Raw genomic sequence first — 115,343 nt, 5'->3', positions numbered from 1 at the left:
AGAAGCCAGGCGGCGCGCGCTCCCGCGGACGGGGAGCGCGCGCCGCGCGGGTCAACGGCCGATGGCGTAGGCCTGCATCAGGCGCGGCGTGGCCGCCGCGTGCAGCAACCCGTCCGGATCGCGCGAAGCCGCGGTCAGGCGGCCCACCGACCACTCCGGCACCTGCTCGATCTGGTGCCCACGCTGGCGCAGGGCCTCGATCACCTCGGCGCCGAAACTGGCCTCCACCGCCAGATGTCCCGGCTTGCGGTCCCTGGGATAGAAGGACGTGGGGAAATGCATGGTGTGGGACATGGGCAGATCGATCGATTCCTGCAGGTTCAATCCATGATGCACATGGCGCAGGAAGAACAGGAGCTGCCACTGCTCCTGCTGGTCGCCGCCCGGCGTGCCGAACGCCAGGTAGGGCTTGCCGTCGCGCAGCGCGAGCGAGGGCGTGAGCGTCGTGCGCGGGCGCTTGCCCGGGGCCAGGGTGCCCGGCAACCCCTCTTCCAGCCAGAACATCTGGGCCCGGGTGTTCAGGCCGAAGCCCAGCTCCGGAATGACCGGCGAGGACTGGAACCAGCCGCCCGAGGGCGTGGCCGAGATCATGTTGCCCCAGCGGTCGATGACGTCCACATGCGTCGTGTCCCCGCGCTTGGCGGAGGCGCGCATGTCGGCAAGCGTCGGCTCGTTCGTGGCGCTGCCGGGCTCGCTGACCTTGGACAGGCGTTCGAGCGTGTCCATGACGCGCGCCACCTGGGCCTCGAAGCCGGGCACCTGGCCGGGAAGCAGGTCCTGCGAGGCGGCCTCGCCGATCAGCTTGCGGCGTTCCGCGTTGTACTCGTCCGATAGCAGATGGGCCAGCGGCACATCGATGAAGGCCGGATCGCCGTAATAGGCCTCGCGGTCCGCAAAGGCCAGCTTCATGGCCTCCGTGACGCGGTGGACGAATTCGGCGCTGGTCGGGCCGACGCCCGCCAGATCCATGTCTTTCAGGATGGCGAGCGTCTGCAGGAACACCGGCCCCTGGCTCCAGGCGCCGGCCTTGGCCACGGTGTAGCCGTGGTAATCGTAGGTCAGCGGCTTGTCGTAGCTGGCGGACCAGCCCGCCAGGTCGTCGGCCGTGATGACGCCGCGGTGGGTGGTTCCGCTTTCGTCCATGACGTCGGTGTTGCGGGCGAACCGGTCGATCTCTTCGGCGATGAAGCCGCGATAGAACGCGTCGCGGGCCGCCTCGATCTGGCGTTCTCGGTCAGCGCCCGCGCTCTCCGCCTGCTTGAGCACGCGGGTCCACGTTCTGGCCAGCGCCGGATTGCGGAACAGCTTGCGGGCTTCCGGAACCTTGCCGCCGGGCACATACACCTGGGCGGTCGTGGGCCAGTGCGTCTCGAAGAAATCCTTCAGGCCGGCGATGGTGTTGGAAATGCGCGGCATCAGCGCATGGCCGTGCTCGGCGTAATAGATGGCGGGTTCGAGCACGTCGCGCACGCGCATCGTGCCATGGTCGCGCAGCAGCAGCATCCAGGCGTCGAACGCCCCCGGAATGACGGTGGCCAGCAGGCCGTTGCCGGGGATGAGCTTGAGCCCTTCGGCGCGGTAGCGCTCCAGCGTGGCGGCGGCCGGCGTCGTGCCCTGGCCGCACAGCACTTCGACGCGGCCAGTGCGCGCGGAATAGAACACCGCGGGCACTTCGCCGGCCGGGCCGACGAGGTGCGGCTCGACCACCTGCAGCACGAACGCGGACGCGGCGCAGGCATCGAACGCGTTGCCGCCGCGCTCCAGCAGCGACATGCCGGCCGCGCTGGCCAGCCAATGCGTGGATGTCACGACACCGAAGGTGCCGAGAATTTCCGGGCGAGTCGTAAACATGGTGAATCCTGTGTGGAAAGGTGCCAGGCACCCAAATAACCAAAAAGGAGAGAGGCCGCAGCCTCCCCAGTCCCCCCTACAAAGCGCTCCCCATCCAGGGCGCCGCGGATCCGGCTCCGCCGGTCCGCAGACGCCGCCCCCTTGAGGGGGCCCGCGTTAGCGGGTAGGGGGTGGGCCCTATTTGACGCCCTTCAGGCGGATCAGGCCGTCGGGGTAAGGCACGAAGCCTTCCAGCTTCTTCTGCACGCCGAAGGTCCACGGCAGATAGAACAGGTAGACGATGGGACGCTGGTCCTGCATGGACGTCAGCACCTGCTCGTACATGGCGCGGCGCTTGGCGGTGTCGGCCTCGGCGCGCGCATCGTTCAGCAGCTTGTCCACGCCTGCGTCGCAGAACTTGCCATCGTTCAGGTTGCCCTTGCAGCTCAGGTACTGGTGGATATTGCCGCTGGGATCGACGCGGCCGGACCAGCCGCTCTGGCCGACTTCGAAGTCGCCGCGCGCGAGCGACGATTGCAGCGAGGCGAATTCGACAGGACGCAAGGTGATGTCGAAGCCCGCTTCGGCCCCCATGGCCTGCACCAGTTCGAACACCTGCTGCATGGTGGTGTTGTTGCCGAAGGTGATCTCGAACTTCACGCGGTCATAGCCGGCTTCCTTCAGCAGGGCCTGCGCCTTCTTGGGGTCTCGGCCCTTGCGCTCGAACGCCTTGTTGAAGGCGAAGCTGGCCGGCGGGAACGGCTGATAGGCGGGCTGGAACATGCCTTCGCCGATGACCTGGTTCAGCACGTCGCGGTCGATCGCCAGGTCCAACGCCTGGCGTACGCGCTTGTCCTTGGCCAAGGGGTTGTTGGCGCGCGCGCCGTTGCCCAGGTTGACCGAGATGGACTGGAAGCCCAGTCCGGTCACCGGCGCCAGCCGCAGGCTGGGGTCGTCCTTGACGGCCTTGGCATCGCTGGGCGCCACACGTTCGATGATGTCCAGGTCGCCGGCGCGCAGGTTGTTCAGGCGCACGGTGGTGTCGGGGATCGGCGTGTAGACCAGGCGGTCGAAGTGGTAATTGGCCGCATCCCAATGCTTGGGGAATTTCTCCAGCACGATGCGGTCATTCTGCACGCGCTCCTTGAACTGATACGGACCCGAGCACACGGGCTTGCCGCCGGGGTCCTTATCGAAGCTGGCGGGCGACATCATCATGCCCGCGCGGTCGGAAAGCTGGGACAGCAGCGAGGCGTCCGGCTCGGACAGGTTCAGCACGACGGTGTCGGCGTCCGGCGCATCCACGCTGGCGACGGTGGCCAGTTCGCTCTTGCGGTTGCTGTCGGGCAGGGTGCGGGCCCGGTCCAGGTTGGCCTTGACCGCAGCGGCGTTGACCGGGGTGCCGTCATGGAACACGGCGTCCGTGCGCAGCTTGAACGTCAGCGACTTGTGGTCCGGGCCGATCGTCCAGGATTGCGCGAGCTGCGGCACGATCTTCAGGTCGGGAGTGATCTCGACCAGTTTGTCGCACAGTGAGGCGAACACGATGCGGCCAACAAAGGTGCGGGCGCGCACGGGGTCCAGCACATCCGGGTCGTCCTGCAGCCCGATACGCAAGGTGGACTGAGCTTGCGCCAGTCCGCTGGCCAGCATTCCCGCCATGGCCATGGCGAGGCAAAGTTTACGCATGAATGATCTCCGTCGATTCAGGTCGGCCTGCTTCCCCACGCGCCGCCGGCGCACCGCCTGGCAAGGAGGAACAGGCCCCGAGCCGTGCTGCACCGCCGGGCCCATCCCCCCGTTGCGCACGTTCTTGTTGGATTCTGCGCCAGGCGCGCGGCGATTGTATAGACCGGCGGCTGTCGCGCCGCTAAATATACGCCTGGGACGGCCGCGTTGCGGACACGCGGTTCAGGGCAACCGGCACGGCGCCGAGAAATCGACGGCGGCGGCGACGGCGTCGCGCAAGCACGCGACCAGCGGGCGCGCGTCGTCCCGCCGGTATTGGAAGGCGTAAGGCAAGGCCGCCAGCCCGGGTTCGCCCTGCAGGACGCGCAGGCTGCCTTCGGCCTGGAGCGCGAGCGCCCAATGGGTGGGCAGCAGCCCCACCCCGGTGCCTTCGATCAGCAGGCCCACGATGGCGCCCCAGTTATTGCAGCAGAGGCGTTCGTCCACGGCTTCGCGGCCGGCCAGCCAGTCGTCGATGATGCGCGACGTGCCCGCACCTGCGGGCAGCGTCACGAGCGGCAGACGGGCCAGGAGCGCCGTCGTCATGCGGGTTTCCCCGTGCAGCACGGACGGGGCCGCGGCCCAGGAGAAGCGCGCCTCGCCGATCGGCGACGACGCAATGCCGACGCGCGACGAGCGCCCCGCGATCACGGCGAAGTCCAGCTCGCCGTCGGCCACGCGCTGCTCCAGCACCTGGCCGATGTCCACATACGGTTCCAGCACCAGTTCGGGATAGGCGGCGCGCACGACGCCGATCAGGCGCGGCAGCCAGGTCAGCGCGGTCAGTTCGCCCACGCCGAAGCGGCAACGCCCCCGCAGCCCGGGCGCTTCGGCCATGGACGCGCGGATCTGGTCGGCGGCGGCGAGCAGCTCGCGAGCCTGCGGCAGCAACCGCTGGCCCGCGTCGGTCAGCACGGCCTTGTGGCCGCTGCGGTCGAACAACGGCTGGCCCAGTGTTTCTTCAAGCTCGGTGATGCGCTTGGACAGCGAAGACACCGACAGGTGCAGGCGCTCGGCGGCCACGGCGAAACTCGCGCAGGTGGCGGCCCAGTAGAAGGCTTCGAGTTGCTTGAGGGTCATGCGCGCGTGCTGACCCGATAGGCGCAGCGGCGCGCGCCCGCCAGGATGTGCTCTTCGCGTTCGATCCGCACCGTCTCGCCCAGCACATTGCGGAACAGTGCCAGCTCGCTACGGCAAAAGCCCATACAGGCTTTCGCCGCGGAGCAGATGGGACAGTGGTTTTCGATAAAGACGAAATCAGCGCCGTCCTGGCGCAATTCGGCCATATAGCCTTCGGCGCAGCGCACGTCCACCAGGCGTTCGAGCCGCGCCTTCAGGCTCTTGGCGCCCAGCATGGCCTGGTGATAGCTGTTCAGCATGGCGCTTTCGCGGACCTGGATCAGCTTTTCGACGCCTTCGTCGCCGAACACCTGGCGCACGGCGCCTATCATCTGCACGGTCATTTCGGCATGGGTGTCCGGAAAGCGGCCGTGCCCGGCCTCGGTCAGGAACCAGATCTGGGTGGGCCGCCCCCGGCCCGCGCTATGGCTTTCGGAGTCGACCAGCCCGTCGGCATGCAGCCGGGTCATCTGCTGGCGCACCGCCTCGGCCGTCACATCCATGGCCCGGGCGATGACCGCGATGGACTGCGGCCCGCGCGTCTTCAAGGTCATGAGCACGCGGTCCGCGGGCTGATGCGGCACCCCGGCGGCGGGTTGGGACAGGCTGTCAGACATGGCGATGACGATGCTCCGAGAGTTTTCCTATGGTGCCATGAACGCAGGCGGGCGGTCAGCCGGCGGCGGGAGGCCCTGCGGCAGGCGGTCCTGTAGCAGCCGGTCCTGTAGCAGCCGGCCCCGTAGCAGCCGGCCCTGTAGCGGCCGGCGCCGGTTCCGGCGGCGCCTCCCAGCCTCCCCCTAGCGCCTTGTACAGCGCGATCAGGCGGGTGTAGGACTGGGCTTCGGCAACAGCCACGGCGTCCTGGGCGCGCAAAAGCGTACGCTGCGCGTCCAGCACGGTCAAATAAGGCGTGCTTCCTTCGCGGTAGCGCAGCCTGGCCAGCTCGGCCGCGCGCCCGCTGTGCGCGGCGGCCTGGGCCAGGTTGCCCAGGCGCTGCTGCGTCTGGCCAAACTCCGTCAGCGCCGACTCCAGTTCCTCCACCGCGCGCAGCACCGTCTGTTCGTAGCGCGCCACCTCGCCCTCCGAACGCGCAATGGCGCCGCGCTTGCGGGCCAGCGCCGTCGGCAGGTGGAAGGCCGGCCAGTTCACGCCCGCCGCCACGCCGAAACCCCGGCTGGCCGCGCTGCCGAAATCGGCCCCGCGCAGCGCGACAAAGCCCAGAAAGCCGCCCAGGTCGATCCGGGGATACAGCTCAGCCGTGGCCACGCCCACGTCCGCGTTGGCCGCGGCCATGTTCCGTTCGGCCGCCAGCACGTCCGGACGGCGGGACAGCAAGGCGCCCGCATCGCCGATCGGCAGGCGGGCCGTCAAGGGAGCCAGCGGCTTGCCCGCGTCCAGCTCGCCCAGTTCGACGGGCCTCAAGCCGGCCAGCACCGCGATGCGGTACTGCGCCAGCCGCCTGGCCGTCACTTGCACCGGCACGCTCGCCAATACGGTTTCCAGCTCGGCCCGCGCGCTGGCCAGATCGCCTTCGTCGCCGCGCCCCGCCGCCACCATCGCCTCGGTCACGCGCAGGCTGTCGCGCTGGCTGTCCAGGTTGGCGCGCGCCACGACCAGGCGGCGTTCCGCGCCACGCAGCTCAAAGTAGTTGCGGGCCACTTCGGCCGCCACCACGATGCGCGTCTGGGCAAGATCGGCGGCCTGCGCCCCGCTGCGGGCGGCTGCGCCTTCGGCCGACCGGCGCAGCCTGCCGAACAGGTCCAACTCCCAGCTTGCGTCAAAGCCGGCCCGGTAGCTTTCGGCCAGGTTGCGCTGCCCCGCGACGCCGGGATTGGCCTGCGACAGGCTGCGCTCATAGCGGCCGTCCAGGGTCACCGCCGGCAACTGGTCCAGTTCTTTCTCATCGAGCACCGCGCGGGATTCGGCAAGCCGGGCCTGGGCAATGCGGATGTCGTGATTGCGGGCCAGCGCCAGGCCGATCAGCCGGTCGAGCTGCGGATCCTGCAACTGCTTCCACCAGTCGCGCTGTAGCTGGTCCGTGGAGAACAGCGCCTGCTCGGGGCTGGCCAGGACGACAGGCGCCGGCCGGGGCTTGCGGTAATCGGGCCCGACCGCGCAGCCGGCGGCGGCCAGCGCGGCCAGCAGCGCCAGGGCGCCGCGGCGCAGCCGTGTGTAGAGATGAAACCTATTCATGGTCGATTCCTCAAGGCTGGGCGGACACGGCGGCGGCTTGCGCATCGCCGGCCTCGGCCCGCGCCAGTTCGCGGGCGCGCGGCGTGTCGTTGGCCGCCCGGTGATCCCGCGCGAACACGGTGTAGACGGTGGGCAGCACGAACAGCGTGAAGAGCGTGCCCACCAGCAGGCCCACCACGATGACCAGCCCCAGGCTGTAGCGGCTGTGGGCGCCCGCGCCGCTGGCGAACAGCAGCGGGATCAGCCCCATCACCATGGCGGCCGTGGTCATCAGGATGGGACGCAGGCGAATGCGCGCGGCCTGTTCCATGGCGGCACGCCGGTCCAATCCGTGGCTGACCTGCATCTCGTTGGCGAACTCCACCATCAGGATGCCGTGCTTGCTGATCAGGCCGATCAGCGTCACCAGGCCGATCTGTGTGTAAATGTTGACGGTGGCCATGCCCAGCGCCAGCGGGATCAGGGCGCCGCAGATGGACATGGGCACGCTCACCAGGATGATGAACGGGTCGCGCAGGCTTTCGTACTGCGCGGCCAGCACCAGGTAGATCACGATGATGGCGAAGATGAAGGTGATCATCAGCGCCGAGCCCTCCTGGCTGAACTGGCGCGCATCCGATTGCCAGTCGTAGCTGAAGCCGGCGGGCAGGGTCTGCGCCTGCCTGGCCAGGAATTGCACGGCGTCGCCCATGGTGACGCCCGGCATGGGGATCGCCTGGAACGTGGCGGCGTTCAACTGATTGAACTGGGTCAGCTTGTTGGGTTCGACGCCCATCGACACCGTCACCAGGTTGGATAGCGGAACCTGCGCCCCGCTGGCGCTCTTGACGTGGTACTGCGCCAGCGCCTCGGGCGAGATGCGCTGTTCGCGCAGGCTTTGCGGAATGACGTCGTAGGAGCGCCCGTCCATGCCGAAGCGGTTGACGTAGTTCTCGCCCACCAGCACCGCCAGCGTGTCGCCGATCGCCTTCATGGTGACGCCCAGGCTGTTGGCCTTGGCCCGGTCGACCTTCATCCGCACGACGGGATTGTTGTAGTCCAGGTCGCTGTCCACCACCATGAACAGGCCGCTTTCGCGCGCCGCTTTTTTCACGCCTTCCATGGCCTCGTAGACCACGGCGTAATCCGACGCGCTCATCAGGACCATCTGCACCGGCAGCCCACCGGTGGACCCCGGCAGGGACGGCAATTGAAAGGCGAAGATGTTGCTGCCTTCGATCTGGTTGGCCATGGACTGCATGTCGGCCTGGATCTCGTCGGCGGAACGCTTGCGGTCCTGCCAATCCACAAAGTCCACGCCGCCGATGCTGTTGGACACGCCTTCGGATCCGTTGATCAGCCAGCGTCCCTTTTGCTCGGGCAGGGTCTTCATGACGTCGTCCCACTTCTGGCCGAACTTTTCGACGTAATCGATGTTGGCCTGCTGCGGCGACTTGATCGCCGTCAGCACGGTGGACTGGTCTTCCACCGGCGCCAGCTCCCGCTGAGCGGCGTTGTACAGGAACGGCAGGCTGATCAGCACGGCCACCGCGATCAGACCGGTCACCCAGCGATGATGCAGCGACACGTCCAGCACGCGGCCGTAGGCATCGCCCAGGCGCCCGAAGAAGTGTTCCGCCCGGCGCGCCATCCAGCCCTCGGACACGCGGCTGTTCAACAGGTACGAGCTCATCACCGGCGACAGGGTCAGCGCGATCACGCCCGACACGACCACCGCGCCCGCCAGCGTGAACGCGAATTCCTTGAAGAGCGATCCCGTCAGCCCCCCCATCAGGCCGATCGGCGCATAGACCGCCGCCAGCGTGATGGTCATGGCGATCACCGGCCCGGCCACTTCGCGGGCGCCGATCAGGGCGGCGCGCACGGGCGACTTGCCCTCCTCGATGTGGCGGTGCACGTTTTCCACGACGACGATGGCGTCGTCCACCACCAGCCCGATGGCCAGCACCATGGCCAGCAGGGTCAGCAGGTTCACGCTGAAGCCGAACAGCGCCATGATGGCCGCGCCGCCCAGCATGGACAGCGGGATGGTCACCACGGGGACCAGCACGGCGCGCAGCGATCCCAGGCACAGGAATATCACCGCCACCACGATGGCGATGGCCTCCAGCAGCGTGCGGGTCACGCCGTCGATCGACGCGCTGATGAAGCGCGCCAGCTCGAACGGCACCTGCACGCTGGTGCCGGGAGGCAGGTTCTGCTTGATGCCGGGCAGCAGTTCATTCAGGCGCTTCACGATGACCAGGGGATTGCCCACCGGCGTGGCGTTCAGGCCGAAGTACACCGCCGGCTCGCCGTCCATCAGGCCGCTGGAATCCGCGGAAGCCGCCCCCAGTTCCACCGTGGCCACATCGCCCAGCCGGACGATCGCACCGCCCTCGCGCTTGACGACCAGGTCGCGGAATTCCGCCACGTTGACCAGGTCCGTGTTGATCTGGATGTTGGAGACCACGTACAGGCCCTTGGCCTGCCCGGGCGCGGCCTGCACGTTGTTCTCGCGCAGCGCGTCGGCCAGTTCGCCGGCGGAAATGCCTCGGGCCGCCATGCGGTTCGGGTCGAGCCAGACCCGCATCGCAAGCTTCTGCCCGCCGTACAGCTCCACGCTGGCCACGCCGTCGATGGACGAGAGCTGCGGCTGCACCACGCGCGACAGGTAGTCGGTCAGCGCCGCGAGCGACATATTCGTGCTGGAAAAGCCCATGTAGGCGACCGCTGTCGCCTCGCCCGCCGACTTGACGAGCACCGGGTCGTAGACGTCCTGCGGCAGGCGGTACTTGACCTCGTTGACCTTGGCCATCACCTCGGTCATGGCCTTGTTGGAGTCGGCGTTCAGCTTCATCCGCACCGTGATCACGCTACGGCCCTGGGTGGACGACGAGGACAGATAGTCGATGCCCTCCACCGATGCCACGGACTGCGCGATGGGTTGCGTCACGAAGCCCTGCATCAGATCGGGCGAGGCGCCGGGATACTGGGTGGTGATGGTGATGGTGGTGCTTTCGGTCAGCGGGTACTGCCGCACGGGCAGCCCGCTCAGCGCCTTGATGCCCAGCAAGAGGATCAGCGTGCTGACCACCAGGGCCAGCACCGGCCGGCGCACGAAGAGATCGGTGAATTTCATGTCAGCCTCCGCCGCTTACCGGGCCTGCGCCACGGCTTGCGGCGGTTCGCCCAGCGCCACGGTGTCGCCGGGAAGGATCTCGACCGCCGCGCCGTTATGCAGGCGCAATTGGCCCGAGGTCACGACCCGGTCGCCGGCCTGCAAGCCTTCGGTCACCACCACCCGGCCGCGCAGGCGTTCGGCGGTCTTCACATAGGCTTGCCTGACGGTCAGGCCCTGGGCTTGCTCGCCCTGCTTCGGCTCGGCCACCACGTATACCGAATCGCCATAGGCGCTGTAGCTGACGGCCGTCTCCGGCACTGTGATCACGCCGGGACGGTCCGGCAGGCCGATCCGTCCTTGCGCGTACATTCCCGCGGCCAGGGCGCCGTCGGGGTTGGCAAGCAGCGCTTGCACGCGCACGGTGCGGGTACCGGGATCCACCTGCGGCTCCACCGTGGCGACCATGCCCTCGAACTCGCGCCCGGCATGGGCGTCGACGGTGATTGTCACCGGCTGGCCCGTGCGCAACGCGCCCAGCGCCCGCTCCGGCAGCGTGATGTTGGCGTACATGGAAGAACCGTCGGTCAGGGAGACCAGCGGGTCTCCCGCCCGGGCGAACTGGCCCAGGTTCACCCGGCGCACGCCCAGCACTCCATCGAATGGCGCCTTGACGCGCTTTTGCTCGATCAGCGCCTGCACGCGCCTGATGTCGGCGTCCGCCTGGTCGTGATCGGCCTGGGCCTGGTCAAGCTGTTCGCGCGTGGCCGCCTGCAGCGGCACGAGGCGGCGGGTCCGCTCCAGCAGGGCCCGCGCATTGCGCGCCTGCGCCTGAAGGCGGGCAAGTTCGCCCTGCTCGGGCGCGTCGTTCAGCAGCACCAGCAACTGGCCGGCCTTTACCTGTTCGCCCGGCGTAAACAGAATCTGGGCGACCCGGCCGTCCACCTCCGCCGCCACCAGCACCTGGCGCGTCGCCTCCAGCGAGCCGATGCCGCTCAGGGCCGCCGGAAAATCGGCCTGGACTGCCGCCGCCACCGCCACCTTGGCCGGCGCCATCGCCCATCCGCCCTTTTGCTCGGCGCCGCCGTACTTCCAATAAAGGCCCGCGCCTGCCAGCACCGCCACCAGCGCCACGGCGCCCGCCGTCCACGGCCCAGATCTCGCCTTCATGATTCGCTCTCTTTAAACAAGGATATTCTTGGATAATCCATGATTCCAGCTTTTTCGTCAAAGCGGCTTACGCAATGTCCGGGATAGGAAAGGGCTATGGGCAAAAGAAAAAGCCGCCAGGCGATCCTGGCGGCTTCCGGGGTGTGACGCGCGAACGGCTAGGTCCGCACCATGTGCAGATAGTGGCGGTGCCTTTCGTACTGGTCCAGGATGTCGCCGATCACGGCGTCCCGGCTCCAGCCCATGATGTCGTAGTCCTGCCCGCCCTCGCGCAGATGGACCTCGGCACGGAAGTATTTGCGCTCATCCTCGTCGGCGGCCTCTTCGGGCGTCAGGCTGGGCCGCACAAAGGCCAAAGGTTGCACGGCATAGGAAAAATCCAGGTGCTCGCCATGGGACACCTCCAGGATCGCGCCGCCGTCTTCTTCGTCTTCGCGCACCTCGACGGCATAGCCCTGCTTGCGCAGTTCCTCCGCGACGTCGTCGAACGCCGGCCGCACCACGTCTGAGATGAAGCGCAGCACATGGGCGCGCCGCGGCATCATGACCATGTTGCGCAGCCGCCTTTCCCAGGATTGCCCGCCGCGCGCGGGCCGCGACAAGGTCAGCGATTGATAGCGGATGCCGCGCTTGGTCGCGTCCAGCTTGAGCGCCTTGAACAGCCCCCACAAGGACAGCAGCAGAATGATCGAGAACGGCAGCGCGCTGGCGATAGTGGCGGTTTGCAAAGCGGTCAGGCCGTCGGCCAGCAGCAACGCGATGGCGACCGCGCCCATCGACAGCGACCAGAAGATGCGCTGCCACACCGGCGTGCGGTCCGCTCCGCCCGAGGCCAGCAGGTCCACCACCAGCGCCCCCGAGTCGGCGGACGTGACGAAGAAGACCGCCACCATCGCAATGGCGAAGATGGAAATCACGTTGCTCCAGGGCAGGAGCTCAAGAAAGGCGAACAGCGCCAGCGAACTGTCGGCATCCACGGATTGCGCCAGGCTTTGCACGCCGCCGACCAGGATGAAGTGGATGGCCGTGTCGCCGAACACCGTCATCCAGAACAGGGTGAAGCCCGCCGGTACCAGCAGCACGCCGCAGACAAATTCGCGGATGGTGCGGCCGCGCGAAATGCGCGCGATGAACAGTCCGACGAACGGCGACCAGGCTATCCACCAGCCCCAGTAGAAGAGCGTCCAGCCACCGAGCCAGTCGGTGGGTTCGTAGGCGTACAGGTTGAAGGTCTTGCCGACGATGTCGGACAGATAGGCGCCGGTATTCTGAACGAAAGTCTGGAGCAGAAACACCGTGGGCCCCATGATCAGCACGAACAGCAGCAGGATGACGGCCAGCACCATGTTGGCCTCCGACAGGATGCGGATGCCCTTGTCCAGCCCGCTTGCCACCGACAGCGTCGCCAGGCCGCAGGTGATGATGATCAGGACGATCTGTGCCGTCACCCCCACGGGGATGCCGAACAGGTGGTTCAGGCCGCTGTTCATCTGGGCCACGCCCAGGCCCAGCGACGTCGCCACGCCCAGCACCGTCCCGATGATGGCGAAGATGTCGACGGCGTGGCCGATAGGTCCGTGGATGCGGTTGCCGATCAGCGGATACAGCGCCGAGCGCAAGGTCAGCGGCAGGCCGTGGCGAAAGCTGAAGAAGGCCAGCGTCAGCGCCACCGCCGCGTAGATCGCCCACGCGTGCAAGCCCCAGTGGAAGAAGGTGATCTTCATGGACTCGCGGGCCGCCGCGGCCGTGCCGCCCTCGCCCACCGGCGGAGACATGAAGTGCATGACGGGTTCGGCCACGCCGAAGAACATCAGGCCGATTCCCATGCCCGCCGAGAACAGCATGGCGAACCAGGTGAAGTTGCGGTAATCGGGCTCGCTGTGGTCGGGGCCCAGCTTGATGTCGCCGTAGCGGCTGACCGCCAGGTACGCGACCGACAGCAGGATGATGGCGACCACCAGGATGTAGAACCAGCTCACGTTGCCGAGGATCCAGGCCTGCACGGATTCGAACAGGTCCTGGGCCGCCTGGGGCGCGATGATCGCAAAACCCACCAGCATCAGAATGAACACGGCCGAGGTGAAGAAAACGGGCCGGTTGATGGTCGTGCGCGGACGGGATTCTGAAGTCATGCTGCCGCTCCTTACGCCCAAGGGTCGCGAAGTACGGCGCTGGCCCCCTCAGCCCGGCCGGAGCGCTGCCGGTATTACTATCACGGGCTTGGGCCGGTTGACAATCGAAACCGCGGTTCGGCCGCGCAGCCCTCGCCCGACGCCTGGAGACATTCATGATCGATCACCTGGATCATCTGGTCCTGACCTGCACCGACCCCGACGCCACGGTGGACTTCTACACCCGCATCCTCGGCATGCGGCTGGAGACCTTCGGAGAAGGCCGGCAGGCGTTGCGTTTTGGCAACCAGAAGATCAACCTGCATGTGCGCGGCCGGGAATTCGAACCCAAGGCCCACCTGCCCGTGCCCGGCGCGCTGGATTTGTGCTTCATCGCCGACCGGCCGCTGGACGAGGTGATTGTCCGGCTGAAAGCGGCAGGCGCGCGGATCATCGAAGGACCGGTGCCGCGCACCGGCGCCACCGGGAAGATCCGCTCGGTGTATCTGCGCGACCCCGACCTGAACCTGATCGAGATATCGGAATTGCTGGGCTGAAGCCCCGCGGCCCTATTCCGCTTTGGGATCGCCGAAGACCACGCGGCGGAAAAATCCCGCCAGCACCGCTTCGGTCATTTCTGGGGTGACGGCCTGGGGGTCGAACGCATAGCTGAACTGCATGCCGTCCGACAGGGCCAGCAGGCCCAGCGCGAGCTGTTCGGCCGGCAGCGGCAACGGCGTGCCCACATGCGCCGAAAACTGGCGGATGTATTCAGTGGTGGCCTCGCGCAGCTCGCGCAGACAGGCCGTGAAACCCACCCGGAAGTCCGGATCGCGGGCAGCCTGCAGCTTGGCTTCCATCCAGAGCAGGAAGCAGTCATTTTCGCGGTAATGCGTGCTGTAGTACTCGAGCACACGCGCTTCCATCTGCGAACGGGTCTCGCCGTCTTCGAAGATGGCCCGCATGTCGGCCATGACACTTTCATGGTCGCGCTTGAGCAGTTGCAGGAACAGTTCGGACTTGCTGCTGAAATTCGAGTAGAACGCGCCGCGCGTGTAGCCCGCCTGCTCAGCGATGTCTTCGACGCTGGCGGCGACAAAGCCCTTGGACAGGAAGATCGATTGCGCGGCGTCGAGCAGACGCTGGCGCGTCTGATCTCGGCTCTGCTCGCGGGTAAGGCGGACTTTTGACATGGCGCGAGTTTAGCATTGGCCCGCGTTTCGGATTCATCATTGAATCCAGATACATACCTGTATTAGAATCCACACCGTAGCGAGCCCGGCTCGTCCTTCCTTACGCCCTTTTCCGCGCCGCGAGGTGTTTCGTGAACTGTCCTGGCCCTTGCGCGCGCACCGCCGCCCGCAACGCCGCTGCCTCCGCAGCGCCGACCCTGTCAATTGCCGCCGCCCGCCGCTGGACGCGCCTGCTGGCCCTGCCCGCCGTCCTGGCACTGGCCGCCGCCGGCTGCGGCCGCAAGGAGGCGCCGCCGCCGGCCCCGCGCCCGGTGGTCGCCATGCCAGCCCAGGCCGACGAGCGCCTGCCCGCCTGGACCCTGCCCGGCGAAGTCCAGGCGCGCTACAGCACGCCGCTGTCGTTCCGGGTTGGCGGCAAGATCGTGGAGCGCAAGGTCCGGCTGGGCGATACCGTCGCGGCGGGCCAGACCGTGGCCAGGCTGGATCCGTCCGATGCCACCAAGAACGCCGCCGCCGCCCGCGCGCAGTTGTCGGCGGCCCAGCATCAGCTTGAATACGCACGCCAGCAACTGGACCGGGACCGCGCCCAGGCGCGCGAAAACCTGATCGCCGCCACGCAACTGGAACAGACCCGCAATGCCTACGCCTCGGCGCTGGCCCAGCGCGACCAGGCCGCCCAGCAGGCCGCGCTATCGGCCGATCAGTTGAAATACACCACGCTGCAGGCCGAGCACGCCGGCGTCATCACCGCCGAGCAGGCCGATACCGGACAGAACGTCGAGGCGGCCACTCCCGTCTACCAACTGGCCTGGTCGGGCGACGTCGATGCACTGTGCGACGTACCCGAAAGCGTTCTGGCCGGCCTGGAGATCGGCCAGCGCGCCACCGTCACGCTGGGCCCCCTGCCCGGCCAGACCTTCGCCGCCGTGCTGCGCGAGATCGCGCCGGCCGCCGATCCGCAAAGCCGCACCTACCGCGCCAAGCTCACGCTGGAGTCGCCCACGCCCGAGGTCCGCCTGGGCATGACGGCCAATATCAGCTTCGACAACCGCTCCGCCAATGGCCGCGCGACCTACACCGTGCCGGCCACCGCCCTGTTCCATGACGGCCGCGATCCGGCCATCTGGGTCGTGAAGCCGCAGGAAGACACGCTGGAGCTGCGCCGCGTGCAGGTGCTGCGCTACGACGCGCGCACCGTGACCCTGTCCCACGGGATCGAGGCCGGCGAACGCGTCGTGTGGCAAGGCGTGCACACGGTGTCCGCCGGCGAGAAGGTCCGCGCGGTCCCGCCGCTGCACCCCGAGGACTTTGCGTCATGAGCGCGCCCGGCAAGGACGCCGCGGCCGACGCCCACCGCCACGAGGAAGGCAGGTTCAACTTGTCCGCCTGGGCCTTGCGCCATCAGCCGCTGGTGATCTTCATCATCACGCTGGTCACGCTGTTCGGCGTGCTGTCGTATTCCCGGCTGGCGCAGTCCGAGGACCCGCCGTTCACCTTCCGCGTCATGGTCATCCAGACCCTATGGCCTGGCGCCACCGCCCAGCAGGTGCAGGAACAGGTCACCGACCGCATCGCCAAGAAGCTCCAGGAAACATCCAACACGGATTTCCTGCGCAGCTATTCGCGCCCGGGCGAATCGCTGATCTTCTACACGATGAAGGACTCGGCGCCCGCCAGCACCGTGGCGGACCAGTGGTATCAGGTGCGCAAGAAGGTCGGCGACATCCAGGCGACGCTGCCCCAAGGCGTGCAGGGCCCGTTCTTCAACGACGAGTTCGGCGACGTCTATACCAACATCTATACCCTGCAGGGCGACGGCTTCTCGCCGGCGCAGCTGCACGACTACGCGGACAAGCTGCGCACGGTGCTGCTGCGCGTTCCCGGCGTGGCCAAGGTGGATTACTTCGGGGACCAGCCCGAGCACATCTACATCGAGATCACGAATACCCAGCTCACCCGGTTGGGCGTGTCGCCGCAGCAGATCGCCCAGGCGATCAACACCCAGAACGCCGTGGAGGCCGCGGGCACGCTGACCACCGCGGACGACCGCATCTTCGTTCGGCCCACCGGCCAGTTTCCCAACAGCCGCGCGCTGGCGGACACGCTGATCCGGGTCAACGGCAAGTCCGTCCGGCTGGGCGACATCGCCACGATCCACCGCGGCTACGACGATCCGCCCTCCCAGCAGATGCGCCTCTCCGGCGGCCCGGTGCTGGGCATCGGCATCACCATGCAGCCCGGCCAGGACGTGGTGCGCCTGGGCAAATCGCTGGACGCCAAATTCGGGGAATTGAAGACGCAACTGCCGGCCGGGCTGACGCTGACGGAAGTCTCCAGCATGCCGCAGGCGGTGTCGCACTCGGTCGACGACTTCCTGCGCTCGGTCGCGGAAGCGGTGGCCATCGTGCTGATCGTGAGCCTGGTGTCGCTGGGCTTGCGCACCGGCATGGTGGTGGTGATCTCGATCCCTGTGGTGCTGGCGATCACCGCGCTGTTCATGGACATGTTCGGCATCGGGCTGCACAAGGTGTCGCTGGGCACGCTGGTGCTGGCGCTGGGACTGCTGGTGGACGACGCGATCATCGCCGTCGAGATGATGTCCGTGAAGCTGGAACAGGGCTGGAGCCGGGCGCGGGCGGCGGCCTTCGCGTACACCAGCACCGCCTTCCCCATGCTGACCGGCACACTGGTCACGGTGGCGGGCTTTTTGCCCATCGCGCTGGCCAAGTCCAGCACGGGCGAATACACCCGCTCCATCTTCCAGGTGTCCGCCATCGCGCTGATCACCTCCTGGTTTGCCGCCGTGGTGCTGATTCCGCTGCTGGGTTACCGCCTGCTGCCCGAGCGCAAGCGCGAAGCCCATCTGCCCGACGACCATGAGCACGACATCTACAACACCCGCTTCTACCAGCGCCTGCGCGGCTGGGTGGCGTGGTGCGTGGACCGCCGCTATGTGGTGCTGGCGGGAACCGTGCTGGTGTTCGCCGTGTCGATGGCCGGATTCAAATTCGTGCCTCAGCAGTTCTTCCCCAGCTCGGACCGCACCGAACTGCTGGTCGACGTGCGCCTTCAGGAAGGCGCGTCGTTCGCCGCCACGCTGCGCCAGGTGGAACGCCTGGAAAAGGCGCTGGAAGGCCGGCCCGAGATCGACCACTCCGTCAGCTTCGTCGGCACCGGCGCGCCGCGCTTCTATCTGCCGCTGGACCAGCAGCTCGCCACCCCCAATTTCGCCCAACTGGTCATCACCACCCACTCGGTGGAAGACCGCGAAAAGCTGGCGCAGTGGCTCGAGCCGATGCTGCGCAGCGACTTCCCCGCCATCCGCAGCCGCCTGTCGCGGCTGGAGAACGGGCCCCCCGTCGGCTACCAGGTGCAGTTCCGCGTCAGCGGCGACAAGATCCCGGACGTGCGCGCGGTGGCCGAAAAGGTCGCGGCCGAGGTCCGCGCCGACAAGCGCTCGGCCAACGTGCAGTTCGACTGGGACGAACCGTCCGAACGTTCGGTGCGCTTCGAGATCGACCAGCAGAAGGCGCGTGAGCTGGGCATCAGTTCCAGCGACATCTCGAACTTCCTGGCGATGACGCTGTCGGGCTACACCGTGACGCAATACCGCGAGCGCGACAAGCTGATCAACGTCAGCCTGCGCGCCCCGCGCGAAGAGCGGATCGACCCTGCCCGCCTGGCCACGCTGGCCATGCCCACGTCCAACGGACCGGTTCCGCTGGGCAGCCTGGGTCAGGTGCGCTACGGCCTGGAGTACGGCGTCATCTGGGAGCGCGACCGCCAGCCCACCATCACCGTCCAGGCCGACGTGACCGGCGGCGCGCAAGGCATCGACGTCACGCACGCGATCGACAAGCGGCTCGATGCCCTGCGCGCGGAGCTGCCCGTCGGCTACCGGATCGAGGTCGGCGGCCCGGTCGAGGAAAGCGGCAAGGGACAGTCGTCCATCAATGCGCAGATGCCGCTGATGGCGGTCGCCGTGCTGACGCTGCTGATGGTGCAGCTACAAAGTTTCGCCCGCGTGCTGATGGTGGTGCTGACCGCGCCGCTGGGGCTGATCGGGGTGGTGGCCGCGCTGCTGCTGTTCGGCAAGCCGTTCGGCTTCGTCGCCATGCTGGGAGTGATCGCCATGTTCGGCATCATCATGCGCAACTCGGTCATCCTGGTGGATCAGATCGAACAGGACATCGGCGCGGGCCACAAGCGCGTGGATGCGATCGTCGGCGCCACGGTGCGGCGCTTCCGTCCCATCACGCTGACGGCCGCCGCCGCCGTGCTGGCGCTGATCCCGCTGTTGCGCAGCAATTTCTTCGGCCCGATGGCCACCGCCCTCATGGGCGGCATCACCAGCGCCACGGTGCTGACGCTGTTCTTCCTGCCCGCGCTGTATGCCGCCTGGTTCCGCGTGCGCCATGACGAGCGCGACGAACCGGAAGGCGTGCCGCCCGGCGCCAATGCGGGCGACACGGTGGAACGAGGAGCCTGACGATGCGGATGCATTCTTATCTCACACCCTGGCATCGCGCGCCCTGGCGGCTGGCGGCCCTGCCGCTGGTCCTGGCACTGGGCGCCTGCGCCTTCGCGCCGGACAGCGGGCCGCCCGCGGTGGCGCAGCCCGCGCAGTACGGCGTGGAACCGGCGCCCGCCACGGGCGCCTCCGGCAACGGCGTAGCGCAGCGCTTTGAACGCGGCGCGCAGCCGGTGCCGGCGTGGTGGAAGCGCTACGGATCGGACGCGCTGAACGCCTTGGTAGAAGAAGGCCTGGCCAACAGCCCCGATCTGGCCGCGGCGGAACGCCGCCTGGCCGGCGCGCGCGAGCAACTGCGCGGACAGGTGAATTCGTCGCTGCTGCCATCGGTGGACGCGGGCGCGAGCGCCACGCGCAACCGGGCGCTGACCATGCCCAACCTGCCCCAGCCCACCGCGCTCTACAACGTCTTCACCGGCCAGATCCAGGCGACCTACGACCTGGACCTGTTCGGCGCCGCGCGCTTCGCCAACGCGTCGCTGGCGGCGCAGGTCGAGCAGCAGGCTTTCCAGCTTGAATCCGCGCGGCGCTCGCTGGCAGGCAATATCGTCACCGGCGCCATCACGTCGGCCTCCTTGGCTGAACGCGTGGCGCTGACGGAAAAACAGGTGGTGCTGCTGCGGCAGGTTGCGCGCGACACGCAGCGGCGGTACGAACTGGGGTCGGCCTCGCAGAACGATGCGCTGGACGCCGACCAGGACGCCGCCACGCTGGAGGCTTCGCTGCCCGGCTTACGCGCGCGATGGCACGCGACGCGGCACGCGCTGGCGGTGCTGCTGGGCCGCAATCCCGATCAGGCGCCGCCCGACCTGGCCTTCGCCAGCCTGGCCGTGCCGGCCCAGGTGCCGGTGGTGGTGCCTTCCGAACTGCTGGCCGCGCGCCCGGATATCCAGGTGGCCGAGGCCGTCGTGCAGGCGGCTGCCGCCGACGTGGGCCTGGCGACCGCCCAGTTGTTCCCCAGCCTGTCGCTGTCGGCGTCCATGGGCAAGGGCGGCTTCGGCTGGGCGGACGCGCTCTCCGGCGCCGGATCCATCTGGGCCATCGGCGCATCGCTGACGCAGCCCATCTTCCATGGCGGCGCGCTGCTGGCCGAACGCAGCGCGGCCAAGGAGCGCTACGAGGCTTCGGTGCTGCAATACAAGCAGACCGTGCTGACCGCCTTCCGAGACGTGGCGGACACGTTGTCGCGCCTGGATGCCGGCGGACAGGCTCTGGCCTCGGCCGAAGCGTCGCGGCGGGCGGCGGAGCTGTCCTACCGCAATACGGCCAGCCGCGTGCGGCTGGGCGCGCTGGCGCCGTACACCGAGTACGCCTCCGAGCAGCACTACGTCGCGGCCCGGCTGCGCGAACTGGAATACGCCAACGACAGGCTGACGGAAACGGCGGCGTTGTTCCAGGCGATGGGATCGCCGGTGGACGCCGTGCAAACGGCGCAGCGGCCGCAGTGAGCGGGGCGCCGCCCCGCGCGGCCCGCTAGCCGGTATCAGCCTTTCTTGAACAAGCGCTTGGCGACGCCGACGACGCCCAGCACCACGGCGCCCGCCACGATGCCGAACAAGGCGTTGAGCACGGTGGATGTCAGCGCCTGCACCGCGCCGCCCCCGCCCACCGCGGCGGCGGCGTGCTCAATGACGGCATGCACCGGCGGAATACCGTGGGTCAGGATGGCGCCGCCCACCATGAACATGGCGGCGGTGCCCAATACCGACAAGGTCTTCATCAGATAGGGCGCCGCGCCCACGATGCGCTTGCCCAGCCAGGCGATGGCCTGCGAGGATTTTTGGCTCAGGTACAGGCCCAGGTCGTCCAGCTTGACGATGCCCGCCACCAGGCCATAGACGCCAACCGTCATGGCGATGGCGATGATCGACAGCACCGACACCTGGCGGGTGAAGTCCGCGCCGGCCACGGCGCCGAGGCTGATGACGATGATTTCCGCGGACAGGATGAAGTCGGTGCGTACCGCGCCTTTGATCTTGGCGCGCTCGAACGCCACCATGTCGACCGCCTGGTTCTGCAGGGCCGCGGCCCGCGCCGCGTGATGGCCTTCGGCGGATTCTCCGTGCGGCAGATACTTGTGCGCCAGCTTCTCGACGCCCTCGTAGCAGAGGAATGCGCCGCCCAGCATCAGCAATGGCGTCACGGCCCAAGGCGCAAACGCGCTGATCAAGAGCGCCGCGGGCACCAGGATCAGCTTATTGATGAACGAGCCCTTGGCCACGGCCCATACCACCGGCAGTTCGCGATCTACCGGCACCCCGCTGACCTGCTGGGCGTTCAGCGCCAGATCGTCGCCCAGCACGCCCGCCGTCTTCTTGGCCGCCACCTTGGTCATGACGGAGACGTCATCCAGGATGGTGGCGATATCGTCGAACAATGCGAAGAAGCTGCTACCGGCCATCAAGATTCCCCTCTCGACCATTAAGGTTTCCCGAGTGTACAGGGGCGGCCGCCAGCGGCTCCGGGGGCTACATGGCTTCGATGCGGGGGTACAGGTCGCGGTTCTCGCGCTGCATCCGTTCATGGACCCGGCGCAACACCGTATTGGCGTCATCCCGAAAGCCGGACTCGTCCAGTTCCAGGCTGCGAGCGTTGTTCCAGCGTTTCGCGAAGGACTCGTAGGCCGCGGCGATCGCGTCCATCTCTTCCTGGAATTCGCGGCCCTTGCGCGCCAGATCGGCATCCGCGCTGCGCGCCACGGCCGGATACAGCGCCCTGTCTTCAACGGCCAGATGCAGCTTGATCGTTGCGCTCATGGACACGATGCCCCGCGCGATCTCGGCCGCGTTGCGCGCCACGCCTGCCAGCGCCAGCTTGCGCAGCGACGCGATGCCTTGCAGGATATCCACATGCTGCTGCTTGAATTTATCGATATTCATACGAACTTTCCCGACTGATGCCGCGGGGCCGGCGGGCCCCGCCTTGCTGCCTGCCGCAAGCCCTTCAGGCCTGAGGACGCCCTGCCGGCGCCCCCGCGTTTTCGAACAGGATGTTGTTTTCCAGATGGATGTGCGCCATCAGGTCTTCCTTGAACTGGCGGATGCCCAGGTACAGCGCGCGCCAGGTATTGCAGGCGGCGCGCGGCAGGGTCACATTGTTGGTCAGCGCCAGCAGGCGCTCCAGCGCCACGCCGTGGTCGTCGTGCTCCATGCGCATCACCATGATCGGCATGGTGGCCATGCCGCCGTGGCCCCGCGCCAGCATCGGGAACAGCACCTGTTCCTCTTTCTGCATATGGCTTTCCAGCTCCTGCTGCATGGCGCGCAGATGGTCGGCCAGGCCGGCCGGGCAATCCGGGCTGTCGGCGTGCACCTGCTCGACCTTCAGCGCCAGGCGGATCAGTTCGGGCAGTTGCTGGCGATGCACCTCGTGATAGCGCTCCAGGATGTGGTCCACGAGTTCGGCCGCCGACGCCAGGCCCCAATCCCTTTCCTGCACGGGATTCTGCGCCAGCGCGATCAGGCGGGCCTCGATCTGCGCCGGGTCCAGCGAACGCTGGGCCGCCGCTTCGGCCAGGCTTTTTTTGCCTCCACAGCAGAAGTCCAGTTCGAATTCATGAAATACCTGCGTGGCGCCGGGAATGCTGCGGGCCAACTGGCCCAGGGATTGCTCAACCATGCTCATCGCGTCTCTCCATTGATCATGACGGTACCGAGATAGATGCGAAAACCGTGCCAGGAAAAACTTGAGATTTATCAATCACCTGGAAATTAAAGGGTAGTTATCACCCTGGCCCGGCAGGGTTTTAATCACCCTCGAAAGGTAAAATTCACCCATGCAAAACCTATTGCTTGCCGATCTGGTCGCCGACCTGCCTCCCGCCGTCCGCCTGCAGCGGCTGGTTTCCAGCCTGCGCACGCACTTCCGCTGCGGCGCCGTGGCGCTGCTGCAGCTCGAAGAAGACCATTTGCGCCCCATTGCCGTCGACGGACTGACCCAGGACGCGCTGGGCCGCCGATTCGCCGTGCAGCAACATCCCAGGCTGGCCGCCATCCTTTCCCGGCGCGGCGTGACCTGCTTTCACCACGACAGCACCCTGCCCGACCCCTACGACGGCCTGATCAACGGTATGGCCGGCGAACCGCTGCCCGTGCATGACTGCATGGGCACCAGCCTGCACATCGAGGGCCGGACCTGGGGAGTGCTGACGCTGGACGCGCTGGAGGTCGGCACGTTCGACATGGAGGCCCAGGGCGACCTGCGCGATTACATCGTGCTACTGGAGGCCGCGCTGCGGACCACCCGCCTGGAAGCCGAGATCCGCGCGCTGCGCGTGGCCCGCGGGCAGGCCCCGGCGGACAACGCCGCCCCCGCCGGCAGCGACATCCTGGGCCAGAGCGAATCCATCGGCCGCCTGCTGCACGAAATCGACGTCGTGGCCGACTCCGAACTGCCCATCCTCCTGCTCGGTGAAACGGGGGTGGGCAAGGAGCTGTTCGCGCATCGCGTGCACGGCCTCTCGCGCCGGCGCGACAAGCCGCTGGTGCATGTGAACTGCGCCGCCTTGCCCGAATCCCTGGCCGAAAGCGAATTGTTCGGCCACGCCAAAGGCGCTTTTTCCGGCGCCGTCGCCGACCGCCCCGGCCGGTTCGAAGCCGCCAACGGCGGCACGCTGTTCCTGGATGAAGTCGGCGAACTGCCGTTACTGGTGCAGGCCAAGCTGCTGCGTACCCTGCAGAACGGTGAAATCCAGCGGCTGGGCGACGACCGCCCCCGCACCGTGGACGTGCGCATCGTGGCGGCCACCAACCGCAGCCTGCGCGACCTGGTCCGCGCGGGCGACTTCCGCGCCGACCTGTACCACCGGCTGTCGGTCTACCCGATTCCCATTCCCCCGCTACGCGACCGTGGCAACGACGTGCTGCTGCTGGCCGGGCGCTACCTGGAACTGAACCGGGCGCGGCTCGGCCTGCGCAGCCTGCGGCTGTCGCCCGACGCTGAAGAGTTGATGCGGCGCTATCGCTGGCCGGGCAACGTGCGCGAGCTGGAACACGTCATCAGCCGCGCGGCCATCAAGGCCGTCAGCCATGGGGCCAGCCGAAATGAAATTGTGACCTTGGGCGTCAAACTGCTGGATCTGTCCGATGGCGATATGCCGACGCCTCTGGCGGACGATCCGGCGGACATGCCGGCACCCGGCGCGCCCGCGCAGTCGCTGCGCGATGCGGTGGACGCCTGCCAGCGCCAGGCCATACGGCGGGCGCTGGACGCGCACCAGGGCAACTGGGCGGTGGCCGCGCGGGCCCTGGACGTAGACCCCAGCAACCTGCACAAACTGGCTCGGCGCATCGGCCTGAAGCCCTGAGCCGGTGGCGCCGGCCCATTGATCAATCAGGCTGGCCTGGCGTGCGCATCGACGACAAGGCGGCCATGATTGATGGCCGCATCCACCGCCATTCCCGGGCTGGAAACGAATCCGCCGGACGCGAACAACGGCACGTCATGCGGTTCTCCGAGCTTGTCCTGATCGCTTGCGAGTTCCACGGCAACCGTTGCAGTGAAAGCGGGCCGGCTGGTGCCCCCGACGGAAATCCGGGAGACGCTTGCAGTCAATCGGTAGCCCTTATAGACCATATTGTTGTGAAACATGAAGCCCCCAATACCTGAGCTGAAGGCCCCTGCGGGCCTTCTCGTTCATAAAGTGCGGATCTGAGTTGCGTGAGGGCCTTTGGCGCCTTGAGCGGTCACGTAGCTGACGCGCTGATTTTCAAGAAGCACCTTGTGGCCGTCGCTGACGATTTCGGAGAAATGCGCGAACAAATCCTTGCCGCCATTCTCGGGCATGATGAAACCAAAACCCTTGGCGTCGTTGAACCATTTAACAATTCCGGTTTCCATATTCGCTTTCCTTTGAATGCGGGCAATGCCCGCGAAATGAGCCTGTCAAGGAAAGGACTGCGAACAATGAAGCGCCCAAAGGCTGGAAGACTGAAGGGTGCAAGACCGGACGAAAATCACGATGCTCGAAAAGGTTCAATACGACTATGGGCGCCAGGTGGGGGAAAGTCAATTGGCGTTTCCAATTAGCACCTTAATGTGGCGTAGCCTGCGTTTTGACGTATTTTCTCCGTAAAAAGCCGGCATATCACTGCGCGTTGCCACCCACCCCGGTCACAGCACTTACACTTATTGAGTAACTATCGCTGCGCGTGCACCGTCGTGCCAACTAAAGCGCGTATGCTGATCAAATGGTGTTTGAACGCGCGTCGCCTCGCCGTATCGCCATATTGGAGTACGGCAATGGTCAAACAGCGCAATCGCGTGACGCAAACTCGTCCAAATATACTCATCCCGCATACAGCCTGCGTGCTGACGGCGGATTCGGCGTGAGCGCGATCAGAAGGTCCATCACCAGATTCGCGAACGCCTGCGTCAAACTGCTGCCCTCGGCACCCCCGCCCCCCAGCGGCGGAGAGCCCAGGCGCGAGCCTCGGCGCGACACCTCCGCGATCTCGTCGCCGTGGCGCATCTACCGCATCTATGCTCGCCCCGGCCATCTGCTGATGCGCAACGAACAAGGCCGCATACTGGACCTGGGCGTCATGAAGGGCGTCGAGCCCAATCTGACCTACCGGCTTTTCGCCCGCGACATGCAAGGTAAAGGCTTCGCCACCCGCACCCAGTTGCTGGACGACATCGCCCGCCGCATCGAAGCGGGCGAGGTCACCAAGGAGCTGCTGACCCTGCCCGAATGGGACCAGCCGCTAGGCGCGGACCTGGACCGGGGCACGCATACCGACGTGTCGATGAAGCTGGGACGCTAGCGCCCAGGGCCTACGGCGATCGCCTCAACAACGACATGGCGATGCCGGTGCCAGGCGGGAAATGGCGTCCAACACAATATCCGCCACCAGCTTGCCGGCCTCCCATTGCGGCATGTGGCCCGCGTCGGGCAACAGGTGCAACGCAGTCCGCGGCGGCGCGTTCAGCGCGTGCCGCCACGGGACGATGGCGTCGCGCCGTCCATGGATGATGGTGCAGCGGCATGGAACCTCAGCCAGGTCCGGGACGATATTCAGTTGCTGCACCCCGTTCCAGGCCACCTCCCTGCACAATTCCATAAGCGGTTCGCGCCGGGCCTGGGTACTTTGACGCAAGGCGTCGATAAAGCCGCCCGACGGCGTCATGCCCGAGACGGTGAGTTTCCGCAGTTCGCGTTGTGCCGCCTCGTTGGTGCCGGCGTGCGTCATGCCTGTAAGAAACCCCTGATCGATTTCGGTACCCAATCCGACCGGCGCGATCAGGATCAGCGCGTCCGCGTTGATGCCGGGCCGGGACGCGGCCCTGGCCGCAACCGCGGCGCCGAACGAATGGCCGATCAGGATCACCGGGCCGTCGCATTGGGAGGCGATCGCGTCCGTGACGGTATCGACGATGTCCTCGAAGCGAGTCGCCTCGGAACGGGTTGCGCCGTGGCAGGGCAGATCCATCGTCAGCACTCGCAAGCCGGCCCGGCTGAGCGCATGCACAAGGCTGGCCCATGCGTCCCGGTCGCCGAACATGCCATGGACCAGCATCACGGTCCGACCGCCCGGATGGGCCTCAGACTCCCATAGTGTCAATCGCAAGTCCCCGTGGCGGGTCGTGGCCCAGGCCTCCCGCCTGCCTTCCTTGGTGCCGTCGTGCTCCGAAGCGCGCGCTTTCCTCTGGGTCAGCGCGACATCCGCCACGGTCACACGGCCATTCGGCCCCGAGCCCGGCACCGCGTCCAGCGCAATGCCACGCTCGGCGGCCTCGCGGCGCGCGGCGGGCGTAGCGAATTTGCGCATCCCCGGGGACGCGGCGGCGACGGCGCCCGGCTGCCTTGCCGCCGGATCCCGCGCCGCGCTCCCCGGCGCGGCGCCCGCGGCCGTGTCGGGCGGAGCCGGCTGCAGACCGGCCGGGGTTTCGGCATCCGGCGCATCGCCTTCCACCTGGATCCTTGCAATCAGCGTATCCGCGTTCACGATGCCGTCGACAGCGATCAGATGCTCCACCATGATCCCGTCTTCGTGCGCGGGCACCTCGATGATGGACTTGTCGGTCTCGATCTCGACCAGCACATCGCCCGCCTTGAACGCCTGGCCCGGCGTCACGACCCAGGCGACCAGGCGGGCGGCATCCAGCGTTTCGCCGGTCGGGGGGACCGCCATGTCTAGCGTTCTTGCCATGCTCTTTCCTTGGAAATTCCGACAGGGCTCGGGGCATCGAACAGGCCCGGGGCGCGGGAAGACGGCGCCTTAGGCCGCGGGATTCATGAACTGGATGAACTCCGTAATGGCGCCTTCGGGTTCCATCAGGTAGAACACCTTGGTGCGCCCCTGCCGCAGGATCCGCGGCGAGGACACGCTTTGGTAGCCGGCGCGAGCCGCCTGCTCGTAGACGGCGTCCACGTCCTCGACCTCGAACGCCATATGGCTGTAGCCGAAATCGCATTGCCGCCTAGGCCGCTTGTCGCCGTCCGGGGTGTAGTACTTGAACAGCTCGACCCGGTGCGAACCCCGGCGCAGCATTGCCCAGCGTATGGTCGCTCCCGGCAGGCCGACCACCTCGCTCAGCGCAGGCTCGGAGCGATGGTCCATTTCCCCTTCGAGCTCGAAGCCCAGAAAATCCGTATAGAAGTTCCGGGCCCTCTCGAAATCGTTGACGCACACGGCCGTGTGATGCGCGGCAAGCAGCTTGTCTTTCAGCATTTTTTGTCTCCCAGGCAAGGGCCCCTGCATCAGCGGGAACCGCCGCGGCGGCTGTCCAGAGTCCTCAGGGCCGTTTCAACGGCATGCGCGTCCGCCAGCGCCGCCCTCTCCAGCACCTTGGATACGACCGGCGACGAATTGGAACCGGTAACGTGAACGATCTCGTGGTCCAGCCAATCAAACAGCCGCGCTTGCGCGTCGCTGGCCAGGCGTGAACCGATCGACGTGCCGCGCGTGGTCTGCTCCACGATCATCAGCGCCTGCGTACGCCTGACGCCCGCCTCGATGGTTTCCCAGTCGATGCCCAGGGGGTCCAGCGTGCGCAGATCGATCACCTGCGCGTCGATGCCCGTGCGTTCGGCCGCCTGGCAGCAGACGTCGACCATGACGCCGTAGGTCAGGATCGTGCAGCGCGCGCCGTCCCGCGCCACGCGGGCTCGTCCTATGGGGATGATGTAGTCCCAATCCCCAGCCGGCACTTTGTCCACTTTTTTGAAGAGGTCGTTGAACTCCACGATCAGGACCGGATCGCTGCAACGCAGCGCCGCATTGAGCAGCCCGATATAGTCATAAGGACGCGAGGGCGCCAGGATGCGCCATCCGGGGTATTGCGCGAACAGGCCGCTGGCGTCCATCGAATGCTGGGAGCCATAACCGGTGCCGGCCGTGACCCGGCTGCGCACCAGCACGGGCACCGCGAACTTTCCGCCGAACATGTGGCGCACCTTGGCGATCTGGTTGAACAACTGGTCCGCCGCGACCAGCGCGAAATCCGGATACATGATCTCCACCACGGGCCGCATGCCGTTCAGCGCGGCGCCCAGGGCCAGCCCGGTAAAGCCGTTTTCGCATATCGGCGTGCCGATCAGCCGTTCCGGAAAGTGGTCGCCGATGTCCTTGGTGGCGCCCGCCGTTCCTCCCTTGAGCCGGTGCACATCCTCGCCCAGGATGAAGATGCCGTCGTCGCGACGCATGTTCAGCAGCATTGCCCGCGCAATCACATCCTGGAACTTGGCGTCTTCAAGGCCGGCTGGCGCCTGGTCTTCCAGCTCGGCGATCCGCTCACCCGCAAGCTCGCTCAGGTCGCCCCGGATGCCCGTGTCCACGCTGGCCGGATCTGGCCACAGCTCGGGGCGGATGCGCTGAGACTTCTCGTCTCCGTAGTGCTCCAGCAGCCGGTCCAGCGCACCGTCGATCAGTTCATCCGCGCGGCGCTCGAGCAAGGTGATGCCGGCCTGGTCGATCAGGCCCAGGGCCTGCAATTGCGCGGGGAACGCCTGCGCGGGGTCGCGCGCCTGCCAGGCCTCTTCCTCTTCCTTGTCGCGATAGCGGAAGGCGCTGCCCTTCAAGGCGCCGGACTGATGCAGGTAGCGGTAGGTCTGCGCTTCCAGCAGCACGGGCCCGCCGTCGCGCCCGATGATGGCAAGCGCCTCCTGCATGGCCAGGCGCGCGGCCACGACATCCATGCCGTCGAACTCAATGGCCGGCACCCCCAGCGACAGGCCGCGAGCCGACAGCCGGGTCTCGCGGGTCTGCTCCGAGACGTGCGTGGACACGGCGTAGAGATTGTTCTCGACGAAAAAGATCGTGGGCGTGCTGTAAAGGGCCGCCAGGTTCATGGCTTCGTAGGCGGCGCCGCTCTGCATGGCGCCGTCGCCGAAAAAAGCCACGGACACATGGCCGCGCCCGCGCAGTTTGTCGGCGAACGCGTAGCCGACGGCGTGCGAGGGGTTGCCGCCCACGATGGCGTTCGAGCCATAGATTCCCGCCTCGGGGTAACGCAAATGCATCGAGCCGCCCCGCCCCCCGCAATAGCCGGGCGTCAGGCCCAGGATTTCGGCGTAGGTCCGGTACACCACGTCGCGGTGCGATTCCAGCGTGCCCGAGGCCAGCGGAGAATAGCCTGCCGGCGTGGCGTGGTTCAGCGCCTTGGCCAGGAACTGGTGGTGCATCCGGTGCGTGCCGTTGATCTTGTCCGCCGACTGCAGCACCGACATGGCGCCGACCGCCGCGCCGTCCTGCCCAATGCTTGAATGCGCCGGACCGTGCAGAATGCCGGCCACGCTCAGCTTCAGGAGCTGTTCCTCGAAGCGCCGGATCAGCAGCAGCTGTTCCAGCATCCTGAGCATTTCGCGCGGCTCGATGGCCCGCGCGTCGGCGGCGGTGACGTCGAGTCTCCACCATGGAGTCTCGGTCTTCAAGGCGGCGAGCCGGGAGGTCATCGCGTCGTCTCCGTATTGAGGTTTCGAGCCGGACGCCGGCATGGCGCCGTCATGGGTGTGCTTCATCGCCTTGCTCCTTCAGTGCGCCTCAGCCAGCGCGGCGTCCAGCGGTTCGGTTTCCTGCGCGCGGAGCAGCTTCCAGATGTGCGTGCGCAGATGCACAAACGCCTCCATGTCCATAACGTCCTCGATCCTCTCCATGCTGTCCCAGGCTTCGCGCTTGCGCACGTCGACGACGTTGATGATTTCCTTGATCCGCCCCGGCCGGCCCGTCAGCACCACGACCCGATCCGACAGGTACACCGCTTCCTCGACGCTGTGCGTGATGAACAGCACCGTGCGCGGATTGATCCGGGACAGCTTGACCAGTTCTTCCTGCATGACCACGCGGGTCTGGGCGTCCAGCGCGCCGAACGGCTCGTCCATCAGCAGCACATCGGGATCCAGCGCATAGCTGCGCGCGATGGCGACGCGCTGCTGCATGCCGCCGGACAGTTGGTGGGGGTATGCCTGCTCGTACCCCGCCAGGCCCATCAGGTCGATATAGCGCGCCACCGTCGCGGCCCTCGCTTCGCGCGAGACACCCTTGCATTTCAGACCGAAGCCGATGTTCTCGGTCACGGTCTTCCATGGAAAGAGCGCGAACTGCTGGAACACGACCGCGCGGTCGGGCCCCGGCTGGACGACCTCCTTTCCGCCCACCCGCACGCTACCCGCGGACGGAAATTCCAGGCCCGCCGCCATTCTCATCAGCGTAGTCTTGCCGCAGCCGGACGGCCCGACGATGGAGACGAACTCCCTTTCCCCCACCTCGAAGCTCACGTCCTCCAGCGCGAGAAATTGCTCCCCGCCCCGGCTGAATGTCCGCTGCACCCGCTCGAAGGTAATCTGACTCATGCCTCTGGTTCCTTTTCTTCGTTGCCCCCGTGGGGAAGCGGTCAATGCGTCCGGAGCACGATCTTGGCCGCCGCGGAACGTCCCTGGTCCAGGTCCGAAAAAGCCTCTGCTCCGTCTTCCAGCGGGCGTTCATCTATCCATGCCAGGTCGCCGAACACGCCGCGATACAGCGCGTCCACCGCGGCCCGCATGTCCGCCGTCGTGTAGGTGTACGCCCCGACCAGCGTGATCTCCTCCAGTGTGAGCCGGCGCATGTCGATCTCGCTGGCCCAATCCTGCAGGCCGACGTGCAGCATGACGCCGCCCGCCTGGACCGCCGCCAGTGCAAGCGGGCGCGTGAGCGCTCCCCCAACCGCGTCTATGACCAGTTCGAAGCCGCCGGCCGCCGGCGGGCATTCCCGCGGATCGAAGGCGAGGCAGCCCGCGTGCTTTTGCGCGGACGCGCGCCGAAGTCCGTTGGTCTCCGCCAGACTGACCCTGCAGCCCTGGCTGCGCAGCAGCAGCGCGGCAAGCAGCCCGATCGCGCCACCGCCGATCACAAGCACCCTCGCCTCCGCCAGCGGGCGGAACAGCGCGCGCTGCGCCAGCATGACGCCGTGCAGGGCCGTGGCCGCCGGCTCCGTCAGCGCCGCCGCGCGGGCCGACATGTCCTGCGGGATCGCGATCAGGCAGCGTTCGGGTATGGACATCAACTCGGCGAATGCGCCAGGCCGCGTCATGCCCACCATGGAACGGTTGCGGCACAGATTGTTGCGGCCCTGGACGCAGAAATCGCAATAGCCGCAGTGGATTAGGGGGTTCGCCGTGACCCGTTCGCCCGCGCGGCTGCCGCCGACCAGTTCGCCCACGAATTCATGGCCGAGGATCAGGGGCGGATTGCGGCGGGGATCATGCCCGTGATACGCATGCATGTCCGAGCCGCAGATGCCCACGGCCTCGATGCGCAGCAGCGCATCGCCGTCCGCCAGGGAAGGATCCGGCTCTTCGCGGAACATGAGTTCGCGGGGCGCTGTGTACACCAAGGCTTTCATGGCGGGATTCCATAGAAGTTGCCGTTCAACGGGCCGAAAAACCGCCATCGACGAACAGCGTCTGTCCAGTGATATAGGCCGATGCCTCGCTCGCCAGGAACACCGCGGCGCCGTGCAGGTCGCTCAACCGGCCGTTGCGCCCGATCATGGTGCTCTGGGCCAGCGTCCGCACCCGGGCCGGATCGCTCATCAGCGGCGCGGTCAGCGGCGTCTCGAAGAAGCCTGGCGCGATCGCATTGCAGGTCACGCCATGGCGGGACCAGTATTCCGCGATGGCGCGAGTCAGCTGCATGAGGCCACCCTTGGACGCGCCATAGGGCGCGCTATCAGGAAAGGCGCGCACGCATTGGAGCGACGTGATGTTGATGATCCTTCCCCAACCCCGCTCCCGCATGGCAGGCGCCAGCGCGCGGGTCAGCAGGAACGGCGCGGTCAGATTGATCGCCAGCGAGCGGTCCCAATCATCGTCGCCGTTGGCCTCGAAGGGCTTGCGCACATTGATGCCGGACGCGTTGACCAGGATGTCGGGAGCGCCGTATGGCTGCGCAGCGCGCTGCGCGAGGCCGCGCAGCGCCTCGCGGTCAGCCAGGTCACAAGGCAGCGCCTGTGCCTCCAGGCCTTGCGCCGCGAACTCGCTCACCGCGCTGGCCAGCTCCGCTTCGCGCCGCGCCACCAGCACCACTCGGGCTCCGGCCCGCGCCAGCGCCTGGCCGATGGCTTTGCCGATGCCCGAGCTGCCGCCGCTTACCAGCGCAACGCGATCTCCCAGATCGAACAATCGGGATATATCGTTCTGCATGATGGCCTCACTCCCGCACCGGTTCGCCAAGCTCGAAGGATTCTTGCGGAAAGTACTTGGCCAGGCGATCGTCCGCGGTGCGTGCGTGTGCCTCCATGCCCTCCAGGCGCGAGATCCGCGCGGTCACCTGCGCCGTTTCCCGGCTGGCTTGCCGCGTCATGCGTTGCCAGGTCACCGTCTTGATGAACTTGTGCACGGACAACCCGCCCGAATAGCGCGCGGCGCCCTTGGTGGGCAGGATATGGTTGGTGCCGCTGGCCTTGTCGCCGAAGGCCACGGTGGTTTCTTCGCCTAGGAACAGTGAGCCGTAGCAGCTCAGCCGGCCAAACCACCAGTCCAGGTCCTCGCAATGGACCTCCAGGTGTTCACTGGCGTATTCGTCGGACACCCGGGCAGCTTCTTCGCGCGTATCGCACAGCACCACTTCGCCATAATCGCGCCAGGCCGCGGAGGCGGCGTCCCGCGCGGTGGGTGGAAGCGCTTCGATCAGTGCCGGCACCCGCTGCAGGACGGCATCGGCCAGTCCTTGGTCGGTCGTGATCAGCCAAGCGGGCGATTCGTGGCCATGCTCGGCCTGGCCGACCAGGTCCGAGGCCACGATGGCGGGGTCGGCCGAGGCGTCGGCAATGATGCAGACCTCCGACGGGCCGGCAAAGACATCGATGCCCACGCTACCGAACAGCATGCGCTTGGCCTCCGCCACGAATTTGTTGCCGGGCCCTACGATGATGTCGGCGGGCCGGCCGGTGAACAGACCGTAGGCCATGGCGGCGATGGCCTGCACGCCGCCCAGCGTCATCACGGCATCCACCCCGGCCACCTGCATGGCGTACAGGACCTGCGGATGGATCCCTTCGCCGCGGTAGGGCGTGGAGCACGCGATGACCATGGGCACGCCGGCCGCCTTGGCGGTGGCGATGCTCATATAGGCCGAGGCGATGTGCGCATAGCGCCCCGTGGGGACATAGCAGCCCGCCACATTCACGGGAATCAGCCGTTGTCCGGCGGTCAGGCCGGGCGAAAGCTCCATCTGAAACTCGCGCACCGATGCCATCTGCGCCTGCGCGAACCTGCGCACCTGGCCGGCGGCGAATTCAATGTCGCGTTTGACGCCGGCGGGGATGGCCGCGGTCCGTTGCTGGATCTCATCGGGGGACACCAGGATATCCCCTTCCCATTTGTCGAGCTGCCTGGCGTAGTCGCGCACCGCGGCCTCGCCGCCGGACTTGATCCTGGCCAGCATTTCGGAAGCGACTTCGCGCGCGGCGGCCTCGTTGCCCTGAGGCGCTTTCGACGCGGATTTGAGTTTGCTGATTGCCATCGTATCGACCTCTGGAGGATGATGGAGGTCAGTTCGCGTTGTTCGCGAAGGCCTTGAGCGCAGGGGTCTGGTCGACGCGCTTCATGTAGTCGTCCGAGATGTAGGTCTTGGGATCCGGCACCTCCGTCAACGTGCCTACGCCCTTCAGGTAGGCGGACAGCGATTCGTACGCCTGGTCCAGAGACGACTTTCCGTTGGCCCGCGACATCAGTTTCAGCTGCTCTTCGAGCGTGAAGATCGGCCGCGCCAGCTCCTGTTCCAGATAGCCGTCGTTCAGCTTGATGCCATTGGCATCGAACAGCTTGCGCAGATAGGCCATCGCCTCGGCCTTGTTGTTCTTTTCGAAGCTGATTGCCCGCAGGTAGACGGCCAGGAATTTGGAGACGGCCTCCGGGTTCTGCTTGGCGAACTCTCCGCGCGCCACCAGCGCTCCGGGTATCATCACGCCCGCGTCCTTGCCGCTGCACACCACCTCCGCCCCGGTCTGGTCGTTCAGGGTGTAGAAGTTGGGCGCCCACGTGCCCGCCAGCATGCCGTTGCCGCCGGTGAAGGCGGACACGAGCTGCGCGGGAGCCAAGGTCACGATGCTGACGTCGCTGCGCTGCATTCCCCATTTCTTCAGGCAGGCCATCGTCGCGTACTCGCCTGTCGAGTTCGGGCTGAGCAGGATCTGCTTGCCCTTGACCTCCTTGGCCGCGTTGCTTCGGACCGCCGCGGCGTTATCCTTGCGCGCCATCACGCCGTTGGCGGTCGACTCGTCATTGGTGATGCCCAGCGTGAGGATGCCGTAGCGCTGCGCGCCCAGCACGGCGGGCGGCGAGCCCGTGCCGCCCACATCCCAGGACTTCGAGGCGGCGCCGGCGATCTGCTGCGCGCCCGCGGGATAGACCACGAACTCCGGTTTCAGCCCGGCTTCGGCCCACCAGTTCTTTTCCGTGGCGATGTAGATGGGCAGCGCCCAATACGCGATCTGATAGCTGACCTTGATGGGCGTCGGCGCCTGGGCCAATGCCGGCGGGCTGATCAGCAGCGCGCACAGCGGCGCCAGGCACAGGCTGAGGATGCGGGGGATTCTCGTCATGCTTTTGTCTCCAGATAGTGGATTCCGGTGTGCATGCGCGAACTGCCGCGCCATTCCCGGATGGCAGGCCCGGCTCTGAGTCCGGACTCATTTTTGAAAGCGCATACAAAGAATAAGCGCGTCAAAATCCCGTTCAACCCCGAGAAAACCCTAGAGATAGACCGCGAATGTTCGATAACGGTATATTCATGACATCAAGTTTCTGAAAGCGCTTTCAACCCATGAAGCGAAATACCAGCCCACTGTCGGGCGACACGCTGAAGTCCATCGCCGCCAGCGGCGGCATTTCCTCGGCCACCTTGTCGCGGGTGCTGAATCACCCGGAAAAAGTGCGGCCCGACCTGCGCGCCCGCGCCATGGCCCTGCTGGCCGAAGCAGGCTATGTACCCCACGGCGCGGCCCGTTCGCTGGCCTCGCGCAAGACCCGCACGATGGGCGCCATCATCCCCACGGTCGACAGCGCCCTGTTCGCCAAGCTGGTCGACGGCATGCAGCAGACCATCCACGACCACGGCTACCAGCTGCTGCTGGCCAGCACCAATTACAGTCCGGCGCGCGAGGCGGGCGAGGTGCGCGCGCTGATAGAGCGCGGCGTGGACGCCATGATGCTGGTCGGCCGTTGCCGCGACCCCGAGCTTTACGAGCTCCTGCAATCCAAGGGCATCCCATTCGTCACCACCTGCCACTACAGCGATTGCGAACCGTGGCCGTCGGTGGGCTGGGACAACGCCGCCGCCGCGCAGCGTATCGCCGACTACCTGCTGGATATCGGCCACCGCCGCCTGGGCGTGATCGCCGGCATCTCCAAGGACAACGACCGCGCCGCCGACCGGATCGCCGGCTTCACGCGCGCGCTGCAACGCCGCGGCATCGAACTGCCGCCGCAGTACGTGATCGAAAAGCCCTACACGGTGCCGGAAGCACGGCGCGCCATGGTCGCGCTGCTGCGGCTCCCGGAGCCGCCCACCGCGGTGATGTGCGGCAACGACATCCTGGCCTACGGCGCGCTGCAGGAATGCCTGTGGCAGAACCTGCGCGTGCCCGAACAGATTTCCATCACGGGCTTCGACAACATCGAAATGGCCGCGCATTGCCGGCCGGGCATTACCACGCTGAATGTGCCCGCCTTCGAGCTGGGTCAGCGCGCCGCCAACATTCTGCTGGCGGCCGACGCCGAGACGCCCCCGGAAAACGTCTGCATCGACCTTGAACTGATCGTCCGCGACACCACCGCGCCGCCTCAAAGCAGCATCAGCGCGCGCCACAGCAGCTGAGTCCACCGTAAAGAGGAAGTCCCATGGGAAACACCGAAGCACCCCGCATCGCATTCCTAGGCCTGGGCGTCATGGGCGGCGCGATGCTGCGCAACCTCGCCGCGCACGGATACGCCGTCTCTGGATATGACGTCGTTCCCGCCGCCATGGAGCGCCTGGCCGATACCGGCTACCGTCGCGCCGAAACGCCGTTCGACGCGGCGCGCGGGTGCGATGTGGCGATCACCATGCTGCCCACTTCCTCTCATGTCCGCGAGGCGCTGTTCGGCCCCGGCGGCGCGGCTGCGGGCCTGAATCGCGGAGCCCTGGTCATCGAGATGAGCACGGGGGATGCCGCCGAGACCGACCGCATCGGCGCCGACCTTGGCGCGCTGGGCCTGCGCTGTATCGATGCGCCAGTGGGACGCACCCCGCGCGAAGCGGCGCAGGGCAAGGCGCTGATCATGGCGGGCGGCGCCCGGGCGGACTTCGATCAGGCGTCCCCGATCTTCGCGGCCATGGCGGACGAAATCGTGCACGTGGGCGGCTTTGGCTCCGGTATCCGCCTGAAGCTCGTCAACAACTATATGTCCATGGTCGGCATGGTCCTTACCGGCGAGGCGCTGATGTTCGCGGCCAAGCTCGGGCTGGACCGCGACACCGTGGTCAAGGTGCTATCCGGCACCACGGCCGGGCGCGGACAGCTCCTGACCAATTTTCCCGGCAAGGTGCTGGCCGGCGACATCACCCCGGACTTTCCCATGCGCATGGGCTACAAGGACATCAACCTGGCCATGAACCTGGCGGCCTCGGTGGGCGCGCCGCTGGGCCTGGGCGGCTATGCCCGCGAGATGTTCGCGCTGGCCCGATCCTGGGGCAGGCAGGAGCAGGACTGTACCGCCATGCTCCTGCTGCTCGAAGACGTCGCGCACCTGGACCGCGGCGCGGCGCACGCCGCCGCCGCCCCGTGAGGCCACGCCATGAGTGAACATACTGCAACCTTGCCGGCGCGCCGTCCGCGCGCCTCCCGCCGCCGGATCACCGTCGGCGTCACCGCCGTGGCGATCGCCTTCGCCATCTGGGCAGCCCTCGCGGCGCTGGGCCTGGTCAACGGCGCGCGCTTCCCCACGCCCGCCACCACCTGGCAGGCCGCCGTCCAGCTGTCTCAGGACTCCGGCTATGCGGGCGGCACGCTGTTCCAGCACATCGGACACAGCCTGCGCCTGGTGTTCCTGGGCTTTCTGGTCGCCATCTCCACCGGCGTGCCGCTGGGCCTGCTCATGGGGTTCAGCAGGCGCTTCGACGCCCTGATCGGGCCGGTCTTTTCATTGCTGCGCCCGATTCCGCCGCTGGCCTGGATTCCGCTGGCCATTCTATGGCTGGGCCTGGGCGATCCGGCCAAGATCTTTCTTATCTGGGTGTCTTCGTTCACCCCGGCACTCATCAACACCTATGCGGGCGTACGCAATATCGATCCGACGCTCATCGAGGCCGCGCGCGTGCATGGCGCGGGCGGCCCGGTGCGGATGCTGCGGGACGTGCTGGTACCGGGTTCCCTGCCCATGATGTTCACGGGCCTGCGCCTGTCGCTGCAGACCGCCTGGATGACCCTGGTCGCCGCGGAGCTCATCGGCGCCTTCATCGGCCTGGGCAAGGTGCTCGACACGGCGGCGCTGGACATCCGGCCGGGCATGATCCTGTACGCGATGATCTGGGTGGGCCTGCTGGGCGCCGTGATGACGCGCGGACTCGAATGGATAGAAAAGAAGGCATTGCCATGGCTACCCTGACGCGCGCCGCGGGCGACTCACCCGCCATCAATGCCGGACTTTCGTGCCTGGGGCTGGGCGGCTTCTTCCTGGCCTGGCACCTGCTGAGCGTGGCAGGCATCTTTCCCGGCAACTATCTGCCCGGGCCGTTGGCCGTGCTGCGGACGATCGTCGAGTTCAGCAGCCAGCCTTATTCCGGCGCCACTCTGTGGGGGCACCTGGGCGCCAGTCTTTACCGCTTCGCCTGCGGCTTCCTGCTGGCCGCCGCGATCGGCATTCCGCTAGGCCTGCTGATGGGCTGGTACCGCTGGCTGGACGACGTGGTGAGCCCGTTCTTCGACGCGCTGCGTTTTGTGGCGCCCATCGCCTGGGTGCCGTTCGCGGGCCTGTGGTTCGGCACGGGCATAGGCGGCCCCACCCTGATCATCTTCGCCGGCGCCTTCCCGCCCTGCCTGATCAGCGCCTACCGGGGCGCCAAGTTCGTGGACATCCGCCTGCTCGAAGCCTCCCGCACGCTGGGCGCCAGCGGACCCCGCATCGTGGCCGAAGTGCTGCTGCCGGCATCGCTGCCGTCCATCCTCGCAGGCTTGCGAGTCAGCGCAGGGATAGGCTGGCAGTCGCTGGTGGGCGCGGAACTGATCGTGGTGGGCAATGGCATCGGCTACATGATGGTGCAAGGCCAGCTCAACGTCGCGACCAATATCGTCATGGCGGGCATGATCGCCATCGGCATCGTCGGCATAGGCATCGATATGGCGCTGCGCATGTTCGAGCGGCGCTTGAAGACGCGCTGGGGACGCTAGACGCATCATTGGCGTGCCAGGAAATCCTGTCGAAGGAGATCAGCGGCGGCGCATGCTTTCCGTTAGTATGGAGCGCGCCGCAACCCTACCCGCCGCCATGCTCAATACTGCCCTGCGCTATTTTCTTGAAGTCGTGGACTCGGGCTCGCTTACCTTGGCCGCGCAGAAGCTGCACGTGGCGCCGTCGGCGGTCAGCCGGATGGTGCGCAAGCTGGAAGAAGAGCACCAGACACTGCTCTTCGACCGGCACGCGCGCGGCATGGTCCTGACCGAGGCCGGGCAACTGTTGAAGGCCTATGCGCGGCGAGCCTCGCTGGAGGCCGAACGCGCCCGCGCCGAGATCCGCGACCTGAACCAGGTCGGACAGAAGCTCATCCGCATTTCGGCCAACCAGGCCTTTGGCCGCGAGCTGCTGCCGCGGGTCATCGGCGAATTCCGCGCGATCGAACCGTCGCTGCGCTTCGATCTGAATATCCTGCAGTCCTCGGAGATCAACCGGCGCGTGCGCGAAGGCGAGGACGACATCGGCATGAGCTACAACCTGTCGCCGCCCCAGGGCGTGCACGTGCAGTATGCGCGCCGCATGCCGGTCATTGCGGTCATGGCGCCGGACCATCCGCTGGCCGGCCGCAAGACCCTGTCGATGCGCGATATCGGCAACCACCCCGTCGCGCTGATGGGCCCGGGCAGCACCATCCGCTTCATCATCGACCTGTGCTGCATGCACGAGAAGATCGAACTCAACGTGGCCATGACCTGCAACAACCAGGGCGCGATCGAGAACAGTTGCCTGCGCTGGGGCGCGATCAGCTTTTCCGGCGACCTCACGGTCATGACCTCGACCGAACGCGGGGAATTGATAAAGATCCCCATGTCCAACACCGAGCTGCATCAGCGCAATATGCATATCCAGACGATGGCGGGCCGGCATCTGCCGTCCAGCGTCACCCGCTTCGTGGAATCGCTGGGCGCGCACATCGATGCCGCCTACGCCCATCCCGCCTGGATGGCTGCCCGGCTGGACACCGCCCGCTAGGCGCGCCGCCTGGGACGCGCGCCGCACGCCTTCCTAGTCCCCCAGATCCGCCGCCCATTCCGGTTCGCGCCAGGCGGCAGCGTCATCCAGCGGCCAGACCGGCCGGGGCAGCCGCTTGAAGTCGATCTGCTTGAGGTTCGGCGTGGTCAGCCCCGGGCTGTCCACGTCGTGGATGCGCTCGTCGGGGAAGAACTCGTCGAAGCCCGCCCGATAATGGCCGCGGCTCTTGACGATCACATGCCCGGCCTGCGCGATGTCGATGCCATGCATCTCCAGCATGGCGGGTTCGGCCAACTGGCGGCGCAGGCTGCCCACCACCACCCTCATGCCCGAATCCACCAGCTCCAGCACGCAGGTCGCGCCCATCGAGAACTTGCGCCCGCGCAGGATGCCGCGCCGGCCCATGCCTTCGCCGTCGGTCAGCTTCAGCACCCTGGCGCGCACCGTGTAACGGCGCGAGTACTCGGTCTCGACCTGGTTGAACACCGCGTCGAATTCCGCCCCGACGCCCAGCTCCCCGGCTCGCGCGGCCAGGGCGGGATCGACGAACACCCCCAGCACCACGCCGGGGATGCGCGCCTGGTCGAACGCCCGCAGCAGCCAGGTGGTGCTGCCCCGCCCGCCACCGCCCGGATTGTCGGCCACGTCCGCGAACAGCAAGGGCTGCGGGGCGGCGCGGGCCAGTTCCACGGCGCGCGCCACGTCCACGGTATTGGCGACATAGCGGCTCCGGTCGGCCCAGCCCGCGCGCGCCACCTGCATGGCCGTGCGGCGAGCCGCCCGCAGGTCGCCGCGCGCGGTGACCGTGATGGTCACGCCGCATTTGGGCAGGTCCGAAAACACGAAGCCCGAACACACCGCCACGTTGGCGATCGGCCCCTCGCCACGCTTCTGCGTCAGCGATGCGCCCAGCGCCACCAGGTCCGCATAAGGCCCGCTGGCCGTCAACAGCGTGACGGAAGGCGGCGTCAGGGGCAGGCGCACATAGGCCGTGACCATGCGCGTGCCGTCCAGGATCTCGCGGATCATGTCGGCCGCTTCCGCTGCCCGCTCGCGCTGGTCCACGTGCGGGTTGGTGCGGTAGGCGATCAGGCCGTCCAGCGCGTCCACGGTTTGCGCCGAGACATTGCAGTGCAGGTCGTGCGTGGCCACGACGGGAACGTCCGGCCCGACGATGGCGCGCAAGAGGCGCATCAGCGTCGCCTCGGTGTCGTCCTCGCCTTCCGCGGACGAGGCCCCATGGTTGGCCACGTACACCGCGTCCACCGGCATGGCGGCGCGCAGGCGCTGCTCCGTCTCGGCCAGGAAGGCGGCCCAGACGCTGGCGCTGGCCGGGCCTCCCGGCGGCGCGCCGATCACGATCAGCGGCGCCGGCGTCCAGCTTCCCGTCTGGTTCATGCGGTCATAAAACCCCGCCACCTCGCTGGGCAGGCGGCTGGGGCCGCGCGCGAGCTCGGAGATGGCCTCGCCCTCCTCCCAGCACTGCGCCTGGAAATCGGCCTCGACCGACAGCGGGCAGAATGCGTTGGATTCCAGGTGAAAGCCAAGAATGGCGACCTTCGGAGCCTTGCTGCTCATACGAAACTCCTTCAGGCCTTGTGCAAGGTGTAGAACAGCGACATCTGCGGCTGGAAATCCTTCCATTCGCGGCGCAGCGCGCTGACCGGATAGCTCGCGCCCAGCGGGATGTAGGGCACGTCCTCGAACACCTGCAACTGGATCTCGCGGCAGATCTTCTTCTGCGCTTCCAGGTCGGGCGCGTTGAACCAGTCCAGGCGCAACTGCTCCAGGCGTTCGCTGGTGGGCCAGCCGAACCAGGCCTGCTTGCCGTTGCCGCGCATCGGCAGGTGGCCCGCCGGGTCCAGGTTGTTGGGGCCGGTGTTGCCCGTGAACGCCACGCTCCAACCGCCCGCCGTGGGCGCTTCCTGATTGTTGCGGCGCTGCACGGCGGTGCCCCAGTCCATGGTCTGCAAGTCCACCTTGAAGCCCAGGCGCTTGAAAAGGTCCGCCGTCACCAGGGCGGCGGCATGCCAGGTCGGGAAGTCCACCGGGTCCAGCAGCACCACGGTCTCGCCCTTGTAGCCGGCCGCCTTGATCGCCGCGCGCGCCGCGTCGATATCGCGCTTGCCGGTGAGCTTCTCCATGCCCGCGTCGCTGTCCATGGGCGAACCGGGCACGAACACGCCGCAGCGGTCGCTCCAGTATTCCGGGAAGTCGGCGCCGTTCATCGCCGTCATGTATTCGGTCTGGTTCACCACGCTGAGCACGGCGCGGCGGATCGCCGGATTGTCGAACGGCGCGTGCAGATGGTTAAAGCGCATCACGCCGATGGTCGGCAGGCTGCGCTTGACCAGATGGATGTTGGGGTCCTGGCTCAGGATGGGCAGGAAGTCGCTGTCCACCATCTCGACGCCGTCCACCTCGTTGGCCTGCAGGGCCGCGATGGCCGTGGCGCGGTCCGGGATGATGTGCCAGTGCACTTCGTCCACGTGCGCCACCTTGGGCCCGGCCGTGAACACCGGTTTCCTGTCGTCCTTGCGCGGCACGTAGCCGCCGAACTTCTCATACACCACGCGCGAGCCGGACACCCACTTGCCGGCGGCAAAGGTAAAGGGGCCGCTGCCGACCATTTCCTTGACCTGCTCGGTCTCCGGCAGCTTGGCCAGGCGTTCCGGCATGATGCCGGCCATGTTGCCGGACTGCCGGCCCAGCGCGTGAAGGATCAGCGGGAAAGGCTTCTTGAGCTGGAACTGGATCGTCTTGTCGTCCAGCGCGGTCAGCGATTCGGTCGACTGCATGAGCGACCGGCCCATCAGGTCCTTCTTGGCCCAGCGCTGGATGCTGGCCACCACGTCCTGCGCGCGCACCGGCGCGCCGTCATGGAACTTCAGGCCGTCGCGCAGCGTGATCTTCCACAGCAGGCCGCCGTTCTCGCTGACGTGGCCGGCGGCCATCTGCGGGCTGGGCAGGTATTGCTCATCCAGCCCATAGAGCGTGTCGAACACCAGTTGGGCGTGCACCTGGGTCATCGCCACGGTGGTGAACATGGGGTCCAGCAAGGTCAGGTCCGCCTGGGGCACCCAGCGGAACGACGCTTTCGCGGGCGCGGCCCACGACAGGCCAGGCAAGGTCCAGGCGGCCGCCGTAGCGGAAGAAGCCAGCAAGAAATTCCTACGATCCATTTTCTATCTCCAGGATAAAAAGGAAAAAACGACGTTCTGTTGCCGCTAGTACGCGCCGCCGATACGGTGGCGCGCCACGAAATGTCCATCACCCACCTGCACCAGGGGCTGCACCACGGGCTCGTCGCCCACCGCCCGGGCCGGACTGGGCAGTTCGCTCAGTTCCAGCGCAGCGCGGCGCCGCTGGGCGGGATCCGCGATCGGCACGGCCTGCATCAGCTTTTTGGTGTAGGCGTGCTGCGGGTTCTCGAAGATCGCCTGGCGCGGTCCGATCTCGACGATCTGGCCCAGGTACATCACCGCCACCCGGTGGCTGATGCGCTCCACCACCGCCATGTCGTGCGAGATGAAGAGATAGCTCACGCCCAGGTCGCGCTGCAGGTCGATCAGCAGGTTCACGATCTGCGCCTGGATGGACACGTCCAGCGCGGACACCGATTCATCGGCGATCAGCACCTTGGGGTCCACCGACAGCGCCCGTGCGATGCAGATGCGCTGGCGCTGTCCGCCGGAGAATTCGTGCGGCCAGCGCCGCATCATCGACGGGTCCAGCCCCACTCTCTCGAAAAGCTCCGCCGTGCGCCGGTCCGCCTGCGCGCCGCTATGCAGGTTGTGGATCAGCATCGGCTCCTTGACGCACTCCCCCACCCGCATGCGCGGGTTCAGCGAGGCAAAGGGATCCTGGAACACGAACTGCATGTTCCGGCGCAGCGCCAGCAGCGACGCCGGATCGTCCTGGCGCACGGGCTTGCCCTGGAATTCGATCGTGCCGCGCGTGGTCTTGGCCAGACGCAGCAGAGAACGGCCGGTGGACGTCTTGCCGCAGCCGGACTCGCCCACCAGGGACAGCGTCTCGCCCGCGTGCAGGTCGAAGCTGACCTGCTCCACCGCATGCACCCGCTTCTTGACCCGGGCGAACACGCCGCCGCGCACATCGAAGCGCGTGACCAGGCCACGCACGCTCAGCACCACCTCGTCCTTGGCCGCCTGAGCGGGCGGCTTCACCGCCTGTCCCGCGTCCGCGTCGGACAGCAGCGGAAAGCGCGCCGGCAGCACAGTTCCCTGCATCGCGCCCAGGCGCGGCACCGCTGCCATCAGCGCCTGGGTGTACGGGTGCTGCGGCGCCTTGAACAGGCCTTGTACATCGTTGTTTTCGACGACGTCGCCGCGGCGCATGACCATGACCCGGTCCGCCACCTCCGCCACCACGCCCATGTCGTGCGTAATGAAGATGACGCCCATGTCCATCTCGCGCTGCAGCTCGCGGATCAGTTGCAGGATCTGCGCCTGGATCGTCACGTCCAGCGCGGTCGTGGGTTCGTCGGCGATCAGCAGCGCCGGCTTGCAGGACAGCGCCATCGCGATCATCACGCGCTGGCGCATGCCGCCGGACAGCTCATGCGGATAGCGCCCCATGATGGCGGCCGCGTCCGGGATGCGCACTTGATCCAGGATGCGGCGGGCAGCGGCCGCGGCCGTCCGGGCATCACCAGGCTGGTGCAGCCGGATCGCCTCGACGATCTGCGAGCCCACGGTGAACACCGGGTTCAGCGAGGTCATGGGCTCCTGGAAGATCATGCCCAGATCGTTGCCGCGCATGGCGCGCATGCTGTCCTCGGAGGCCGCCACCAGGTCCACCAATTGCCCGGGGCCCCGATGGAAGGTCATGCGCCCGCTTTCAATGCGGCCGCCGCCAAACTCCACCAGCCGCATGACCGCCAGCGAAGTCACCGATTTACCCGAACCGGACTCGCCCACGATCGCAAGCGTCTCGCCGCGGTCCACATGCAGGCTCAGGGACTTGACCGCGCGGAACGCGCCGTCGCCGCGGCCAAAGGCAACCGACAGGTCTTCGATCTCCAGCACGCGCCGGCTCTGTGTCGTTGTCGTGTTCATGGTTCAGATCCTCTTGGCCATGCGCGGGTCCACCGCGTCGCGCAGTCCGTCGCCCAGCATGTTGATCGCCAGGATCGTGATGGACAGGAACACCGCCGGGAAAGCGATCAGGTGCGGCTTGATCTGCCACAGCGCGCGCCCTTCGGCCATGATGTTGCCCCACGACGGCACCGAAGGCGGCACGCCCGCGCCGATGAACGACAGGCTGGCCTCGGCCAGGATCGCTACGCCGCAGATATAGGTGGCCTGCACCATCAGCGCGGCCAGCGTGTTCGGGAAAATGTGCCGCAGCACGATGCGCAGCCGGCTGGCGCCGGCGGCCACCGCCGCCTCCACATAGGGTTGTTCACGCAGCGTCAGCACCAGGCCGCGCACCAGGCGCACGACGCGCGGAACCTCGGCGATGGTGATCGCGATGATCACGTTCTGCAGGGACGCGCGGGTCAGCGCGATCAGCGCGATGGCCAGCAGGATCGTCGGGATCGACATGAAGCCGTCCATGATCCGCATCACCACCGCATCCACCCAGCGCACGAATCCCGCCGCCAGGCCGATCAGCACGCCGATCACGGTGGACAGCGCCGCCACGGTGAAGCCCACGATCAGCGACACCCGGGCGCCGTAGATCACCCGCGAATACACGTCGCGACCCAGCAGGTCGGTGCCGAACCAGAATTGCGCGCTCGGGGCGCGCGTGCGGTGGATGGGAGACAGCGCCGTCGGGTCCACCGTTCCGAGCCAGGGCGCGCACAGCGCCATCAGGAACAGCAACAGGAGCAGCGCGCCGCCGACGGCGGTGGTCGGATGCCGCTTGAGAAAGCCGGTAAAGGTATCCATCAGTACTTGATCCTCGGGTCAAAGGCGCGGTAGAGCAGATCGACCAGCAGGTTGACCAGCACGTACATGAAGCTGAACAGCAGGATCACCCCCTGGATGACGGGGTAGTCGCGCCGCAGGATGGCGTCGACCACCAGGCGCCCCAGGCCGGGAATGGAGAAGACCGTCTCGGTCACCACCGTGCCGCTGATCAGCAGGGCCACGCCGCTGCCGATGACGGTGATGATGGGCACCGCCGCGTTCTTCAACGCGTGGCGGAACAGCAGGCCACGGTTGCCCACGCCCTTGGCCCGCGCCGTGCGCACATAGTCCTGGCTCAGGGTCTCCAGCAGCGTCGCCCGCGTGATGCGGGTGATCAGCGCCACGTAGACGCTGCCCAGGGCCAGCGCCGGCAGCACCAGCGTGTGCACCGAGGCCCAGAAGCCCGTGGCAAGCGGCACATAGCCCTGCACCGGGAACCAGCGCAACTGCAGGCCGAAGACCCAGGCCAGCAGATAGCCCACCGCGAACGAGGGCACGGAAAAGCTGAACACCGCCAGGACCATGATGCCGCGGTCCTGCAGGCGGTTGTGCTTCCACGCCGCCAGCGCGCCGATGGGGATGGCCACCGTCACCGACACGATCAGCGTCATCAGCATCAGTGAGAACGTCGGCACCAGCCGCTGGCTGATCATGTGGCTGACGGGCAAGCCTGTGAACAGCGACGTGCCCAGGTCGCCGTGCAGCACGTTCCAGCCCCATTCGCCGAAGCGAAGCAGGAAGGGCTGGTCCAGGCCCAGCGTCGCGCGGATGCGCGCGATGTCCTGCGGCGTGGCGTCCTCGCCGGCCAGCAACGCGGCCGGATCGCCCGGCGCCAGGTCCAGCAGGCCGAACACGAACAGCGCAACGAACAGCATGACGGGCAGCGTCATGAGCAGCCGTCGCAATGTGTACGAAAGCATTGATTCCCCTTGTCTAGTACCGGCCCGGTGCGGTGCCTGGCCGTGATCCCGAAAATCGTCCCGTCTGACAGCACAGGCCGATTGCGGCGAATTCTAGATAGCGGGGAGGTTTCCAACCATATCAATATTTTTAAAAAACCGTTGCCTTTATTAGAATCATCCTGCAAAGCCTTGCCGGGGCTGGATATGCGTCTGGCGGGGCTTAACGGCGGCTAGGGAATTCCCCTAGCGAAAAGCGGGCCCGCAATTCGGGCCAGGCACTCAGGCCTGCCTGGCGCTGTCCAGGATGGCGGCGCGGAACTCCGTCATCAACGGCGACCAGGTCGTGGCATGGCGGGAGATCAGCGCGATACGGCGCTGCAGCGGTTTGCCCAGCGCAAGCGGCAGCACGGCGATATCCCGATCGGTGGCCAGCGCGCTCTGCGGAACGATCGCCAGCAGATCGGAATGGGCCAGGAGCTCGAGCGTACCCTTCGAAAAATGCTCGACTTCCAGCGCGGCGGCCGGCAGGCTCAGGCCCGCCTCGGCGTAGCAGGCATCCAGCGCTTTGCGGGCGATGGCCGTGGGCTTGGGCAGGATCCATCGCTGGCCTTGCAGATCGCGCAGCGACAGTTTCCGGCGGGCGGCCAGCGCATGGTTGCGGCTGGCGGCCACGCACAGCTTGTCTTCGAGGATCGGCTCCTGGTGCAGTGCCGCTGGCACGTCGGCGTAGATGGGGGTGACGGCCAGGTCCAGCTTGCCGCCGGCGACCTGCTCGTTCAGGTCGTCCGACAGCCCCTGCGTCAACTGGATGCGCAGCGCCGGCCGGCGCGGCAAGAGCAGCCGCAGCGCGGGCATCACGATGCTGTCCACGGTGGCTCCCGTTGCGCCGACGCGCAGCAGCCCCGCTTCCCCCACCCGCAACTCCATCGCGTGCCGGACGGCGTCCAGGTACTCGGCCCAGAGTTTCTTCGCGTGTTCCAGGAACACCATGCCCGCCGAGGTCAGGCGCAATCCGCGGCCGCTTCGGTCCAGCAGCGCAAGCCCGGTGTCGGCCTCCAGCCGCTGCAGCGACTTGGACAGCGCGGGTTGGCTGACGCCGCAGTCCACGGCGGCGCGATCCAGATTGCCGTGCTCGACGGCGGCCAGGAAGTACTCGATGTCCCGCAACGACAGATTCATAACCAATATTTATCTAAATACTCAACTTCAGGAATATTACGGTCGGCGCCCACTCCTAGAATCCTGGGATCTACCCGAGCATCCCGAGAGGCGCAGCGCAATGGCAAAAAAGCCGAATATCGTATTGATCGTGGCCGACAACCTGGGCTGGGGCGAGCTTGGCTGCTATGGCGGCGGCGCCTTGCGCGGCGCGCCCACCCCGCACATCGACCGGCTTGCCACGGAAGGCCTGCTGCTGCAGAACTTCAACGTGGAAAGCGACTGCGTGCCGACGCGCTCCGCGCTGATGAGCGGCCGCCACCCCATCCGCACCGGCTGCCTGCAATCCGTGCCGCCCGGCCTGCCGCAGGGCCTCACGCGCGAAGAAATCACGCTCGCGCAGCAACTGTCGGGCCAAGGCTATGCCACCGCGCACTATGGCAAGTGGCATCTGGGCGACGTCCCGGGCCGCTATCCGTCCGACCGTGGCTTCGACGAGTGGTACGGCATCCCGCGCACCACCGACGAAAGCCAGTTCACGGCGTCGATCGGCTTCGATCCGTCGGTGGCCGACATTCCCCACATCATGCAGGGCCAGGCGGGCACCCCGTCGGAAAACGTCAAGGTCTACGACCTGGACACCCGCCGCGGCATCGACGCCGAACTGGTGGACAGGTCCATCGGCTTCATGCGCAAGCACGCCGAGGCGAGCCGCCCCTTCTTCCTGTACCTGCCGCTGGTGCACCTGCACTTCCCCACCCTGCCGCACCCCGACTTCGCCGCCCGCACGGGCGCCGGGGACTTCGCGGATTCCATGGTTGAAATGGATCACCGGGTGGGCCAGATCGCGCAGGCCGTGGACGAACTGAACCTGCGCGACGACACGGTCTTCATCTTCTGCAGCGACAACGGCCCGGAATACCGCAAGCCCTACCGCGGCACCGCCGGCCCGTGGAGCGGCACCTACCACACCGCCATGGAAGGCAGCCTGCGCGTGCCCTTCATCATCCGCTGGCCCGGCCGCGTGCAGCCGGGCCAGGTATCCAACGAGATGGTCCACGTCACCGACCTGTACACCACGCTGTCGCGCATCGGCGGCGCGGCCATCCCGCAGGACAGGCCCATCGACGGCATCGACCAGACCGATTTCTTCACGGGAGCCAGCCCGGCATCGCGGCGCGAAGGCTTCCTGTTCTACATCAAGAACGATCTGCGCGCCGTCAAATGGCGCGACTGGAAGCTGCACTTCTATTGGGAACCCGAGGTCAACGAGGGCAAGGGAAAACTGGAGTCCCCCTACCTGTTCAACCTGAAGCAGGATCCCAAGGAAGAAAGCGACATCCTCATCTTCAACACCTGGGTGCTCGGTCCCATCCTGAAGATGGTGCAGGCGTTCAACCAGTCGTGCGCCGCGCATCCGAACACCCCGCCCGGCAAGCTGGATCCCAGCTAAGACCGCGGCGGTTTGCCAGACAACACAATACAAGGGGAAAAACATGAAATTCGCTATCCGATGCGGTGCGATGCTGCTTGGCTTCGCGCTGCCCGTCGCGGCGGCCAGCGCGGCCGGCACCAAACTGGATTGGCCAGCCAAGCAGATCACCTGGGTGGTCGGCTTCGTGCCGGGCGGAACCGCCGACGTGCTGACCCGCATTGCCGCGCAGGAACTCGCGCGCAAGACGGGGCTGAACGTCATCGTGGAAAACCGTCCTGGCGCATCCGGCGCCATCGCCCTGCAACTGATCGCGCGCAGCAAGGCCGGCGACGGCTATTTGCTGACCGTGCCGGGTCCGCTGATCTATCCCACGCCCCAGCCCGAGATCGGCCGCGAACTGGCGCCCGTGATGCTGATGGCGCAAGGCCCGATGGTTATCGTCGGCCCGGCGAGCGACGCCCGGGACAGCCTGCAGGACGTGCTGGCCGACGCCCGGCGCCGGCCCGAAGCCTGGAGCTATGGCAGCTCCGGCAACGGCACGTCGCAAAACCTGGCGGGCGAATTGCTCAACCAATACGCCGGCACCCGCATCGTGCACGTGCCATACAAGGGCGGCGGCCAGGCGGTGGCGGACGTGGCGGGCGGCCAGATCCCCTTGGCCATCCTGGGATCCGCGCCGGTCATGCCGCAGATCAAGGCCGGCACCCTGAAGGCTTATGCGGTGACCACGCCATACCGGCTGGACAGCCTGCCCGGCGTGCCCACCGTCGAAGAATCCGGCTTCAAGGGCTACGCCGCCAGCCAGTGGTTTTCCGTGGCGGCCAGCAAGGCCATCCCCGGCGAACAGCTCGACCTGATCAACACCGCGCTGCGCGCCGCCGTGGCCACGCCCGAGTTCAAGGCGGCGGTCGACAATGCCGGGATGATCACCGGCGGCGGATCGCGGGATGAGCTGCTGAAGTTCATCCAGGCGGACAACGCCAAGTGGAAAGCACTGATCGATAGCGGGGCGGTGAAGCTGGCGAATTGAGCCTGGCGGCGGCGCCAACACCAGCGCGAGAGCATGCCCCCTGGCCCTGCTGAATGCGGTATCCGCAGAGACGCAGGAAAGAGTCCCAAAACCAGCAACAACATTTGATGCGGAAGGCGATTCAACGCTAGAACGACGGGAGTCCCCGTCTCAGAAAACTCGTGGAAACGGCAACACGCGAAGATGGGCTTGAAAACCTATATAGCTTAGGCTATAAAACAACAAGGCCAGCCAAGCATGTTCTCGATCAACTGGGCCAAAAAGGCGGTCAAGCAATGGCTGAGAGTTCCCGCGGCGGACCAGCGTCGAATTGCTGCCGAGGTCGGCAAATTGAAGTTGTTTCCCAGCGCATCAAATGTCAAGGCGCTTACCAATCACCAATTTGGCTATCGCCTCCGAGTCGGTCAATATCGAATCCTGTTCGATGTCCGATCGACGGTCCGGATAGTGGAAATCCAGGAGGTGAAAAAACGTGATGGCAGCACCTACTGAATTCAGGAAAAAGGCACACATGAGCCTGCACCCAACCATTCTTGAAACAGATGGAAAGCCGGCGTTCGTGGTTCTTCCCTACTCGGAATATCTTGCGCTGACCGGCGCCAAGGGAACCCCCGCCCCTCGCGTCCCTGCGGACGGCACGATTCCGCATGAAGTCGTGACGCTGATGTCCGACAATGACTGGGGCATCATCCGAGCCTGGCGCGAGTACTTGGGAATTACCCAAATTGAAATGGCCGCGCGCCTGGGCATCCGCCAGCCAAGCTATGCCGCGATGGAGGCGCAAGGCGCCAAGACAAAGAGAATTACACGAGAACGGATTGCTGAAGCGCTGGGCCTGCAATTCGACCAGATTGACGTCTGACAACTGCCGGATACATCGAAACGCATGACGCCTGAAATTTCCTCCTCCCACCCCATCGCCATCGACCTCGATCAAGTCGGCGAATACCCCGCCATGACCAAATCCGGCGGCGGCTATTTCTACGATGACGTGCTGGAATACCGCGTGTGGGTGCACCCGCATGCGGGTGGCGAGGATCTGCATGACGGCGACGACTATTACTACGCCTTCGCCACCTTTGAAGAGGCCGCGGAATGCTCGGATGAAACGCCCGGCGCCGAGCAACCGCTGGTGCTGGTGAGGCAGTTTGAATCGATCAATGAGCCGACGCCGGGCGTGTTCGAGCACTACACGGCCGAGCGGATCACGGAGTGGCGCGTGGAATGGCTGGCGGACTGCAAGCGCACCGCGTCGTCCATTCCGGATTTCCTGAAAAGCCGGGGGCACTGACGCGCCCGATGCGGAAACGGAAGGCCTGCGCAGGCCGCCCGATTCCGCTGGCGCTTCAGCTCATGTACACGCCGCCATTGATGGCGTAGTTGGCGCCCGTGACAAAGGCCGCGTCGTCCGACGCCAGCCAGGCGCACAGGCCCGCCAAGTCCTCGGCCGTCCCCAACCGCCCCACCGGCACGCTTTCGACGATGCGGTCCAGCAGCGCCGGCGGAAATGCCTTGACCGTGTCATCGGCGATGAAGCCGGGCGACACCAGGTTCACCGTCACGCCGCGCGCCGCGACCTCCTGCGCCAGCGACCGCGTAAAGCCGATCACCGCCCCCTTGGCCGTGGCGTAGTTGATCTGGCCGATCTGGCCTTTCTCGGCCGCGACCGAACCGATGTTGATGATGCGGCCCCAGCCACGGTCCGACATGCTGTCCACGACCTGCTTGGTGCTGTTGAACAGCGTGTCCAGGTTGCTGCGCAGCACCGCCGACCAGTCGGCGTATCCCATCTGCCGGAAACGCATGTCCAGCATCGACCCGGCGTTGTTCACCAGCACATCGATCTCACCGATTTCACGGCGCACCTTGGCGAACGCCGCCTCGGTGGATGCCCAGTCCGTGGCGTCGCCTTCGGAGGCGCTGAAGTCGTATCCCAGGGACTTCTGTTCCTTCAGCCAATGATCCTTGCGGGACGAGCGGGGTCCGCAGCCGGCGATCACCCGGTGGCCGGCGCGGTGAAGCGCCTGGCAGATCGCGGTCCCCGTGTGGCCCATCCCGCTGGTGACGTAAGCAATGCGCAAAGCCATGAACGTTCCTTTATCAGAGTGCGGCGCGGACGCCGCGGGTCAGGCGACGGAGCCCACCAGCGGGAACAGTCCGAATGCCAGGGCGGCCACCAGCATCACCAGGCAGACCATCGTGGCCCACTTCAGCGCATAGCGCTGGTGGTCGCCGAATTCCACGCCGGCCAGGCCGACGAGCAGATAGGTGGACGGCACCAGCGGACTGAGCAAATGCACCGGCTGGCCGATCAGCGACGCGCGCGCCATTTCCACGGGCGAAATCCCGTACCCCTGCGCGGCTTCGCTCAGGATCGGCAGCACGCCGAAGTAAAAGGCATCGTTCGACATGAAGAACGTGAACGGCAGGCTGACCAGCGCGGTGATGCCGGCCAGATAGGGGCCCAGCGCGTCGGGAATCACGGCGAGCAGGCTGCGCGACATGGCTTCCACCATGCCGGTTCCGGACAGGATGCCCGTGAAGATGCCGGCCGCGAAAATCAGCGATACGACCGACAGCACATTGCCCGCGTGCTGCGCCACGCGGCGGCGCTGCTCGGCCAGGTTCGGGTAGTTGATGATCAGCGCAACCGCGAACGCGATCATGAACAGCACCGGCAGAGGCAGCACGCCCAGCACCAGGCTCACCATCAGCGCGAGCGTCAGGCCGGCGTTCACCCATAGCAGCTTGGGGCGGCGCAGGTCATGGTCCACCTCGATCTCGGGCAGATTCTTGGGGCCGTCCTCGTCATAGCCGGCATGCAGCGATGCCCCTTCCGGCAGCGCCAGCACGCCCAGACGGCGGCGCTCCCGCAGGCCCAGGAAGACCGCCAGCACCAGGATCGCCACGATGGACACGCCCATCACGGGCACCAGCGGCACGAAGATGTCGCCCGCATCCACATGCAGGGCGCTGGCGGCGCGCGCGGTCGGCCCGCCCCACGGCGTCAGGTTCATGACGCCGCTGGCCAGCATCGCCAGGCAGGTCATCGACAGCGCGTTCATTTTCAGCCGGCGGTACAGCGGCAGCATCGACGCCACCACGATCATGTAGGTGGTCGATCCGTCCCCGTCCAGGGAGATCACCAGCGCCAGCACGGTGGTGCCGACCACGATCTTCAGCGGATCGCCCTTCACCGCGCGCAGGATGCGGCCCACGATGGGATCGAACAGCCCTGCGTCGATCATCACGCCGAAGTACAGGATCGCGAACATCAGCATCACACCCGTGGGCGCGATCTTGCGGATGCCGTCCAGCATCATCTTGTCGATGCCGGCGCCAAAGCCGCCCAGCAAGGCAAAGATAATAGGGACAAGGATCAGCGCAACCAGGGGCGATAGGCGCTTGGTCATGATCAGCGTCATGAACGTGATCACCATGCCGAAGCCAAGCAGGGTCAGAAGCATGAGGGTTATCTCCGACTAGTCGTTGTTATGTGTGGCTGCCGCCGGCGGGGGAAGCAGGCCTGCAAGACTAGGAAGAAAAGCTGTCTGGAACCTGTCGTTTTCGTTGGCGCGGGCGGCGCGGGCGGCCATCAACCCGTGCGACAATCGGCGCATGCGTATCCTGGTAATCGAAGACGATGAAGATCTGGCTGACGCGCTCGTGCGCCGGCTGCGTCGCCTTGGCCATGCCGTCGATTGCCAGAACGACGGCATGAGCGCGGACGGGGTCCTGCAGTACGAAACCTTCGACCTCGTCATCCTGGACATCGGCCTGCCCCGCATGTCGGGCTTCGACATCCTGCACCGCCTGCGCGATCGCGGCAGCAAGACGCCCGTGCTGGCGCTGACCGCCCGCATCGACATCGAAGACCGCGTCCACGCCCTGGATACCGGCGCCGACGACTACCTGGCCAAGCCCTTCGACTTCCGCGAACTGGAAGCCCGCTGCCGCGCCCTGCTGCGCCGTCCCATCGCGCAGGCTGCCGGCGTGCTGCGCTTTGGCGAACTGGTCATCGACAGCGCGGCGCGCCAGGTCACTCTGGCCGGGCAACGCATAGAGCTGCCCAAGCGGGAATACAGCCTGCTGGAAATCCTGCTGGCCGGCATGAACCGCGCCGTCAGCAAGACGGAGATCGCCAACAAGCTTTTCGCTTTCGACGACGAGGCCGCGCCCAACGCCATCGAGGTCTACATTGCCCGGTTGCGGCGCAAGCTGGAAGGCTCGCCGCTGCGCATCGAAACGCAGCGTGGCACCGGCTACCTGCTGACGGCGGCGCAAGACAGCGCGGACGGTTCCGCGTCCGTGGCGCCCCGGGACTAGACCCGGCGCGACGCATGCTTCAGCATGACTAACCCTCCGCCCGTGCAGCACCGCCGCATCTCCGTGCGCCGCCGCCTGCTGGCCATGCTGCTCGCGCTGTTCCTGACCGGCCTGGGCGCGCTCTACCTGCTGGTGCGCGGCTATGCCCACCAGACCGCCGACACCACCTACGACCAGCTTCTGCGCGCCTCCGTGCTGTCGATGGCCGACAGCCTGCAACTGGTGCGGGGAGAATGGCAGATGGACATGCCCTATGCGGCCTTGGCGCTGCTGGAGCAAGCCCCGCGCGACCGCGTCTTCTACCGGGTCGCGGCCGCGGGCGGGACCTTGATCTCCGGCTATGCCGGCCTGCCCGCGCCGCCGGCCAGCGCCAATGCCGAGGCCGCGGACTCGCCCCAGCTATACGAGGCCGCCTTCCAGGGCGAACCCGTGCGCATCGCCTGGATGGAACGCAAGATCGCCGGCCCCCGCGAAACCGAAACCGCCATCATCCAGGTTGCGCAGACGCGCGAAGCCCGCGATGCGCTGGCCGCCAGCATCCTGTGGCAAGGCACGCTGGCGCTGCTCGGCTTCACCGCCGCCGTCCTCGCGCTGGCCTACTGGGGCCTGCACCGGTCGCTTTCACCCATTCAGCGCGTGGAGCGCGAACTGGCCGGGCGCAGCGCCTCCGATCTGCATCCCATTGCCGCCCCGGTGCCCGAAGAGCTGGACAACCTGGTGCATTCGCTGGACGGCTTCATGGCGCGCCTGTCGGAAAACCTGGACACCCTGCGTCTCTTCATCGCCGAGGCCGCGCACCAACTGCGCACGCCGCTGGCGGCGCTGCACGCGCAGATGGAGGTCGCGCTGGACGAAGAAGATCCCGCCGAGCAGCGCCGCAGCCTGCTGGCCGTGCTGCGCAACGCCGAAAAGCTGTCGCGGCTGGTCAACCAGTTGCTCAGCGACGCGAGCGTCATCCATCGCAGCAACGTCAGGCAGTTCCACCCCGTCGACCTGGCCGAGCTGCTGCGTCAGGCGGTCTACGACACGGTGCCGCAGGCCGATCCCCAACCCGACGTCCGCCTGCACCTGCCGGATACGGCTGACGGAACGGCGGCTGACGGCGCGGCGGCCGAAGGCGCGGCTGAAGGCGCGGCCGCCGGCGCCCCGCCAGCCGGCCGCTCTGCGACAGTCCTGGGCGACAGCCTGATGCTGCGCGAGGCCTTCAAGAACCTGATCGACAACGCCCTGCGTCACGGCGCCACGGACGACGGCCACATCGACGTGCGGCTGGACCGGCAAGGCGGCGACTGGCGCATCACCGTGTCCGATCAGGGGCCCGGCATCCCGCCCGCGCTGGCCAACACCGCCTTCGAGCGCTTTGCGCGCGGCCCCAATCCCCGCGCGCCCGGCGCCGGGCTGGGGCTGTCCATCATCAAGCGGGTCGTCGATACCCATCAGGGCAGGCTCAATCTGAGCAACCGGGTGGGCGGCGGCCTGGACGCCGTCATCACGTTGCCCGCCATTTCAGACCATGCCTGACGCCCTGACTCCCCTGCGCTATCTTGCCGCCGCGGCCACCCTGGCGCTGGCCGCGGCCGGCCACGCCGCGGAAGTGAGCGGCAGCGGCCTGAGCCTGGGCCCCGCCGACAGCAACAACGTGCTGGTCGTGCATGCTTCCAACAGCGTGCAGGTGTTTCGCGGCGTGCTGGAAGACTTCAGCACGATGAACCCCGCCGTGCGCCTGGAATACACCGAGTTATCCACCCAGGCGCTCTATGCCGAAACCGTCGCCCGCGCCGAGCAGGCGCCGGCTTCCCGCCTGGGGCCCGACCTGGTCATCAGCAGCGCCATGGACCTGCAGACCAAGCTGGTCAACGACGGCTACGCGCGGGTGCATGTCTCGCCCGAGACGCAGGCGCTGCCCGGCTGGGCCAACTGGCGCGACGAGGTCTTCAGCATCGGCACCGATCCCATCGTCATGGTCTACAACACGCGCAAGCTCGACCCCGCGCGCGTGCCGCGCACCCGGCGCGAATTGCTTTCTCTGCTGCAGGCGCCCGACCAGCCGCTGGCCGGCCAGATCTCCACGTACGACGTGCAGGGCAGCGGCATCGGCTACCTGGCGGCCACCCAGGACACGCGCCTGGACAGCATGGCCGGCGCGCTCCTGGCGGCCTTCGGGCGCAATGGCGTCTCCATCCACGAATCCACGGAGCATGCCCTGGACAAGCTGGAGCGCGGCGAGATCACGCTGGCCTACAACCTGCTCGAGTCCTATACCCGGCACCGCATCGACCAAGGCGCGCCGCTGGCCATCATTTACCCGCAGGACTACACGCTGATGCTGTCGCGTTCCGCGATCATTCCACGGCAGGCGCCGCGCGGCGACCTGGGCGCGATGTTCCTGGACTATCTGCTGTCGCCGCGTGGCCAGGAAGCCCTGGCCCGGCAGTCCGGCATGCGGCCGGTCAGCGCGTCGGTCGTTCCGGCGGCGGGCGTGCGGCCGGTGGCGCTGGGCGTCGGGCTGCTGGTGTATCTGGATCCGCTGAAGAAGCGGCACTTCCTCGATCTCTGGCGGGCGGCGATCTTCCCGCCCGGCCAGGCCCCCGCCCGCTGAGGGGCATGCCCGCTGCGGGGCGTGCCCGCTGAGGGGCATACCTGCTAAGGGGCATATCCGCTAAGCGGCATATCCACTAAGGGGCGTGCCGCGGGGCGCTGGCCGGCTGGCGCGCCTACCTCAACGCCACGCTCATGCCGCCGTCGGCCATCACCACCGCGCCCACGATGTAGCTGGCCTTTTCCGACGCCAGGAATGCAATGACCTCCGCGATCTCGCGCGGCTCGGCCGCGCGCCGGATCGGCGCGTTCTTGCCATGCTCGGCCAGGAACTTGCGCCCATCGGCATGGATATGGTTGGTGATGTTGGTGACCACATCTCCCGAACCCACCGCGTTCACGCGGATGCCATGGTCGATCGCTTCGAGCGAGAGCGCGCGGGTCAGTTGCGCCAGCGCGCCCTTGGACGCCGCGTAGGCGGCAATCGTCGGAAAGGCCTGATGGCACGCGTACGAACCCACGTTCACGATCGAGCCCTTGCCGGCCGGCACCATCACGCGCATGGCCTCGCGGGAAAACAGGAACGCGCCGGTGGCGTTCACCGCCTGGATGCCGTTCCAGTCGTCCAGCGTCATGTCGATGACGGGCTTGTTGATGATGATGCCGGCGTTGTTCACCAGGATGTCCAGCCTGCCGTAATGGTCCATCGCGGTCTTCGCCGCCAGCGCGGCGCTCTCTTCGCGGGCCACGTCGGCCACCAGTGGCACGATGCCGGGGCGCGCCAGCGCGCGCACGTCGTCCTGCCGGTCGACAGCCACCACGCTTGCACCCTGCGCATGCAGCAGTTCCAGCGTGGCTTGGCCGATGCCGCTTGCCGCGCCGGTCACGATGGCCACCTGGCCGAAGAATGGTTTATCCGCGGTATTGAAAGTCGTCATGAGGAAAGTTCCTTGGGTTGTTGATCAATGGGGGCTGGCGGTCGGGCGAACGACCAGTTCGCTGACGTCCACGTCGTCAGGCTGTTCGATGGCATAGGCAATGGCGCGGGCGATCGCGTCGGGGCGCAGCGCGACGCGGCGGAATTCCTGCATCGCCTTGGCCGCCGTCGGGTCGGTGATGGTCTCCGCCAGCTCTGATTCGACGACGCCGGGGCAGATCACGGTCACGCGGATCTTGTCGGTTTCCTGGCGCAGCCCATCGGAGATCGCGCGCACAGCGAATTTGGTCGCGCAGTAAACGGCGGCCGTCGGCGATACGCTGAGCCCGCCGATGGACGACACGTTGATCACCTGGCCATGCCCCTGCCGTTGCATGACCGGCAAGACGGCGGCGATGCCGTGCAGCACGCCGCGGATGTTCACGTCGATCATGCGGTTCCACTCGTCCAGCTTCAGCGACGACAGCGGCGAAAGCGGCATGACGCCGGCGTTATTGACGATGACGTCCACTCGTCCATGGACCTGCTCGGCGTACTGCACGAAGGCGTTCACGTCCTCGGCCGACGTCACGTCCAGCGCGCGGAATTCCGCCGTCCCGCCCTTTGCCCGAATGTCTTGAACCAGCGCTTCGAGCCTGCCGGTCCGGCGCGCGCCGGCGAGCACGCGGTGGCCCTGGGCGGCGAGCAGGCGCGCGGCCGCTTCGCCGATACCGCTGCTGGCGCCGGTAATCAGCACCACCTTGGGATGTTGCGTTTGCATTGTCATGGCCGTTCTCCAAATCGTTTCCATGACTGAATGCTAAGGACAGCGGCTCCGCCCGCGAATACACGCGCCTATCGCAGCATTGCCTATTTCTATTGGAAGCCGCTCGGGCCCGGCCGCCGGCCGTTAGAATCCCTTTCACCCCAACCGGATTCGAGGACCTTCGATGACGACCCCGTCCAACCCGCTTTCCGGCGAGATGGTTGCCTTGATCGAACGCCTGGCGCCCAACGAGGGCTACAGCCTGTCGGCCCTGGACGGCGTGCGCTTCATGCGTTCGAACCGCCCCCTGGGACGCACGCCCGTTCTTTACGAGCCCAGCATCGTCATCGTGTGCCAGGGGCGCAAGCTGGGCTTCCTGGGCGATCAGGTCTACGTGTACGACGCGCAGCACTACCTGGTGCTGTCCGTGCCCCTGCCCTTCTCCACGGAAACCCAGGCCAGCCACGACGAGCCCATGCTGGCCGTCGCCATCCGCCTGGACCTCACCGACGTGGCCGAATTGATCCTGGCCATCGATGCCCGTGCCGGCACGCCGCCGGACAGCGCGCCGCTGGGTATCGTGTCCACTCCCTTGGCGGGCGATCTGGCGGAAGCCACCGTGCGCCTGCTGCGCGCGCTGAGCGTGCCGCTGGACGCCCAGATTCTGGGCCCGGCGCTGGTGCGAGAGATCTGCTTCCGGGTGCTGGGCGGCGAGCAAGGCGGCGCCATGCGCGCGGCGCTGGCCCACCAGGGCCGCTTTGGACGGGTCGCCAAGGCGCTGCGCCGCATCCACGCGGACTATTCGCAGCCGCTGGACGTCACGCACCTGGCCCGTGAAGCCGACATGAGCGTTCCGGCCTTCCACGTCAATTTCAAGGCGGTCACGCAGACGTCGCCGATCCAATACATCAAGTCCACGCGCCTGCACCATGCGCGGCTGATGATGATCCGCGACGGCCTCACCGCCGCGTCGGCGTCCGCGCGCGTCGGCTATGAAAGCGCCTCGCAGTTCAGCCGCGAATTCAAGCGCTTCTTCGGCCGCACGCCGGTCGAGGAAGTCCGGGACATGAAGGCCTCGTTTGCGCTGTCGCCCGCCGCGCCCGTCGGCGAACTCGCCTTCACCCACTAAGGCTCGGCAAGGCCATGCGTGCATGCATCGCGCGCAAGACCGACCGGCCACGCGCAGCCCTTTCTTCATGGCTGCGGGACCCGCGAAAAAGTGGTTCCGCCAGTAGCAGTCCCAGCGCTGGTTGAATTGCCCCGGTATCGCCGTATCAAGGCGCTGCGCGGGATAAAACACGTGCTCGGAAATCGCAGGGTTTTTCTCCTGGCGCATGGATTTCCGACGATAATTTCCGCAAGGGCCCACCGCTCACCACGCGGCTTGCTTCATGCGCGGCGCGCCCCCCGCTTTGATCCGCAGCAGCGGTGCGCCGCCACTTCCTGATCGGCCGGCGCCACCTACAACCATGTGTGACACGTAGCAGCGTTTACGTCTGAACCAGAGTTGGAGGCACGCCATGCCCGATCATCAAATCGCCTTGCGGCGCGCAATCGAGGCCGTTGATCACCTGACCGACCCCGAGCCCCCGTGGCAAGACGTTCTTTGCACTGCGCGCGACCTGGTCGGCGCCGACAGCGGCACGCTGATCGTGTTCGATGCCAGGAACAAGTTGCTCACCCTGTCCGCCATCGGCTTTTCGGACGCCTGCGCATCGGACTACCAGGAGCATTACTACAGTTGCGACATCCTGGAACAGGACTCGCGGACTGCGCCCGCGGGCACGTGGCTGGATACCGCGCGCATGTACGACCCCGCGCAGTTGCGGCGCACCGAGTTCTACGCGGACTACATGGCCAAGCATCGCATGGCCCAACTGCTGTCCCTGATCATCGAATCCAATACCGTGCTGCACGCAGCAATCGGCTTTCAGCGCGCGTCCGTCGATCCCAAGGCCAGTGACCGCCTGCAGTCGGGCGATTATGCGCGGTACTTCCGCGCGTTGCGCGAGCAGTTGTCACAGCGGGAACGCAATCGGGCCATCGGGTGGAGATCGCTGGAGAGCGCCTTTTCGGAAGTCCAGGAAGCGGTCCTGCTCGTCAGCGCCGACTCCATCGTCGACAAGCTGTCGCCCCTGGCCGTGGGATATCTGGGCGATGCGGGCGGCTGGACCCTGCACGGCCGCAAGCTGCGCCATGCCGACCCGAAAGTGCAACGGCTGTTCGATGCCAACTGCGCCGCCGTCGCGCGCGACGGCCAGACGCGTTCCCAGGCCACGGCGTCCGGCTGGGGCGAGTTCTTCTGGGTCGACATCAGCGTCGCGCCGCACGCGCTCAGCCTCATTGGCGGCAGGATGCTGCTGGTCCGCATGCGCAAGAAAAGCGCGTTCGCCATGCCGGATGTGACGAAGCTGCAATCCGTGTTCTCCATCACCCACGCCGAGGCCGCAGTGCTGGCCGGCCTGGCTGCCGGCCACAGCGTCGAGGAAGTGGCCACCTTGCGCCACGCGTCGGTGCTCACCGTGCGCAAGCAGGTGGCCTCGTTGCTGACCAAAATGGAGTGCAGCCGCCAATCCGAACTCGTCCGGTTGGCCTCGCTGCTCTAGTGCCTCTGCTTACAATTTGGACGTACTCAATTTTGAGTATGTGGCCTGCACCCATGCGGCCCTACGATGACCACGAAGGCATGAGACCCGGGCAGCGGCGCGCCCACCGGGACTAAACCCCGGCCCGCGCCTGCCGCGGCACAATGCCGCCGCCCGAGCCCGGGTTCGCTCAACTCGAACATGAATACGCCAATCCGGTCACGCAGCTGCCCTCGGTCCAGACCGCGCCGTGGCGCGCCCCGAGGACACCGGCCCGAACGCTGCGCCCCCATCCGTCCTCAAGGAGCCATTCATGAAGCCTGTCCTACCGTTCCGCGCCCTCATACCGGTCGCGCTGGCGGCTTTCGCCCTTCTGTCCAGTCCGGCCGGCGCGCAATCCGCCGGCACCGCCCCGGCCACGGCCGCTCCGCCGTCCGACTTCACGCCTACCCGCGCCGACGTCGAACGCGACCTTGCCGCCTGGAAGGAAGCGGGCCTTGAAAACCAATGGAGCAGCGAGGAAAGCCCCGATATCAACAGCCCGCAGTATGTCTCTGACTACAGGAAGTACATGAGCACTGTCCGGACGGGCGACATGCCCGCGTCCCAGTCGCAGCCCGCGTCGGGATCCCAACGCCGGTGGTGAATGTCACGGGGCTTGGCCCCGCGCCGCGATTCAGGGCGCGGAAGTGAGACTTCCCTCATTTCCGCGCCCTTTCTCTTTTGTAAGATATTCGCCAATGCCTGCAGGACTGAATCGCCCCGCCCTGGGTTCAGGCCAGATACGACGCCACTTCTTCCGGCGTCAGATAGCGTCTGAACGTCATCGAGGGCTGCTGCGCCTCGTGGATGACGCCGTTGAACCCGGACCAATTTCGCTTGGTGCCCTCTTCCGTCTCCAGCGCAATCAATACCCGCTTGCCGTGCCTGGACATGTGGTCGCGCAGCGCGGCTTCGCCCCAGGCCCACAGCATGATGTTCTTGAGTTCGCCGCCGGCGTATGCGCCGGCCTGCAGCCACTGGAAATCGGCGGTGTCGGCATCAATGTCCGGCTCCCGCGACGCGATCTCCCGCTGGACGTTCAAGGCCCGCGCGTGCTCGCCTATCAAGATCTGCAGCAGCGTGAACGCATGGAAGGTGTTGTTGATGGCATGCGCCTGGGCGATGAAACCCGTCCCGGACACCGGCAACACCACCACCAGTTCATCTTCGTAGCTGACCCGCGACGCCAGCCACAGGTAATGCAGCTGCTCGAACGGCAGGCTGTCGTTGCTGGTGGCCATCGGATGCAGCATGGCCATCAGGTCGGCGTCGGCGACGAACGCCTGGTGATTGTTCCGGTCGCGCATCAGCATGGTCATCATGGGCAGGACCAGCACGTCCACGGCCGCGCGCAGGGCCTCGACTTCCCAGCGCTTGTCCTCTGGAACGGCAGCCATGCTTGCCTGGGCATCGGCCCAGGTCCGGCGGTCGGCCTCTTCGACCTCGTCATCGTCTTCTTCCACCTCTTGCGCGCAATAGGGGCGCAGGGCGTGCAGCCATGGCCCAAGCTGGGAATGCAGCGAGGGAAAGAGGATGGCCGGGTCGGCGCCGTCTTCCACCAGCGACCCGCACATCAGCGCCAGGGCCGACGCCCGGGCGGGGTGGAGCTGGGGCAGGAGGTCGGCGCAGGCCCGGAGGTTCGCGGCGGTGTGAGCCGGATCCTGGGACTGGGCGTAGAAAGCGCCAACCTCCGGGCGCTTGAAGAATTGCTCCAGCGTGTCCAGGTCGTCGGCGGAGAGGATCGGAAGGGTCAGGGCGCGAGCGAGATCGTTGATCGGCATGGAGGGGGTTGGTGGAATGGTGCAAACCGGAAGATCGGCCTCAGCGGCAACGCTGGCCGCAGAGTTTACCGAATGCGTCAGCGGGATCTGTCCGGCGTGTCGCCTCAACCTTCCACGCGCGCGCCGCCTTCGGTTGCCGTAACGCCCCGAGTTCCTGCGTTGGGCCAAGCGGGTATGTCGTGACCAGAAATTTCAGCATGCCGGTGTCCAACGCAGCCTGTGCCGTCCGATCCGACCCATGCCGGATCTCGGCCCGACAAGCTCCCGCTCCGCTGTCCCGACTCCATCCTCGCCCCCGAGGCGACTACCCCAATCGCGACACCGCGTTACAAGTCCTTCCAGATTTAGTCAAATAAAACAGCTCTCGCGCGGCTTCTGCTTTAGATCTACTGCTTGCTTGTTGTTGCGTCCGGCGCGGCTCCCTGCGCCCGCGAACCGCTGGCACAGAGAAGATCAATAAACCGGAGGAGAAGTCCATGCGTACGTTCAAACGCAGAGCCGCCGCATTCGTGGCGAGCGGCCTGATCGTTTTGCTGGCGGGCTGCGCCGCGCCAGGCGGCAAGAAGGACACGATAGCCATGCCGGGGCTTTCCCAGCCCGTGGAGATCGTCAGGGACAAGCACGGCGTTTCCCATATCTACGCGAAGAACCAGGCGGACCTGTTCTTCGCCCAGGGCTTCAGCGCCGCGCGCGACCGTCTATGGCAGCTGGATCTGTGGCGCCGCCAGGGCGAAGGAAAAATGGCCGAGCAGTTCGGCCCGCGCTTCGTCGAGCAGGACCGCGCCGCGCGCCTCTTCCTGTATCGCGGCGACATGCAGACGGAATTCGCCAGCTACCACCCCGAAGGCAAGGCCATCCTGACCGCCTTCGCGAATGGCATCAACGCCTACGTGAACTGGGTCAAGGCCAATCCCGACCAGTTGCCGCCGGAATTCAAGCTGACCGGAACAGAGCCCGGCTACTGGAGCCCCGAGACCTCGCTGATCCGCATCTATGGCCTGACGCGCAACGTCAACGAGGAAGTCAGGATGTCGCAGCAGATCGCCGCGCTGGGACTGAACACCGTGCAGGGGCTGACCACTTTCGAGCCTCCCCTGGCGTTGCAGGTGCCCGCCGGCCTGGACGTGCGCCAGATCGACAAGACGGTGCTGGACACCTACAAGCTGGCGCGGGATGGCCAGAAGTTCGAAGCCGGCGACTTCCCGCGCAGCCCGCTGGCGGCCGATCAGCGCGCGGCGCTGGCCAGCGCGCTATCCGAGGGCCGGCTGGCGTCGCTGGATCCGGCCTTCGATGCCACGGCGCCCCGCTATGAAAGCAACAACTGGACGCTGAGCGGCCAGCACACCGCCACCGGCAAGCCCATCCTGGCAGGCGATCCGCACCGGTCCATCACCATGCCGTCGCTGCGCTACATGGTCCACCTGAACGCGCCCGGCTGGAACGTGATTGGCGCCGGCGAACCCTCGCTGCCCGGCGTGTCGATGGGTCACAACGACCGCATTGCGTTCGGGTTGACGATCTTTGCGTTCGGCGATGAAGAAGATCTCTACGTCTACGACACCAATCCGGCGAATCCCAACGAATACCGCTACCAGGGCGGCTGGGAGAAAATGCGCCAGGCCGACGAATCCATCCCCGTGCGCGGCGCCGCGCCCGCCGTGCGCAGCGTGAAATTCACACGGCACGGTCCCGTCATCCACGAAGACCCGGTGCGGCGCAAGGCGTATGCCTTGCGCGCCGCCTACCTGGAGTTCCCCGGGACGGCGGCCTACCTGGCCAGCCTGCGGCTGAACCAGGCGCAGAACTGGAACGAGTTCGTGGCCGGAATGGAAAAGCACTACACCCCCAGCGAAAACATGGTGTACGCCGACGTGGACGGCAACATCGGCTGGTTCGGCGGCAGCATCGCGCCGATCCGGCCGCGCGCGGACTGGTCCGGGATGCTGCCGGTGCCGGGCAACGGGGAATTCGAATGGCGCGGCGTACTGGCGGGCAGCGCACTGCCCCGCGTCTACAACCCGCCGGAAGGCTATGTCGCCACCGCCAACGAATACAACCTCCCCGCCAACTTCCCGTACAAGGAAATGTCGGCGCGCACCTGGGCGGAACCGTTCCGCGTCCAGCGCATCCGCGAGGTGGTGGCCGACGGCAAGGGCCTGACGGTGCAGCAGTCCCAGGACCTGCAGTACGACAACCTCTCGATTCCCGCGCGCACGTTGGGGGGCTACGCCAAGTCCCTGAACTCGGCGGAGCCCGGGGTCGGCGCGGCCCTGACGCTGTTGAAGGACTGGGACTACCGCATGGAAACCGATTCGCGGGCCGCGACGGTCTATGCGTTCTGGCTGCCCGAGGTCGTCAAGCGCGTGTCGGATCTCTATGTGCCCGCCAGCGGGCGCGCGGCATTCGGCGAACTATCCACCCGCAAGACGCTGGAGAAGCTGGCGACGCCGGATGCCGCCTTCGGCCCCCGGCCGGCCCAGGCCCGCGATGCCCTGCTGCTCCAGGCCCTGGCTGATGGCCTGCAAAAGCTCAACGCCAAGCTGGGACCGGATTCCAACCAGTGGCAATGGGGCAAGCTGCACCACATCCAGTTCGAGCACAAACTGGCCGGCCTGCTGCCGCCGGATACCGCCCAGGCCTGGGGCACGCCGCGCTACCCGGTCAGCGGGGACAACGACACGGTGCATCGCGCCACGTTCCGAAAGAGCGACTTCCGCCAGATCAGCGGCGCGTCGTACCGCCAGGTGATCGATGTGGCGGATTGGGACAACTCGCGGGTGCAGAACGTCCCCGGGCAATCCGCGGACCCGCGCAGCCCGCATTACCAGGACCTGCTCAAGGGCTGGGCTACCGGGGAGTACTTCCCCATGGCGTTCAGCCGGGCGAAGGTGGAAAGCCAGCGCTCGGATACGTTGACGCTGCAGCCGTCGGGTAACTGACCAGGCGGCGCGACAGCGCCCATGCCGGGCCGCGAGTCCCTGAACGGGGCCGCGGCCCGGCTGCCTTTCGGCTGCTGGCGGCAAGGCTTGATGTTTGTCATTCGACCGACGCCGGGCAGGTGGGAAAATTCCAATCAGACCCTCCGCGACACCACCATGAATCTCTATCCCGTGTTGCTCATCCTGCACCTGCTGGCCGCCTTCCTGTTCGTCGGTACGGTCACGTTCGAGGTGCTGTTCCTGGAACCGGTGCACAAGCGGCTTCCCGCCGACGTGCGTCGCGCGCTGGGCAGCCAGCTCGGCCCGCGCGTGCGCTCGGTGGTGCCCTGGTCCGTGCTGCTGCTGTACGTGGCCGGCCTGGGCCTGGCCTGGCAGCACCGCGGCGCGCTCGCCGCCCCCCTGGCCTCGTCTTTCGGGCTCCTGCTGTCCGTCAAGACAGCGCTGGCCGCCAGCGTGCTGGTCCATGTGGCGACCGCCCTGATCCTGGCGCGCCGCCGCCGGCTGACCGGGGCGGTGCAAAGCCGCATGCACCTGAGCGTGTTCTGCCACATGGTCGCCATCGTGGTGCTGGCCAAGGCCATGTTCTACCTGACCTGGTGAGCCGCGGCGGCTATTTCCCCGAGGCGTCCTGCTCCACCACCATGTCCAGCACATAGACCTTCGACGGCGCGTCCGCCGGCGGATTCTTCCAGTCGTAACGCTTCACGCGCAGCACGGTGCGCACGCCGTCCTGGTGTTCGAATCCTTCGATGGACTGATAAAGCGCCTGCCACTTGCCCTGCGCCGGCAGCGCGATGCCCGCTTCGTTGAATTTGCGCTCCCGCACCATCAGGCACTGATAGTGGGGAATCATGGGATGGCTGCATTCGGCGCGCTTGGCCGCGACCTCCAGGAACATGATCTGCCCCGTGCTGCCGTACAGCGTCTCCGGCGTCGGCTCGCCCACGAACTTCAGCACGCTGCCGTCCTGCGCCGCGAGTTCCAGCGCGGGTTCGGCCTTGTCGCCGGTCAGCGTCACGCGCAGGTCGCCCTTCATGCGCTGCACAATCTCGGCGTCGAGCTGCATCAGGCTCTGTTCGCAAGCCTTCATCGTGGAGGCAAGATTCGCGATGGTCAGCACACCGTTCTTGTACGTGTATCCGCCGAACTGCGCGTTGCAGCCCCCGCGGATATTCAAGGCGTCATCCGTGAAGCTCAGGCGCAACTGGTGCTCGACGCCCTTCTGCAAGGCAGCGATCGGCTTGCCCGAGGCGTCGGTGGCGGAGGCCAGGCGCCAGTAATAGGCGGTCAGGCTCGATTGGAGGGCGGGAGAGGCGGCGGCCGAAGCAGGCATGGAGGACGATCCTTCGCGGGGAGGGGAAGTCGGCGCGCAAGCGGAAAGCAGCGCGGCGCACACGGATGCAAGAAGGATGGTTTTTCTCATGATTGGTTCCTGTCAGCCGGCTGGCCCTGATGAAAAGCGGGATTCTACGTCCGTGGCATGGACGGAATCGCCGGAACGGAACCCAGACAGTTTCCAAATCTTGCGGCGTCTCCGCGCGTCGCAACGCGGCGGCGAGAGCCCCGGCAGGGGCGCCTCATACGGTAGCCGATGCGATCACGCGGCCCGCGGCGCACGCCGGGCATCCGGCTTGCGATTACAGTCTGACACTCACCCGCCGTCTTCTCCAGCGTGCGCGCCGCCGTCCCCTGCGCGGCTAGTTGGCGGTCGGATAGGCCGGATCGGACAGGCAGGCGCGCGCCCATTCGTCATCGTCGGCGGCAAAGATCTCGCCGTCGAATTTCGGTAGCGGCGCGGCGGAATACAGATTCGCCGGCTGCGTCGGCGCCCGGTTCCATTTTGCCTTGCCCTCGGTGTCGGAACACGCTTCGTCTTCGCTGCTGAAGGAGCAGGCCGCGATGACCTTGGGCCTGCCGTCCACGACGTTCGCGACGTACCGGCTGGTGTAAACACTACCCGATGCCCAGTATTCGTCCACCGAACATACCCGGTCATTGTGCTGGTAGTGGCGGCTCGCAAAGCAGGCGTAGTTCTCGTAGTCGCGCGGCAGCACGTCGCACGATGCCGCAAAACCGGCGAACTTCCCGCCGGTGAATTGCGCCTGGAATTGCCGCTGTTCGACCGCGTTGCCGATCAGGCGCGGCGTGGACGCGCCCTTGGGCGCCTCCTTGAACTCCGCGCTGCGGCTGCGGATCAGGTCGCGCGCGACCTGGCCGGCGGTCTTGCCGTCCGGCAGCGCGTCGGGCGATTCGATCAGCGTCTCCAGCGCCCGGTCTCGCGCCGCCAGCCAGCGCTTCTGGCTGTTCACCAGCATGGCCCGGATATCGCCGTCGGGCGCCTGCTTCAGCAACGCGCTGTAGTCCCGGTTCAAGTCGGCGTCGGCCGACACGGCGCCTCGATCCGAGCAGATCAGCTTATCGACGGCGGTGCTGGCCTTCTTGCAATCGATGGCCTGCGCGGGCGCGGACAACGCGAACAATCCAGCCAGGGACAGCAGCCGCAGTACGGAACATCCAGGTTTCATCTGACTCTTCTTGGAGTTGGTGGCGGACCGGCCTTGCCGGGTGGCCGGGAAGCACGCAATTCTTGCACGAAATGTCCGCTCCCCTGCCATCCCGGCCCCAGCGCAGCCGCCGCAAGACGCTCACCCGGACGCCGCCGCCCCCCCTACAAAGCCGACGCCATCGCCAGGCGCTCTGCGTAATGTGGAATGGACAAACGTTCGATGACCGCTTGCTGCTGCGCGCCGAATACGTCGCGTTCGTCGGGCGAGGCGGAAATGTTCGGGCGGTCTATCGTCAACTTGATCGCGTTGCAACTGTCGACGAAGAACGCGCCGACCACGTGTTCGGGCGCCATCCCGAGCAGCCGCGCCACGTTTGCCGGGCAGAACACATTCGACCGCAGGGCGGTCTCGTAGTCGGCTGCGGAATTGAAGACGATATCGAAAGTGAGCCGGTTGATGCCCGCGTCCTTGCTGCGGATCACGACGGCCATGTCCAGCAGCGGCTTTTCGCCCTGAGGCTTGCCGTCCGGCGGCGCGTCAGCGATCAAAGACAGCGTGCGGTCGTCCAGGTTGCCGTCGTAGCGGGTGGTGCCGATGTCGTAGTACCGGGGTTGCTCCTGCCCGCATCCGGTCCATTCCGCCCCATTGGCGCGAAAGTAGGTAATCGGAAACATGCGGTTTTTGATGAGGTCTTCGTTCTGCAGCAGATGGTAAAGCGTCCATGCGTATGCATCGCCCGCGTCCAGGTTCATGCGGGATCCCTCGCGCGCCGCAACGAGCGCCAGCAGGCGGTCCAGGTCCGCGCGATGGCGCAGGGCAAGCTGGCCGGCATCGCGATCGGTGGTGCGCAGCAGCGCCACCGGGCGGCTCGCGCTGGCCTCGTGGATCTGCCAGCTCGCGTCGCGCAACGCATCCGGAAACTCCGCCTGGATCAGCTCGATCACCGCGTCCTTGATCCTGGCGTAGTTGGCCTGGAAGACCGGATCGCGCGTCCCGCTGGGCACGATGGCGCCATACAGGCCGTCCTCGCGCCGGAAGCTCACCAGGTTCGGCGACAGCGGATAGGCGATATTGCCCGCGGTGGCCTTGCGGCCGGGATAGCCGTAGTGGATCAGATAGTGCGTGAGCAGGCTGGCCAGGGTTTGCGCGGCGTCTGCCGTGGCCGCGCAGGTCTCCACGATCAGGCCCAGTTCGCGCCCCCCTTCCTGCACGGGCACGGCCTGGACGCCGTTGCGGCCGTAGACCAGAATGTCGCCGGGAACCCGCGGCAGATCCGCAGGGTCCAGGTTGACCAGCGACACCTTGCGCTTGCCCAGGTAGCGTGCGCCCTCGAGCTTGATGCTCCAGGGCCAGGGCTTGCCGGCATGCACGAACTGGCTGTTGCGGATGCCTGCCGTCCGGGCGTCACGGGCGAAGAATTCCGTGTGCTCCATTGCCAGGATGCCTTCCGGGTAGAACTGTAGCTGCGGATGGCTTTCCTCGTAGAGCGAATGCGCCGCGATGGAATACGGCGTGCACCGGCGCGACGCGTCCGGCGCCACGAACAATGCGGTACCGTCGTCGTAGATTTCCGCCACCAGGCAGTCCGACGGCGAGCCAGGGTCGCAGGCCAGCGCGCCGCATTCCAGCACATGGCCCACGTGATAGGCCAGGCCAGGCTCAACGCCGCGCCGGATCATGTCGGATGCAAACAGCGCGATGTCGCACGATCTTCCCGCCAGGATGTACTTCGCGCCGCCCTCCAGCGCGGTGATCAGCGGGTGGATGCCCATCTGCCCCACGATCGTGCTTTCCCTGAGCGCGTCCTCGTCCAGCTCGGGCCCGGCGCCCGTGGGGCGCAGCGCCCCCGCCCGCAGCTCCGCAATGACGCTGGCCGGGTCCAGTTCTGACCGGATGACGGCCACGGCGCGGTCCTTCACGCCCAGTTCGTCGAAGACTTCTTTTGCAAGCGCGATCATCCAGTCCAGGTTGCGGTTGCCCCCCGCCATACCGCAACTGCCCAGGATGACCGGCCCGTCGATGGTCTCGCCCGCCTGGACCATGTGGCGAAAATCCGCCTTCACGGCCTCGCGTTCGAAATATTCTTCGCCGGTGCCCAGATAGTAGGGGCCGGCATCCATTGACCCCGCGTCCGAGATCACGGCGTCGATACGCCCTTCCAGCGCCTTTTGCAACGACGCTTTCGGGAATCCGTATCCCAGCGCACCGCATGCGGAAACCACTCGATAGATCAGCTTTGCCATCTTCACTCTCCTTGTCGCGCAGGCCGCCGGATGGCGGTTGCTGCCTGGGAGTGAAGGGTGCGCCTGCTGGCGATCGCGAAAAAATACTATGTCGATATGCGGGTATAGGCGCCCGGTATGGCTCGGCGGCAACACCTCAGGATGCGAGCGGCTCCGCGCCCGCCAAACCACGGTCCTGCACCTGCTGCATGACGAAGTCGCTCAGCAGCATCCGCACCGCTTCAGCGGGCGGCGCCAGCGGCACCTCGTTCGAGGCGATGAGTGTCGCCGTCAGGTAGACGGGCGGTTCGATCAGCACAGCCCACACCATCGCACCGGGCACGCCCGAGAAATCGCCCAGCGGCAGGATGGTGTTGCCGATGCCGGCCTGCACCGCCGACAGCATGCCCGAGAACACCTCGGTTTCCGCCACCACCTGCGGCACGATGCCCGCCTGGGTGAACAGCCGGTCCAGCAGGCCGCGCGTGATGTTGGGATGCGCCGGCAGGATGAGCGGCATGCCCGCCAACTGCTCGAATCGCAATCCGGCGGGCCGCCGTCCGGCCCGGCGCGGGCTGACGAGAAAAAGCCGCTGCCGGAACAGCGGCTTGCGCTCGAAGCCCGTGAAAGGCTCGTCCTCGAACACCAAGGCGAGATCCAGCGAGCTATCGCGGATGCGCGAGCCCAGTTGGCCGCTCGCGTCGCTGCTGAAGCGCAGGCTGATCCTGGGCAGCGCCACCCTGCACTTTTCCATCAGTACGCCGGCCAGGAACGACGCCAGCGTGGACGACATGCCCACGCGGACCACTCCCTGGACCTCCCCGCCCAGCGACCGCACGATCTGGGGAATGCGTTCCATCCGGCTGAGTATGGACGCGGCTTCCGCGTAGAACGCCGCCCCCGCCGCCGTGGGACGCGCGCCGCGCGCGCTACGGTGCAGCAGCGTCACGCCCAGTTCTTCTTCCAGCGCGGCGATCTGCTGGCTGAGCGCCGGCTGCGCCACGGGGATGAGCGCGGCCGCGCGGGAAAAACTGCCCGCCTCGACGATCTTCACGAAGTACCGAAGATGGCGCAGTTGCACACCCAAGTCCCGGTCAGAACGTTACCTTGACCGATGGCGCGCTGCGCTCGGCTTCGCCATGGAACACGGCTTCGATGTTGTTGCCGTCCGGATCCAGCACGAACGCGCCGTAATAGCCCGGATGGTAATCCCGGAATCCCGGCGCGCCGTTGTCCTTGCCACCGTGCGCCAAAGCCGCCTTGTGGAACGCGTCGACCATGGCCTGGTCGCGCGCCTGGAACGCCAGGTGATGGCGTCCGGTCAGTTGGCCCAGCGCGGCCTTGCTGTCCGCCGTGGAGACAAACAGTTCGTCCGCCCAGAAGTAATCGTCCGCCGTGCCTCCCATGGGCACTTCCAGCGCATCGAACACCGCTTGATAGAAACGCTGGCTGGCGGGAAGATCGCGCACGACCAACTGAATGTGATCGATCAGGCGGCCGCGGTGAATCTCATTGGTCTGCATGATGACTCCTTCCGGGTTGAGGGGCTCGGTTGACTATAGCGCTATCCGCTTCGGGCGATGCATGGGCTCGGCCGAACGGCGGACCAGCCGATCCGCACGCAAGGTCCGGCCCCAAAACGGCAAAACCCGCATTCCTCCTTCGAGAAATGCGGGTTTGAAAACCGCCTTCATGCGGGCGCGCGCGGACGCCCCCGGAAGATCAGCCGAACACGCGGAAACGCTCGGCGTCGTCCATGAAGGGCTTGTCGCCGAAGCCGGCTTCGTTCGAGCCAAACGGCATCTGCGCGCGCAGCTTCCAGTAGGCGGGGACGTTCCATTCACGCGCCACGGCGGCGTCGATCAACGGGTTGTAGTGCTGCAGGCTGGCGCCGACATCGGCGTTGGCCAGGGCGGCCCAGACCGACAGTTGGGCCATGCCGCCCGACTGTTCCGACCACACCGGGAAATTGTCGGCGTACAGGGCGAACTTCTCTTGCAGGCTGCGCACGACGTCCTGGTCTTCGAAGAACAGGATCGTGCCCACACCGGCGGCAAAGCTCTTGAGCTTGGCCTCGGTCTTGTCGAAGCCTTCGGCGGGCGCCACCTTGCGCACCTCTTCGGTCGCCAGATTCCACAGCTTTTCGCTTTCGGCGCCGAAAAGGATCACGGCGCGCGAGCTCTGCGAATTGAAGGACGAGGGGCTGTGCTTGATCGCGTCCTGGATCAGGGCTGCCAACTCTTCCTTGGAGGCCGATACGTTGCGGCCCAGCGCGTACTGCGTGCGGCGCGTCTTCAGTGCGTCGAGATAAGCGTTGCTCATGAGAATATGACCTTTCGACTAGTAGATAGAGGAACTATGAAAGGAATTCTACTGGTTCGCCCATGACAGCAACACCCGTTAAGCCGTACTCAAACTGGAACAAACTGTTCCACCAATGAAGCGAATGCACGTTTCAGTGCTCACGGACGGGGCGAATGGCGCCACGGTCCACTTCCCCCGCCACCCATGCGCGGAACGCCCGCACCCGGGGATCGTCCCGGCTCTCGGCCGGATACACCAGGTGGTAGGCGTATTCCGGGGCGACCTTGACGCCCACGTCGAACAGCCTGACGAGCCTGCCCTGCCGCAGCTCCCGGTCCACCAGTTCCAGTTCGACGAGACCCACCGCGCCGCCTTCCATCACGGCCTGCACCACATGGCTGGATTCCGGAAACGCCATGCAGTGGCTGTCGTCGAACCCCTCCACGCCAGCGGCGGCCATCCACATCGGCCAGTTTGGCCAGACGGCCCCGCCCGGCTTCCTGGACGCCCGGGGTACCGGCAAACCGGATCGGCGCGGCGGATCTGCCGGTAACGCCGGCATACATGGCGCTGCTGCATCGGGCTTACCAAGATGAGGCCCCCGCTTCGCCCTGACGGCGCCCGCCATTCAGTCGGCCCGGAACCCCGTCGCTTTCACGACCTCGGTCCAACGCTTGGTCTCTGCCGCCAGCAGGGCTTGCAGCGCCTTCCGGTCCGAGCCCACCACGACAAACCCCGCTTCGCCCAGCGTACGCTCGGCCGCTGGCTGACGCAGTGCCGCCGCGCTGTCGGCCTGCAAGCGCGCAAGCACGGCGTCCGGCGTGCCGGCGGGCGCGAACAGCGCAAACCAGGCGCCGAAGTTGACCGCGGGCAGCCCGCGCTCGGCAAAGGTGGGCACGCTGGCCAGGGCGGACGAGCGTTGCGCGCCCGTGGTGGCCAGAGCGCGCAGCTTGCCGCCCTGTACCTGCGGCACGGCGAGCGCCGTCGTGACGAACGCGGCCTGAACGCCACCCGACACCAGCCCCGACACGGCATCGCCCGTCGAGCGGTAGTGGATGGCCTCGATCTTCAGCCCCGCCTCGCGGGCGAAGAGTTCCGCGCCGAAGTGGCCGGGCGTGCCGGCGCCGAAGGTCGCGAAGTTGACGCGGTCCGGGGCCTGCTTCGCGGCCTCGACGAAGGCGGCCAGATCCTGATACGGCGAACTCGCCGGGACCACCAGCACGAAGTCGGCGCGAACCACTTCGGAAATGGGTGCGAAGTCGCGGGCAGGGTCGTAGTTCAGGTTGCGGTACGTGGCCGGCGAAATGCTGATCGAGCCGACTTCGCCCAACAGCAGCGTCTGACCGTCAGCGGGGCTGCGCGCAACCGTCTGCGCGGCGATCTGCCCGCCCGCGCCCACCTTGTTTTCCACCACGACGCTCTCGCCCAGCAAGGGTCCCATGTGCTGCGACAAGGTCCGGGCCACGATGTCGGGGCCGGTGCCTGGCGGAAAGCCCACGTTCAGGCGCACCGGGCCATTGGGAAACTGCGCCATCGCCGCAAGCGGCAGGCACAGCAGAAAGCCGCTCAACAGGCGGCGCAGCATCGATTGCATGGTTGTCTCCCTATTTTTTATATCAATGCCGCGGCTGTCGCCGCGGGTTCAGCAAATGCGGTAGAAGCGCAGTTCCACCCGATCGGGATAGCGCGCGCCGGTGCCGATGAAGAGGCTCTCGTTCATCCACCCCAGCGCGGGCGACGCGGTTTCAAAGCGGGGATAACTGCGGAAGTAGATGCGGGCGGGATCCACCGCCTCGCCGCGCGCCAGGCGCGCGATATCGTCGGCGCTGCCCGTGCGTATGCCGGTGTTCTCCACGTAGACGCGATCGCCCTCCGGGGTTTCGATGACGTAGCGCGCGTGGATGTCGGTGAAGGTCGCCGACCGGATCACCTGGAAGTCCGCGCCGCCCGGCAATACCTTGCCGCGCAGGCGCGGTCCGTCAACCGTGCCGCCCGTGATCGGAATGACGCGGCGGCGGCCTTGCGGCGTATCGCCCACTTCTTGCGGCGCGCCCACATCCACCACCACGGTAGCCACGTGCTCGAGCCGAGGAGCCAAGGGGCCGTTCAACGCATGGGCGTCCAACGCATTGGTATCGCTCATCGCGCTTCCCCCCGGCTCAGCCGCAGCGCGGCGGGGTCGAAGCCCGCGAGTTGCTTGTAGCGCAGCGACACCGCTGCCAGCTCCTGCGGCGAAATCACGTCGTTGATGTCCGAGAAACCCGCCGGAGCGCGCTCTTCGGCCATCTGCATGACCTGCTCGGGGCCGTTCAGGCGGTTGCGCAGCACGATGCCCGACGTGCGCGGCAGGCGCTCGGCTTCGTATTCCAGCAGCGCGATCTCCAGCGAGCGCGTCTTGCCCTGCGCAGCCTGATCCAGCCAATCGGCCAGACAGCGCGCGTCAAGGATGGCTTGAGCCGACCCGTTGGAACCGATGGGGTACATCGGGTGCGCGGCGTCTCCCAACAAGGTGACGCGGCCGCGCGTCCAGCGGGGCAAGGGGTCGCGATCCACCAGCGGAAATTCGTAGATCGCTTGGGCGCCGTCGATGATGGCGGGAATGTCGATCCAGTCCCATCTCCAGTCCGCGAAGCGGCCGGCGAAAACAGATTTGTCGACCTGACGGTTCCAATCCGTGGCGGGCAGTTCGGCGCCGGGCACCGCCAGTTCGGCAATCCAGTTGATCAGGGACCGCCCTTCAAGGCGCATCGGCTCCGAGATCGGGTAGCAGACAAATTTCTGGTCCTGATGGCCCGCCATGAACATGCTGCGCCCGTCCAGGTACGGCGGCGCCTCGGACACCGCGCGCCACAGCATGCGGCCCGAGAACCGGGGCTCGTCGCCGTGGGGATGCAGTTGGCGGCGCAGCGCGGAATGAATGCCGTCGGCGCCCACCAGGATGTCGGCGCGCACGGACTGCAGCGTGCCGTCCGCGCGGCTGCGGAACCGCGCCGACACGCCCGAGGCGTCCTGCTCGGCCGACTCCAGGACCATGCCGGTGACGATGGCGTCCGGTCCCAGGCGTTCGCGCACGGCCTGCGCGAGCAGCATCTGGAATTCGCCGCGATGCACCGAATACTGCGGCAGCGGATAGCCCGCTTCCAGGCCCCGCGGCTCCCGCCAGATGGGCTGTCCGAACTTGTTGTAGTAGTGAAGCTGCGAGGTCTCGATGGCGCGTTCGTCGAGCGCGGGCATCAGACCCAGTTGCTCGAGTTCGCTCACGGCGTGCGGCAGCAGGTTGATCCCCACCCCCAACGGCCGCAGTTCCTGCGCGCTTTCATATACGCGGCAACCGATGCCGCGCCGATGCAGCATCAGCGCAAGCGTCAGCCCGCCTATGCCGGCGCCGGCGATGACGATTTGCATGTCCACTCCCAATATTATTTGTTATGCAACATAACAAAACTCCTGCCCGATCCGCACCGGGGATTTCCCGTAATCCGGTGGCGCGGCGGCAGCGCCTGCATTAGTGTTGAGCCCCCTTGACCGCCACTCGCCCCATGTCCAGAGCTTCCTCCCAACGCCCGCGCCGCCCCGCCGCCCGGGGCGAACACTTCAATCCCCATGTTCCCGGCATCCAGTACGGCGCGCTGGACGACCTGGTCGGCTATGCCATCCGGCGCGCCCAGATCCTGATCTATGAGGACTTCCTGTCGGCACTGGCGCCATGGGACATCACGCCCCAGCGCTATTCGGCGCTGACGCTGATCGCGGCCAATGCCAGCCTGAAGCTGGCCGACCTTGCGCGCATCCTGGGCATCGCGCGCTCGGGCGCCGTGCAGATCGTCAATCAGCTACAGGGCCTGGGGTATGTGGAAAGGCAGGAGGCCGAGCGCGACAGGCGCGCCTATGCGCTGGCCATGACGGAAGCCGGCCGGGCGGCGCTGGCCGCCATCACGCAGGCGGTGCAGGCGCACGACGCCCACATCAGCGCGAGGCTGGGCGCGGCCGACCGGCGAAAACTGATCGGCTTATTGGGAAAGCTGGGATAGCGGGCGCCTGCCGGCGCCCTTTCACGACGCAGGCAGCTCGCCCGCTGGATTCTTGATCCAGCGGGTTTTTCTTTGCGTGCCGAACCCGGATGCGGGGCCCTCAGGGCATTCCCCTATTACCCCTCGGCCGTCAAAAAACTATCGTATTCGAGAATTATCAAATAAGAGAATTCTCGCTTTCGACAAAAATGACTGCTGAACCCATATTCGATTTCGCCGTGGTCGGCGCCGGCATCGCGGGCGCGTCCGTGGCCTACCGCCTGAGCGCCACGAGGTCCGTGGCCGTGCTGGAGCGCGAGTCCCAACCCGGCTATCACTCCACGGGCCGTTCCGCGGCCATGTTCATGGAGACCTACGGGACAACGCAGATCAAGGCGCTCACGCGTGCCAGCCGCGCCTTCTATGAACATCCGCCGGAAGGCTTCTGCGAGCATCCCCTGCTCAGCCCTCGCGGCGTGCTGTACATCGCCACCCCGGAACAGAAGGGCCTGCTGCACGAGGTGTACGAAGACTTCCACCGCCAGTCGCCCAACGTGACACTGATCGACGCCGCGCAGGCCGTGGCCCGCGTGCCGTGCCTGCGCGAAGACCAGCTCTGCGGCGCGATCGAAGAGCCCGATGCGCGCGACATCGACGTGCACGCGCTGCACCAGGGCTTTCTGCGCGGCATGAGCCGGCAGGGCGCGGTACTGCACAACAACGCCGAACTGGTATCCGCCGCGTACGCGAACGAGGCCTGGACGCTGACGCTGGCCGGCGGCCGCGCCATTCGCGCGCGTGTCCTGGTCAACGCCGCCGGCGCCTGGGCGGACCACGCAGCCGCACTGTGCGGCGCGGCTCCCATCGGCCTGCAGCCCTGCCGCCGCACCGCCTTCACCTTTCCGGGACCCGAAGACATCGACTTCTCCCACTGGCCCGCGGTCGTGGGCGTGGACGAAAGCTATTACTTCAAGCCCGACGCCGGCCAATTGCTGGGTTCGCCCGCCAACGCCGACCCCGTGGCCGCGCATGACGTGGTGCCCGAGGAACTGGACGTTGCCACCGGCATCTACCGCATCGAGACCGCCACGTCACTGACGATCCGCCGCCCGAAGCACACCTGGGCCGGTCTGCGTTCCTTCGTGCGCGACGGCGATTTCGTGGTGGGCTGGGATGCCGGCGCGCCCGCCTTCTTCTGGCTGGCGGCGCAAGGCGGCTATGGCATCCAGACCGCGGCGGCCACATCCGAACTGGCGGCGGCGCTGCTGACACACCACCCCATCCCCGATCACCTGCACGCGCACGGCGTCAACGCCGACGCCGTGCGTCCCGCGCGCTTGCGCTGACCCGACTTCCGACGACCGAGATCCCCCCATGAGCCTCATCACCCGCTACCCCAGTTCCCTGCCCCTGCCGTTTTCACGCGCCACCCAGGCGGGCGGCTTTCTTTTCCTGTCGGGCCAGATTCCGATGGACGCCGCCGGACAGGTCGTGCGCGGCGACATCGCCGCCCAGACGCACGCCGCCATCGAGCGCATCAAGGAAACGCTGGCGCTGGCGGGTGCAAGCCTGAAAGACGTGGTGCGCGTGACGGTGTGGCTGTCGGACCTGACGCTCTTCGCGCAGTTCAACGAAGCCTATCGCAGCCATTTTTCATCCGACTTTCCATCGCGCTCCACCGTCGAGGCCAAGCTGGCCATGGAAGTCGACGTGGAAATCGAGGTGCAGGCCTGGCTGGGCGCTGCCCAGGCCCGGGGCTATGTGCCCAGCCCGTCCTCCGAAGCCTGAATCCGTAGCCGTTCGATTGCATGACACCGTCAGGCCCGGCGCCTGGCGGGGCGACCCCCAAACGCGCGCGCCCCGATGCCCGCGCCCCTCAGTCCCTCTATTGCGCGGAGCGTCATCCATGAAGATTTTTTCCGGGTCCCTGGCGACCGAGACGAACACCTTTTCTCCCATTCCCACTGGCTTGTCGGCCTATCGCTCCCGCGGCTACTACCCCGCCGGCCAGCATCCGGACCGCATGCAGATGTTCTCGGGGCCGCTGTGGGCCGCGCGCCAGCGCGCCGCGGGCAAGGACTGGACGCTCGTCGAAGGCATGACCGCGGGCGCGACGCCCGCCGGCATCACCACCCGCCACGCCTACGAAACCCTGCGCGACGAACTGCTCGATGACCTGCGCCGCACGGGCAAGGTCGATATCGTCCTGTTCGGCCTGCATGGCGCCATGGTGGCCGACGGCTACGACGACTGCGAAGGCGACCTGCTGCGGCGCGCGCGCGAGATCGTCGGCCCCGGCACCGTGATCGGGGCCGAACTGGATCCGCACTGCCACCTGACGGACGCCATGGTGAACAGCGCCGACTTCCTGGTCTGTTTCAAGGAATACCCCCATACCGACATCCTGGACCGCGCCTACGACCTGGTGGACCTGTGCGTGGCGCGCGCCGAGGGCCGCATCAAGCCCGCCCGCGCGGTCTACGACTGCGAGATGATTTCCATCATGCACACCAGCCGCGAGCCCATGCGCGGATTCGTGGACCGCCTGCTCGCCATGGAAGGCAAGGAAGGCGTGCTGTCCGTGTCGATTGCGCATGGCTTCCCGTGGGGCGACACGCCGGACATGGGCTCCAAGGTGCTGGTCTATACCGACGGCGACCCCGCGCAGGCCGAGTCGTTGGCGCGCGCGCTGGGCGAAGAGATCATCGGCTTTCGCGACCAGCTCGCCCCGCCCTACCCCGGCGCGGACGAAGCGCTGGACCAGGCCCTGGCGCACAAGGAATTCCCCGTGGTGCTGGCGGATTCCGCCGACAACGCGGGCGGCGGCGCACCCAGCGACGCCACCTTCATTCTTGATCGCGTGCTGGCGCGCGGCATCACCGACGTCGCCACCGGCCCGTTCTGGGACCCGGTGTCCGTGCAGTTGTGCTTTGAAGCCGGCGAAGGCTCCCAGATCAAACTGCGCGTGGGCGGCAAGGTGGCGCCGGTGTCGGGCCAGCCGCTGGACCTGGACTGCGAGATCCTGGCGCTCAGGCGCGACGCGGTCATGACGGGCCTGGCCGGCACGCCGGCGCTGCTGGGCGACGTTGCCGTCGTGCGCACCCGCGGCGTGACCATCGTGATGACCACCTCGCGCACCCAGGCGATGGGCACCGACCTGTTTACGCAGTTCGGCGTGGACCTGCAGGCGATGAAGCTCATCATCGTGAAATCGTCCCAGCACTTCTACGCCTCGTACTCGAAGGTGGGCCGCCACGTCATCTATGTAGAGACGCCGGGCGCCATCACGCAGGACGTCAACGCGCTGCCTTTCACCAAGCGCAGATTGCCCAAGTGGCCGTTCAAGGCCTGAGGCAGGGGCCCAAGGCGCCAACCATTGCCGCCCGTGACGGGCATACAGAACCAACAAGGGGATATCGATGATCAGACGTTTTAGCCTGCTGGGAGCCGCCGCGCTCCTGGCCATGACGGCCGCCACCGGCGCGCTTGCCCAGACCAAGACCCTGCGTCTGGTGCCGCACGCGGACCTGAAGACGCTGGACCCGCTGTTCAACACCGCCTACATCACGCGCAACCATGGCTACATGGTGTTCGACACGCTGTTCTCGCAGGACAGCAAGGGCCAGGTCAAGCCGCAGATGGTCGACACCTGGACCAAGTCCGAGGACGGCAGGACCTGGACCTTCACCCTGCGCCCGGGCCTGAAGTTCAACAACGGCACGCCAGTGACGGCCGAGGACTGCATTGCCTCGGTGCAGCGCTGGGCAAAGAAGGACACCCTGGGCCAGGCCATGATGGCGGCCGGCGCCGAATTCGCCGCCACGTCGGAAAACACCTTCACGCTGACGCTGAAGGAACCCTTCGGCCTGGTGCTCGACGCGCTGTCCAAGCCGTCCGGCATGCCGCCGTTCATCATGCCCAAGCGTCTGGCCATGACGGACCCGAACACCCAGGTGACCGAGATGGTCGGATCGGGCCCTTTCCTGTTCAAGCGCGATGAATGGGTGCCGGGCAACAAGGTGGTCTATGTGAAGAATCCCGCCTACGTGCCCCGCGCCGAAGCGCCAGACGGCCTGGCAGGCGGGAAGAACGTGAAGGTGGACCGCGTGGAATGGGTCTACATTCCCGACGGCAACACCTCTACCGCCGCGCTGATGAACGGCGAAGTCGACATGATCGAACAGGTCACGCCGGACTTCCTGCCCGTGCTCGAAACCAACCCGGACATCACGCTGAGCACCTCGGTGGCCTCGCAGGGCATGGTCATCCTCAACGCGCTGCATCCGCCGTTCAACAACCCGCTGGCCCGCCAGGCGCTGTATTACCTGGTCAGCCAGAAGGAAATGCTGACCGCCATGGGCTATCCGGACAAATACCGCGTCGACTATTGCGCCACCATGTACATCTGCGGCTCGCCCCTGGCCACCGATGCGGGCGCGGCGCCCTACGCCAAGACCGACGTCGCCCGCGCCAAGCAACTGCTGCAGGAGGCCGGCTACAAGGGCGAAAAGGTCGTGCTGCTGTATCCGACCGACCACCTGAGCGCGCCCGCCGTGATGGTACTGGCGCAGAACATGAAGAAGGCCGGCGTGAACGTGGACCTGCAATCCATGGACTGGGCCTCGCTCGCCGGCCGCCGCCTGAAGAAGGATCCGCCCGCCCAGGGCGGCTGGAACATCTTCCTGACCTGGGGCGGCTACTTCGACGCCAGCACGCCGGTGACCAACCCCTGGCTGTCCGCCGCCTGCGGCAACAGCCTGCCGGGCTGGCCCTGCGACAAGGACCTGGATACGCTGCGCACCAGCTGGATCCGCGAGACCGACGCCGCCAAGCGCAAGGACATCGCCGCGCAGATACAGGCGCGCGCCTACCAGACCGTGCCTTACGTCATGTGGGGGGAGTTCAAGCCCGTCTTCGCGGTGCGCGGCCTCAAGCACACCGATCTGATCAAGTCCGGCATTCCGGTGATGTGGAATATCGAGAAACCGTAAGGCAGACGCCGGGCGCCATGCGCGTCCGGCCGCAAGCCGGGGGGAATCCAGCGTGAAATACATCCTGCGCCGCATCGCGGCCGTCATTCCAGTCATGGCCGTCGTGGCGGTCGTGGTGTTCCTGCTGATACACCTGTCGCCGGGCGATCCGGCGGCGGTGATCGCGGGCGACAACGCCACCGCCGACGACGTCGAGAAAATCCGGCAGAACCTGGGGCTGGACAAGCCCGTGCTGCAGCAGTTCGTCATCTGGGTCAGCCACATCGCCGTCGGCGACCTGGGCACGTCGATGTCCACGCAGATGCCCGTCTCGCAACTGATCGGGCAGCGCATGGGGCCGACGGTGTCCATCGCCCTTTTCACGATGCTGTTCGCGGTTCTGGCGGCGATTCCCCTGGGCGTGCTGGCCGCGTGGAACGCCGGACGGTGGCTGGACAGGCTGGTGATGATAGGCGCGGTCTGCGCTTTCTCGGTGCCGGTGTTCCTGATCGGGTACAGCCTGGTCTATGGTTTTTCCATCAAGCTGGGCTGGCTGCCGGTGCAGGGCTACAAACCCATGGCGGATGGCATCGTGCCCTACCTGCGCCATCTGGTGCTGCCCTGTCTGTCGCTGGGCCTGGTCTACATGGCGCTGCTGACGCGCATGACGCGCGCCACCATGCTGGAAGCCCTGTCCGAAGACTACATCCGCACCGCCCGCGCCAAGGGCCTGTCGGCCGGTCCCATCGTGTGGCATGCGCTGAAGAACGCGGCCAGCCCCATCGTCACCACCATCGGCGTGGGCGTCGCCCTGCTGATCGGCGGAGTCGTTGTCACCGAAACCGTGTTCGCGATTCCCGGCCTGGGCCGGCTGACCATCGACGCCGTGCTGCGCCACGACTATCCCGTGATCCAGGGCGTGCTGCTGGTGGCCTCCGGCATCTACGTGCTGATCAACCTGCTGGTCGACCTGAGCTACCGGCTCTTCGACCCCCGCATCCGCTACTAAGAAGGGGCAACGCATGTCCACGACCACCCTGCCGCTTCCCGCTCAACGGCCGCGCCTGCGGCGCGCCTTCAGATCCCTGCGCCGCCACCCCATGCTGTATGCGGGCGGCGCGATCCTGCTGGTGCTGGCGGCCATCGCCCTGGCCGCGCCCTGGCTCGCCACCGTCGACCCGCAGGACATCAATCCGATGGCGCGCATGAAGCCGCCATCGGCCGAGCACCTGTTCGGCACCGACGCACTCGGCCGCGACGTCTATTCCCGCACCGTCTGGGGCGCCCGCATATCGCTGCTGGTCGGTATCGTGGTGGCCGTCGTCTCCACCGTGGCGGGCGTGGTGCTGGGCATGCTGGCCGGATACTTCCGCCGCATCGATGCCTTCATCATGCGCATCATGGACGGCCTGATGGCCATACCTGGCGTGCTGCTGGCGATCGCCCTGATGGCCACGCTGAAGGGCGGCCTGGGCACCGTCATCATCGCCATTGTCGTCCCCGAGGTCCCGCGCGTCGTCCGCCTGGTGCGCGCGCTGGTGCTGACCATCCGCGAACAGCCCTACATCGAGGCGGCCGTTTCGGTGGGCACGCGGGTGCCGTCGATCCTGCTGCGCCACATCCTGCCCAACCTGTTCGCCCCGCTGATGGTGCAGGCCACCTTCATCGCCGCGTCGGCCATCCTGACCGAGGCCGTGCTGAGCTTCCTGGGCGTGGGTATCCCGCCGCATATCCCGAGCTGGGGCAACATCATGGCCGAAGGCCGCAACTTCGTGGCGGTGGCGTTCCACATCATCCTGTATCCCGGCCTGTTCCTGGGCGTGGCCGTGCTGGCCGTCAACCTGGTCGGCGACGGGCTGCGCGACATGCTCGATCCCCGTCTGGCCAAAAAGCTGTAGGAGCGCCCATGCAACCCAATCCTGTCTTGCGCGTGCATGACCTGACCACCTGCTTCGACGGAGACGAGACGACCGTCGTGGCGGTCGACAAGCTGTCGTTCGACCTGCTGCCCGGCGAAACCCTGGGCCTGGTCGGCGAATCCGGCTGCGGCAAGAGCGTCACGTCCCTGTCCATCATGCGCCTCTTGCGCGCCCCCGGGCGCGTCGCCGGCGGCAGCATCGAGTTCGACGGGCGCGACCTGCTGGCGCTGCCCGAGAAAGCCATGCGCGCCATCCGCGGCAACCAGATCTCGATGATCTTCCAGGAGCCCATGACCTCTTTGAACCCCGTGATCACGGTGGGCAAGCAGATCAGCGAATCGCTCATGCTGCACCAGGGTCTGTCGCGCCGCGAGGCCTTGAAGCAGGCCGAGGCGCTGCTCGACCTGGTGCAGATTTCCGATCCCGCGCGCCGTGTGCGCGAGTATCCCTATCAGCTCTCGGGCGGCATGCGCCAGCGTGCCATGATCGCGATGGCGCTGGCATGCCAGCCCAAGGTCCTGATCGCCGACGAGCCCACCACCGCGCTGGACGTCACCATCCAGGCGCAGATCCTGCACCTGCTGCGCGACATCCAGGCCCGGCTGGGCACGGCCATCGTGCTGATCACGCACGACCTGGGCGTGGTCGCGCAGATGTGCCAGCGGGTCATCGTCATGTATGCGGGCCGCAAGGTGGAGGAAGGCAGCGTGGACGATGTGCTGGACCGGCCGCAGCATCCCTACACCCAGGCGCTCATCCGTTCCCTGCCGGACTTCGTCGACGGCCAGGACCACACGGCGCGGCTGGCCGAGCTGCCCGGCATCGTGCCGGTGATGACGCCCGAATCGCGCGGCTGCGCGTTCGCCGCGCGCTGCCCCCAGGCCCTGCCGCGCTGCGCCCACGAGAAGCCGCCCGCCATCGATACCGGCCACCGCCACCGCGTCTGGTGCTGGGCCCGCCAGTCCGCACCGGCGCCCACCGCCCTGACCGCGTGAGACCCGCCATGAACCTTCACGACACCCCTCTCCCGTCCGAGGCGCCCGCTCCCGTCCCCATGCTGGAAGTCATCGGCCTCAAAAAGCACTTTCCCGTGGACGGCGGGCGCGGTGCGAAAGTGCTGCGAGCCGTCGACGGAATTTCCTTGTCCGTTCCGCGCGGCCAGACCTTGAGCCTGGTCGGTGAATCCGGCTGCGGCAAGTCCACCACCGGGAAATGCCTGATCCGGCTCACCGATCCCACCGAAGGCCGCATCCTCCTCGAAGGCGAAGATCTGGCGAAGATGAACAGCAGCGAACTGCGCGCCATGCGCCGGCGCATGCAGTTCATCTTCCAGGATCCGTTTTCTTCCATGAATCCGCGCATGCGCGTACGCGACATCATCGGCGAGCCCCTGCGCAACTTCGGCCACGACCGCGCCGCCATCCGCGAACGCGTGGCGCAGCTGCTGGCGCGCGTCAGCCTGCGGCCCGACGCCGCCGACCGCTACCCCCACGAGTTCTCCGGCGGACAGCGCCAGCGCATCGTCATCGCGCGCGCCCTGGCGCTGGACCCTGGCTTGATCGTCTGCGACGAGCCGGTGTCGGCGCTGGACGTCTCCGTCCAGGCGCAGGTCATCAACCTGCTGATGGACCTGCAGCGCGATCTGGGCCTGACCTACGTGTTCATCTCCCACGACCTGAGCGTGGTGCGCCACATCAGCCACCGCGTGGCCGTGATGTACCTGGGCAAGATCGTCGAGACCGGCACGCGCGACGCCATCTTCGACCGCCCGGCCCACCCCTACACCCGCGCGCTGCTGGCCGCCGTGCCCTCGGCGCGCCAGGGCGAGCGCACCCCGGTCGAAGTGCTGACGGGCGAAATCCCCAGCCCGCTGTCGCCCCCGTCGGGCTGCGCGTTCCGCACCCGCTGCCCGATGGCGCGGCCGCGCTGCGCCGAAGAAACCCCTCTGCCCCGCCAGGTCGCCCCCGAGCAGCACGTTGCCTGCCACTTTGCCTGAATCCTTTTTGCCGGAGATCCGCATGTCCCAGCCCGACGCCACCCCGTTTGACTACATTCTTGCAGGCGGCACCGTCATCGACGGCACCAACACCCCCGGCCAGCGCGCCGACGTCGGCGTGCGTGGCGACCGGATCGCCGCGGTGGGCGACCTGGCGGCCAGCGCCGCCCGCCGCCGGATCGACGTGTCGGGCAAGGTCGTGGCGCCCGGCTTCATCGACTCGCACACGCACGACGATAACTACCTGCTCAAGCACCGCCACATGACGCCCAAGATTTCGCAGGGCGTCACCACCGTGGTCACCGGCAACTGCGGCATCAGCCTGGCGCCGCTGGCGCACGCCACGCCGCCCCCGCCCCTGGACCTGCTGGACGAAGGCGGCTCCTACCGCTTCGAACGCTTCTCCGACTACCTGGACGCGTTGCGCGCCACGCCCGCCGCCGTCAACGCCGCCTGCATGGTGGGCCACTCCACGCTGCGCGCGGCCGTCATGCCCGACCTGCAGCGCGCAGCCACCCCGGACGAAGTGCAGGCCATGCAATCGCTGGCCGACGACGCCCTGGCCAGCGGCGCCATCGGCATCTCCACCGGCACCTTCTACCCGCCCGCGGCCCAGGCCACCACCGAAGAAATCATCGAGGTCTGCCGCCCGCTCAACACCCACGGCGGCATCTACGCCACGCACATGCGCGACGAGGGCGAGCACATCGTGCAGGCGCTGGAGGAGACCTTCCGCATCGGCCGCGAACTGGACGTGCCCGTCGTGATCTCGCACCACAAGGTGATGGGCCAGCCCAACTTCGGACGTTCCCAGGAAACCCTGCCCCTGATCGAAGCCGCCATGGCCAGACAGGACGTCTCGCTGGACGCCTACCCTTATGTGGCCGGCTCCACCATGCTCAAGCAGGACCGCGTCCTGCTTGCCGGCCGCACGATCATCACCTGGTGCAAGCCTTACCCAGAACTGAGCGGACGCGACCTGGACGAAGTCGCCGCCGAACGCGGCAAGTCCAAGTACGACGTCGTGCAGGACCTGCAGCCCGCCGGCGCGATCTACTTCATGATGGACGAGCCGGACGTGCAACGCATCCTGAAGTTCGGCCCCACCATGATCGGCTCGGACGGCCTGCCCCACGACGAACGCCCCCACCCCCGGCTGTGGGGCACCTTCCCCCGGGTGCTGGGCCATTACTCGCGCGACCTGGGCCTGTTCCCTCTGGAAACCGCCGTCTGGAAAATGACCGGCTTGACCGCCGCCAAATTCGGCCTGGCCGAACGCGGCCAGGTGCAGCCCGGCTACTACGCCGACCTGGTCGTCTTCGACCCCGCCACCGTCGCCGACGCCGCCACCTTCGAGCGTCCCACCGAACGCGCCGCCGGCATCCATTCTGTCTACGTCAACGGCGCGCCGGTCTGGGAAGACCAGGCCTTCACCGGCCAGCATGCGGGGCGCGTCCTGGCCCGGACCGTCGCATGATCCCGAGCAGGCCCCCGCTGGCCGCGTCCCGCCTGCGGACGCGGCCAGCGGGCCTCCCGCCCGATCGGGCCCACCCCTTACAATCCCGCGTAGACGCGGCGCGGCTTGCGGCCCTGCCCCTGCCCTCAACCCCTTGACGCCAGACCGCTACATGGCCCTACCCGGCAATACATCTCCACCCGAAATCGTGGGCAAGGAAGAAATGGGCGCTCGCCTGCGCGCCGAGCGCAAGGCCAGGAAAATGACGCTGCAGGCGTTGTCCCAGGCCAGCGGCATCGCGGTATCGACGCTATCGAAGGCCGAGCTGGGGCAGATCGCCCTGAGCTACGAAAAGTTCGCCGCGCTGGCGCGCGCGCTGGACATCGACATGACCCGCATGTTCATGCTGCGCGACGCCTCCCAGGCCGCCGTCGCGCCCACCTACGTCAAGAACAAGCTGAGCGACGCCCGCGACTACATCACGGAAAATTATCACTACCGCCTGCTGATGGGCGAATACCCCGGCAAAAAGATGCTGCCGATGGTGGCGTTGATCGATTCCCGCAAGGTGGTCGAATTTGAAGACTACATTCGCCATCCGGGGCAGGAATTCGTCGTGGTGCTGTCCGGCAAGGTCCGCATCCAGTTTGAAAACGGCGACAGCGTCGTGCTGGGCCGGCTGGAGTCGGCCTATTTCGACAGCAGCATCGGGCACGTATACCTGTCTTTGAGCAGGAACCCGGCCGAGGTGCTGGCGGTTTGCAGCGATGTCGAGGATGTCCCGTCCCGGCTCAAGGGGGCCTGAAAACAGGCCATCCGATACCGCGCTATCGGGAACCGCGTTTCCCCGGATCCGGCAGACCGGCGGCGCGGCTGGCCGCGTCGGTCGTGGTCCGGTATTCATAGCGGTCGGGCCGGTACGCGGCAATCAGATACTCGATCGGCCTGCCGGCACGGTCGCGCAGCAGACGGCGCAGACTCAGCAAGGGAGATCCTATCGGCACGTCCAGCGGGCCCGAGGTATGCAGGTCCGCCAGTATCGCGGTGATCGCTTCGTCCGCCCCGCCGATCTCGATGCCCATGCGCCGGAAAATTTCCAGCAATGGCTGGGCGGTCAGGTCGCTTTCCTGGAACCGCGACCCAATCGCTTCGGGAACATAGGTGGTCAGGTGCGAAAACGGATGGCCTTCATGCCGCCGTATCCGCACCGACTTCTGGACCCGGCTGTGGGGTTCGAGCTCCAGACGCCGAGCGACGTCGGGATGCGCGGCCTCGTAGCCGAATTCCAGGACGCTGACGTCGGTGTGCTCGCCCATGCTGGACAGATGAGAGAGCAAACTGTCTATGTCCGAAGCGTGCTGCGGGTGCGACAAGACCGCTGAAGGTGAGGGAAATGTCCCGCTGCCCTGCCGGCGCATGACCAACCCTTCGTTGGCCAGCGTCTCAAGCGACCGCCTGATCGTCAGCCGCGAGACACCATACTGCTCTGCCAGCGCATGTTCACCCGGCATCGGCTCGTCCGGGGCGAACTGGCCCGACTCCAGCCGCTGGCGTAACAGTAGATAGACCTTGTGATAAAGCGGTAGCGGATTGCTCGCCAAAATTGGAACCCTAGTCAGCGGTGGCACCCGTGAATTTAACCACTTCGGCATAGCGCTTGATATCTTCGGCCACAAATGCGCTCAGCTCCTGCGGCGTGCTGCTTTGCGGACGCGCGGCATCGGTTTCGAGCAGTTTGCGGAACTCTTCCGAAGCAACCGCCCGGGCGACATGCGTGTTCAGATTCTGCAGCACCGCGGCAGGCAGATCGCGTGGGCCAAAAAGTCCGAACCACGCCGTGGATTCGAAATCCTTGATGCTGGCGCCGATCGGCGGCACGCCCGGAAACTGATCGAGCGCGTATTCGCTGCTGACGCCAAGCACCTTCAGGCTGCCGGCCTTGGTGTGAGGCAGAACATTCATGGTGCTGGCGAACATCATGTCGACCTGGCCGCCCAGCAGATCCGTCAGGGCGGGCGCGGTGCCCTTGTAGGGCACATTCAGGATGTCCAGCTTGCCCATCATCTTCATGCGTTCACCGGCCATGTGCAGGGACGAGCCGATGGAGCCCAGCGCCATGGTGTACTTGCCCGGGCTTTTGCGCACCAGATCCAGAAATTGCTCCATGGTGTCCGCGGGAAAGTCCTTGCGCACGACCAGCACATTGGGCACCTTGGCCAGCATGCTCACGGGCGTGAAGTCCGTATTGGGATCGAACGGCAGCGTCTTGTACAGACTGGCGTTGATTGAAAAACTGCTGAAGCTCACCAACAGCGTATTGCCGTCGTTGGGACTTTTGGCGACCTGGCTGGCCGCGATATTGCCCCCCGCCCCCGGTTTGTTTTCGACCAGCACCGTGCGTCCCATCGTCTTATTGAGTTGCTGGGCGATGCTGCGGGCCACGGTGTCGGTGGTGCCGCCCGGAGGCGCGCCCACGACCAGGCGGATGGGCGCGTTGTCTTGGGCCGCCGCGACGGGAGCCTGGATCAAGGCAACGCCGCCGATCACACCGCAAAAGGCGAACTTGATAAGAGAAAAAGCCATGGGAAGTCTCCGGCGCGTATTTGAATACGCTTGGTCGTAGGGTTATCCAAAAATTGTATGGTTGTAATAATGACAATACATCTTAGGAAAAACACCGAGCTCAAACGCGCGCAGGCATGCTGGCACATGGCTGTCATATACACGGGCCATACTCGTCGGGATACGCGAAAAACCGGCTGGTCCGGGGACGCCGTGGATATTCTTATGAATGGTTTTTCGTTGGCCCGCGCTGCAAGCCGGCTTACGATGCCTGGCATCTACTGGGCTTGGCGCCCGCAGGAATGCTCCAACATGCACCGTTTGATCTCCCCCATTTTGGCCCGCCGCCCGACGCTGCTGGCCGGCCCGCGCAGCGGACGCCGCTACGACGCGGTCTTTTCGCTGAAAGCCCACCTTGAAGCCCGCAAGCTCCATGAATCGGCCCAGCGCATCCTTGCCGTCTCCACCCGCTACATGCTGGCGGGCGCAGCGAGCTGAACCGCCCCCGCCGCCGCCCGCATTCCAGGTCCGACGGCGAGATCCAGACTCCTCAGAACCTGATGGCCAGATTGGCCTTGAAGCCATCCTGCCGGGTGTCGCCCGCGAATTGCCCCTGATAGGAAACGCCCAGGGTGGTCAAGGGAGTCAGACTCAGGTCCAGTCCCGCTTCGAGCACGGCGCTATCCTTTGCGATGGGCACCCCCGCAACGGTGTAGGCATTGCCGGCGGCGAAAGCCTGCGTCGATTGCGGCGTGATGTCGCCAAAGGCATGGCGCCAGCCCAGCATGCCGCGCGCCGTGGTGTTCACCTTGCCGATGGCAAAGTTCGTCGAGGCGCGCAGGCCTAGCGTGCTGAACGTGGTTTGCGTCGATTGGCTATTGGCGCGCAAGGCCGCTGCCCCGCCCTGTTCCCGAAAGCCGCCGGTATCGAGGTGGACATAGGCAAGATTGACATAGGGCTGGAATACGGCCGCGGTGGTCTCGATCCGGTAGCCGAACTCGCCGAAGGCCTGGAACGTACCGGCGTCGTAGTCCCCTTCGAGCCTGTCGCCGAATCCCGGAAACACCGCGCCTCGGCGGGTGGAGATGTCGTGCCAGGTATACGCCGCGCCGGAGCGGAACCCGAACGGACCTCGCTGCGTGCCGCCATACAGGCCCAGATGGTAATTGTCGCTGGCGCCCGAGGCGCCGCGATCGTCCACGTCGAAGCTCGTGTGGCTGTAGCCCAGCAACCCGCCCACCCGCCAATTGCCCGCAAGAGGGACGTCGGTGCCCACCAGCACGCCGCCTGTCGACTGGGTCATGCGCGTGGCGTTGCCGTCGCTGTCCGCACGGCCCCAGCCCCCGAAGCCCTGGCTCCAGACGACGAGGCGCTCGGTGGTGGGCGCCACTTGCACCGGGCGGCCTTCCGCGTAGGCCGCCACACGCATCGGCGCAGCGGTCCAGTCCCCGAAAGCGGCGCGGATGCGGTCATTGGCCGCATCGCGCACGAAGTGGCTGTCTTCGATCAATGCCGTCTTGGCCGACGCATGGACCTCGCCAGAAAGCTGATCAAAGGCGGCACGCGCCTGCCCGGCCTCAAGGCCCAGCACGGCGTCATAGACCGGATTGCCGAAACCCGTGCTCTCGACCGCGGCGCCGGTGGCGACCTGGTTGCGGGTCCGGCCGACAAGGCTGAAGCCGGTGTCGTTGCGCACCATCGTCAGATAGACGTTGCTGGGGTCATAGCTCAGGGTGGGATCGAGAAAGGCCAGGTTGGAGGTGGCCTGGGAAAAGGCGCCATTGCGTCCGCCCGCGGCGCTCAGGATCGTGTAGGTGGTGGATGGCGCGAAGACGCCGGCGCCGCCCGCCAGCACCTGCACGGTTCCGCCGTCGATGGAGGCCGCGCCCGCCACCGTCAGCTTGCCGCTCTGGCCGGCCGGGTTGATCCCAACCTGATAGATCGAGCCCGCGTTCATCGCCAGCGTGCCCGAGAAGCGGAGCGTGTCCAGGCCGCTGGCGACCGTGCCAGAGTTGGCGGTGTTGCCGACCGTGCCCGTGCCGCTCAGCAAGCCGCCGGATTGCACCGACACCTCGCCTGCCATGATGCCGTCGACCCGCAGGGTGCCGCCCTGGGCAATCGTCGCGCCCGCCGTCGTCTTCAACGTGATTCCGGTAGGCACAAGCAGGAAACCACTGCTGTCGATCGCTTCCACCGTCGAGTTCGCCCGCACGTTCCAGCGGCTGGTGTAGTCGATATCGACCTGATTGACGATCCCGACGCCCGAGCTGAGCATGGCGCCGGTGAAGAGCGAACGATCCGCCAGCCGGACGGCGATCTGGCGGTTGCCGACTTCCATGTCGCCCAAGAGTGTCGAATTCGTGGCGTTGATCGTGGCGGTGTCCGTGAGGCTTCCCGTTTCGGTATTCAGCAGCAGGCCGCTCCCGCCATTTGCGGTCACCCGCGAGTTGCGCAGGTCGAAGACCGCGGAACCCGAGCCCGTGGCGAACAAGGCAGGCCCCTTGTCCGCCACCACCACGCTGCCCTCCAGAATGGCGCGGTTGCTTCCGCCCAGGCCAAAGATCCGGACCCCGGCGGCGCCCACGCCGGAAGTATGGAGCGTCGAGCCGGAAATGGTGGCTTCAGCCGACTGGCTGAGCGAGACGGCGTGGGCCTGCGCCCCGCTCGTCGCGATCCAGGAATCCATGATCGTGATACCCACGCCAAAATTGCGGACCCCAAGCGCACCCGATCCCGCCGTCGTGATGCTGGCATTGCGTAGGTCGACGGTGGCGTTGGCTGCGGACCAGATTGCGTCCGCGCCATCGCCGTACGTTGCGATCCGTGTCCCGTCTATCCGGACGATGGGCAGCGTCGTTCCAAAGTCGTTGACATAGACTGCCGTCGCGCCCCGTCCAAAAGTCTGGATGCTGCCCCCCTTGATCTGGGCGCTCAGCCCCAGGCTGTAGCCTCGCCCTTCTTCCCCGTGCGTGGTCACGTCGACATTGGTGGCAAACAACCGGTCCATTCGGACGCGGGGAACCGAATTGGTCATGGACACGCCCGCGGTGGATTCCCCCCACGTTTCAACATCCCCATTCGCAAGCTCCACGCGGCCGGGGTTGATCGCCACAACACCGCCTAAAGCGCCCTCGACGGAGGGCGTGCCGCTGCTGGCGTCGAGCCCCGCACGGATGACAAAATTCGTCAGGCTCGCCGATTGGTCTTGCTGGCCGGCCACGGGACCGCCAAGACGGTTGAGAAAGACGCCGGCGCCTCTCAACGTGGTGATGTCGACGTTGCGTAGCACCGCCTGGCTGGAACCCTCCAGGTAGACGCCCGACCCGGTTCTGAACGAAGCATTCAGGTCGCCATTGGCAATGACCTTGACACTGTCCAGATCGATCGAGGCGAGGTTGCCCCCGCTGCCCGCAAGGGACACGGCGTCGGTGCCGTCCGCGGAGACCGCGATGGCGGCGCCTGCCGCGGTTCCCCTGATCACCGCGGTGGCCGGTCCGCTGGCGGCTTCAAGCCGCAGGCCCGATGCACCCGCCCCGCTGGTCGAGATATCGACGGCCGAACCTTCGACCAGGAAACTCCCTGAATTGACGAGAACCGCGTGGGCGTTGTTCGTCGTGGTGCCCGCCACAAACGGCGTGCCATCATCGTGGATATAGGTCTGCCCCGGGCCGACGATCGTCTGTTGCGCGCACGCGGGGGCACTCAGGCTGCTGAGCAAGGCAAGGCCGGATAACGCGGCGGTATTCAACGCGGTAATACTCAGCGCGCCAAGATCGCGAGCCGGTACCCAAAACAATCGGTAGGAAATCCACGAATCAGTTGGCATGCATGAGCCGCTGGGGTTTCCCGGACAGCACCGACCTGCGTGATCGGGCTATCAGGAGCCTCCGGCTGGTTGTCGAAGGCTGTACTACCGCAAAGTTGGCCCGGCGATGAATCGCTCGGGGCCGCGTAAGACCGAGTCCGATTGTAGTCCTGGCGCCAAGCCCTGGCCTGTCCTTTCACCTTGGCCAATGCGCCTCGGGCGCTGGGAGGAGCCACGCGGGCTTCGGCTGTCAGTCCAGATTGGCCTCGACCCCACCCATGGCATCTGATCAGACACACGCGAACCGCGCAGACGAAAAAAAGCCCGTAAGACATTGATTCTTACAGGCTTTTTTCAATTCCAGGTATTCCTGGACAAATTCTTGGTGCCGACGGCGAGACTCGAACTCGCACAGCTTTCGCCACTACCCCCTCAAGATAGCGTGTCTACCAATTTCACCACGTCGGCTTTACCAACCCCGGGAAGGCATGCCTTCCTGGAAAGTCGAGCATTCTATCACGTAAATCGCGGACCGGGAAATGTGTCCCGGTTTTCGCTCGGCGCGCGGGTATCGGCGCGTAAAGCTCGTGTACCCCGTCATCGCACTCGAAGTGCCGCGGCGCCTTCCTCGGCGGCATCGCACACTTTCCCAACGCGCTCTCATTGCCTGCCCGTACCGCAATACGGCGAAAAAAAGGCCGGCATGCGCCGGCCTTTTCCCTTGGTGCCGCTTACTTCGCTGGCGCCGCGGGCGTTTCGGCGGGCTTGCTTTCGCCTGCGGCCGGCGCTGCGGGCGCTGCCGGGACCGACGCATCGGGCTTGGCGGCGGGAGCCGGAGCCGCGCCGGGAACCGACGAGGCGCCAGGAACCGACGAAGCGCCCGGAGCGGCGGGCACCGAACCCGGCGCCTGCGGGACCGAACGGTCAGCCGGGAAGCTTTGCATCACGCCAGAATCGACGGCGGGGCCGCTGGTTCCCTTGTGGCTGACATAAGCCAGGCCGGCGGTGGACGCGAAGAAGACAACGGCGGCCCACTTCGTGGCGCGCGACAGGAAGTTGGCCGCACCGGTGGCGCCAAACAGGCTGCCGGACGAGCCGCTACCGAAAGCGGAGCCCATGTCGGCGCCTTTGCCCTGTTGAAGCAGGACCAGGACGATGATAGCCAGCGCCGAGATCACTTGGACGGCCAGCAGAATTTTGAGCATCAAGGGCATTACAGACTCCGGAACGGAAACTTAGATGGCGGCAATTCGCAAAAATTCTTCGGCCACGAGCGACGCGCCGCCGACCAGGGCTCCGTCGATATCAGTCATGGCGAACAAACTGGCGGCGTTGGCAGCTTTCACGCTGCCGCCGTACAACACTTGCACCTGCGCGGCGCCGAGCGCGCGCAGGGCGGCGCGGATGGCGCCGTGGACTTCCTGAGCCTGCTCCGGGCTGGCGGTGCGGCCGGTGCCGATGGCCCAGACCGGCTCGTAAGCCAGAACCATGCGCGACACGGCGTCGGCGCCCAGGGCCAGCACGGGCTTCAGTTGGCGCTCGATGACGGCCAGCGTGTTGCCGGCTTCGCGGTCAGCCAGAGACTCGCCCACGCAGACCACGGGCGTCAGGCCGGCGGCCAGCGCGGCCTGCGCCTTGGCGGCCACGGCTTCGTCGGTTTCACCGTGCAGCACGCGCCGCTCGGAGTGGCCGGCCAGCGCCCAGCGGCAGCCGAATTCCTTCAGCATGGCGCCCGATACCTCACCGGTGTAGGCGCCCTTGTCGTGCGCGCTGACGTCTTGCGCGCCCCAGGACACGCTGCTGCCGGTCAGGGCCGACGCGGCTTGCGCCAGGTACGGAAACGGAACACAGATACCGATTTCGCAGTGGCCCGCAGCATCCGCGGCACGAAGCTCGGTCAGCAACGCGGCGTTTTCGGCCAGGTTGCCGTGCATCTTCCAGTTGCCCAGCACTAGGCGGGCGCGGTTTTCGACTGAAGTCATGGCGAATTTGTCTGAAGTGGGTAAGGCGGGGTAGAAGGCCCCCGGGTTTAAGGCTCCCAGGGCAGAAGGCCCCCAGGTTCAGGGCCCTGCATAGGGACCTAATGCGGCAACCGCCCACAGGCCTGCCTGGAAAAAATTCCAGGCGAAACCCGAGATTGTATCCTGTTGCGCGGCGCTACGCCGAACGCCGCGCGTTTCTTACATGGTCAGGATGATTTTGCCGATATTTTCACCACCTTCCATCATGGCGTGCGCCTTGGAGGCCTCGGCCAACGGGAAGGTGGCATGGACGATCGGCTTGATGGCTCCCTTTTCCAGCAAGGGCCAGGCCTGCTCGCGCAGGGCGCGCGCAATGGCGCCCTTGAAGGCCACGGGACGGGGACGCAAGGTGGAACCCGTGATCGTCAGGCGGCGGCGCATGACCTGGGACGTATCCACATTGGCGTGCGAGCCGCCCAATTGGGCGATGATGACGATGCGGCCGTCGTCAGCCAGGCATTGCATGTCGCGGGCGATGTAGTCGCCGGCCACCATATCCAGGATCACATCCACGCCGCGCCCGCCGGTGGCATCCAGGACTTCCTTCACGAAGTCCTGGGTCTTGTAGTTGATGCCCTTGTCGGCGCCCAGCGCTTCGACGGCACGGGCGCGGTCATCGCTGCCGACCGTTGCATAGACTTTGTGGCCCAGGGCGCGGGCGAGCTGGATCGCCGTGGTGCCGATGCCGCTGGCGCCGCCATGCACCAGCAAAGCCTCGCCCTCGGACAGACGGCCGCGGTCGAACACATTGCTCCAGACCGTGAAATAGGTTTCCGGCAGGCCGGCGGCCTCGATATCGGACAGACCCTTGGGGATGGGCAGACATTGCGCAACGGGCGCGACGCAGTACTCGGCGTAACCGCCGCCCGCCACCAGCGCGCAAACCTTGTCGCCCACGGCAAAGCCGCTGCCGGCCACGTCGCCGCCCACGATCTCGCCCGCGACTTCCAGGCCCGGCAGGTCGGACGCGCCGCGCGGCGGGGCATAGTTGCCCTTGCGTTGAAACACGTCGGGACGGTTGATGCCCGCGGCGCTCACTTTGATCAGGACTTCACCGGCGCCGGGCTCGGGCGCGGGGCGCTCGGTAGGGACCAGAACTTCGGGACCACCGGGGCGAGAGATTTCTACAGCGTGCATCGCGTGCCTCCTTTGCAGCAAATGGATTATTATTGCGCCCTTTACGGCAGATCGCGTTTTCGTTCGGGCAGAATGTTTGCCAGACGGCCGGAATGCCAGGCAGCACTGCATCAATACCCAGCAATACCCCCGGAAGCGTGGCAGAGTGGTCGATTGCACCGGTCTTGAAAACCGGCAACGGGCAACCGTTCGTGAGTTCGAATCTCACCGCTTCCGCCAAAAGAACAATAAAACCAATTGGTTGCAGGTGCCCCCAGGTGGGCGCCGCGCAAACCTTGACCGTCACAGCGGCCCACGGCGGCCGAAGCCCCGAAATACGTGGACCGCGTTCGCCAGGTCCTGGGGCGCCCCCATTGTTTGAACTGCCCCTGGATACCATCCGCGATGGGCGCCCGGGCCCCACGCAGCGCGCGGCCTTCGCGCGCGCTGAGCGCTGTCGCCAAGCTCAACGCCGTTCCCTGCAGACCCTGGTGATCCCACCTCGCGCAGCCCGCAAAGCCGGGCCGCGGCTCTCTGGCGCCCACCTCATCCAAAGACTGATATCCACCTCGACGGAGTAATCCAAAAGGCGGAATTACACGTGCGCCCCCCTGACCTAGTATCAACGCTGAGCAGTCACTGCTCAATGGCGCGAACGCCATATTGAACATGCCCAAGATGCGAGCCGGCTTTGATATGAGGAGAAATCCTGATGTGCAACGGCAAACAGGTCGCGGTGTTCTTTCTTTCGTTTTTGGTACTGCTGTTTCTTGCGCGTTGGGGCGGAATCAATTTAATGGAACTGATTCCACTCGCCATGACGCTCAGCATCTGTTTCGTATTGGCTGCCGTTTTTGCTTCGTGTCCGTCGCTGACGGATGAGGAGCATGCCACGCCGATGCAAGGAGATTGACGGGGACTTCCGGACCATTGCCGTGGCTGCCCTGCCACCGCCAAGCGCTTCCTTCAGGGGTAGTATGTACGCAGATTCCCCTGGAGGCAGCCATGTACAAGCACATACTCATCCCCATCGACGGTTCCAGCCTGGCCAATTCAGGCCTGGAACAAGGGCTGGCGCTGGCGCGCAAGCTCGATGCCAGCGTGACGGTACTGACGGTATACAGCCCTTTCCAGATGCCCTCCATCGAGACCGTGCAGCTCGAAGGTGTGCGCCAGGTGTACGAACACCAGGCGAAGGAATTGGCGAGCTCCTACTTGTCTGAAGCCGCCGGTAAGGCGAGCGCGGCCGGCGTTGCCTGCACCACCGAATTGCGCGAAAGCGACTCCCCCTACCAGATCATCGTGGACGTTGCGATGACGAAGGGCTGCGACCTCATCGCCATGTCCTCGCACGGACGCAGCGGCATGGCCGCGCTGCTGTTAGGCAGCCAGACCCAAAAAGTGCTGGCGCACTCCACCTTGCCGGTGCTCGTCTACCGCTAGCGAAAATCCCGGTCCGGACGCGGCGCGTCACCCGGCGGCCTGGGCTTCAGGATGAAACGTTCTGGGGATGCCCGCGGCGGCGACGCCGCTGCGCAGGCGTTCCCCGGGCAGCGCATTCGCCAGCAATGCCCGCGCCGCCAACAACCTGGACAGGTCTACACCCGTCCGGTAGCCCATGCTCTCCAGCATGAAGACCAGATCCTCGGTGACGATGTTGCCCGACGCGCCCGGCGCGAAGGGGCAGCCGCCCAGGCCGCCCAGGCAGGAATCGAATCCCCGGATGCCCTCGTCCAGCCCCGCCAGGGCGTTGGCCAGCCCCAGCCCCATCGTGTCGTGCAGATGCAGCTTGGTCAGTTGGCCGCCCACCGCGTCCTGCGTGGCGCGCACCGCCTCGCGCACCAGCGCCGGGTGGGCATAGCCCACGGTATCGGCCAGGGCGATTTCGTCGACACCCGTGCGAGCCACCGCCGCGGCCACTTGCGCCACGCGCCGCACCGGCACCGCGCCTTCCATCGAACAGCCGAACGCCGTGGCCACCGCGGCGTCGATCCGCATGCGTCGCGGCTGCGCCCGCAGCCAGTCGACGATGGACGCCATCATCTCCACCTGCGCGTCCGTACCCTTGCCGACATTCGCGTGGCTGTGCGTGTCGCTGACCGAGATCGGAAACGACAGCACATGCGCGCCCGCCTCATAAGCCGCGATTGCCCCCTTCAGGTTGCAGGCCAGCGCGCAGACGGTGAGCCCGTCGATCTTCAGGACCTCGGGCAGAATCGAGCCCGTGTCCGCCATCTGCGGCACCAGCCTTGGCGACACGAAGCTGCCCACCTCGATCTCCCGCAGGCCCGAGTCGGCCAATTGCCGTATCCAGCGCAGCTTGTCGGCCCCGGGCATCATGCCCTTGGCCATTTGCAGCCCGTCGCGCGGCCCCACTTCGCAAAGCCTGACTTCCTGGTTCATGTGCTGTCCTGCCGTCCTTGTCCGGTTCACTGCTGGATGACGATGCCCGCGCTCTTGATGGTCTGGCGCGCCTTGCCGATATCCGACGCGATCAGCGCGGCGAATTGTTCGCTGGACACCGGGTCGGTCTCCAGTCCCTGGGCCGCCAGCGCCTCCCGCACGTCCTGGCGCGCCAGTAGTTTGTTGAAGTCGGTGTTCAGCCGCGAAACAATGGCGGCCGGTGTCTTCGCCGGAGCCAGCACCCCGTAGTAGGTCACCACGCTGAAATCCTTGTATCCCAGCTCCGCCACGGTCGGCACATCGGGCAGCGCGGGGTTGCGCTTGGGCGAAGTCACCGCCAGGGCGCGCACCTTGCCCGACTTGATGAGGGTTGCCGCCGAAGAGATCGACGAGCCGGCGAATTGCAGATGTCCGCCCATCAGGTCCGCCAGAGCCGGCGCCGATCCCTTGTACGGCACGTGCTGCATCTTGAATCCGGCCTCGTGCTGCAGCATCTCCATCGCGATATGCACGCCGCCGCCGGTACCGGAGGTGCCATAGGAGATCTTGTTGGGCTCCTTCTTGGCGGCCTCGATCACTTCCGGCAGCGTCTTGTAGGGCGAGGCCTCGGCGACCAGCAGCACCATCGGCGTGGTAGCCACCAGCGCCACCGGCGCCAGGTCCTGGACCGGGTCGTAGGCCACCTTCATCAAGAGCGGAATCAGCGTGACGTTATCGGATTGGCCGATCACCAGGTCATAGCCCTGCGCGGGCGACCGTGCCGCCTCGGCCAGGCCCAGCGCCGTTCCCGCGCCCGGCTTGTTCTCCGGCACCACCGCCCAGCCGTTCAGTTCATGCAGCTTGGTGCTCATCAGGCGGCCGATGTAATCGGTGCCGCCACCCGGCGTGGACGGGATGATGATGCGGATGGGCTTGCTGGGGTAATCCTGCGCGTGCGCCGAGCATGCGAAGGCCAATGTGGCCAGCGCGATTAGTTTGCGGATCATCGGGTTGTCTCCTCTTTGATGGACGTCTTGGCGGTCTGCGCCGCCTCGACAGGGCTCAAGCGCTAGGGCTTGGTCATGCAATGACTCCCGCAGTGCGCAGGGCGTCGATGCGCGCGGCATCCAGGCCCAGGCCCTGCAGAATGGCGAGCGTCTGTCCGCCTTGGGTAGGGGGATCGGACCGCTTGCCCGCCTTGCGGCCGTCGAACTCGATGGGCAACGCGGCGGCCGATATCTCGCTGCCGTCCGGCAGCCGGGTCTTGAGCAGGGCGCCGCCCGCGTTCAGGTGCGCGTCGTCCAGCAGGTCGTGCGGCTGGCGGATCGGCCCGTAGGAAAGATTGGCCTCTTCCAGCGCCGCGCAAAGTTCGCCGGTCTTCCAGGTTTTCAGGATTTCGCCCACGCCGGGCACCAGCCAGGAACGCGCGGCTTCGCGGTCGACGGCCGTGGCCAGGCGCGGATCGGCAGCCCATTCAGGCGGCAGGAATTTTTGCGCGAAGTTGCGCCATTGGGCATCGCCCACCACCGCGACGAACACCCGGCCGTCGGCGGTCTCGAAGACGTCGTACACGCCCCATGGCGGCTTGCGCTCCGCGCCCATGGGCTTGGGCGCCGTGCCCGTCAATTGGTACTGCGCGATGAACTGGGCCACCAGCAGCAGGTTGTTTTCAAACAGGCCCGACCGCACATGGCGCCCGCGGCCGGTGGCGTGGCGGTCATGTAGCGCGGCCAATGCGCCCACCACGCCAAAGGTGCCGCCCAGGATGTCGTTGACGGATGCGGCCACCCGCTGCGGCGTATCGGCGCCGCCATTGATATAGGCCAGTCCACCCATCATCTGCACCACTTCGTCCAATGCCGTACGGTGCTTGTACGGGCCCGAGAGAAAGCCCTTGAGCGACACGTAGATCAGCCCGGGATTCTCGGCGGACAACGATTCGTAGTCCAGCCCATATTGCGCCAGGCTGCCGTCGCGGAAATTCTCCACCACCATATCGGTCCGCAGGGCCAGCTTGCGCACGATCTCCTGTCCCTCCGGGGATTTCAGGTCGATCGCCAGGCTCTGCTTGTTGCGGTTGAAGACGGGGAAATAGCCGCTGCCCGATCCCTTCAGCCGACGCGTGCGGTCGCCGTCCATGGGTTCCACCTTGATCACGTCCGCCCCCAGATCCGCCAGCGACAGGCCGGCGGCCGGCCCCATGATCATATGGGACAGTTCCAGGACCTTGATGCCGCGCAAGGGCAGTTCGGAACTATCCATAAAGGGTGAAGCCGGTGCTGCGGTCATCAAGTTTCCTCTTGCCTGCCTGGGAATCGGAGCGGCGCCTGGCCCGGAAAGTCCGGCCTGCCGCGCCGCAAAGAATCCATGATCGCGGCCCTGCGCGGGCTGCGGGTAGCGGTCTTTCAGCACGGGGGCATTCTCGGTTGGGAACGTCCGGGTAAGCCCTGACCCGGACCGGCGCATCAGGCGTGCGCCGCGGGCAACACCCCCAGATGCGCCAGCAGGGCGCGCGCGGCAGGCGACAGCGCTGCCGGGTCCCGCACTGCGATGCATAGGGGCGTGCTGGACCAGGGGCCCGAAAGAGGAATGAAACGGATATCCAGATGCGCGTGGCGGGGCTTCAGGTAATGCGGCACCACGGCCACCCCCATGCCGCGCGCCACCAGCATGCAGATCGTCTCGTGCGAGCTGACCCGCGCGCTGATCCGGCGCGTCATGCCCGCGTCGCGCGCCGCCTGTTCGAACACGCTGCTGATGCCGTTGTCGCGGTTCAGCTCGATCTGCTCGAATGGCAGCAGTTGCGCATAGTCCATTGCCTCGCGGTCAGCAAGCAGGTGCTGGCCCGGCACCACCGCCGCCAACTCGCAATGGCCGCATGGAAACACCTGCAGGCCGTCGTGGCCGAAATCCGATCCCGCCGCCACGTCCGCCTGGCCCTCAAGCACGGCGCGGAACGCGGCCTGCGTCGTGTCTTCTTCCAGCGAGATATCGATTTGCGGATAGGCGCGCCGGAACGACTGGATCTGCGCCGGCAATTCGCCGGATAGCGCCGCCACGCTGACCGCCAGCCGAATGTGCCCGCGCACGCCGGTCGCGAAGCCGGCCATGTCGCGATGCATGCGGTCCATGTCCTGAAGCACGCGGCGCACATGCGCGGCCAGGGCGTTGCCGGCGGGAGTGGGTTGCACGCCCTTGACGCCGCGCTCCAGCAACGGCACGCCAAAGGCCTCCTCCATTTCCGACATGCGCTTGCTGACGGCGGAAGGCACGATGTTCTCTCGCGCCGCGGCGCGCGCCAGGCTTCCCTCCTCGAGCGCGGCAAGGAAAAGGCGCAGGGAAACTGGATCGATATCGCGGGACGGCGGGGTTGGCGGAAGCGGCTTCATGGCGCAAAGTGTCGTGCTTTGGCCGCCTCCGAAGGCATCGGGGTTTTCCCGAGCGCGCCGGATTCGCAGGGACGCGGCAGCTCAGGCTGGGGCCCATTCGCCTCATCGAGGCGACATGGGTATCATCCGCACTCCCGCCGCCCGCCCGGCCCCCGCCTTCAGACCTCACCTCCCATGCAATGCCCTCGCTGCAACTGGCAAAACCCGGCCGCCAACAAGCTCTGCTTTAGCTGCAACGCCCCCCTGCCCGTCAAAGCGGCCAAGGCGCCCGTCCAGCGCGCCGCCAAGACCGGCACTGCCCGGGTGTTCCCCAGCATCTGGCCACGGCTGGGGGCCACCGCGATTGACGCGATCTTCATGGCAGTGGCGACGGCCGGCCTGGCCATGGCTGCGTCTTACACCTATCAAGGGCTGACCGGAGAGGCCGGCCCAGTGCTGCTGGCCATCGCCGCAGGACTGATCGGCTGGCTGCTGCCCGCCTTCATGGACGCCTGGGGCAGCGGCTCCCCTGGCAAGCGCCTCTTGAAAATGCGGGTCGTGACGCGCAAGGGCGGCTCGCCGGGGCTGCTGCGCTCGGTCTGGCGGCATATCCTGAAGTACACGTTGAACGTGGTCCTGCCCGGCATCTTCCACCACATACAGCAGACCATCTTTGGCGAACGCGCCATGCACAACTCCTTGGCCGGCACCCATGTCGTGTCCAGCCATGCCGATCCGCGAGCGGTGCTGCCTGCGGTGGCCCAGACCCGCGCCGTCACGGGAGCCGGCAGATTCCTGTTCGTCGTGTTCGGCGTCGCGGCGCTGGTCCTGGTCGGCATGGTGATCGGCGTGATCGCCCTGGACAAGGACGAAGGCGACAATCCCCTGCGCACCGAGGTCATCCATCTGGACCTGGTGTCGGATCCCGTGCGCATGCTGGCCGAAGGCTATTACCAGCGCACCAGGACGTTCGCCCCCGATATGGCCGCCCTCGGCGTCACGCAGGAATCGCTCAAGACCAGCGGCTTCAGCAAGCTGGAGATGAATCCCGTCAACGGCGTGCTGCGCTTCACCATCGCCGGCGAACCGGCCACGGCGGACGCGCCCTCCCTGGGCGGCAAGCATCTGGTCTATCTGCCCGAACTGCGCTCGGAGAAGAAAGGCGGCGGCGTGCGCCGCTGGCAGTGCGGCAGCGACGACATCCCCCGCGCGGATCGGCCCTATAGCTGCCGTCACGAAGCCGGCGCCCTGGCGCGCTAGCCCTATTTCTGAGACCGGAACCCCCGCATGTCCAGCCTGATCGAGTCCATTCACCGCGCCGACGACGGCAACGACCTCACCCAAATGCTCGCCTTGTGCGAACAGGGGCTGCGCGAACAGCCCGCTTCCCCCGTCATGTGGGCCCTGCGTGCCCGCTACCACGACAAGCGCCAGGCACATGCGCAGCGGGACGCAGATCTCGCCCGTGCGCTGACCCTGGATCCGCAATGCAGCGACGCCATCCGCGTGCGCGCCACCGCGCTCTACGATGCGGGAAACCAGCAGGAAGCCTGGCGTGTCCTGCGCGACGCCCTGCAACGCGCGCCGTCGCACTTCGGACTGCTGATGTCCGAGGCCTATCTGCTGATCAATGACCGCCAACTGGACAGCGCCATTGCAAGCTGGACCCGCGCTTCGCAAATACGCCCTTCCGCCGCCGCGCCGCACTGCTATATCGGATCGAACTTGCACAACGCGGGCCGGTACCACGACGCCCTGCCCTACCATCAGCGTGCCGTGGCGCTGGCGCCCGGCAATGGCGGCTTCCTGTACGACGCCGGCAACAACTACCGCCGCCTGGGCGACCTGAACAACGCCATCGCAATGTTCGACCGCGCCCGCGCCATCCTGGGCGAGGAAAACGCCATCCAGCACAATCGGGCCTCGTGCCTGCAGGCGCTGGAGCGCCATGAAGACGCGGTGGAAGAATGGACCAGCCTGCTGCGCCGAGAGCCCGACTGGGACTGGCCCCTGGAAGGCAAGGCGCGCTCGCTGCACCGACTGGGCCGGGCGGACGAGGCCGCGCCCCTCTGGCGGCGTCTGGACGCGCTGTCGGACAATGGCTGGGAAGGCCGCAAGGAGCAGGCCCGCGAGTACGTGCGCAGCGGCGATCCCGAATTGGCGGAACAGGCTCTGCAAGGCCTGGACCCGCTGACCAGCGGCGACGCCCAGTTGCTGTTCGTGGCCGGCAACGCCCAGCGCGACCAGCGCAACTGGGAAGCGGCGTTGGCCTATTACCTGCGCGGCTATGAAATTGCGCCCAACGACGACTTCCTGCCCGGCAATGCCGCCGACATGCTGAACCGGCTGGAACGCTACGATGAAGCCCTGCCCTTGTCGGAAGTGGCTATCTCACTGGATCCGGACTGGCTCAAATGGCGGCGCGCCCGTATCGAGGCCCTGACGCGCCTGGGCCGTGGGGCGGAAGCCGTGGCCGACGCGGACCGGGCCATGGCGCGCTGGCCTGACAGCGGTCCCCTGCATGCCGAACGCGTCAACGCCCTGATCGCCGCCGGCCAGTACGACGCCGCGCTCTCGGCCTGCGACCGTCTCATCGCGCTGGATCCGGACTACCGTAGCTGGGCCTTGTTTTCGCGCGGAGAGATCTACGGGCACATGAAGCGCCATGCGGAATCGGCCATGGCCTTCCGCCAGGCATCGGCCTCGTACCAGCAGAACGGCAAGCCCCAGTTTCAGGAGCTATCCATGCAGAATGCGCTGGCGGCGGAAGAAGCCGCGGCCGCCCCGCGCGGATTCCTCAGCCGCCTGTTCGGCCGTAGATAGATGCAGCCAGACGGCCGGTTCGGCTGCAGATAGGCGCAGCCGAACGGCCTGACGGCCAGGCGCCACTCACGCGCCCTTCGTGCAATCCGCCTCGTGTCCCCTGTATACCGGGTAGCCAGTGAATTTCCCTGCGCCCAAAATGGTATAGTCACGCCCGCTGCCGGCTCCGCATGGGCCGCGCAACGCCCGAGTGGTGAAATTGGTAGACACAAGGGACTTAAACTAATTTGAGCCCTTTGAGGGAAACCTCAAAGGTGTAGCCCGTCAAACTCGGCGAAGGCCCTGGACCCGTTCCGCGCTAACACCGAGCCAAGCCCTGCTTGAAAAAGCGGGGAAGGTGTAGAGAGCAGACGGCGGGCACCTAAGGCCGGAAGGCTATGGTGAAGGCGTGCTCCAGACCACGAACAGCGCACCCCGCTGGCGGCGAAAGCCGAAGTGGTAAGAAAATCCCTCGGCCTCGCGGCCGTACCGGTTCGATTCCGGTCTCGGGCACCACCCTGTTTGAAGCGTTCAGCGAAATTAAAATAATAATAAATCGGCTGGACCTTTTCACGGCAATCGCTTGATCAAAGGTACCCACGAAGGCGGGCTGCGGATCCGTCCTCGGGAGCCAGCTGAGGCGACCCCGTTCATACCGGGTCTGATGCCAAACACGTCTGCATAGTCCGATCGTCGCAGTTGCCCTCGCCCCGGCTGTAGCCGTCCCACCCGTTGACGTCGCTCCGTATCCTAGCGCGCGGTACAGCCGAGGGTTCTCTTCCTCGCGTTGCGCATGCGTCATGCGATGACGTTCGTGCCCATGGCCTGCGGCTCTTCCTCAACGCAAACCACCCCACGCCCCGGGATGGCGGCGTCGCATCGCGTACGACTGGTCGGTGTTTCGGCAGCCCGTTAGATCTCCGCAGGAGGGGGCACAGATGTTCAGCGTCAGTAACAAGCAACAAATCTCCATGATCGTTTTCGGCTAGCAACCAATAAAAGTCAGGAGACACGACGTAATATTCGAAGTAACGGCATTCCTTGATGATTTGCGAAACCGCATGGATTGGAACATTAAAAATGAACTCCTCCTCGTTACATTCGTCCACCACAAACCACACATGCGTGACCGAGGGAGGAGCAAGTTTCGCAATACGTAGATATCCACTATCGCCCTCAAAACTTAAGACATTTGCATTTTTCAATCCGGTCCACCAAGCACGCGGATTTCCAACGACAAATTTCTTTTGAATTTTTTCCAGCAATGCCACGCTGTCGCTCGCCTGCTGATCTCCCAAACCGCAGTTCTTTAGCGCTGCGGATAGCTCAATTCTGAAATCGTCTGCACCCGGCTTCACCATTATTGGATATCTTCTAAAAATTTTCGATCCGGCCTATGTCGCGATCCCGCATAAGCAACGTTGCCGCGATGACAGCCCCCATTTTCCGAAGGTTTTCCATTAGACAAATCGGTTGCCATGACCTAGTCCTCCTCCTCGCGGGGTGCATCGAGAGCAGTTCTGCCCCCGCATCCTTGAACTCAACGAGCGCGCCCGAGACCGCATCCACTCCTGCCCAAGGCTATGGCAGTGATGTATGCCAATGCGTGACGGATCCGGCTCGCGCGGCGTCGTCCATAGCGCGTCGTGCTCGCTGTCATAGCCGCCCGCCGAGCCCTGCTGCTGATGCAGCAGCACCAGATTCTTGCTGATTCGCTTGCGCCCGCGATACTAAGCTACCCTGCTTGTACAGGAATGCGTGATCTGATGGCTGATCTGCAGCGCGCTCTTTGGATCATCCGACCATTGAGACGGGAAGCAGCCCCCTCCATGCATCCAACAACGCCTAACGACTTACCGGAATGGCGTAGATATTAATAATCTTCTCAGCACACGCGTCATCAAAAAATCTACTTTCGTAAAAATTGAAATTAAGAAAGACACCGGCGGCTGCGAAGTTATTTTTGATCATTTTCATCTCAGGCGATTCAATATCGTTATTGTTCTTTTCTATCAATTTTTGCAGAAACTCCTCCCCCTGACTTCCGGGGAATACAAAGATTCTTGGAGTCACAAATAGATTATCTGAATAATCATCAAAATCAGTAAATGAGATACCTAATAGGACATCCCGGCGCGGCACACGCTCTTTGGATGAAATAATAGCAACATTTAAAACAAAGCATGCCAATGATATTAAAATTCCAAACACCCCGCCCGGGCTAAGACTATTTTTAAGGTACTCTACCTTTTTATATCTTGAGACAATAGGGTATTCCTCATAGCTGTCGTAGTCACATTCGAATACACGCAGATCCTCATAAGGTTCTTCCTGTATTAATTTAATGTAAACATCTGATAGTTTCATTATTTCAAAGACTCCCAACCATGATCGCGCAACCACTCGATTGTTTTTCTGGAAAAAGTCACATCACCCCTTCCTTTATCGTGAATCGATCCATCGAGATTCAGCCCTGAGCCGCACTTACAATGGGCATGCCATTGGCTATTGGGAACACTTGCCTCGGGGCCATCGATACGCGTTATATCCGAAGGTGCCTGCCCTTTGGCTACCTTAGCCTGCGACTGCTTCGGCGTTCCCGAGGAATTTCCTTTTTTCCCAGCGAGGCCAAGTGGATCAATCCACTCCACAGGATTATCCGCATACTGATAGACATTCAACCCGCCCGCAAACCCGATCGGATCCTTCGCAATAAACCTTCCGATCTCCGGATCATAGTACCGGTGCCGGTTGTAATGCAGTCCGGTCTCATACCCGCCCGCAAACCCGATCGGATCCTTCGCAATAAACCTTCCGATCTCCGGATCATAGTACCGGTGCCGGTTGTAATGCAGTCCGGTCTCATAGTCCAGATATTGTCCCTGGTGTCGGATCGGATTACGTATTCCCGCGGACCGTGCCGCGCTTGAGATCGCCTCTTTCGCTACGCCCCATGCCTTGTACTGTGCGCTCCAGACGATCTCACCGTCGGCGTCGGTCAGTTCCTGCGGCGTCCCCAGGTGATCGCACTGGTACCACGCGAGCGCATCCACGGCATCCGGCTCGGGCGACGTCGTCCATAGCGGATCCTGGTCGATGTCATAGCCGCCCGCGTAAACCGGCTGCTGATGCAGCAGCACTGACTTCCTGCTGATCGCCTGCGCCAGGGGCACAAAGCTCCCCGGTTCGTACAGGTAGTGTGTTGTCTGGTCGTCGCGGCCTTCCCAGGCCAGGGTATCGCCGTCCCAGCCGTACAGCGTTGCCCCGCAGCCCAGAGCCCGATTCAGCCGGGCTTTCTCTTCCTGGCGCTGCGCGTGCGTCATGCCGGGACGTTCCTGCCAGTGGGCTTCCGATTGCTTCATCAGGCGGCGGCCGAGGGCGTCGTATTGATAGCTCACACGCAGCGTGTCGTTGCTATAGCCCGTCAGGCGGTTGAACAGATCCCACTCGAAGCGCGAGCGTTTGCCGTTGTGCAGCTTATCGATCAGGTTGCCGCGCGCGTCGTATTGGTAGTGCGTGCCCACGTACTCGCGCAACCGGCTGTCCAGGCGCGTCTAGCTGTGGCTCCGCACTCCGCCATAGGTGAATTGCATAAACAATGAAGGGCCGCGTAAACGGCTTTTCATTGCTACCACACTCGCATATTAGGAGAGCAAAATCCGCATGTGATATCCATCAGCTCCAAAATTCTGTCCTCGATGTCTTCACTTACACCAATTTTCATTGTGCCGAGCAACTTATACACTGATTCCGAACTAAAACCTTTCTCCTTGTATTTCACAAGAATTGATCGCTGCAAAGTGAAATCACGATTTATTCGTAATGCGTCACTCAATTCTCTATCTAGCTCGCTATCTAATTCGGTGTTCATTGCTTCACCCACTTGTCACGCGTTGAACCAAGGGCGGCTTGATAGTCGGGCAATGTCATGCTGATGCTTGGTTGAATCGTCCCGTGCGTGGCACCATCCTGCACATATTTAAGGGTCTTCGGAAGATTCGCAGTCTTTAGCACGCAGGCGCAGTCCTTTCCTGTCCCTCCTAAACTTTCTGGGCGCCTATGGGGCGGAAGATTGGCCGCCGAGCCCGGTGCAACTGAGATACCACCTGTGCCTGGGTGAACCATTCCATTAGAATCTACCGGAATATCTACCCCTGGACGAGCTCCAAGGCCACGTGCCGTGGGTTCAACAATCGGCAGACCGTCAACCCCTGTTTTCATCGCTCGGTAGACGTCTTCCCCAGTCAATCCTAATGGGTCAACCCACCCCACCGGATTATCCGCATACTGATAAACATTCAACCCGCCCGCAAACCCGATCGGATCCTTCGCGATAAACCTTCCGATCTCCGGATCATAGTACCGGTGCCGGTTGTAATGCAGTCCGGTCTCATGGTCCAGATACTCCGATCTCCGGATCATAGTACCGGTGCCGGTTGTAATGCAGTCCGGTCTCATGGTCCAGATACTGCCCCTGGAATCGGATCGGATTACGTATCCCCGCAGACAGTGCCGCACTTGAGATCGCCTCTTTCGCGACGCCCCATGCCTTGTACTGCGCGCTCCAGACGATCTCGCCGTCCGCGTCGGTCAGTTCCTGCGGCGTCCCCAGGTGATCGCACTGATACCACGCGAGCGCATCCACGCCATCCGGCTCGGGCGACGTCGTCCATAGCGGATCCTGGTCGATGTCATAGCCGCCCGCGTAAACCGGCTGCTGATGCAGCAGCACTGGCTTCCTGCTGATCGCCTGCGCCAGGGGCACAAAGCTCCCCGGTTCGTACAGGTAGTGTGTTGTCTGGTCGTCGCGGCCTTCCCAGGCCAGGGTATCGCCNGCATCCACGTCATCCGGCTCGGGCGAAGTCGTCCATAGCGGGTCCTGATCGACGTCATAGCCGCCCGCGTAAACCGGCTGCTGATGCAGCAGCACTGGCTTCCTGCTGATCGCCTGCGCCAGGGGCACAAAGCTCCCCGGTTCGTACAGGTAGTGTGTTGTCTGGTCGTCGCGGCCTTCCCAGGCCAGGGTATCGCCGTCCCAGCCGTACAGCGTTGCCCCGCAGCCGAGCGCGCGATTCAGGCGGGCTTTCTCTTCCTGGCGCTGTGCGTGCGTCATGCCGGGACGTTCCTGCCAGTGGGCTTCCGATTGCTTCATCAGGCGGCGGCCCAGGGCGTCGTATTGATAGCTCACACGCAGCGCGTCGTTGCTATAGCCCGTCAGGCGGTTGAACAGATCCCACTCGAAGCGCGAGCGTTTGCCGTTGTNCTCTTCCTGGCGCTGCGCGTGCGTCATGCCGGGACGTTCCTGCCAGTGGGCTTCCGATTGCTTCATCAGGCGGCGGCCCAGGGCGTCGTATTGATAGCTCACACGCAGCGCGTCGTTGCTATAGCCCGTCAGGCGGTTGAACAGATCCCACTCGAAGTGTGAGCGTTTGCCGTTGTGCAGCTTATCGATCAGGTTGCCGCGCGCGTCGTATTGGTAGTGCGTGCCTGCATACTCGCGCAGCAGGTTTTCCAGTCGTGCCGAGCGTTGGCGGTAGGTGTAGACGGGGCCCGCCATGCTCAACGTGCTCTCGGTCGCGCCGGCGCTCGTGGGATCGAGCAGGTTGCTGGCGGGATCGAACGCGAAGGTTTCGCGGCCCAGGCTGCTGGTGGCTTCGAGTAGTCGGCCGACGGGGTCATAGCGATAGGCCAAGGGGCCTCGTCGGCTGTCCTGGATCGCTTCCAACTGGCCGGCGGCGTCGTAGCGATAGCCCCGCTGCAGCAGGCGCTGCGGGCGTCCGGCATGGGCCGAGCCCGCCTCCATACCTGGGGTGCCTGGAGTGCCCGGCGTGCCTGGCAGTCCATGCCGCGAGCCATCAGCAGTGCCCGGCATGCGTCCCACGCTCTGTTCGCGTAGCCGGCCCATCGCATCCCACGATTGCGTCTGCACCAGTCGATTGCCCTGATGGCGCTCAACCTCCCGGTGCAGGTCGTCGCGTTCGAAGCTGGCGAGTTCGTGTTCGTCGAACATCATGCCGTGCACGTGACCCGAGCCGTAGGTCAGCCAACTGACGCGATGGCCGTCTGGGCGCAGCGTCGCGATGCGCTGGTTCAGTTCGTTGTATTCGTGCTTCCAGACGGCGGTGACGGGCGACGGCAGGTTTGAGTAGTGCTGATGCTCACGCATCAGGTTGCCGGCGGCGTCGTAGAACCATTGCAGGCGGCTGGCCGAGTTCTCCGCCARGATCAGGCGGCCGTTACCGTCATAGGCGTAGCGCTCGGTCTGCGATCCGGCCGCTTCGGCCTGCAGACTGGCTTTGGCAGGAACGTTCGCTTTGGCAAGCACTCCCGCGTTGGTAGGCACACCCGCTTTGGCAGGCGCACCGGTTTCGGCAGACACACCTGCTCCGACCNGCTTTGGCAGGAACGTTCGCTTTGGCAAGCACTCCCGCGTTGGTAGGCACACCCGCTTTGGCAGGCGCACCGGTTTCGGCAGACACACCTGCTCCGACCGGCGCGCCCGGGCGGGCGGCATAGGGTCGTGCATGACGCTGCGCCACGCGTCCCATCGCATCAAACTTCAGTTCGATGACGCGGTCGCCGTCTTGGGTAGACAGCAGCGTGCCGCTGGCCGGGTCATAGTGGTAGCGCGTGGCCTGATCGTCAAAGCCGCGCTGTTCCAGCAATCGGCCGACCGGGTCGTACACAAAGCGCGGCAGCGTGCCGCTGGCCGGGTCATAGTGGTAGCGCGTGGCCTGATCGTCAAAGCCGCGCTGTTCCAGCAATCGGCCGACCGGGTCGTACACAAAGCGCGCGTGCCGGTCATTCTCGTTGGCCAGCGCCGTCAGTTGACCGAGCTTGTCCCATTGATAGCGCAACGTCCGCCCTGCGGCGTCCTGGCGCTGGGCGATCAGGCCCGCCGCCGTGTAGCTCCACTGCGTGCGCCGGCCCAGCGCGTCGGTGTGGGCCAGCAGCCGGCCTTCCGCGTCGCGCTCGAAGTGTTCCTCGGTCTGATCGGGGTGCGTGATGCAGGCCAGTTGCCCCTCCGCGTAGGCGTAGCGCGTGGTGTTGCCCGCCGCGTCGGTGAACTCGGCTAGTTGCCCCAGCCCGTCATACGCCCAGACGCTCGTCTTGCCAGAGCAATCCGTGTACTGCGTGATCTGGCCCGCCGCGTTGTAGGCCAGTTGCTTCTGGCCACCCCGCGCATCCTGGATCGCGACGGGGTTGCCCGCGATGTCGCAGGCATATTCGGTCTTGTTGCCCAGCGGGTCGATGGTCTCGGTCAGGTAGCCGCGCGGGCTGTAGTCGCGTTGCCACAGGCCGCCCTCGGCGTCGCGGATCTTGAAGAGCTGATCGCGGTCGTCGTAGGCGTAGTGCACGCTCGTGCCGTCGGGGCGCGNTGTAGTCGCGTTGCCACAGGCCGCCCTCGGCGTCGCGGATCTTGAAGAGCTGATCGCGGTCGTCGTAGGCGTAGTGCACGCTCGTGCCGTCGGGGCGCGTGTGTTCCAGCAGATTGCCGCGCTCGTCGTAGGCGTAGCTGTCGGTGTTGCCGTCGGTGTGGATATGCGTGACGATATTCTTGGCGTCGTCCCGATAGAACCATTCCGACAAGCCGTCGGGATGCACGATNGCGTAGCTGTCGGTGTTGCCGTCGGTGTGGATATGCGTGACGATATTCTTGGCGTCGTCCCGATAGAACCATTCCGACAAGCCGTCGGGATGCACGATACGATAGGTGTAGCCCAGGATGTCGTAGTAATGCTCGGTGACCTGCCCCAAGGCGTCGGTGACGTAGGTCAGGCGAATCTCCGGGTGCCAGCGCAAACGCGTATCGAAACTGCCATCGTCCGCCCATTCCCGGATGGCGCGCGCCATGGGGCCGGTGCCGTTCCACTCCAGATTCATGCCACGGCCGGTGCGATCGGTGTAGCGGGTGATCAGATGGTGCTGGTACTGATAGTTCCACTGGCCCTGGTGTTCGTCGTGGGCTTGTACCTGGTCTCCCAGCTCGTCGTATTGGTAATGCGCCAACTGGCGTTGCAGTTCACCGCCGGCGATCAGCCAGAGCGCGGCGATTCGTCCGTGGGCGTCCAACTGCGTGCCCACGTGCGTATGGAGGTCCTCGTCCTGGTAGGTAATCAGATCCGACAAGACACTGCGAGCACCCACCCTATGTTGATAGTGCAAGGACACCCGCGCGCCGCCGCGCAAGGCCAGGCGAAAACGCCTTCCGTCCCGTTGATAGGTCGCGCGCCGCTCGTAGCCTTGGGCCAAGGTCAGCTCGGTCTCCGAGACGCGCACGAGCGTCAAGTTTTCAATCGGGTCATAGTGGAACTTGCCGATCTGCGGCAAGGGATACTCGTGGGTCCGTCCGTCGGCGGCGTGATAGCGCAGTGCCTCGCGGTCGGCGCCCGCCGTCTTGATATCGAAGCGTGTCGTGAACTCGTTGATCCAACGGGCGCCCATCACGCCTTTGTCGTAGGCCGCCAGGTTGGAACAGTAAGTGCGTGACCAGTGCAGCGGGAAGGGCCCGGGCAGCGAGAAGTCCGTGTGCGTGAAGCTCTCCGTGCCCATGGCGAAACTGATGCTGTTGCCGGTGGCCATGCACGCACAGTTCTTATCTCTGTTGGCATTCTGGCGCGCCCGGCGTTGCCGGCGGATGCGAGCCAGCCGCATCGAACGCGAGATCTGCCGCGCCCGGTTCGCCACGGCCGGACGAATGTTCGCGCCGATGGCATAGCCCTTGCGCTGGCGCCACAGCAGCACCGCCACCGACAACTGCGTCAGCAAGGTGGCGATGCTTGCCGTGTTGTTCTCGTCGCCTACCGACTGTATGCCCTGGTTGACCTCTGGCGCCAATGTGTTCAAGCGGCTGGCGCCGCCCAGCATCAGGCGCTTGGCCTCTGGCGGAATGAAACCCTTGGCGGCGTTTTTCGCCTTGGTTTTGCTGCCGCCCCAGAAACTGCACAAGGCCCCCCAGGCATCTTCGATTGCCGCGGTGGGGTCATCCAGGATCTTGCCTTGCGCCGACGCCCAGAGTTGATCGGCTTTGACAAAGGCGGCTTCGGCGTTTTCGGGCTTGGTCAGGCTTTCCAGGCCCTGTGCGATGGACTTGATGATCTCTTCGGCCTTGCCGCCCGCGCTCTTGAGCAGTTCCTGCAGGCGGGCCTGCGCGGCTTCGGCGAACTGCCCGATGTCGCCGGCAATGTTCTCGTTCAGGTGCGCCGCCAGCACGCTGATGATGGCGTCGCCCAGGCCTGCCTTGGCTTGCCGCGCAACTTCCTTTTGCACCAGGAACAAGGCCGGCCGCAGGCTCATGCGCGCCGCCGCGGTGCCAGGCGCGGGGATCACGCCGAACAGATTGATGCCCAAGCTGACCCAGTCCGTGAACTGGCGCTTCTGGCTATCGCTCAGTTTGATGATGTCGCCCACGGCATCCACCAGCGCCATGATGTTGCCCAGCACCGGCACCACGCCGGCGGCGGCTGTCAGGCGCGGCAAGGTGATGATGTCGTTGCTGTTCTTGCGCAACCAGGCGTCGAACGCATTGGCGCTCGCCTCCACATCTTCGACAGCGATCGTGTTGAGCGGCGCCACCACGCCCTGTGGACCGTCCAGGTCTTCGTCGCTCCATTCGACGCCGTCGTTCTCGGCTTCGGCCTCTGCATACTCGGCCTCGGTGTATTCCTCTTCCAACGCAGGCTTGTTCGA

Annotated in this window: 100 protein-coding genes, 2 tRNA genes and 2 pseudogenes; 41 read left to right on the top strand and 63 right to left on the bottom strand. The window is 66.1% G+C overall.

The genetic code is table 11. The features are described 5' to 3' along the window. Nucleotides 1-51: 51 nt before the first annotated feature. The 8 genes from ASE30_RS12880 to ASE30_RS12845 form a co-directional block, all read right to left on the bottom strand. On the bottom strand, nt 52-1,851 hold the full coding sequence (locus ASE30_RS12880) for a gamma-glutamyltransferase family protein (RefSeq protein ID WP_057284701.1): 1,800 nt from the start codon (nt 1,849-1,851) through the stop codon (nt 52-54). Between the two features lie 177 nt (nt 1,852-2,028). Further along, complete coding sequence (locus ASE30_RS12875; protein ID WP_057284700.1) at nt 2,029-3,519, bottom strand: ABC transporter substrate-binding protein; 1,491 nt, start codon at nt 3,517-3,519, stop codon at nt 2,029-2,031. Between the two features lie 222 nt (nt 3,520-3,741). Beyond that, nucleotides 3,742-4,638 (bottom strand): LysR family transcriptional regulator, encoded by an 897-nt coding sequence (locus tag ASE30_RS12870; protein WP_057284699.1) that lies wholly within the window; start codon nt 4,636-4,638, stop codon nt 3,742-3,744. Further along, on the bottom strand, nt 4,635-5,294 hold the full coding sequence (locus tag ASE30_RS12865) for a metalloregulator ArsR/SmtB family transcription factor (RefSeq protein ID WP_057284698.1): 660 nt from the start codon (nt 5,292-5,294) through the stop codon (nt 4,635-4,637). Before ASE30_RS12865 ends, ASE30_RS12870 begins: the two co-directional genes overlap by 4 nt. 55 nt (nt 5,295-5,349) lie before the next feature. Continuing rightward, a complete protein-coding gene (locus ASE30_RS12860; RefSeq protein ID WP_057284697.1) occupies nt 5,350-6,870 on the bottom strand; it encodes an efflux transporter outer membrane subunit in 1,521 nt (506 codons plus the stop codon). A 10-nt stretch (nt 6,871-6,880) separates the two neighbouring features. Beyond that, the gene (locus ASE30_RS12855) at nt 6,881-9,991 is read right to left on the bottom strand and encodes a MexW/MexI family multidrug efflux RND transporter permease subunit (RefSeq protein ID WP_057284696.1); all 3,111 of its coding nucleotides are present in this window, start codon (nt 9,989-9,991) and stop codon (nt 6,881-6,883) included. 15 nt (nt 9,992-10,006) lie between these two features. Further along, the gene (locus ASE30_RS12850; protein ID WP_057284695.1) at nt 10,007-11,140 is read right to left on the bottom strand and encodes an efflux RND transporter periplasmic adaptor subunit; all 1,134 of its coding nucleotides are present in this window, start codon (nt 11,138-11,140) and stop codon (nt 10,007-10,009) included. A gap of 158 nt (nt 11,141-11,298) precedes the next feature. Further along, nucleotides 11,299-13,272: a choline BCCT transporter BetT gene (locus ASE30_RS12845; RefSeq protein ID WP_057284694.1), complete on the bottom strand. Its 1,974-nt coding sequence runs from the start codon at nt 13,270-13,272 to the stop codon at nt 11,299-11,301. Between the two features lie 155 nt (nt 13,273-13,427). Between ASE30_RS12845 and ASE30_RS12840 the strand changes: the two genes are divergently transcribed. Then, complete coding sequence (locus tag ASE30_RS12840) at nt 13,428-13,808, top strand: VOC family protein (protein ID WP_057284693.1); 381 nt, start codon at nt 13,428-13,430, stop codon at nt 13,806-13,808. 12 nt (nt 13,809-13,820) lie between these two features. On the opposite strand, the gene ASE30_RS12835 is transcribed toward ASE30_RS12840, so the two are convergent. Continuing rightward, nucleotides 13,821-14,444 carry a TetR/AcrR family transcriptional regulator gene (locus ASE30_RS12835; RefSeq protein ID WP_057284692.1) on the bottom strand — a complete coding sequence of 208 codons (624 nt, stop codon included), beginning with the start codon at nt 14,442-14,444 and terminating at the stop codon, nt 13,821-13,823. Nucleotides 14,445-14,641: 197 nt separating this feature from the next. Between ASE30_RS12835 and ASE30_RS12830 the strand changes: the two genes are divergently transcribed. From ASE30_RS12830 to ASE30_RS12820, 3 genes are read left to right on the top strand one after another with little or no spacing between them, the layout of a single operon-like run. Continuing rightward, nucleotides 14,642-15,763: an efflux RND transporter periplasmic adaptor subunit gene (locus tag ASE30_RS12830; RefSeq protein ID WP_369819324.1), complete on the top strand. Its 1,122-nt coding sequence runs from the start codon at nt 14,642-14,644 to the stop codon at nt 15,761-15,763. Further along, the gene (locus tag ASE30_RS12825; RefSeq protein WP_057284691.1) at nt 15,760-18,933 is read left to right on the top strand and encodes an efflux RND transporter permease subunit; all 3,174 of its coding nucleotides are present in this window, start codon (nt 15,760-15,762) and stop codon (nt 18,931-18,933) included. Before ASE30_RS12830 ends, ASE30_RS12825 begins: the two co-directional genes overlap by 4 nt. 2 nt (nt 18,934-18,935) lie before the next feature. After that, a complete protein-coding gene (locus ASE30_RS12820; protein ID WP_057284690.1) occupies nt 18,936-20,423 on the top strand; it encodes an efflux transporter outer membrane subunit in 1,488 nt (495 codons plus the stop codon). Between the two features lie 35 nt (nt 20,424-20,458). On the opposite strand, the gene ASE30_RS12815 is transcribed toward ASE30_RS12820, so the two are convergent. From ASE30_RS12815 to ytfE, 3 genes are all read right to left on the bottom strand, one after another. Next, on the bottom strand, nt 20,459-21,376 hold the full coding sequence (locus tag ASE30_RS12815; protein WP_057284689.1) for a DUF808 domain-containing protein: 918 nt from the start codon (nt 21,374-21,376) through the stop codon (nt 20,459-20,461). Between the two features lie 67 nt (nt 21,377-21,443). After that, entirely contained in the window at nt 21,444-21,854 is a 411-nt protein-coding gene (locus ASE30_RS12810) for a hemerythrin domain-containing protein (protein ID WP_057284688.1), read from the bottom strand. A 64-nt stretch (nt 21,855-21,918) separates the two neighbouring features. Then, a complete protein-coding gene (gene ytfE / locus ASE30_RS12805; protein ID WP_057284687.1) occupies nt 21,919-22,599 on the bottom strand; it encodes an iron-sulfur cluster repair protein YtfE in 681 nt (226 codons plus the stop codon). Between the two features lie 151 nt (nt 22,600-22,750). Here ytfE and norR point away from each other — a divergent pair, with 151 nt between their 5' ends. Further along, on the top strand, nt 22,751-24,280 hold the full coding sequence (gene norR / locus ASE30_RS12800) for a nitric oxide reductase transcriptional regulator NorR (protein WP_057284686.1): 1,530 nt from the start codon (nt 22,751-22,753) through the stop codon (nt 24,278-24,280). A 26-nt stretch (nt 24,281-24,306) separates the two neighbouring features. On the opposite strand, the gene ASE30_RS12795 is transcribed toward norR, so the two are convergent. Together ASE30_RS12795 and ASE30_RS12790 are read right to left on the bottom strand one after the other, a co-directional pair. Further along, a complete protein-coding gene (locus ASE30_RS12795) occupies nt 24,307-24,564 on the bottom strand; it encodes a hypothetical protein (protein ID WP_057284685.1) in 258 nt (85 codons plus the stop codon). A 45-nt stretch (nt 24,565-24,609) separates the two neighbouring features. Next, on the bottom strand, nt 24,610-24,813 hold the full coding sequence (locus ASE30_RS12790) for a cold-shock protein (RefSeq protein ID WP_025137012.1): 204 nt from the start codon (nt 24,811-24,813) through the stop codon (nt 24,610-24,612). Nucleotides 24,814-25,301: 488 nt separating this feature from the next. On the opposite strand from ASE30_RS12790, the gene ASE30_RS12785 reads away from it, so the two are divergent. Then, nucleotides 25,302-25,739: a hypothetical protein gene (locus ASE30_RS12785; protein WP_057284684.1), complete on the top strand. Its 438-nt coding sequence runs from the start codon at nt 25,302-25,304 to the stop codon at nt 25,737-25,739. Nucleotides 25,740-25,763: 24 nt separating this feature from the next. On the opposite strand, the gene ASE30_RS12780 is transcribed toward ASE30_RS12785, so the two are convergent. From ASE30_RS12780 to ASE30_RS12745, 8 genes are all read right to left on the bottom strand, one after another. Then, on the bottom strand, nt 25,764-27,125 hold the full coding sequence (locus ASE30_RS12780; protein ID WP_082601570.1) for an alpha/beta fold hydrolase: 1,362 nt from the start codon (nt 27,123-27,125) through the stop codon (nt 25,764-25,766). A gap of 69 nt (nt 27,126-27,194) precedes the next feature. Next, nucleotides 27,195-27,647, bottom strand: coding sequence for a VOC family protein (locus tag ASE30_RS12775; RefSeq protein WP_057284682.1), 453 nt, complete (start codon nt 27,645-27,647; stop codon nt 27,195-27,197). Between the two features lie 29 nt (nt 27,648-27,676). Continuing rightward, entirely contained in the window at nt 27,677-29,935 is a 2,259-nt protein-coding gene (locus ASE30_RS12770; RefSeq protein WP_235515260.1) for a thiamine pyrophosphate-dependent enzyme, read from the bottom strand. Nucleotides 29,936-29,947: 12 nt separating this feature from the next. Further along, nucleotides 29,948-30,766, bottom strand: coding sequence for an ABC transporter ATP-binding protein (locus tag ASE30_RS12765; protein WP_057284681.1), 819 nt, complete (start codon nt 30,764-30,766; stop codon nt 29,948-29,950). 41 nt (nt 30,767-30,807) lie between these two features. Beyond that, nucleotides 30,808-31,797, bottom strand: a complete 990-nt coding sequence (locus ASE30_RS12760) for an alcohol dehydrogenase catalytic domain-containing protein (RefSeq protein ID WP_057284680.1) — start codon at nt 31,795-31,797, stop codon at nt 30,808-30,810. Nucleotides 31,798-31,822: 25 nt separating this feature from the next. Next, nucleotides 31,823-32,596: an SDR family NAD(P)-dependent oxidoreductase gene (locus ASE30_RS12755; RefSeq protein ID WP_057284679.1), complete on the bottom strand. Its 774-nt coding sequence runs from the start codon at nt 32,594-32,596 to the stop codon at nt 31,823-31,825. A 7-nt stretch (nt 32,597-32,603) separates the two neighbouring features. Further along, a complete protein-coding gene (gene hisD / locus ASE30_RS12750; RefSeq protein WP_057284678.1) occupies nt 32,604-33,917 on the bottom strand; it encodes a histidinol dehydrogenase in 1,314 nt (437 codons plus the stop codon). Nucleotides 33,918-33,945: 28 nt separating this feature from the next. Next, on the bottom strand, nt 33,946-34,998 hold the full coding sequence (locus ASE30_RS12745; protein ID WP_057284677.1) for an ABC transporter substrate-binding protein: 1,053 nt from the start codon (nt 34,996-34,998) through the stop codon (nt 33,946-33,948). Between the two features lie 221 nt (nt 34,999-35,219). On the opposite strand from ASE30_RS12745, the gene ASE30_RS12740 reads away from it, so the two are divergent. The 5 genes from ASE30_RS12740 to ASE30_RS12720 all read left to right on the top strand — a co-directional run bounded on the left by ASE30_RS12740 (nt 35,220) and on the right by ASE30_RS12720 (nt 39,859). After that, entirely contained in the window at nt 35,220-36,272 is a 1,053-nt protein-coding gene (locus ASE30_RS12740; protein WP_057284676.1) for a substrate-binding domain-containing protein, read from the top strand. Between the two features lie 23 nt (nt 36,273-36,295). Next, a complete protein-coding gene (locus tag ASE30_RS12735; RefSeq protein ID WP_057284675.1) occupies nt 36,296-37,222 on the top strand; it encodes an NAD(P)-dependent oxidoreductase in 927 nt (308 codons plus the stop codon). Nucleotides 37,223-37,231: 9 nt separating this feature from the next. Beyond that, nucleotides 37,232-38,041: an ABC transporter permease gene (locus ASE30_RS12730; RefSeq protein WP_057284674.1), complete on the top strand. Its 810-nt coding sequence runs from the start codon at nt 37,232-37,234 to the stop codon at nt 38,039-38,041. Next, nucleotides 38,029-38,823: an ABC transporter permease gene (locus ASE30_RS12725; RefSeq protein WP_057284673.1), complete on the top strand. Its 795-nt coding sequence runs from the start codon at nt 38,029-38,031 to the stop codon at nt 38,821-38,823. Before ASE30_RS12730 ends, ASE30_RS12725 begins: the two co-directional genes overlap by 13 nt. Before the next feature lie 97 nt (nt 38,824-38,920). Further along, the gene (locus tag ASE30_RS12720) at nt 38,921-39,859 is read left to right on the top strand and encodes a LysR family transcriptional regulator (RefSeq protein ID WP_057285184.1); all 939 of its coding nucleotides are present in this window, start codon (nt 38,921-38,923) and stop codon (nt 39,857-39,859) included. Between the two features lie 33 nt (nt 39,860-39,892). Here the strand turns inward: ASE30_RS12720 and ASE30_RS12715 are convergent, their stop codons facing one another. The 6 genes from ASE30_RS12715 to ASE30_RS12690 form a co-directional block, all read right to left on the bottom strand. After that, nucleotides 39,893-41,437 (bottom strand): M81 family metallopeptidase, encoded by a 1,545-nt coding sequence (locus ASE30_RS12715; RefSeq protein ID WP_057284672.1) that lies wholly within the window; start codon nt 41,435-41,437, stop codon nt 39,893-39,895. Nucleotides 41,438-41,448: 11 nt separating this feature from the next. Continuing rightward, nucleotides 41,449-43,041, bottom strand: a complete 1,593-nt coding sequence (locus ASE30_RS12710) for an ABC transporter substrate-binding protein (RefSeq protein WP_057284671.1) — start codon at nt 43,039-43,041, stop codon at nt 41,449-41,451. A gap of 45 nt (nt 43,042-43,086) precedes the next feature. Beyond that, nucleotides 43,087-44,937: a dipeptide ABC transporter ATP-binding protein gene (locus ASE30_RS12705; protein WP_057284670.1), complete on the bottom strand. Its 1,851-nt coding sequence runs from the start codon at nt 44,935-44,937 to the stop codon at nt 43,087-43,089. Nucleotides 44,938-44,940: 3 nt separating this feature from the next. Next, the gene (locus ASE30_RS12700; RefSeq protein ID WP_057284669.1) at nt 44,941-45,774 is read right to left on the bottom strand and encodes an ABC transporter permease; all 834 of its coding nucleotides are present in this window, start codon (nt 45,772-45,774) and stop codon (nt 44,941-44,943) included. After that, complete coding sequence (locus ASE30_RS12695) at nt 45,774-46,715, bottom strand: ABC transporter permease (RefSeq protein ID WP_057284668.1); 942 nt, start codon at nt 46,713-46,715, stop codon at nt 45,774-45,776. The genes ASE30_RS12700 and ASE30_RS12695 overlap by 1 nt, the downstream gene beginning before the upstream one ends. A gap of 261 nt (nt 46,716-46,976) precedes the next feature. Then, nucleotides 46,977-47,876 (bottom strand): LysR family transcriptional regulator, encoded by a 900-nt coding sequence (locus ASE30_RS12690; protein WP_057284667.1) that lies wholly within the window; start codon nt 47,874-47,876, stop codon nt 46,977-46,979. A 100-nt stretch (nt 47,877-47,976) separates the two neighbouring features. On the opposite strand from ASE30_RS12690, the gene ASE30_RS12685 reads away from it, so the two are divergent. The 5 genes from ASE30_RS12685 to ASE30_RS12670 all read left to right on the top strand — a co-directional run bounded on the left by ASE30_RS12685 (nt 47,977) and on the right by ASE30_RS12670 (nt 51,611). Further along, on the top strand, nt 47,977-49,308 hold the full coding sequence (locus ASE30_RS12685; protein ID WP_057284666.1) for an arylsulfatase: 1,332 nt from the start codon (nt 47,977-47,979) through the stop codon (nt 49,306-49,308). A 43-nt stretch (nt 49,309-49,351) separates the two neighbouring features. Next, nucleotides 49,352-50,320 (top strand): tripartite tricarboxylate transporter substrate binding protein, encoded by a 969-nt coding sequence (locus tag ASE30_RS12680; protein ID WP_057284665.1) that lies wholly within the window; start codon nt 49,352-49,354, stop codon nt 50,318-50,320. A gap of 237 nt (nt 50,321-50,557) precedes the next feature. Continuing rightward, on the top strand, nt 50,558-50,812 hold the full coding sequence (locus ASE30_RS28530; RefSeq protein ID WP_082601569.1) for a type II toxin-antitoxin system RelE/ParE family toxin: 255 nt from the start codon (nt 50,558-50,560) through the stop codon (nt 50,810-50,812). A gap of 19 nt (nt 50,813-50,831) precedes the next feature. Continuing rightward, the gene (locus ASE30_RS12675) at nt 50,832-51,182 is read left to right on the top strand and encodes a helix-turn-helix domain-containing protein (RefSeq protein ID WP_057284664.1); all 351 of its coding nucleotides are present in this window, start codon (nt 50,832-50,834) and stop codon (nt 51,180-51,182) included. A gap of 24 nt (nt 51,183-51,206) precedes the next feature. Beyond that, complete coding sequence (locus ASE30_RS12670; protein WP_057284663.1) at nt 51,207-51,611, top strand: hypothetical protein; 405 nt, start codon at nt 51,207-51,209, stop codon at nt 51,609-51,611. A gap of 55 nt (nt 51,612-51,666) precedes the next feature. On the opposite strand, the gene ASE30_RS12665 is transcribed toward ASE30_RS12670, so the two are convergent. Together ASE30_RS12665 and ASE30_RS12660 are read right to left on the bottom strand one after the other, a co-directional pair. Further along, complete coding sequence (locus tag ASE30_RS12665; protein ID WP_057284662.1) at nt 51,667-52,407, bottom strand: SDR family oxidoreductase; 741 nt, start codon at nt 52,405-52,407, stop codon at nt 51,667-51,669. 39 nt (nt 52,408-52,446) lie between these two features. Then, on the bottom strand, nt 52,447-53,787 hold the full coding sequence (locus ASE30_RS12660) for a CitMHS family transporter (RefSeq protein WP_057284661.1): 1,341 nt from the start codon (nt 53,785-53,787) through the stop codon (nt 52,447-52,449). 151 nt (nt 53,788-53,938) lie between these two features. Between ASE30_RS12660 and ASE30_RS12655 the strand changes: the two genes are divergently transcribed. Genes ASE30_RS12655 through ASE30_RS12645 form a run of 3 tightly spaced genes read left to right on the top strand, consistent with a single transcriptional unit; the run spans nt 53,939 to nt 57,245 of the window. Beyond that, entirely contained in the window at nt 53,939-54,646 is a 708-nt protein-coding gene (locus ASE30_RS12655) for a response regulator transcription factor (protein WP_057285183.1), read from the top strand. Nucleotides 54,647-54,670: 24 nt separating this feature from the next. After that, the gene (locus tag ASE30_RS12650) at nt 54,671-56,167 is read left to right on the top strand and encodes a sensor histidine kinase (protein ID WP_057284660.1); all 1,497 of its coding nucleotides are present in this window, start codon (nt 54,671-54,673) and stop codon (nt 56,165-56,167) included. Next, nucleotides 56,160-57,245, top strand: coding sequence for an ABC transporter substrate-binding protein (locus ASE30_RS12645; RefSeq protein WP_057284659.1), 1,086 nt, complete (start codon nt 56,160-56,162; stop codon nt 57,243-57,245). The genes ASE30_RS12650 and ASE30_RS12645 overlap by 8 nt, the downstream gene beginning before the upstream one ends. A 115-nt stretch (nt 57,246-57,360) precedes the next feature. On the opposite strand, the gene ASE30_RS12640 is transcribed toward ASE30_RS12645, so the two are convergent. Then, complete coding sequence (locus ASE30_RS12640; RefSeq protein ID WP_057284658.1) at nt 57,361-58,122, bottom strand: SDR family NAD(P)-dependent oxidoreductase; 762 nt, start codon at nt 58,120-58,122, stop codon at nt 57,361-57,363. A 24-nt stretch (nt 58,123-58,146) separates the two neighbouring features. Next, the gene (locus tag ASE30_RS12635) at nt 58,147-58,887 is read right to left on the bottom strand and encodes an SDR family oxidoreductase (protein WP_200964430.1); all 741 of its coding nucleotides are present in this window, start codon (nt 58,885-58,887) and stop codon (nt 58,147-58,149) included. Nucleotides 58,888-59,050: 163 nt separating this feature from the next. On the opposite strand from ASE30_RS12635, the gene ASE30_RS12630 reads away from it, so the two are divergent. From ASE30_RS12630 to ASE30_RS12620, 3 genes are all read left to right on the top strand, one after another. Further along, complete coding sequence (locus ASE30_RS12630; protein ID WP_057284657.1) at nt 59,051-59,995, top strand: AraC family transcriptional regulator; 945 nt, start codon at nt 59,051-59,053, stop codon at nt 59,993-59,995. Nucleotides 59,996-60,386: 391 nt separating this feature from the next. Continuing rightward, nucleotides 60,387-61,472, top strand: coding sequence for a LuxR C-terminal-related transcriptional regulator (locus ASE30_RS12625; RefSeq protein WP_057284656.1), 1,086 nt, complete (start codon nt 60,387-60,389; stop codon nt 61,470-61,472). Nucleotides 61,473-61,764: 292 nt separating this feature from the next. After that, complete coding sequence (locus ASE30_RS12620) at nt 61,765-62,097, top strand: DUF4148 domain-containing protein (protein WP_057284655.1); 333 nt, start codon at nt 61,765-61,767, stop codon at nt 62,095-62,097. Nucleotides 62,098-62,224: 127 nt separating this feature from the next. Here ASE30_RS12620 and ASE30_RS12615 read toward each other — a convergent pair whose 3' ends face one another. After that, nucleotides 62,225-63,274, bottom strand: coding sequence for a hypothetical protein (locus tag ASE30_RS12615; protein WP_057284654.1), 1,050 nt, complete (start codon nt 63,272-63,274; stop codon nt 62,225-62,227). Between the two features lie 476 nt (nt 63,275-63,750). On the opposite strand from ASE30_RS12615, the gene ASE30_RS12610 reads away from it, so the two are divergent. Together ASE30_RS12610 and ASE30_RS12605 are read left to right on the top strand one after the other, a co-directional pair. Next, nucleotides 63,751-66,213: a penicillin acylase family protein gene (locus ASE30_RS12610; protein ID WP_057284653.1), complete on the top strand. Its 2,463-nt coding sequence runs from the start codon at nt 63,751-63,753 to the stop codon at nt 66,211-66,213. 156 nt (nt 66,214-66,369) lie between these two features. Then, nucleotides 66,370-66,813 (top strand): CopD family copper resistance protein, encoded by a 444-nt coding sequence (locus ASE30_RS12605; RefSeq protein ID WP_057285181.1) that lies wholly within the window; start codon nt 66,370-66,372, stop codon nt 66,811-66,813. A gap of 10 nt (nt 66,814-66,823) precedes the next feature. On the opposite strand, the gene ASE30_RS12600 is transcribed toward ASE30_RS12605, so the two are convergent. From ASE30_RS12600 to ASE30_RS12555, 10 genes are all read right to left on the bottom strand, one after another. Further along, entirely contained in the window at nt 66,824-67,546 is a 723-nt protein-coding gene (locus tag ASE30_RS12600; protein ID WP_235515258.1) for an META and DUF4377 domain-containing protein, read from the bottom strand. Nucleotides 67,547-67,910: 364 nt separating this feature from the next. After that, nucleotides 67,911-68,738, bottom strand: coding sequence for a lysozyme inhibitor LprI family protein (locus ASE30_RS12595; protein ID WP_057284651.1), 828 nt, complete (start codon nt 68,736-68,738; stop codon nt 67,911-67,913). Nucleotides 68,739-68,881: 143 nt separating this feature from the next. Then, nucleotides 68,882-70,963 carry a DUF4387 family protein gene (locus ASE30_RS12590; RefSeq protein WP_057284650.1) on the bottom strand — a complete coding sequence of 694 codons (2,082 nt, stop codon included), beginning with the start codon at nt 70,961-70,963 and terminating at the stop codon, nt 68,882-68,884. Between the two features lie 136 nt (nt 70,964-71,099). Then, nucleotides 71,100-72,023, bottom strand: a complete 924-nt coding sequence (locus tag ASE30_RS12585) for a LysR substrate-binding domain-containing protein (RefSeq protein ID WP_162259923.1) — start codon at nt 72,021-72,023, stop codon at nt 71,100-71,102. A gap of 13 nt (nt 72,024-72,036) precedes the next feature. Next, nucleotides 72,037-72,465 (bottom strand): VOC family protein, encoded by a 429-nt coding sequence (locus ASE30_RS12580; protein WP_057284648.1) that lies wholly within the window; start codon nt 72,463-72,465, stop codon nt 72,037-72,039. A gap of 199 nt (nt 72,466-72,664) precedes the next feature. Next, nucleotides 72,665-73,264 carry a nitroreductase family protein gene (locus tag ASE30_RS12575; RefSeq protein WP_057284647.1) on the bottom strand — a complete coding sequence of 200 codons (600 nt, stop codon included), beginning with the start codon at nt 73,262-73,264 and terminating at the stop codon, nt 72,665-72,667. A gap of 133 nt (nt 73,265-73,397) precedes the next feature. Further along, nucleotides 73,398-73,808 (bottom strand): LysR substrate-binding domain-containing protein, encoded by a 411-nt coding sequence (locus ASE30_RS12570; protein WP_369819318.1) that lies wholly within the window; start codon nt 73,806-73,808, stop codon nt 73,398-73,400. 66 nt (nt 73,809-73,874) lie between these two features. Beyond that, a complete protein-coding gene (locus tag ASE30_RS12565) occupies nt 73,875-74,840 on the bottom strand; it encodes a tripartite tricarboxylate transporter substrate binding protein (RefSeq protein WP_057284646.1) in 966 nt (321 codons plus the stop codon). Nucleotides 74,841-74,888: 48 nt separating this feature from the next. Next, a complete protein-coding gene (locus ASE30_RS12560) occupies nt 74,889-75,389 on the bottom strand; it encodes a DUF3237 domain-containing protein (protein ID WP_057284645.1) in 501 nt (166 codons plus the stop codon). Next, nucleotides 75,386-76,651: a flavin-dependent oxidoreductase gene (locus ASE30_RS12555; RefSeq protein ID WP_057285180.1), complete on the bottom strand. Its 1,266-nt coding sequence runs from the start codon at nt 76,649-76,651 to the stop codon at nt 75,386-75,388. The genes ASE30_RS12560 and ASE30_RS12555 overlap by 4 nt, the downstream gene beginning before the upstream one ends. Before the next feature lie 134 nt (nt 76,652-76,785). Between ASE30_RS12555 and ASE30_RS12550 the strand changes: the two genes are divergently transcribed. From ASE30_RS12550 to ASE30_RS12500, 11 genes are all read left to right on the top strand, one after another. Continuing rightward, on the top strand, nt 76,786-77,277 hold the full coding sequence (locus ASE30_RS12550) for a MarR family winged helix-turn-helix transcriptional regulator (protein ID WP_057284644.1): 492 nt from the start codon (nt 76,786-76,788) through the stop codon (nt 77,275-77,277). 188 nt (nt 77,278-77,465) lie between these two features. Further along, on the top strand, nt 77,466-78,602 hold the full coding sequence (locus tag ASE30_RS12545; protein ID WP_057284643.1) for an FAD-binding oxidoreductase: 1,137 nt from the start codon (nt 77,466-77,468) through the stop codon (nt 78,600-78,602). 28 nt (nt 78,603-78,630) lie between these two features. Further along, nucleotides 78,631-79,044, top strand: a complete 414-nt coding sequence (locus ASE30_RS12540; RefSeq protein ID WP_057284642.1) for a RidA family protein — start codon at nt 78,631-78,633, stop codon at nt 79,042-79,044. Between the two features lie 118 nt (nt 79,045-79,162). Beyond that, entirely contained in the window at nt 79,163-80,608 is a 1,446-nt protein-coding gene (locus tag ASE30_RS12535) for a M81 family metallopeptidase (RefSeq protein WP_057284641.1), read from the top strand. A gap of 67 nt (nt 80,609-80,675) precedes the next feature. Further along, complete coding sequence (locus tag ASE30_RS12530) at nt 80,676-82,247, top strand: ABC transporter substrate-binding protein (RefSeq protein ID WP_057284640.1); 1,572 nt, start codon at nt 80,676-80,678, stop codon at nt 82,245-82,247. 52 nt (nt 82,248-82,299) lie between these two features. Continuing rightward, entirely contained in the window at nt 82,300-83,235 is a 936-nt protein-coding gene (locus ASE30_RS12525) for an ABC transporter permease (RefSeq protein ID WP_057284639.1), read from the top strand. Between the two features lie 13 nt (nt 83,236-83,248). Then, nucleotides 83,249-84,124, top strand: a complete 876-nt coding sequence (locus ASE30_RS12520) for an ABC transporter permease (protein ID WP_057284638.1) — start codon at nt 83,249-83,251, stop codon at nt 84,122-84,124. A gap of 8 nt (nt 84,125-84,132) precedes the next feature. After that, the gene (locus ASE30_RS12515; protein ID WP_057284637.1) at nt 84,133-85,140 is read left to right on the top strand and encodes an ABC transporter ATP-binding protein; all 1,008 of its coding nucleotides are present in this window, start codon (nt 84,133-84,135) and stop codon (nt 85,138-85,140) included. 8 nt (nt 85,141-85,148) lie between these two features. Beyond that, nucleotides 85,149-86,141 (top strand): ABC transporter ATP-binding protein, encoded by a 993-nt coding sequence (locus ASE30_RS12510; RefSeq protein ID WP_057284636.1) that lies wholly within the window; start codon nt 85,149-85,151, stop codon nt 86,139-86,141. 22 nt (nt 86,142-86,163) lie between these two features. After that, nucleotides 86,164-87,618 (top strand): amidohydrolase family protein, encoded by a 1,455-nt coding sequence (locus ASE30_RS12505; protein WP_057284635.1) that lies wholly within the window; start codon nt 86,164-86,166, stop codon nt 87,616-87,618. A 151-nt stretch (nt 87,619-87,769) separates the two neighbouring features. Then, entirely contained in the window at nt 87,770-88,402 is a 633-nt protein-coding gene (locus ASE30_RS12500) for a helix-turn-helix domain-containing protein (protein ID WP_057284634.1), read from the top strand. A gap of 22 nt (nt 88,403-88,424) precedes the next feature. Here the strand turns inward: ASE30_RS12500 and ASE30_RS12495 are convergent, their stop codons facing one another. Together ASE30_RS12495 and ASE30_RS12490 are read right to left on the bottom strand one after the other, a co-directional pair. Continuing rightward, nucleotides 88,425-89,198, bottom strand: coding sequence for a GntR family transcriptional regulator (locus ASE30_RS12495; protein ID WP_156407635.1), 774 nt, complete (start codon nt 89,196-89,198; stop codon nt 88,425-88,427). A gap of 10 nt (nt 89,199-89,208) precedes the next feature. Beyond that, the gene (locus ASE30_RS12490; RefSeq protein ID WP_057284633.1) at nt 89,209-90,180 is read right to left on the bottom strand and encodes a tripartite tricarboxylate transporter substrate binding protein; all 972 of its coding nucleotides are present in this window, start codon (nt 90,178-90,180) and stop codon (nt 89,209-89,211) included. A gap of 291 nt (nt 90,181-90,471) precedes the next feature. On the opposite strand from ASE30_RS12490, the gene ASE30_RS12485 reads away from it, so the two are divergent. After that, on the top strand, nt 90,472-90,657 hold the full coding sequence (locus ASE30_RS12485) for a hypothetical protein (protein ID WP_057285179.1): 186 nt from the start codon (nt 90,472-90,474) through the stop codon (nt 90,655-90,657). A gap of 52 nt (nt 90,658-90,709) precedes the next feature. Here the strand turns inward: ASE30_RS12485 and ASE30_RS28525 are convergent, their stop codons facing one another. The 5 genes from ASE30_RS28525 to ASE30_RS12460 form a co-directional block, all read right to left on the bottom strand. Beyond that, entirely contained in the window at nt 90,710-93,907 is a 3,198-nt protein-coding gene (locus ASE30_RS28525; RefSeq protein WP_162259922.1) for an autotransporter domain-containing protein, read from the bottom strand. Between the two features lie 440 nt (nt 93,908-94,347). Then, nucleotides 94,348-94,432, bottom strand: a tRNA-Leu gene (locus ASE30_RS12475). A 263-nt stretch (nt 94,433-94,695) separates the two neighbouring features. Next, on the bottom strand, nt 94,696-95,178 hold the full coding sequence (secG, locus tag ASE30_RS12470) for a preprotein translocase subunit SecG (protein WP_057284632.1): 483 nt from the start codon (nt 95,176-95,178) through the stop codon (nt 94,696-94,698). A gap of 21 nt (nt 95,179-95,199) precedes the next feature. Beyond that, entirely contained in the window at nt 95,200-95,946 is a 747-nt protein-coding gene (gene tpiA, locus ASE30_RS12465; RefSeq protein WP_057284631.1) for a triose-phosphate isomerase, read from the bottom strand. Between the two features lie 198 nt (nt 95,947-96,144). After that, a complete protein-coding gene (locus ASE30_RS12460; protein WP_057284630.1) occupies nt 96,145-97,122 on the bottom strand; it encodes an NAD(P)H-quinone oxidoreductase in 978 nt (325 codons plus the stop codon). Between the two features lie 131 nt (nt 97,123-97,253). Between ASE30_RS12460 and ASE30_RS12455 the strand changes: the two genes are divergently transcribed. The 3 genes from ASE30_RS12455 (at nt 97,254) to ASE30_RS12445 (ending at nt 98,544) form a co-directional block, all read left to right on the top strand. Then, a tRNA-Ser gene (locus ASE30_RS12455) sits at nt 97,254-97,341 on the top strand. 472 nt (nt 97,342-97,813) lie between these two features. Then, a complete protein-coding gene (locus ASE30_RS12450; RefSeq protein ID WP_057284629.1) occupies nt 97,814-98,014 on the top strand; it encodes a hypothetical protein in 201 nt (66 codons plus the stop codon). A gap of 92 nt (nt 98,015-98,106) precedes the next feature. After that, nucleotides 98,107-98,544 carry a universal stress protein gene (locus ASE30_RS12445; RefSeq protein WP_057284628.1) on the top strand — a complete coding sequence of 146 codons (438 nt, stop codon included), beginning with the start codon at nt 98,107-98,109 and terminating at the stop codon, nt 98,542-98,544. A 27-nt stretch (nt 98,545-98,571) separates the two neighbouring features. On the opposite strand, the gene ASE30_RS12440 is transcribed toward ASE30_RS12445, so the two are convergent. The 4 genes from ASE30_RS12440 to ASE30_RS12425 form a co-directional block, all read right to left on the bottom strand. Next, nucleotides 98,572-99,504, bottom strand: a complete 933-nt coding sequence (locus tag ASE30_RS12440) for a hydroxymethylglutaryl-CoA lyase (protein ID WP_057284627.1) — start codon at nt 99,502-99,504, stop codon at nt 98,572-98,574. A 26-nt stretch (nt 99,505-99,530) separates the two neighbouring features. Next, nucleotides 99,531-100,490, bottom strand: coding sequence for a tripartite tricarboxylate transporter substrate binding protein (locus tag ASE30_RS12435; RefSeq protein ID WP_057284626.1), 960 nt, complete (start codon nt 100,488-100,490; stop codon nt 99,531-99,533). A gap of 73 nt (nt 100,491-100,563) precedes the next feature. Further along, nucleotides 100,564-101,772, bottom strand: a complete 1,209-nt coding sequence (locus ASE30_RS12430) for a CaiB/BaiF CoA-transferase family protein (protein ID WP_057284625.1) — start codon at nt 101,770-101,772, stop codon at nt 100,564-100,566. Nucleotides 101,773-101,948: 176 nt separating this feature from the next. Then, nucleotides 101,949-102,872, bottom strand: a complete 924-nt coding sequence (locus tag ASE30_RS12425; RefSeq protein ID WP_057284624.1) for a LysR family transcriptional regulator — start codon at nt 102,870-102,872, stop codon at nt 101,949-101,951. 174 nt (nt 102,873-103,046) lie between these two features. Between ASE30_RS12425 and ASE30_RS12420 the strand changes: the two genes are divergently transcribed. Both ASE30_RS12420 and ASE30_RS12415 read left to right on the top strand, forming a co-directional pair. Beyond that, the gene (locus ASE30_RS12420) at nt 103,047-104,111 is read left to right on the top strand and encodes an RDD family protein (RefSeq protein WP_057284623.1); all 1,065 of its coding nucleotides are present in this window, start codon (nt 103,047-103,049) and stop codon (nt 104,109-104,111) included. 27 nt (nt 104,112-104,138) lie between these two features. Next, entirely contained in the window at nt 104,139-105,674 is a 1,536-nt protein-coding gene (locus ASE30_RS12415) for a tetratricopeptide repeat protein (protein ID WP_057284622.1), read from the top strand. A gap of 629 nt (nt 105,675-106,303) precedes the next feature. Here ASE30_RS12415 and ASE30_RS28975 read toward each other — a convergent pair. From ASE30_RS28975 to ASE30_RS29905, 9 genes and pseudogenes are all read right to left on the bottom strand, one after another. Further along, entirely contained in the window at nt 106,304-107,014 is a 711-nt protein-coding gene (locus ASE30_RS28975; RefSeq protein ID WP_156407634.1) for a DUF6756 family protein, read from the bottom strand. 484 nt (nt 107,015-107,498) lie between these two features. Next, nucleotides 107,499-108,020, bottom strand: coding sequence for an Imm15 family immunity protein (locus tag ASE30_RS28520; RefSeq protein ID WP_082601566.1), 522 nt, complete (start codon nt 108,018-108,020; stop codon nt 107,499-107,501). After that, complete coding sequence (locus tag ASE30_RS12410; protein ID WP_057284621.1) at nt 108,020-109,189, bottom strand: RHS repeat-associated core domain-containing protein; 1,170 nt, start codon at nt 109,187-109,189, stop codon at nt 108,020-108,022. The genes ASE30_RS28520 and ASE30_RS12410 overlap by 1 nt, the downstream gene beginning before the upstream one ends. A gap of 331 nt (nt 109,190-109,520) precedes the next feature. Further along, nucleotides 109,521-110,075 (bottom strand): RHS repeat-associated core domain-containing protein, encoded by a 555-nt coding sequence (locus ASE30_RS29810; RefSeq protein ID WP_304438815.1) that lies wholly within the window; start codon nt 110,073-110,075, stop codon nt 109,521-109,523. After that, nucleotides 110,044-110,298: an RHS repeat domain-containing protein gene (locus tag ASE30_RS29805; RefSeq protein ID WP_304438817.1), complete on the bottom strand. Its 255-nt coding sequence runs from the start codon at nt 110,296-110,298 to the stop codon at nt 110,044-110,046. Before ASE30_RS29805 ends, ASE30_RS29810 begins: the two co-directional genes overlap by 32 nt. Before the next feature lie 618 nt (nt 110,299-110,916). After that, nucleotides 110,917-112,032: pseudogene (locus ASE30_RS29550) on the bottom strand (hypothetical protein); the annotation flags it as partial. Between the two features lie 14 nt (nt 112,033-112,046). Continuing rightward, a pseudogene (locus ASE30_RS29915) lies at nt 112,047-113,011 on the bottom strand (hypothetical protein); the annotation flags it as partial. 21 nt (nt 113,012-113,032) lie between these two features. After that, nucleotides 113,033-113,258 (bottom strand): hypothetical protein (locus ASE30_RS29910; protein ID WP_369819317.1); only part of this gene is annotated, 226 nt, incomplete at its 3' end. 4 nt (nt 113,259-113,262) lie between these two features. Then, a partial coding sequence (locus tag ASE30_RS29905) for a DUF6531 domain-containing protein (RefSeq protein WP_369819323.1) occupies nt 113,263-114,236 on the bottom strand: 974 nt, incomplete at its 3' end. Between the last annotated feature and the right edge of the window lie 1,107 nt (nt 114,237-115,343).

The sequence above is a fragment of the Achromobacter sp. Root83 genome (genome assembly GCF_001428845.1).
In the GTDB taxonomy this organism is placed as follows: Bacteria; Pseudomonadota; Gammaproteobacteria; order Burkholderiales; family Burkholderiaceae_B; genus Achromobacter.
Note: the sequence above shows the minus strand (reverse complement) of the source record. Positions and strands in the feature narration are given on the sequence as shown.

Bases quoted from the DNA above. Each gene is read 5' to 3' on its own strand.
- ASE30_RS12620 (WP_057284655.1), top strand. From the start codon at position 61,765: ATGAAGCCTGTCCTACCGTTCCGCGCCCTCATACCGGTCGCGCTGGCG.
- ASE30_RS12730 (WP_057284674.1), top strand. From the start codon at position 37,232: ATGAGTGAACATACTGCAACCTTGCCGGCGCGCCGTCCGCGCGCCTCC.
- ASE30_RS12725 (WP_057284673.1), top strand. From the start codon at position 38,029: ATGGCTACCCTGACGCGCGCCGCGGGCGACTCACCCGCCATCAATGCC.
- ASE30_RS12815 (WP_057284689.1), bottom strand. From the start codon at position 21,376: ATGGCCGGTAGCAGCTTCTTCGCATTGTTCGACGATATCGCCACCATC.
- ASE30_RS12875 (WP_057284700.1), bottom strand. From the start codon at position 3,519: ATGCGTAAACTTTGCCTCGCCATGGCCATGGCGGGAATGCTGGCCAGC.
- secG (WP_057284632.1), bottom strand. From the start codon at position 95,178: ATGCCCTTGATGCTCAAAATTCTGCTGGCCGTCCAAGTGATCTCGGCG.
- ASE30_RS12460 (WP_057284630.1), bottom strand. From the start codon at position 97,122: ATGCACGCTGTAGAAATCTCTCGCCCCGGTGGTCCCGAAGTTCTGGTC.
- ASE30_RS12795 (WP_057284685.1), bottom strand. From the start codon at position 24,564: ATGTTTCACAACAATATGGTCTATAAGGGCTACCGATTGACTGCAAGC.
- ASE30_RS12845 (WP_057284694.1), bottom strand. From the start codon at position 13,272: ATGACTTCAGAATCCCGTCCGCGCACGACCATCAACCGGCCCGTTTTC.
- ASE30_RS12660 (WP_057284661.1), bottom strand. From the start codon at position 53,787: ATGCTTCTGACCCTGCTTGGCTTCGGCATGGTGATCACGTTCATGACG.
- ASE30_RS12440 (WP_057284627.1), bottom strand. From the start codon at position 99,504: ATGAACCAGGAAGTCAGGCTTTGCGAAGTGGGGCCGCGCGACGGGCTG.
- ASE30_RS12560 (WP_057284645.1), bottom strand. From the start codon at position 75,389: ATGAGCGATACCAATGCGTTGGACGCCCATGCGTTGAACGGCCCCTTG.
- ASE30_RS12420 (WP_057284623.1), top strand. From the start codon at position 103,047: ATGCAATGCCCTCGCTGCAACTGGCAAAACCCGGCCGCCAACAAGCTC.
- ASE30_RS12640 (WP_057284658.1), bottom strand. From the start codon at position 58,122: ATGACGACTTTCAATACCGCGGATAAACCATTCTTCGGCCAGGTGGCC.
- ASE30_RS12850 (WP_057284695.1), bottom strand. From the start codon at position 11,140: ATGAAGGCGAGATCTGGGCCGTGGACGGCGGGCGCCGTGGCGCTGGTG.
- ASE30_RS12755 (WP_057284679.1), bottom strand. From the start codon at position 32,596: ATGCAGAACGATATATCCCGATTGTTCGATCTGGGAGATCGCGTTGCG.
- ASE30_RS12720 (WP_057285184.1), top strand. From the start codon at position 38,921: ATGCTCAATACTGCCCTGCGCTATTTTCTTGAAGTCGTGGACTCGGGC.
- ASE30_RS12820 (WP_057284690.1), top strand. From the start codon at position 18,936: ATGCGGATGCATTCTTATCTCACACCCTGGCATCGCGCGCCCTGGCGG.
- ASE30_RS12825 (WP_057284691.1), top strand. From the start codon at position 15,760: ATGAGCGCGCCCGGCAAGGACGCCGCGGCCGACGCCCACCGCCACGAG.
- ASE30_RS12780 (WP_082601570.1), bottom strand. From the start codon at position 27,125: ATGGCAAGAACGCTAGACATGGCGGTCCCCCCGACCGGCGAAACGCTG.
- ASE30_RS12630 (WP_057284657.1), top strand. From the start codon at position 59,051: ATGACGACCCCGTCCAACCCGCTTTCCGGCGAGATGGTTGCCTTGATC.
- ASE30_RS12540 (WP_057284642.1), top strand. From the start codon at position 78,631: ATGAGCCTCATCACCCGCTACCCCAGTTCCCTGCCCCTGCCGTTTTCA.
- norR (WP_057284686.1), top strand. From the start codon at position 22,751: ATGCAAAACCTATTGCTTGCCGATCTGGTCGCCGACCTGCCTCCCGCC.
- ASE30_RS12510 (WP_057284636.1), top strand. From the start codon at position 85,149: ATGAACCTTCACGACACCCCTCTCCCGTCCGAGGCGCCCGCTCCCGTC.
- ASE30_RS12655 (WP_057285183.1), top strand. From the start codon at position 53,939: ATGCGTATCCTGGTAATCGAAGACGATGAAGATCTGGCTGACGCGCTC.
- ASE30_RS12565 (WP_057284646.1), bottom strand. From the start codon at position 74,840: ATGCAATCGATGCTGCGCCGCCTGTTGAGCGGCTTTCTGCTGTGCCTG.
- ASE30_RS12530 (WP_057284640.1), top strand. From the start codon at position 80,676: ATGATCAGACGTTTTAGCCTGCTGGGAGCCGCCGCGCTCCTGGCCATG.
- ASE30_RS12665 (WP_057284662.1), bottom strand. From the start codon at position 52,407: ATGGCTTTGCGCATTGCTTACGTCACCAGCGGGATGGGCCACACGGGG.
- ASE30_RS12770 (WP_235515260.1), bottom strand. From the start codon at position 29,935: ATGAAGCACACCCATGACGGCGCCATGCCGGCGTCCGGCTCGAAACCT.
- ASE30_RS12445 (WP_057284628.1), top strand. From the start codon at position 98,107: ATGTACAAGCACATACTCATCCCCATCGACGGTTCCAGCCTGGCCAAT.
- ASE30_RS12715 (WP_057284672.1), bottom strand. From the start codon at position 41,437: ATGAGCAGCAAGGCTCCGAAGGTCGCCATTCTTGGCTTTCACCTGGAA.
- ASE30_RS12570 (WP_369819318.1), bottom strand. From the start codon at position 73,808: ATGCCGGCGTTACCGGCAGATCCGCCGCGCCGATCCGGTTTGCCGGTA.
- ASE30_RS12485 (WP_057285179.1), top strand. From the start codon at position 90,472: ATGCACCGTTTGATCTCCCCCATTTTGGCCCGCCGCCCGACGCTGCTG.
- ASE30_RS12550 (WP_057284644.1), top strand. From the start codon at position 76,786: ATGTCCAGAGCTTCCTCCCAACGCCCGCGCCGCCCCGCCGCCCGGGGC.
- ASE30_RS12595 (WP_057284651.1), bottom strand. From the start codon at position 68,738: ATGAAACCTGGATGTTCCGTACTGCGGCTGCTGTCCCTGGCTGGATTG.
- tpiA (WP_057284631.1), bottom strand. From the start codon at position 95,946: ATGACTTCAGTCGAAAACCGCGCCCGCCTAGTGCTGGGCAACTGGAAG.
- ASE30_RS12700 (WP_057284669.1), bottom strand. From the start codon at position 45,774: ATGGATACCTTTACCGGCTTTCTCAAGCGGCATCCGACCACCGCCGTC.
- ASE30_RS12690 (WP_057284667.1), bottom strand. From the start codon at position 47,876: ATGAATCTGTCGTTGCGGGACATCGAGTACTTCCTGGCCGCCGTCGAG.
- ASE30_RS12680 (WP_057284665.1), top strand. From the start codon at position 49,352: ATGAAATTCGCTATCCGATGCGGTGCGATGCTGCTTGGCTTCGCGCTG.
- ASE30_RS12590 (WP_057284650.1), bottom strand. From the start codon at position 70,963: ATGGCAAAGCTGATCTATCGAGTGGTTTCCGCATGCGGTGCGCTGGGA.
- ASE30_RS12435 (WP_057284626.1), bottom strand. From the start codon at position 100,490: ATGATCCGCAAACTAATCGCGCTGGCCACATTGGCCTTCGCATGCTCG.
- ASE30_RS12735 (WP_057284675.1), top strand. From the start codon at position 36,296: ATGGGAAACACCGAAGCACCCCGCATCGCATTCCTAGGCCTGGGCGTC.
- ASE30_RS12790 (WP_025137012.1), bottom strand. From the start codon at position 24,813: ATGGAAACCGGAATTGTTAAATGGTTCAACGACGCCAAGGGTTTTGGT.
- ASE30_RS12500 (WP_057284634.1), top strand. From the start codon at position 87,770: ATGGCCCTACCCGGCAATACATCTCCACCCGAAATCGTGGGCAAGGAA.
- ASE30_RS12870 (WP_057284699.1), bottom strand. From the start codon at position 4,638: ATGACCCTCAAGCAACTCGAAGCCTTCTACTGGGCCGCCACCTGCGCG.
- ASE30_RS12535 (WP_057284641.1), top strand. From the start codon at position 79,163: ATGAAGATTTTTTCCGGGTCCCTGGCGACCGAGACGAACACCTTTTCT.
- ASE30_RS12515 (WP_057284637.1), top strand. From the start codon at position 84,133: ATGCAACCCAATCCTGTCTTGCGCGTGCATGACCTGACCACCTGCTTC.
- ASE30_RS12710 (WP_057284671.1), bottom strand. From the start codon at position 43,041: ATGGATCGTAGGAATTTCTTGCTGGCTTCTTCCGCTACGGCGGCCGCC.
- ASE30_RS12650 (WP_057284660.1), top strand. From the start codon at position 54,671: ATGACTAACCCTCCGCCCGTGCAGCACCGCCGCATCTCCGTGCGCCGC.
- ASE30_RS12450 (WP_057284629.1), top strand. From the start codon at position 97,814: ATGTGCAACGGCAAACAGGTCGCGGTGTTCTTTCTTTCGTTTTTGGTA.
- ASE30_RS12580 (WP_057284648.1), bottom strand. From the start codon at position 72,465: ATGCAGACCAATGAGATTCACCGCGGCCGCCTGATCGATCACATTCAG.
- ASE30_RS12670 (WP_057284663.1), top strand. From the start codon at position 51,207: ATGACGCCTGAAATTTCCTCCTCCCACCCCATCGCCATCGACCTCGAT.
- ASE30_RS12605 (WP_057285181.1), top strand. From the start codon at position 66,370: ATGAATCTCTATCCCGTGTTGCTCATCCTGCACCTGCTGGCCGCCTTC.
- ASE30_RS12490 (WP_057284633.1), bottom strand. From the start codon at position 90,180: ATGGCTTTTTCTCTTATCAAGTTCGCCTTTTGCGGTGTGATCGGCGGC.
- ASE30_RS12840 (WP_057284693.1), top strand. From the start codon at position 13,428: ATGATCGATCACCTGGATCATCTGGTCCTGACCTGCACCGACCCCGAC.
- ASE30_RS12675 (WP_057284664.1), top strand. From the start codon at position 50,832: ATGAGCCTGCACCCAACCATTCTTGAAACAGATGGAAAGCCGGCGTTC.
- ytfE (WP_057284687.1), bottom strand. From the start codon at position 22,599: ATGAGCATGGTTGAGCAATCCCTGGGCCAGTTGGCCCGCAGCATTCCC.
- ASE30_RS28530 (WP_082601569.1), top strand. From the start codon at position 50,558: ATGTTCTCGATCAACTGGGCCAAAAAGGCGGTCAAGCAATGGCTGAGA.
- ASE30_RS12425 (WP_057284624.1), bottom strand. From the start codon at position 102,872: ATGAAGCCGCTTCCGCCAACCCCGCCGTCCCGCGATATCGATCCAGTT.
- ASE30_RS12740 (WP_057284676.1), top strand. From the start codon at position 35,220: ATGAAGCGAAATACCAGCCCACTGTCGGGCGACACGCTGAAGTCCATC.
- ASE30_RS12765 (WP_057284681.1), bottom strand. From the start codon at position 30,766: ATGAGTCAGATTACCTTCGAGCGGGTGCAGCGGACATTCAGCCGGGGC.
- ASE30_RS12855 (WP_057284696.1), bottom strand. From the start codon at position 9,991: ATGAAATTCACCGATCTCTTCGTGCGCCGGCCGGTGCTGGCCCTGGTG.
- ASE30_RS12760 (WP_057284680.1), bottom strand. From the start codon at position 31,797: ATGAAAGCCTTGGTGTACACAGCGCCCCGCGAACTCATGTTCCGCGAA.
- ASE30_RS12685 (WP_057284666.1), top strand. From the start codon at position 47,977: ATGGCAAAAAAGCCGAATATCGTATTGATCGTGGCCGACAACCTGGGC.
- ASE30_RS12810 (WP_057284688.1), bottom strand. From the start codon at position 21,854: ATGAATATCGATAAATTCAAGCAGCAGCATGTGGATATCCTGCAAGGC.
- ASE30_RS12705 (WP_057284670.1), bottom strand. From the start codon at position 44,937: ATGAACACGACAACGACACAGAGCCGGCGCGTGCTGGAGATCGAAGAC.
- ASE30_RS29810 (WP_304438815.1), bottom strand. From the start codon at position 110,075: ATGATCCGGAGATCGGAGTATCTGGACCATGAGACCGGACTGCATTAC.
- ASE30_RS12555 (WP_057285180.1), bottom strand. From the start codon at position 76,651: ATGCAAATCGTCATCGCCGGCGCCGGCATAGGCGGGCTGACGCTTGCG.
- ASE30_RS12645 (WP_057284659.1), top strand. From the start codon at position 56,160: ATGCCTGACGCCCTGACTCCCCTGCGCTATCTTGCCGCCGCGGCCACC.
- ASE30_RS28975 (WP_156407634.1), bottom strand. From the start codon at position 107,014: ATGGTGAAGCCGGGTGCAGACGATTTCAGAATTGAGCTATCCGCAGCG.
- hisD (WP_057284678.1), bottom strand. From the start codon at position 33,917: ATGGCAATCAGCAAACTCAAATCCGCGTCGAAAGCGCCTCAGGGCAAC.
- ASE30_RS12625 (WP_057284656.1), top strand. From the start codon at position 60,387: ATGCCCGATCATCAAATCGCCTTGCGGCGCGCAATCGAGGCCGTTGAT.
- ASE30_RS12745 (WP_057284677.1), bottom strand. From the start codon at position 34,998: ATGACGAGAATCCCCCGCATCCTCAGCCTGTGCCTGGCGCCGCTGTGC.
- ASE30_RS12430 (WP_057284625.1), bottom strand. From the start codon at position 101,772: ATGACCGCAGCACCGGCTTCACCCTTTATGGATAGTTCCGAACTGCCC.
- ASE30_RS12865 (WP_057284698.1), bottom strand. From the start codon at position 5,294: ATGTCTGACAGCCTGTCCCAACCCGCCGCCGGGGTGCCGCATCAGCCC.
- ASE30_RS12615 (WP_057284654.1), bottom strand. From the start codon at position 63,274: ATGCCGATCAACGATCTCGCTCGCGCCCTGACCCTTCCGATCCTCTCC.
- ASE30_RS12610 (WP_057284653.1), top strand. From the start codon at position 63,751: ATGCGTACGTTCAAACGCAGAGCCGCCGCATTCGTGGCGAGCGGCCTG.
- ASE30_RS12695 (WP_057284668.1), bottom strand. From the start codon at position 46,715: ATGCTTTCGTACACATTGCGACGGCTGCTCATGACGCTGCCCGTCATG.
- ASE30_RS12835 (WP_057284692.1), bottom strand. From the start codon at position 14,444: ATGTCAAAAGTCCGCCTTACCCGCGAGCAGAGCCGAGATCAGACGCGC.
- ASE30_RS12860 (WP_057284697.1), bottom strand. From the start codon at position 6,870: ATGAATAGGTTTCATCTCTACACACGGCTGCGCCGCGGCGCCCTGGCG.
- ASE30_RS28520 (WP_082601566.1), bottom strand. From the start codon at position 108,020: ATGAAACTATCAGATGTTTACATTAAATTAATACAGGAAGAACCTTAT.
- ASE30_RS12635 (WP_200964430.1), bottom strand. From the start codon at position 58,887: ATGACAATGCAAACGCAACATCCCAAGGTGGTGCTGATTACCGGCGCC.
- ASE30_RS12775 (WP_057284682.1), bottom strand. From the start codon at position 27,647: ATGCTGAAAGACAAGCTGCTTGCCGCGCATCACACGGCCGTGTGCGTC.
- ASE30_RS12545 (WP_057284643.1), top strand. From the start codon at position 77,466: ATGACTGCTGAACCCATATTCGATTTCGCCGTGGTCGGCGCCGGCATC.
- ASE30_RS12415 (WP_057284622.1), top strand. From the start codon at position 104,139: ATGTCCAGCCTGATCGAGTCCATTCACCGCGCCGACGACGGCAACGAC.
- ASE30_RS12575 (WP_057284647.1), bottom strand. From the start codon at position 73,264: ATGAGCAACGCTTATCTCGACGCACTGAAGACGCGCCGCACGCAGTAC.
- ASE30_RS12600 (WP_235515258.1), bottom strand. From the start codon at position 67,546: ATGCCTGCTTCGGCCGCCGCCTCTCCCGCCCTCCAATCGAGCCTGACC.
- ASE30_RS12880 (WP_057284701.1), bottom strand. From the start codon at position 1,851: ATGTTTACGACTCGCCCGGAAATTCTCGGCACCTTCGGTGTCGTGACA.
- ASE30_RS12505 (WP_057284635.1), top strand. From the start codon at position 86,164: ATGTCCCAGCCCGACGCCACCCCGTTTGACTACATTCTTGCAGGCGGC.
- ASE30_RS12520 (WP_057284638.1), top strand. From the start codon at position 83,249: ATGTCCACGACCACCCTGCCGCTTCCCGCTCAACGGCCGCGCCTGCGG.